A 113872-nucleotide genomic window follows, 5' to 3' on the forward strand; every position below is an offset into this window, starting at 1 on the left:
CGGACCTCGGCTTCGCGGGGTTCCGCCTGCACTACGCGTTCCCCGCCATGCCGGCCTGGCGGCCGAAGGGGTTCCAGGAAGAGTTCCTGGTCTTCCTCGGGGCCTCCTATTTCCGCCTGCGGGCGGGCAACCAGGAATACGGTCTCTCGGCCCGCGGCCTCGCCATCGGCACGGGTGCCCCGGAGGGCGAGGAGTTTCCCGATTTCGTCGCCCACTGGATCTGCGAGCCGGAACCCCAAGCCCGCACCCTGACGGTGCTGTCGCTCCTCGACAGCCCGAGCGTGGCCGGCGCCTACCGGTTCGTGATCGCCCCCGGCGACCCGGCCCACATCGCCGTCACCGCGCAGCTCCATCCGCGCCGGGCCATCGCGCAGCTCGGGCTGGCGCCGCTCACCAGCATGTTCCTGTACGGCGCGAACGGGCCCGGGGCCCGGAACGCCAAGCCGTTCGACGATTTCCGCCCGCAGGTGCACGATTCCGACGGGCTCTGCGTCGCCGCGGGCGGCGATCCGGCCGCGATCGACCGGATCTGGCGACCCCTGGTCAACGGGCGTGCGCAGCCGCAGATCTCGACCTTCGCGGCCAAGCCCGTCGCGGGGTTCGGGCTCCTGCAGCGGGAACGGGATTTTGCCGCCTACCTGGACGTGGAGGCGCGTCAGGAGGCGCGACCCGGGCTGTGGGTCGCGCCGGAGCCCGCCGGCGGCGCCTTCGCAGACGGCGCCGTGCAGCTCTTCGAGATCCCCTCGGGCGAGGAGTACATGGACAACATCGTGGCCGCCTTCGTGCCGAAGGCTCCGGCCCGGCCCGGCACGCCCCTGAACCTCGCCTACGGCCTGACCACGGTCGGCACCGAGCCGGTGGCGGCGATCCCGGAGGCCGCCCTCGCCCGGGTCGCCTCCACCCGGTTCGGCTCGGCGGAGCGCCTGCGTCCCGTCAATCCCCCGAACCCGCGTCGGCGGCTCTGTGTGATCGACTTCGTGGGGCCGAGCCTGCCGACGGGCCCGGACGACGCCGTGGCCGCGGAGGTCTCGGCCAGCGCCGGCACCCTGCACGAGCCGGTGGCCAACTTCGTGCCGCAGACCGGTGGCTGGCGCATCTACGTCGAGTGGCGCCCGCCCGAGCCGATGCCACCGGGCGACGTCGTGCTGCGCGCCCGGCTGGTGCGCGGGGCGAACCCCCTCAGCGAGACGTGGGACGCGACGGTCTGAGACCGTCCCCGAACCGGGTCGGCGGCCGGCGGCCTCCGGGCGCTCCCATCCTTCTCCCACCCCGCGGTGCGGCGGGAGCCGCCTCGAAGGCGGCCTCCAACCGGCCACGCGGGCCCCGGGGGTTCCTCCGCGGCCCGCGCGCACCTCGGGCTTTCGGTCGCGTCGCGCGGCCGACCTTGCGGCGACGCCGCGGCGCGTCCGGGCGGGCGACGGCGCTGCGCTCCGCGCCGGGGGCGGTTCGCGTCCGGGGACGCTCAGGCCGTGCGGCGATCCCGCTCGAGGCGCCGCGCGAGGCGGGTGGCGCCGTAGACCTCGCTCAGGCGGCGTCGGGCCGCGGAGACCGGCGGGGCCTGCCGCTCGTCATGAGCGGCGGCGATGACGCGCAGGGCGGCGGCGACCGAACGCTCCAGGCGGCGCTCGGCCAGGACGGCCGTGTCCCGGTTGGTGTCCAGCATGTGATGATCCCTTGTGCAGGACCGGCTCCAGCCCTCTGGTGGGGCGGTGACCGGCAGCCCCGGCAGGGTTCATCGCCGACTTGACGGCATCATGGCAGCTTGGCCGTAAGCTGTGGACGCGGCCTCACCGCAGCTCCTCGTGCCACGTGCGGCCGTCCCGCTCGATCAGCGCGATGGCGGCGGTCGGGCCCCAGCTGCCGGCGGGATAGGGCCGCGGCGCCTCGGGCCGGTCGGCCCAGGCCTTGAGCACGTTGTCCGCCCAGGCCCAGGCGGCCTCGACCTCGTCGCGGCGCATGAACAGGGTGGCGTTGCCGCGGACCACGTCCATCAGCAGGCGCTCGTAGGCGTCGGGGTAGCGCTGCTTGAAGGTCTCCTCGAAGGAGATGTCGAGGTCGGTCGGGCGCAGGCGCAGGCCGCCGGGACCCGGGTCCTTGGTCATCACCTCGAGCTTCATGCCCTCCTGCGGCTGGAGGCGGATGACGAGGCGGTTGGGCTCGCGGCCGAACGCCTCCTCGGGGAAGATCGAGAACGGCGAGGCGCGGAACTGCACCACGATCTCGGAGAGCTTCTGCGGCAGGCGCTTGCCGGTGCGGAGGTAGAAGGGCACCCCGGCCCAGCGCCCGGACTGGATCTCGACCTTCATGGCCACGAAGGTCTCGGTCCGGCTCTCGTGGCCGAGCTCGGCGAGGTAGCCCTCGACGGGCTTGCCGTCGACGGCGCCCGCCACGTACTGGCCGCGGACGGTCACCAGGGGGATGTCCTGGTTGGTGATCGGCTTGAGGGCGCGCAGCACCTTCAGCTTCTCGTCGCGGACGGAGTTCGCCTCGAGATTGAGCGGGCTCTCCATGGCGGTGAGGCAGAGGAGCTGCAGGATGTGGTTCTGCAGCATGTCGCGCATCGCGCCCGACGTGTCGTAGTAGCCGGCGCGCCCCTCGACGCCCACGGTCTCGGCGACCGTGATCTGGACGTGGTCGATCACGTCCGAGGTCCAGAGCCGCTCGAAGATGGTGTTGGCGAACCGGAGCGACAGCAGGTTCTGGACCGTCTCCTTGCCGAGGTAGTGGTCGATGCGGAAGATCTGCGATTCCGGGAAGACCTCGCCCACGGCGTCGTTGATGGCGCGGGCCGATTTCAGGTCCTTGCCGATCGGCTTCTCCAGCACGACCCGGGACTTCTCCCCGACCAGCCCGTGGCCGGCGAGGTTGCGGCAGATCGAGCCGTAGAGGTCGGGCGAGGTGGCGAGGTAGTAGGGCCGCACTTGATCGGGCCGCTCGTCGAGCTTGGCCACGAGGTCGGCCCACCCGCTCTCCCCGGCGCCGTCCACCGCCACGTAGTCCACGTGGGCCAGGAACCGCGCGAGGACGTCCTCCGTCAGGTCGGCGGCGGGCACGAAGCGCTTGAGGGCGTCGCGGGCATGCTCGCGGAACGCGTCCGTCGACAGTTCCGAGCGCGAGGCGCCGATGATCCGGCTGGTCTCCGGGATCTGGCCATCCCGGAAGCGGTAGAAAAGGGCTGGCAGAAGCTTTCGCGCGGTCAGATCGCCGGTCGCGCCGAACACGACGCAGTCGAAGGAGGCGACGGGGATGATCGTAGCCAAGTGCGGCTCCCGGTTGTCGTGCGCTGGTGTCGTGCGGCGGGTGCGTCGCACCGACGTAACCGGAGTGCAAGGGCTTCGCCAGACGAGGGGCGCCCGGGCCGCGGCGAACGAGCGGCGCCAGGCGCAACGCTCGGGCGCTTCGCCTTCGCGGGCGCCGCCAGGCAACCGGGAGCGGCGCAGCGGGGCGCAGCGGGGCGCAGCGGGGCGCAGCGGGGCGTTCCGCGCCGGGCGGGAAGGAGCCCGCCCGGCGTGAGCCGGCCGTCGGGATCACGGCGGGTCGCCGCGGTGGGCGGAGCCGTCACGCCCGAATCGGATCAGGCGGGTATCCGGGAGCGGAAACGCGCGGTGATCGGGGCGATGAACCCGGATCGGCGCGACCGGTATGCCGATCGCGCACGAACATGTCGGGCGCCGCACCGGGCGCGCCCTCATCCCTCCATGTGCCGCTTGAATGCCTCGGAGAAATCCGGGTGCCAGCGCGACAGCGCCGGCCGGTTCTCGATGACGTCGCCCGCCGCCCAGGCGATCCGCTTCCCGTCCTGCGCCCGGGTGGTCTCGTTGTCGGGGCAGAGGATGTAGAAATCGCCGGCCGCGAGCCGCTCCAGCAGGAACACCACCGTCTCCTCCGGCGTCCAGGCGCCGGCCGGCTTCTCGGTGACGCCGCGGGCCCTGGTCAGCCCCGTGTAGACGAAGCCCGGGATCAGCAGGTGCGCGGTGGTCTGGCAGCCCTCCCGGTTGCGCAGCTCGTGGGCGAGCGCCTCGGTGACCGCCTTCACCCCCGCCTTCGAGACGTTGTAGGGCGCGTTGCCGGGCGGGGTCGTGATGCCCTGCTTCGAGCCCGTCACGATGATCGCGCCGGGCTTGGCCCCCTCGATCATGCCGGGCGCGAAGGCGTGGATGCCGTTGACCACGCCGCCGAGGTTGGTGCCGAGGATCCGCGCCCAGGTGTCGGAGTCCGAGAAGAGCTTCCCGCCCGCCTCGATCCCGGCGTTCAGCATCACCACGGCGGGCGGGCCGGCCTTGGCGACGGCCCCCGCCAGGGCCTCCATGGCGCCCCGATCCGACACGTCGGTGGGCACGGCGCGCACCTCGACGGCGGCGAGTTCCGCCACGGCGGCGCGGGCCGCGTCCAGCGCCGGCCCCGGCCGGTCGGCGAGCCAGACATTCATGCCGGCCCGCGCCAGGGCCTGCGCGGCGGCGAGCCCGATGCCGCTCGCGCCCCCGGTGACGACCGCGCTGCGGCCGGGGCTGATGGCGGGGTGCTGACTCATGACGCGGTCCTCGGCTCAATGGCGCCCTTCAGATGGGGCTAACCCGTGCGAAGGCGAGTTGGGGACACGCGGCGGCCGCGCGGACGTGGCGGATCGCAACCCGCGCCGCGCCGTGCTCTGCTGGCCGGTGATCGCGGCCGCGACCGGCGGCACCGGAACAGCCACAGAGTCTCAGGACGCGGAATGCCGAGTCTTCCGAACCGCCGGTCGCTCCTCGCCGGCGCCGCCTGCGCCGGGCTCGCCTCGGCGGCCGGCGCCGCGGGCCCGGCCGGGTTCGGGCCGCTCGGCCGCCCGTCCTGGGCGGGCGACAGCCTCCAGGCGGCGGCGGCGGCCAAGGGGCTGCTCTACGGCTGCGAGGTGCCGTTCCACCGCTTCGACGCGACACCCGCCTACCGGCAGGCGGTGGCGCGGGAGTGCGGCCTTCTGGTCTGCGGCACCGAGATGAAGATGGAGGAGGTCCTGCCCGCCCCCGGCAGGACCGATTTCGCCCGCGGCGACGCGATCCTGCGCTTCGCCAGGGGCAACGGCCAGCACATGCGCGGCCACACCCTGGTCTGGCACGCCGGGCTGCCGGCCTGGGTCGGGCCGCTCCTGGCCCGGGCGAGCGCCGCCCAGGGCGAGGATTTCATGCGCCGCTGGATCGAGACGGTGGCCGGCCATTATCGCGGCCAGATCGTCGCCTGGGACGTGGTCAACGAGATCCTGGGCAACGAGGCCGATCCCGACCGGGGCGGGGGCCTGCGCGACTCGCCGTGGCTCGCCGCGATCGGACCCGGCTACGTCGATCTCGCCTTCCGCATCCTGCGCGAGACCGACCCGGCCGCCGCCGGCACGTGGAACGAGGACGCCGTGGAGCAGGGCGTGCCCTGGATGGAGGCCAAGCGCACCAAGGTCCTGCGCCGCCTGGAGGCGATGCGCGCCCGCGGCGTGCCGATCCGGCGCTTCGGCCTGCAGTCGCACCTCACCAGCACGATCCCGATCGACCAGGGCCAGTTGCGGCGCTTCCTGCGCGAGATCGGCCAGATGGGTCTCGGCATCGCGGTCACCGAACTCGACATCGACGACCGGGCCTTCCCGTCCGACGTGGCGACCCGCGACCGGATGGTCGCCGACCTCGCCCGCCGCTACCTCGACGTGGTGCTGGACGAGCCCGCGACGCTCGACGTCGTGACCTGGGACATCTACGACCCGGACACGTGGCTGAACGACCACCCCTACCGCAAGCGGCCGGACGGCCTGCCCCAGCGGGCGCTGCCGCTGGACGCGCAGTTCCGGCGCAAGCCCCTGTGGCACGCGATGAAGGCGGCCTTCCAGGCCGCGCCCGATCACACCGCTGCCCGGGACAGGCTCAGGCGGGCGTGACGCCGGCGCGACGGCCCCCTTCGGCGAGGGCCGGCTCGGGCGGCCGGTCCGCCAGGAGCCGCCGCCGCAGGCGCGCGCAGGGGCGCTCGACGAGGCCGTACATCCCCCAGCACCACAGCAGCGTCACCGGAAAGGCCGCCAGCATCAGCCCCACCCCGGTCAGTCCGGGGTCCAGGTGCCGGACCAGCGCCACCACGGTCATGTGCGCGAGGTAGAAGCTGTAGGACCACAGGCCGAGCTGGCGCATCGGCCGGCTGGCGAGCCACCGCACCCCCCAGCCGTCCTCGTGCAGCAGGTAGGCGAAGGGCACGAACAGGGCCGCGCTCTGGAGCGTGTAGCGCAGGCTCTCGCGGAAGGCGGGATCGCGCACCGCGAGGGTGCCAAGGATGACCGCGAGGCTCGCGGCCACGTGCCACGCCCGCGGCCGCCACGCCCGGTCGGCCGGGATCACCGGGTTGTTCCACAGGCCGAGGCAGCAGCCGAACAGGATCGCGTCGATCCGGGTGTGGGTCCACGAGTAATTCAGGCCGGGATCGGGCAGGCGCCAGACGTTGAGGCCGCGCAGGGCGAGGACCGCCGCGCAGATCCCCAGGCAGGCCAGGGCGGCCCGGCGCGGCCTCAGGCGTCCGAGCCACACGACATAGGCCAGCGGGAACACGAGGTAGAAATGCTCCTCGATGGCGAGGCTCCAGAGCGGCACGGGCAGCACCGCCTCGGTGCCGAACAGGCCGGGATAGTTGGTCAGGAACGTCGCCTGCCCCAGCACCGCCGCCGGCTCGACCGTCATCCAGTCGAGGAGCCCCGCCGCGTAGAGCGCTCCGGAGGCGAGGAGCGTCAGGTACATCGGCGGCAGGATGCGCAAGGTCCGCCGCAGGTAGAAGGCGGGGAGCGACACGGCCCCGACCCGGGCGCGCTCGATCCGCAGGAGCGTGGTGATCAGGTAGCCGCTGAGAAAGAAGAAGACCGTGACGCCGAAGCCGCCCGGCACCACGTGGCTGTAGCCGCAATGGGCGGCGAACACGATCAGGATGGCGAGCGCCCGCACCCCGTCGAGCTGCGGCAGGTAGGGCATCGCCGCGGGACGCGGGTCACCGGGATCCGGCATGGCGGGGGCCGATCTCCTGTCTGGGTCCGGGCAGCCGTGGCGGACCGGCCCTGTCGTTCCGGGGTGGACGCCGCGCTGAAGGCGGCCCTGCTCGTCCTCGCGGGCGCAGCGACGTGACCCGGGCCGGCGCGCCGTCGATCACCGGGGCGCCGTCAGGGGTGCTTCGCTCCGCTCGCAAACACGACGGTGCCGAAGCCAGCAGATCATGAAATGTATAAGCGCCACTTTCGCGCCGGCCGACATCCACACGAAGTCTCGGACGGCTGAACGGATCGCTGGATGGTGAACCCGCGCCGGCACCCCGCTTCTCGACCGGAGGAGATTGGTAACCACGGCGGCCCATCATCCCCGCCGGCCGCGCCTCCCCGGCGCCGTCGGGAGTGTCGCGTATGGTCCCGGTCCAATCCCGCCGTCTCCTTCGCCCGCGCGCCGTGTTCGGTGCGGGCCTGTCGCTGCTGACGCTGGTCGCCGCCATGGATGTGCGGGCCCAGGCCGTCGGCGCGGGCGCGCCGGCCGGTGGCCCGAGCGCTCCGGCGTCGCCCGCGTCGGCCCTGCCCGCGCCGACACCGCCCGCTCCCGCCTTGCCGGCTTCATCCGCGGCACCGTCCGCGATGCCGGCCAGCGCTCCGGAGGTCGCGGCCGCGAAGGGGCAGGAGGCGAAGGGGCAGGAGGCGAAGCCGCAGGAGACCACGAAGCCGCAGGAGGCGAAGAGGCCGGAGGCGGGCCCCGGCGAGCCCAGGTCCGCGGAAGCCCCGGCGCCGGAGGCGCGACCCGCCCTGGGCAAGCCGCAGGAGGCCGGCAAGGACGCCGCCAGGAAGTCGCGCGAGCCGGCGCCCCTGATCTACGCCAAGGTCTCCACCGACCCGAACCCGACGCTCACCGCGCGCACCTTCCTCGATACCCTCCGGGCGGCCGAGCGCTACGCCGCCTTCGCGGAGGCCGGCGGATGGGAGCGGCTGCCCGAGGATCTGGGGCGCCTGAAGGCGGGCGAGCGGAGCCCGGCGATCCCGGCCCTGCGCCACCACCTGACGCTCACGGGCGATCTCGCCGCGGACGCACCGCCGAGCGACCGCCTCGACCCACCCCTGGTGGCGGCGATCTCGGCCTTCCAGGCCCGCCACGGCCTGCCCGACAGCGGTATCCTTGGCCGGCTCACGATCAACGCCCTCAATGTGCCGGCCGAGACGCGCCAGCGCCAGCTCGCCGCGTCCGCGGCCCGGCTGATGGGCTCGAAATTCCCGTTCGGCGACCGCTACGTGGTCGTCAACATCCCGTCGGCCGCCGTGGAGGCGGTGGAGAACGGCGCGGTGGTGCGCCGCTACGTGGCGGTGGTCGGATCCCCCGACAAGGCGACGCCGGCCGTCGAGACCCGGATCACCGACATCAACTTCAACCCGACCTGGACGGTCCCGGCCTCGGTGGTGAAGAACGAGATCATCCCGCAGATGCGCAAGAACCCGGGCTACCTCGCCCGCAACCACATCCGCATCCTGGGTCCCGCCGGCGAGGTGGACCCGACCCATATCGACTGGGCCGGCGGCAAGGCCGCCAACTACATGCTGCGCCAGGATTCCGGCTTCGACAATTCCCTGGGTCAGGTGCGGATCGACATGCCGAACCGCTTTGCCGTCTACATGCATGACACGCCGGCGAAGTCGCTGTTCGCCGCGAGCGTGCGCTTCCACAGCCACGGCTGCGTCCGCGTCGGCCAGGTCAAGGAGCTGGTGGGCTGGCTGCTGCAGGGCACGGACGGACCGAACGGGCCCGTCACGAATTGGGGCCCGATCGAGATCGAGACCGGCATCGCCGACGGGGAGCGGCGCGACATCAAGCTGGTCAAGCCGGTGCCGGTCACCTTCGTGTACCTCACCGGCTACGCCACGCCGGACGGCAAGGCGCATTTCCGCGACGACATCTACAAGCTCGACGTGCCGGCCTCCGAGCCCGCCGCCACCGGCGCAATCCCGCCGGCCGGCACCGCGCCACCGGCGCCCAGGCAGCCGGCGGCCGGTTCCGCCACGGTCAAGCCCGCCCCGGCCAAAGCTGCGGTGGCCCAGCCGGCGGTGGCCAAGCCCCTCGTTGACAAGCCGCTCTTAGACAAGCCCATCGTGGCCACGCCCTCTGCCAAACCCGTCCCGCTCGCGCCCGCGACGGCGAAGCCTGCGGCGGCCAAGCCGGTGGGACTCAAGCCCACGGGGAGCCGGGCCGCCGCGGCCAAGCCGGCGACGGACGGTCTCAATCCGGACGGGCAGCCGCCGTCGCGCTGAGGTCCGGCCGGCCGGTCGCAGAGTCTGGACGAGGGCAGGCGCGCGGCCCGGAGGTCCGGGAGGTGCAGGCCGTCCGCGGCGAGCCTGCGCGGCGTTGCCGGCCGGTCCCGAAAGCGTCCGAAGCCCGTCCTCACCGGTCCCGGCCGGGGCGATGCCCCCTACGCGCCCGCCAGCTCGAGCTTCACCTTCACCAACCCCGGATCATCCGGATCCCGGCCCTGTGCGAAGCCGAGGCGCCGGCAGACCGCCAGCATCGGCCGGTTCTCGGACAGCACGGTGCCCTCCACCCGTCCGATCCCCTCGGAGCGCGCCCAGTCGATCATCAGGCGCATGAGCGCGAAGGCGAGGCCCGTCCCCCGGACGTCGCGGCCCACCGCGATGGCGTACTCGCCGCTCTCCTGGTTGGCGTCGGCATGCAGCCGCACCGCGCCGAGCATCCGCTCGCTGCCCTGCGGCTCCACCTCCGTGGCCACGAACGCGATGGCCCTGGCGTAGTCGAGCTGCGTCAGGCGGGCCAGGAAGGCGTGGCTGAACTCGCGGACCGGCCCGAAGAACCGCAGCCGCACGTCCTCCGGGTCGAGCTCCTTGAAGAAGGCCAGGAACAGGCCTTCGTCCTCCGGCCGCACGGGCCGCACGCGGATCGTCCGGTCCTTGAGGTTGAGGGTGCGCACCCATTCCGCTGGATAGGGCCGGATGGCGAAGCGCGGATGGCCGCGGCCGTACCGCCCCGTCTCGGAGGGCCCGATCCGCACCCGCGCGTCGAGGGCCAGGACGCCGGTCTCGTCGGCCAGCAACGGGTTGATGTCGAGTTCGCGCACCTGCGGCAGGTCGGCGGCGAGCTGGGAGAGCTTCACCAGGGTCAGCGCGATCGCCGCGAGGTCGGCCGCCGGCACGTCGCGATAGGCTTCGAGCCGCCGGGCGACCCGGGTGCGGCCGATGAGGTCGCGGGCGAGGGTCAGGTCGAGCGGCGGCAGGCCCAGCGCCCGGTCGTCGATCACCTCCACGGCCGTTCCGCCGCGGCCGAACACCACCACGGGGCCGAAGACCGGATCCTCGGCGAGCCCCGCGATGAGCTCGCGGCGCTGGCCCCGCCGGACCATGGGCTGCACCGCGAAGCCCGTCACCCGCGCGTCCGGCCGCTCCCGGCGCGCGCGGGCCAGGATGCGGCCCGCCGCCTCGCGGACATCGGCCTCGGCGGTCAGGTCGAGATGGACGCCGCCGATATCGGATTTGTGCACGATGTCGGGAGAGACGACCTTGAGGGCCACCGCGCCGCCCGCCGCGATGGTCGGCCAGGCCGCCGCCGCGGCGGCTTCCTTGTCGGGGGCGAGGATGATCGGCACGGTCGGGATCCCGTAGGCCTCCAGCAGCCCGTTCACGGCGACCGGGTCGAGCCACGCGGCACCCTGGTGCAGGGCGCCGGCGATGATCGAGCGGGCGCGCGCCACGTCCGGGGAGAAGTCCCGCGGCAGCGAGTCCGGCGTGCGCATCAGGTCGTCCTGCGCCTCCCGGTAGCGCACGAGGTGCAGGAACCCCTCGATCGCCTCGGAATCGGTGGTGAAATGCGGGATCCCCGCCCCCGCGAAGGCGTCGCGCGCCGCGTCGGGATCGCCCAGGCAGACCGCGAAGAGCGGCTTCTTGCGCGTCTGGCCGGCGCGGGCGGCCTTGACCGTCTCGGCGATCGCGCCGGCCACGGCGCCGGCCTCCGAGCGGGCGGTGGGGACGTGGATCGCCAGCACCGCGTCGCTGGCCCGGTCCGCCAGCAGGGGCGCGAGCGCCGCCGAGAAGGCCGGCCCGGCCGCATCGATGCCGAGGTCGAGGGGATTGCCGGCCGGCCGGCCCTCGGCCGCCGCGATGCCCGCCAGGGTGCCGGACCGCTCGATCAGCCGGTCGGCGGCGAGCAGGCCGATGCCGCGTCCGTTCGACACGATGGCGAGCCGGTCGCCCGGGAACGGGCGCTGCCGCCCCAGGGTCTCGACGGCGGAGAACATCTCGTCGAGATCCTGCACCTCCAGCAGCCCGGCCCGCCGAAAGGCCGCTGCATAGACGGCGTCCGGTCGCGCCAGGGCACCGGTATGGGTCACCGCCGCGCGCGTGTCGGGCCGGTGGCGCCCGGCGCGCAGGACCACCACGGGCTTGGCGCGGGCGGCCGCGCGGGCGGCCGACATGAAGCGGCGGGCATCCCCGATCCGGTCCAGGCAGAGCAGGATCGCCCGGGTGCGGTAGTCGGCGGCGAAATGATCCAGGCAATCGGCCACGCCGATGTCGAGGACGTTCCCGAGCGACAGGACGGCGGAGAAGCCCGTCCCGTGCCGCGCGCCCCACTCCACGATCGCGGCGGCGACGGTGCCGGATTGCGAGACCAGCGCCAGATCGCCGGCCTTGGGGGCGTGGGCGAACAGGCTGGCGTTGAGCCGGGCGCCCGGCACCGCCAGACCGGCACTGTCGGGGCCGAGGAGACGCAGACCCTGCGCGCGGGCGATCCGGTGGGCGGCCGGTCCGGGATCGTCCGGCCCGGAGCCGAGACGGGCGGTCAGGATCACCGCCGCGCCCACGCCGGCCTCGGCGGCCTGGGCGACGACCTCCGGCACCTGCGGGGGCGGCACCGCGATCAGGACGAGGTCCGGGACGGTGGGCAGATCCGCGATCCGCGGCACGCAGGCGAGCCCGTCGACGGTCGCATGGCCGGGCTGGACCGGCATGATCGCGCCGGGGAAGCCGGCGCCGCGCAGGGAATCCAGCACGCTGCGCCCCAGCGAGCCCTCGCGCGCCAGCGCGCCGACCAGCGCGACGGAGCGGGGCGCCAGCAGCTTGTCGAACCGGTAGGTGCTCACGGACGACCGCTCACGGGGCCGCCGTCACGGGATCGTGTCCCGCAGGCCGTTCTGGCCGGCGCGCATGTGGTGCCCCTCGCTTACGGCGGGATCGAGCGGGAGCTGTCGGGCCGCTCCCCGCCGTACCAGATGGCGCGCTCCGCCGCGTGCGCAACGCCTGACAGCCTCAAGTTCGTGGCGCGGCCCTTCCACGCTCAGCGCGCCGGCGCCAGCACCCACTATGGCTAATATCCACTAGCCTTTATCCTCAGCAAAACGGCTCTTGTGGGCCAATGTGAATCGGACTTGCCATCAAATTCACATGACCATAGTAACTGCGACTTAACCCCGCTGTATCGGGCTGACCAGAAACAGATTCCGGCCATGCGCCAGAAAGAGGCGTCCCGGGCCGGGGTCGCGAGGAGGAACCAGGATGGATGCCACGGCTGAAGGGCAGACGGACTATCTCACGTTGTCGGTCGACATCGTGTCGGCCTTCGTGAGCAACAATCCGGTGCCCGCGCCGGAACTGCCGGCCCTGATCGCGGCGGTTCACGCGACCCTGCACGGGCTCTCCCAGCCGACGGCGGCCCCCACGGAGGAGTTGCGGCCCGCGGTCTCGGTCCGGCGCTCGGTCCAGCCCGACTACATCGTGTGTCTGGAGGACGGGAAGAAGTTCAAGTCGCTCAAGCGCCACCTGCGCACGCACTACAACATGACCCCCGACGAGTACCGGCAGAAGTGGGGCCTCGCCTCCGACTACCCGATGGTCGCGCCCAGCTACGCCGCCGCCCGGTCGGACCTCGCCAAGAGCATGGGCCTCGGCCACCAGCGCCGGAAGGGCTGAGGGCGGGCCCGCCGCGTCCACAGCTTTCCCGCGGCGGTTAGGCAACGGGCAAGCCGCGCTTGCGAGGGTTCGGGCACCGTCCGCGTGCCCGAGATCCCACCGAGCCCCATGCCCGGCAATCCCAGCCCCGTCGCCCGCCTGTTCTGGACGGCCGTGATCGGCGGCCCGTTCGCGCTCTGGTACGGCCGGCCCGCCCTGGCGGCGACCGGATTCGCCCTCGCCCTCGTGGCGCTGCGCCACCTCGTGCGCCGGCGCCGCTTCCGGGCGCGGGTGCGCCGGATCGCGCGGGCACACGGGGAGACGCTGGCGCTGCGGCGTCGGCAGGAGAGCTTCCGCGACGCCTACGGCAACTGGATCGAGGACGGCTGGCTGCGCGAGCGGGACTACTTCCTGGACCGCACGGTCCTGCCGCAGATCGCCCCCCGCTACGCCGACCTCGCCGTCTCGGAGTGGGAACGGATGCGGGCGATCGTCGAGGCCGAGGCGGCGGCCGTGGCGCTGCCCGACGAGGAGGACGCGCCGGAGGACGGCCTCGACTACGAGCGGTTCTGCGCGGCGCGCCTCGTCCAGGCCGGCTGGCGGGCGCACCGGACGCCGGCCAGCGGCGATCAGGGAGCCGACATCGTCGCGGTGCGCGACGGCCTGCGCCTCGTGGTCCAGTGCAAGCGGCTGAGCAAGCCCGTGGGCAACGCCGCCGTGCAGGAGGCGGCCGCCGCACAGCGCTACTGGTCGGGCGACCGGGCCGCCGTGGTGTCGAATGCCGGCTTCACCCCGGCCGCCCGTCGGCTCGCGGCGGCGACCGGCGTGCTCCTCCTCCACCACGACGCGCTGGACGCGCTGGACGCGCTCGACCGCGCGCCGGCGTGAGCGGGCTCAGGCCAGGGGGCCGGGGATGGCGAGTTCGGCCTCGTTGAGCAGGCGCGCCTCGTGCCGGCGGACGAACAGCCACAGGGCCAGCCCGCCGAACACCACCAGGGCCAGCAGCGTCAGGCCGACGGGCCCGACGATGTGCTCGATCTGGCGTCCGCAATAGTAGGAGCCGATGCCCATGCTGGCGGCCCAGACGATGCCGCCCAGGGCGTTGAAGGCGAAGAAGCGGCGCGCATCCAGGCGGTTCACGCCGGCGAGCACGGCCGCGTAGGCCCGCAGCATCGCGGTGAACCGGCCGAAGAACACGATCTTCCCGCCGTGCTGGCGGAACAGGTACTGGCCGAGCTTGAGCCGGCCGTGGTCGAGGGCGATGAGGTGGCCGTAGCGCAGGAGCAGGGGCATGCCCCAGCGCCGCCCGGCCCAGTAGCCGACATTGTCCCCCAGGATCGCCGCCCCCGCGGCGGCGGCGATCACGAGCCCGATGTTGAGGTTGCCGGTGCTGCCGGCGTAGACGGCGGCCGAGATCAGCACCGTCTCGCCCGGGCAGGGAACCCCTGCGCTCTCCAGGGTGATGACCACGAAGATGGCGATGTAGCCGTAATTCGCGATCAGCTCGGCGATTGGCAGGTCTTGCAGGAAGGCCATTCGGTCCTCGGGCCGGTCTTCGGGCGAAACGCGGCGACAGAAGCCGGCGGAACGTGGCCTTAAGAGGGCCGACCCGCGGCGCCGACCGGCTCAGAGAACCTTCAGCAGCGCCTCGGCCCCCGAGGCCTCGGCCTTCGACGGGGTCTCCTCGACGTTGAGGTTCCGGACCACGCCGTCCTCCACGACCATCGAGTAGCGCTTCGAGCGGATGCCGAGCCCGAAGCCGGTGCCGTCCATCTCGAGGCCGAGGGCCTTGGCGAAATCGGCGTTGCCGTCGGCGAGGAATTCCAGGCCTTCGGCGCCGCTCGCCTTCGACCACGCGTCGAGGACGAACACGTCGTTGACGCTGGTCACCGCGATGGCGTCGATCCCGCGACCGAGAATCTCGGCCTTGTGGGTGACGAAGCCCGGCAGGTGGTTGCGGTGGCAGCTCGGGGTGAAGGCACCCGGCACGCCGATCAGCACCACGCGCCGCCCTTTGAACACGTCGTCGGTGGTGCGGGCGATCGGGCCCTCCGGGCCGATCACACGGAAGGTGGCCTGGGGCAGATGGTCGCCGACCTGGATCATCGCGGGGTCCTCGTTGCCGCGCGCTGGGATCGCACGCGTGAACAGCGCGCTTGACCTAGCGTGGCGGGGTGGGCCTGTCGAGCAATCGGCCGCCGCACGACGTCGTGGGGGTGCACCGGTGCGGCCGGACGAGGCCACGCAGCGCCGCGCCGTGCGAGGTCGCGGGTGCGTCGCGGGACACGGGACGGCCGCAGGCCTGCCGCGTCGCTTTTGCCCGCTGGACAACCGGAGGACGGGGCGTAGCATAGCGCCATGGCGCCTCCTCAGCATCGCAAACCGGACCCCTCACCTCCGGCCCGGGCCGGGAGGGGCGCTGCGCCGCAGCAGTCGTCCCTCTCCGGACCGGACTTCCTCGACGGGCAGTTCCTGGTGGCGATGCCCGGGATGGCCGACGAGCGCTTCGCCCGCTCGCTGATCTACGTGTGCGCCCACTCGGCCGACGGCGCGATGGGCATCATCGTCAACAAGGCGGCCACCGACATCAGCATGCCGGACCTCCTCGTCCAGCTCGACGTGGCGCCCGAAGCCGACGCGATCCGCCTGCGCGAGCGCGTCGGCCACATGCCGGTGCTGATGGGCGGGCCCGTGGAGGGGCGGCGGGGCTTCGTGCTCCACACCGACGACTTCCACATCCAGCAATCGACGCTGATCATCGACGACGGCATCTGCCTGACCGCCACCGTGGAGATCCTGCGCGCCATCGCCAGCGGCGAGGGGCCGGCGAGCGCCGTGCTGGCTCTGGGCTATGCCGGCTGGCAGGCGGGCCAGCTCGAGAGCGAGATCATGGCCAACGGCTGGCTCAACTGCCCGGCCGACCCGGCGCTGATCTTCAATGCCGACCTCGACGCCAAGTACGATCTGGTCCTGCGCGCCAACGGCATCGACCCCGCCATGCTGTCGATGACCGCCGGCCGGGCCTGACGGCTCAGCCTGCCCCTATTCGGGGACGGCGTCGGCACCGCCGCCCGCATCGGGGTTCAGGCCCTCGACGGCGGCCGGCTTCGGCCGCGGCCTGCGTGGGGCGGCCGAGGCGGTCGGCACCGCCGTATTGGCGCCGAGGCGGGTCGCCAGGGACAGGGCCCGGTTCTCGGTGACGCGCAGGTGGCAGAAGCCGTGCGTGCCCTCCCGCGCGTAGGTCCGGCAGAGCTGCTCCCGGTCGGCCGAGAAGGCCGCCTGCTCGCTCACGATCGGCCGCACGTCCTCGCGCCGGGCGCGCTGCGTCATGAGCTTGTAATTGTCGCGCACCGCCTTGTCGGCGACGCCCCGGGCCGTGTCGAACTCGCCGGCCCGCGGGATCAGCGTGGCGGCGGCCGGCCCCCAGAGGCCGGCGGGCGTCGTGGCGCAATCCGCGGCCGAGAAGGTGCAGACCGGACCGGAGCCGAGGGTCGAGACCAGCACGCCGCCCTCGGTCACGTCGAAGCGCAGCGGGCATTCCGCCCCGGCCGCCTCGAAGCGCGGCACGCCCTCGGGCTTGCCCTCGGTGCTGAGCGCGACCGGATTGCCACCCCCGAGCGGCACCGTGCAGGACTCGGCCGGCTGGGAGATCTTGGTGCCCGGCAGCTTGATCCGCGCCGTGACGGCGGTGCCGGACCGCTCCAGCTTCAGGCTTCCGGACAGGCCGTTCAACTGCAGGTCCTGCCCCAGCACGCCGTCCTCCGACGGGGTCTTGAGCACCACGGGCCGCGCGGGCTGGGGCGCGGGCCGCGGACCCTCGGGCGCCGCCGGCTGGCCGGGCTGGCCCGGCTCGCCGGGCCCGGCCGGGGCGGGCGATAGCGGCGCTTCGGGCACGCCGCGCGGCGGCACCGGCGGCCGGTCGGGCTTGATGCCGAAGAGGCGCTCGAAGAAATTCTGCGCCCGCGCCGGAGGGGCGGCGAGCATCACGGGTGCCGCGACGGCGACCGCCAGGATCGGGAGCAGGAGTCGCGGGAGCCGGAAGCTGCGGTTCGGACGCATCATTCTCTTCGGGAACACGAAGTGGCGGGGCCACACGCAACCCCTTGTCGAAACGTTAACACGCCGTCGATGGCGCCGACGTGGCAGCAGAGCAACAAAATGCGACCACGCCAACCGGCGGACGCGCGCCGCCGGGCGATATCCCGTCGAGAACACAAGGAGATAGCCCCGTTGCAGCCATCCCGCCCCGGCGCGGGGGCTTCGCCTTGCGGGGTCGGAACGGGGTTCTTATATCGCCCTCGACGCGGGATTGCGCGCTGGGTTTCAGCCGTTCACGGCCCTTGATCCGGCCCGGGTCCCATACTCACATCACCCCCGACACCGCCATGGGCCGAGCTGCTTCGGGGCTCGGCGGTCTGCTTGAACGCGACGAAAAGAGGGATCCCACCATGGGTAAAGTAATCGGCATCGACCTGGGCACCACCAACTCCTGCGTGGCCGTGATGGAAGGCACGCAGCCCAAGGTCATCGAGAATTCGGAAGGCGCGCGCACCACGCCGTCGATCGTCGCCTTCACGGACGACGGCGAGCGGCTCGTCGGTCAGCCGGCCAAGCGTCAGGCTGTCACGAACCCCGAGCGCACGTTCTTCGCCATCAAGCGGCTCATCGGCCGGACCTACGACGACCCGATGACCCAGAAAGACAAGGGCCTCGTGCCCTACACGATCGCCCGCGGCGACAACGGCGACGCCTGGGTCGAGGCGGACGGCAAGAAGTACTCGCCGTCGCAGATCTCCGCCTTCACGCTGCAGAAGATGAAGGAGACCGCCGAGTCGCATCTCGGCCAGCCGGTCACCCAGGCCGTCATCACGGTCCCGGCCTACTTCAACGACGCCCAGCGTCAGGCCACCAAGGATGCCGGCAAGATCGCGGGCCTCGAGGTGCTGCGCATCATCAACGAGCCGACCGCGGCCGCGCTCGCCTACGGCCTGGACAAGAAGAAGGCCGGCACGATCGCGGTCTACGACCTCGGCGGCGGCACCTTCGACGTGTCGATCCTCGAGATCGGCGACGGGGTGTTCGAGGTGAAGTCGACCAACGGCGACACCTTCCTGGGCGGCGAGGACTTCGACAACCGGATCGTCGAGTACCTGACGGCCGAGTTCAAGAAGGAGCAGGGCATCGACCTGACCAAGGACAAGCTCGCCCTCCAGCGCCTCAAGGAGGCGGCCGAGAAGGCGAAGATCGAGCTGTCCTCGGCCACCCAGACCGAGATCAACCTGCCCTACATCACCGCCGACAACACCGGCCCGAAGCACCTCGCGCTGAAGCTCAGCCGGGCGAAGTACGAGTCGCTGGTCGACGATCTGGTGCAGCGGACGATCGAGCCCTGCCGCAAGGCGCTCAAGGATGCCGGCGTCTCGGCCTCCGAGATCGACGAGGTGGTGCTGGTCGGCGGCATGATCCGCATGCCCAAGATCCAGGAGGTGGTGAAGGCCTTCTTCGGCAAGGAGCCCCACAAGGGCGTCAACCCCGATGAGGTCGTGGCCATCGGCGCCGCCGTGCAGGCCGGCGTGCTCCAGGGCGACGTCAAGGACGTCCTGCTCCTCGACGTGACCCCGCTGTCGCTGGGCATCGAGACGCTGGGCGGCGTGTTCACCCGGCTCATCGACCGCAACACCACGATCCCGACCAAGAAGTCCCAGACCTTCTCGACGGCCGAGGACAACCAGAACGCCGTCACGATCCGGGTCTTCCAGGGCGAGCGCGAGATGGCGGCCGACAACAAGCTGCTCGGCCAGTTCGACCTCGTCGGCATCCCGCCGGCGCCCCGCGGCATGCCGCAGATCGAGGTGACCTTCGACATCGACGCCAACGGCATCGTCAACGTGACGGCCAAGGACAAGGCGACCAACAAGGAGCACCAGATCCGCATCCAGGCCTCGGGCGGCCTCTCGGACGCCGACATCGACCGCATGGTCAAGGACGCCGAGGCCAATGCCGAGGCCGACAAGAAGCGGCGCGAGCTCGTCGAGGTGAAGAACCAGGGCGAGAGCCTGATCCACGCCACCGAGAAGTCGGTGACCGAGTACGGCGACAAGGTCCCGGCCTCCGACAAGGGCGCCATCGAGACCGCGATGGCCGCGCTCAAGACCGCGCTCGAGGGTGAGGACGTCGAGACCATCAAGGCCCGCACCACGGACCTGATGCAGGCCTCGATGAAGCTCGGCGAGGCCATGTACGCCGCCAACCAGGCGGCCGGCCCCGATGCCGGCGCCGAGGCGGCGGCCTCCGAGAAGAAGGACGACGTCATCGACGCCGACTTCCAGGAGGTCGACGAGAAGGACCAGAAGAAGCGCGCCTGAGGCGCGCGGGTCTGATACGACCGCGCGGGGCCGGAGCGATCCGGCTCCGCGTTTGCGTGAGCGGCTGATCCAGAAGCTCCGTCATTCCGGAGCGCCGCGGGCGAGCCCGGAATGATGGCGCGACGGTAGAAGCGTCGCGATCCGGGACCGGGCCGGGACGGGAAGGCACCTGAGGGCGGGATGTCGAAGCGGGACTATTACGAGATCCTGGGGGTCACTAAGACCGCCACGGACAGCGAGATGAAGGTCGCCTTCCGCAAGCTCGCGATGACCTTTCATCCCGATCGCAATCCCGGCGACAAGGACGCCGAGATCAAGTTCAAGGAGATCAACGAGGCCTATCAGTGCCTCTCCGACGGCCAGAAGCGCGCCGCCTACGACCGGTTCGGCCACGCGGCCTTCAGCCAGGGCGGCGGCGGCGGACCCGGATTCGGCAACGAGTTCGGCGACTTCATGTCGGACATCTTCGACAATTTCTTCGGCGACGGCCGCGGCGGCGCCGCCGCCGGGGCGCGGGGGCGCGGAGGCGCGCCGGGCCGCGAGCGCGGCTCCGACCTGCGCTACAACCTCGAGATCACCCTCGAGGAGGCTTTCGCCGGCAAGGCCGAGACCATCAAGATCCCCACCTCGGTGACCTGCGAGGCCTGCGACGGCTCCGGCGCCAAGCCCGGCTCGAAGCCGCGGACCTGCTCGACCTGCGCGGGCTACGGGCGCGTCCGGGCGGCGCAGGGCTTCTTCGCCATCGAGCGGACCTGCCCGAACTGCCACGGCCGCGGCGAGATCGTCGACGATCCCTGCGCCACCTGCCAGGGCGCCGGCCGAGTCAACCGCGAAAGGACCCTCTCGATCAACGTGCCGGCCGGCGTCGACGACGGCTTGCGCATCCGGCTCGCCGGCGAGGGTGAGAGCGGGCTGCGCGGCGGCCCGGCGGGGGACCTCTACGTCTTCCTGTCGATCAGGCAGCACGAGTTCTTCCAGCGCGACGGCGCGGACCTGTTCTGCCGCGTGCCGATCTCGATGGTGACGGCCGCCCTGTCGGGCGAGATCACCGTCCCGGTGATCGACGGCTCGCAGACCCAGGTGCGGGTCCCCGCGGGCACGCAGACCGCCAAGCAGTTCCGCATCAAGGGCAAGGGCATGCCGGTGCTCCGCTCGCGGGAGGTCGGCGACCTCTACATCCAGGTGTTCGTCGAGACCCCGCAGAACCTGACCAAGCGCCAGCGCGAGCTGCTCCAGGAGTTCGATCAGTCCGCCTCGCCGGAGAATCATCCGGAATCCGCGGGCTTCTTCTCGAAGGTGCGGGACTTCTTCGGCGGCGCGGTCCGTCCGTGAGGGCGGATCCGAAACGCGGGAAGACCTGTTATGCATGCGGCCGGCGTGGCTTGCGTACCCTAGGCGACGTCCCGGCTTGACTGTAAGACAGCGCCGTCCCCTAGCCTTTCAATCCCATCCGGCATCAAGGAATCCAGGACTTGCCGCCGCTCCGCCGTCCCAACGCGAAGGCTCCTGCCGTCAGGAGCCCGATTTTCGGCCCGCGGCGCGACCCCCTGGAGGACGAGGCCCGCTTCCTCCGCTCCTGGCTCGAACGCCCGCTCGTCACCGGCGCGGTGACGCCGTCGGGCAAGATGCTCGCCCGGACCATGGCGTCCTACGTGGATCCGCGCCGTGACGGTCCCGTGGTCGAGCTCGGGCCCGGCACCGGCCCGGTGACCGAGGCGCTGATCCGGCGCGGCATCGCCCCGGAGCGCCTCATCCTGGTCGAGTTCAACCCCGATTTCTGCCGTCTCCTGACCCATCGCTTCCCGGGCGTGACCGTGATCCGCGGGGATGCCTACGACATGCGCGCCACCCTCGGCAGCGTGCTGGCGCAGCCGGCCGCCGCGACGATCTCGAGCCTGCCGCTGTTCACCAAGCCGCTGGAACAGCGCCTGGACCTGCTCAACGCCGCCCATGACCTGATGCAGCCGGGCGCGCCCTTCGTGCAGTTCACCTACGCGGTGGTGCCGCCGATCCCGGCCCGGTGCGAGGCCGGCAGCTACACGGCCGACCGCTCGAACCGGGTCTGGCTCAACCTGCCGCCCGCCCGGGTCTGGGTCTACCGCCGGCCCTGAGGTGAACGCGGCCTGATCGAACAGCTCACGTTTGCGTCAACTTGAATGGGTCAGACCTGTGCCACGGCCGGTCGCGGTCTCGCGACCGGCGAGGAACAGGAGGACGCCGATGTTCACCAAGACCGCACGCCTGCGCTGGGCCGCCGCCCTGGCCGTCGGGGGTCTCGCCTGCGCGGCGCCCGCGATGGCCGCGCCCGTGAGCCGCGACGCCGGGCTGCAACAGGCCTCCGCCGAGATCACCACCGTCCAGTACGGCTACGGCTACGGCCATCGCCACGACGGCTGGGGCCACCGCGGTTTCGGCCCGCGCCACCACCACGGCGGCTGGGGTCGGGGGCATCATCACCACGGCGGCTGGGGGTTTCGCGGCTTTGGCCCGCGCCATCATCACCACGGCGGCTGGGGTCACCGCCACGGCTACGGCCGCTGGTGAACCCGAGCGGGCGGCGCACGCGACGCGCGCGTGCGCTGAGACGATGACGCTGCGCCCGGTCCCGGCCGGGCGCAGCCGCGCCGTGGGGTCCGCCTAACGCGGGCCCACCGCCGCGATCACGACCGGCCGCTCCGCGCTCGCTTCGCCCATCCGGTAGGCCGCGCGCAGGGCGGCCTCGGCCCGATCCGCCGACGCCTCGTCGGCCGCGTGGACGATCCCCAGCAGACCGCCGGTCGCGCCCGGCCCCGCGAGATCCGTGAAGCCGACCCGCGGATCGACGGCATCCTCCGGCCGGGTGCGGCCGCCCCCGAGCTCGACCACCGCCAGGCCGAGGGCGCGCGTCGCCACACCAGCGACCGTCCCGGCCTGCTGGACCGGCCGCCGCACGGGCGATTCGGGCAGGTACCGTGCCGACCGCTCCAGCAGGTCGCCGGGGCCCCCGAGGGCCGCGACCATGCGGGCGAAGCGTTCGGCGGCCTGACCCGAGGCGAGGCTCCGCTCCAGCCGCTCAGCGGCATCGGCACGGTCCGCCGCGAGGCCGCCGGCCATCAGCATCTCGGCCCCGAGCGCCACCGTCACCGCGTGGAAGCGCGGCTCGCGCCGCGCGCCGGTGAGGTAGGCGATCGCGTAGGCGACCTCGACGGCGTTGCCGGCGGCGCTGGCGAGCGGCGCGTCCATGTCGGTGATCAGCGCGGCGGTGCGCAGGCCCGCCCCCTCCGCCACCGTGACGATGCTCTCGGCCAGGGCCCGCGCCTCGGGCAGGCCCACCATGAAGGCGCCGGAGCCCTGCTTGACGTCCATCACCAGTCCGTCGAGCCCGGCGGCGAGCTTCTTCGACAGGATCGAGGCGGTGATCAGGTCGAGGGATTCCACCGTGCCGGTCACGTCGCGGATCGCGTAGAGGCGCCGGTCGGCCGGGGCGAGGTCGGCGGTCTGGCCGATGATCGCGCAGCCGACCTCCCCGACGACCCGCCGGAACGCGTCGAGCCCCGGCGTCGCGTCGTAGCCCGGGATGCTGCCGAGCTTGTCCAGAGTCCCGCCGGTATGGCCGAGGCCGCGGCCCGAGATCATCGGCACGTAGCCGCCGCAGGCCGCCACCAGGGCGGCGAGGGGCAAGCTCACGGTGTCGCCGATGCCCCCGGTGGAGTGCTTGTCCAGCACCGGGCCGGGCAGGTCCCAGGTGAGGACGCGGCCGGATTTCGCCATCGCCCGGGTGAGCGCCACCCGCTCCGGCAGCGCGAGCCCGCGGAAGAACACCGCCATGGCGAAGGCCGCCGCCTGCCCCTCGCCCACCGTCCCGTCGACGAGGCCCCGGACGAAGGCGCGGATCTCCTCCGGATCGAGGGGCTGGCCGTCGCGCTTGGCGCGGATCGTCTCCTGCGGGAGCCGCATCCTCACAGTTCCCGCGCCTGCATCAGCGTCTCGAACAGGCTGCTCGCGCCGAGCCGGAAGGTTCCGGGCTCCACCCAGTCCGGCCCCATGATCCGGTCCGCCAGGGCGAGGTAGGCGGCGGCGTCGGCGACGCTGCGCAGGCCGCCGGAGACCTTGAGGCCGGCGGGCCGCCCGCCCGCGCGGATCTCGCCGAGCATCGCCTCGGCGGCCTCCGGGGTCGCCGAGACCGGACTCTTGCCCGTGGAGGTCTTGAGGAAATCCGCCCCCGCCTCAAGGGCGAGGCGGCTGGCCTCCCGGATCCGTGCTGGATCGGCGAGTTCCCCCGTCTCCAGGATGACCTTGAGGAGCGCGGACCCGCAGGTGTCGCGCACCGCCTCGACCATGTCGCGGGCGAGCGCGCCATCGCCCCGCAGCAGGGCGCGGTAGGGCAGGACGAGGTCTATCTCGTCCGCGCCGTCGCGCAGGGCCTCGGCGGTGTCGTCGGTGGCGCGGGCGCAATCCTCGCCGCCCGCCGGGAAGTTGATCACCGTGGCGACCCGGATGCCGGTGCCCGCGAGCGCCCGGGCGCCCTGCGCCACGAAGCGCGGCCAGACGCAGATCGCCGCGACGGTCCCGCGCTTCGCGTCCCGGCAGAGGACGTCGATCCGGGTCTCGGTGCAGGTCTCGCCAAGATCGGTGAGATCGAGGAGCGGCAGCGCCCGGCGGGCGACCGCACCGGCTTCGGGGTCAGTCATCGGCGTTCTCTCCGTCGGGCAGGCCGGCCACGAAGGCCCCGACCAAGCGGCCGAGATCCTCCGCGGCGCGGGCCGCCACCGCCTTCGTCTCCGCGTGATGGGGGGCGCCCCCCGCGATCCCCGCCGCGAGGTTCGTCACGACCGACACGGCCGCCACCGGCAGGTCGAGGAACCGGGCGAGGATCACCTCGGGCACGGTGGACATGCCCACGAGGTCGGCCCCCAGGATGCCGGCCATCCGGACCTCGGCGGGCGTCTCGAAGCTCGGGCCGGAGAACCACGCGTAGACCCCCTCCCCCAGGGGCAGGCCGCAGGCCGCGGCCGCCGCGCGGAGCCGCGTCCGCAGGAGCGGATCGTAGGCCTCCGTCATCGGCACGAAGCGGCTGTCGCTGGCCTCGCCGATCAGCGGGTTCAGGCCCGAGAGGTTGATGTGGTCGGCGAGCAGCACGAGGCTGCCGGGCCCGGTCTCGGGCCGCAGGGATCCGGACGCGTTGGTGAGCAGCAGGCCGCGGGCGCCGAGGTGCCGGGCGCAGGCGAGCGGCACGCGCATCACCGCGGGATCCCCGTGCTCGTAGGCGTGCGCCCGGCCCTCGAACACCAGGACGGGCCGTCCCGCGAGGCGTCCGCGGTGCAGCCGGCCGCCGTGGCCGCTGACGCCCGGCCCCGGGAAGCCGGGGATCGCCGCGTAGTCGAGGGCGGTGGCGTCCTCGAGGGCGGCCGCGACGCCGCCGAGGCCTGTGCCGGTTACCACCGCGCAGGCGTAGGGGCCGGCGAAGCCGGCGGCGCGCAGCGCCGCCAGGGCGGCCGCCTCACTCACCCAGCGTCTCCGGGCCGAAGGATTCCGGCAGCAGCGCCGCCAGGGTGAAGCTGCGGGCGATGCCGCCCGGCCCGGCCGCGTGGATCGGCGTGTCCGGCCCGGCGAATTCACGGATGCGCTGGCGGCAGGCGCCGCAGGGCGTCACGAGGCCCGCGCCGTCGCCGCAGACGAGGATCGCGGCGATGCGCCGGCCGCCGGCCGCCACCATGGCGGCGATCGCCCCGGCCTCCGCGCAGGTCCCTACGGGATAGGCCGCGTTCTCGACGTTGCAGCCGGCATGGATCCCGCCCCGCTCGTCCCGGAGCGCGGCGCCGACGCGGAAACGGGAATAGGGCGCATGCGCCCGCTCGCGGACCGCCCGGGCGGCCTCGAACAGGGCGGCGAGCCCGTCATCTGACTGTCCCGGATCCGCGGCCTGCATGGCCGATCTTTGGCACCCGGCGGGGCGGCCTGTCGAGTCGGGTCGCGGCGCTCAGCGCACCGCGGGGCCGGCGCCGAGGAGGCTCGCGGCCTGCCGCAGGGCGTCGTCGTCGGCCGGACCGCTCAGCGCGTAGGCTGTGTCGCCCGCATTCCACGAGAGGACGTCGCCGTCCTCCGAGCCGGTGAGCGTCGCCGGGCCGCCCCGGATGCCGCGGGTCGCGAACAGCGACGCCTCGCCGTAGCGCCCGGCCTCCAGGGCGATCTCGATGCCGGTGCCGTGCCGGGCGGGGAAGATCTGGATGTCGCGCACCCGCCAGCCGTCCGGAAGCGCCGGAAGGTCGATCCCCGTGACGGTCCGGAGACGCGCCCGGTCGTAGTCGGGGCTGTCGCCCTGGGTGGCGATGCTCTTGCGCAGCTGGGCGACGGCGCGGGCCTGCCTGGCATCCGCGATCAGCGCGGGGTCCGGCGTCGCCGCCAGGGTGTCGGGGATGCCGAAGCGGCCGATCTCGTCGTGGGCGAGCCAGCCGGCGCCGACGAGCACCGCGATGGCCGCGGCCCGCTTCAGGCGCGAGGCGACCCGGCGCCAGCGCAGGTTCCGGTCGAAGCGGCGCGCGAGGACGAGGTTCCGGTCCGGCCCGGGACCCAGCACGCGGTCGAAGCAGGCCCGCAGGGCGTCGCGGTCGTGCATCTCGGCCATCACCCGGGCCGCGGCCTCGGGATTGTTGGCCAGATGGGCCTCGACCTCGAGGCGGCGCATCGGGTCGATCTGCCCGTCGACGAAGGCGATGAGATCGTCGTCCGTGATCGGATCCATCATCGTGACATCCTCGAATCCAGCGTGCCCTGGAGGCGATCCGCCGGCTCCAGTCGTTCCGTCCATGCCGGCGCCGCGCGGCGCCGGCCCGATCTCAGGCCTCCCCGGCCGCGCGGCGGAGGGGCCACGCGGCCCGGCTCCGCGGCTCGTCGGACACGACGAGCCTGAGGGTTGAGGGCGGCCCGCGCCGCGTCTCCGGCGCTCTGGGGGCGGGGTCGGCATCGCCGGCCGGCCGGTCCGCCCGGCCGCCCTCCTCGAAGGCCCGCAGCGCCGCCCGGCCGCGGCCGAGACGAGACATCAGCGTGCCGATCGGGATGCCGAGAACGGCGGCGGCATCGGCGTAGGCCATGCCTTCCAGGGTGACGAGGTGGAGCGCGGCGCGCTGCTCCTCGGGCAGGGTCAGGAAGGCCTGCCGGATCTGTGCGAGGCGCACCTGCCCCTCCTGGGCCGGCGGCGCCGTGTCCTCGGCCATCCGCACCAGCGTGTCGGCGTGGCGCGCCTCGACCTGCCGGCGGCGCTGCTCGTCGATGAAGGCGTTGTGCAGCACCGTCATCATCCAGGTGCGCAGATTGGTGTTCGGGCGCAGGGAATGCTGCATCTCCAGCGCGCGCACCAGGGTGTCGTGCACGAGATCGTCGGCCCGCAACGCGTCGCGGGTGAGCGATCTGGCATAGCGCCGCAGGGGCACCAGCAAGTCGATGATGTCCGCGCGATTCTGCTTGTCCGATGTCATAGGGTGTGAACGCGGGGGCGCCGCCCTTTAATCCCGCGTCCCGACTTGGCCGCCGCTCAGGCCCGATCGAGGGCGGCGGCGATGCCTGAGATCATCCGCGGATCCGTGGGCTCGACCTGCGTGGCGAAGGTCGCCGCGAGGGTGCCGTCGCGGGCGATCAGGTACTTGTGGAAGTTCCAGCGCGGCGTCTCCCCCGGCCGCTCCGCGGCGGCCCAGCGGTAGAAGGGATGGGCCAGCGGCATCTTCACATGCGTCTTGGCCGTCAGCGGGAAGGTCACGCCGTGATTCTTCCGGGCGGCCTCCGCGATGGCGGGGCCATCCAGCGGCTCCTGGTTGCCGAAATCCGGCGAGGGCACCCCGAGCACGGTGAGGCCGCGATCGTGGAAGCGGGTCCAGAGGGTCTGGAGCCCGGCGAGCTGCCCGGCATAGCCGCAGGCCGTGGCGGTGTTGACCACCAGGAGGGGCTTGCCCGCGTAGGCCGAGAGCGGCATCGGGCCGCCCTCCGGAGTCTCGAAGGAGAAATCCGTGGCCCGCGCGGCCTCGGCGGCGCGGGCGGTTCCGGCCAGGCCGGCGCCGATCAGGATCAGGGCCTCGCGGCGCAGCATCGTCATGGCGTCGACCTCGTCAGCCGGATCGGGCGTACGGGCGCCCGCGCGTCAACACGCCGGGGCCCCCGTCGTTTCACCGGACGGGACGGTCGATTCGACGCAGGGCCGACCGGGGTGGGCGTCCGAAGCGCCCCGCGGCGGCCTCAGGCCGCCCGGACCGTGTCGAGGAAGCAGCGCATCTCGGCGTCGAGCTGCCCGGCCTGACCCGACAGGTCGGAGGCCGCGTGAAGCACCTGCGCGGCGGCGGTCCCCGCCCCGCCCGCGGAGCGCGCGACGGCGGCGATGTTCGACGTGACGGCCCCGGTCCCGAGCGCCGCCTGCCCGACGTTCCGGACGATCTCCTGGGTCGCCGAGCCCTGCTCCTCGACCGCGGCGGCGATCCCGCTGGACACCGCGCTGATCTCGTTGATGCGGGCGACGACCGCGGCGATCGCCTCGAACGCGTCTCCGGTCCAGGACTGAATCTCGCCGATCTGCCGCGCGACCTCCTCGGTGGCCCGGGCGGTCTGGCCGGCCAGCTCCTTGACCTCCGTGGCGACGACGGCGAAGCCCCGCCCCGCCTCGCCCGCGCGGGCCGCCTCGATGGTGGCGTTCAGGGCCAGGAGGTTCGTCTGCGCGGCGATGCCCGAGATGAGGCCGACCACGTCGCCGATCCGCATCGCACGCTCGCGCAGGCTGCGCATCAGCTCCGAGGACTTCCCGGCTTCGGAGACGGCCGTGTCGGCGAAGCCGGCGGCCGTCTGCACCTGGCGGCCGATCTCGTCGACGGTGGTGCCGAGTTCCTCGGCGGCGGCCGCCACCGTGTTGACGTTCGAGGCCGCCTGCTCGGCCGCCGCCGCCACCGCGGTCGACTGGTCCGCCGTCTCGGTCGCGGCGGCGCTCATGCGCACGGCGGTGGCTTGCAGCTCGGCCGCCGCCGCCGAGACGGCGCGCACCACGCCCCCGACCGCGGCCTCGAAGCTGCCGGCCATCTCGGACATCGCGGACTTGCGCTGCGCTTCGAGGGCGGTGCGCGCCTGCGCCGCCTCCGCCTCCAGGGTCGCGGCCCGGACGAGGCCGTCCCGGAAGACCCGCACCGAATCGGCCATCGCGCCGATCTCGTCGCCGCGCCCGGCCCCCGGCACCGCGGTCTCGAGGTCGCTGGCGGCCATCCGGCTCATCGCGGCCGTGATGGCGCGGATCGGCTTGGCGATGCCGAGTTGCAGGAGCGTCAGTCCGATCAGGCCGATGCCCGCCATCACCGCGAGCCCGGTCAGGCTCGCGGAACGCGTCGTGGCGATGGCCGCGGAAGCGGCGTCGGCCCGGTCCCGCATCAGCGCGCCCTCGGTCCGGGCGATCTCGGCCGTCCTCGCGCGGATCTGGTCCATGATGTCCTTGCCGACCCCCGAGATCATGATCCGGCGGGCCTCTTCCCGGGTCGCTGCATCGCCCATCAGGGCGATCTCGCGATCCGCGAACGCGCCCCCCCACTGGTCCGCCAGGGCCTTGAGGTCCGCGAGGCGCGCCTGCTGCACGGAGTTGTCCGCCGTCAGCCGCCGCGCCTCCGTCCAGGCCTCCGCGAACGCGTCACGCCCGGCCGCCTCGGGCTCGAGGAAACGCGGCTCCGCGGAGAGCAGGTAGCCGCGCAGGCCGGTTTCCCGGTTGACGATCGCGAGGTTCATCCGGTCGACCTGCGCCTGCAGGGCCTGCGAGTGATCGATCCAGTTCTGTGCCTCGCGGATCTCGTCGATGTTCCGCAAGGTTATCGCGGCGACGATCACCGTCACGGCGAGCATCGCGCCGATCGCGAGGGCGATCTTGATGCTGATTCTGTAATCGGACAACCGCAACGCCATGGCCCACATCTCCGATGCGGGCCGGAAAGACGTTCCGGCCCGGTCCCACCATCGGATCAGACCTATTGATGTTTTGTGAAACTCAAGGGCGCGCCCCTGAAATAAACCTTACGTAAAAGCGCACGACACGCGAATGCGGAGCAGCGGAAAATCTGTCTTCGTTAAAATCTTTGGCGGAACAGCTTCGATCGGCCGGTCATCGAGTAGCCAACACCGTGTCCGCCATCGCCCTCTTCTACTGATAGGTCTGCTGCAGATCGATCGTGCAATCCCGGCCGACCCGCGCGTAGGTGTCCGCCAGCCAGGCCTGCGCGGCGGCGCGCCCCTTGTCCCGCAGGCGCTTGAACACGGTCCAGCGGGCGTCGAGCTTGGAGGCGGCGTTGTAATCCTCCAGCGCGTCGGTGCCGTCGATCCGGTGCACCAGGACCCGGCGGTACTGCCCCTGGCCGAGGACTCCTTCCTCGATCAGCCCGTCGAGGAAGTCGATCGCCCGCAATTCCCGCATCAGGTTGGCGTTGAAGGTGATCTCGTTGAGCCGGTCGCGGATCTCGCTCTCCGTGCGCGGGGTCTCGCGCCGCTCGACCGGGTTGATCTGCACGAGGAGGATGTCGCGGGTCTGGGCGCCGCGGTGCAGAGGATAGAGCGGCGGATTGCCGAGATAGCCGCCGTCCCAGTAGGGCACGCCGTCGATCTCCACCGCCTGGAAGACGGTCGGCAGGCAGGCGGACGCCATGAGGTGGTCGACGGTGAGGCGCTCGCGCTCGAAGACCGCGAGCTTGCCGGTCCAGACGTTGGTGGCCGAGACGAACAGGCCCGCCGTATCCGCCGCGCGCAGGCGCTCGAAATCCACCTGCTCGGCCAGCGCCCTGCGCAGCGGATTGATGTTGAGCGGATTCGACACGTAGGGGCTGGGCGCCAGCATCTTGGCCCAGAACTCGGCCACCGGATTGCCCTTCCACAGGTTGAACAGGCCGCTGACGAGGTTGCGCTGGGTCGGCCCGAGGTCGCCGTCGAGGCTCACCTCCCGCCAGAAGCGCTCCAGGCCCTCGCGGGCGCCGTCCGGGCCGCCCTTCAGCCAGCCATCCACCAGGACGACGGCGTTCATCGCCCCCGCGCTCGCACCGGTCACCGCCTCGAAGCCGAGGCGGCCGTCCTCGATCAGGGCATCCAGCACGCCCCAGGTGAAGGCGCCGTGGGCGCCGCCGCCCTGGAGCGCCAGGGCCACCGGCTTCTCGGCGGCGGGTCCGGCCAGCATGGGCCCCCGGCTGCGCGCCGGCTGCGCCTCGATCGCGTCCGAGACGGGCGTCCCGGGCACGGCGGTGGCGGGATTGTGCGGCTCGACGCCGCCGGACTGCTCGCTCATATGGGCCTCCTGATCAGGGCCCTTAGGTGGGATGTTGCGGTGCAGCATCAACCGCTCGCCAGGGTTTCGGCCGCCGCGGGCCGCGGCCCGAACCGAGCGAATCGGCAACAGAGGCGCAGGAAAGCGCGCCGCCGTCCCCGGCGGAGGCCGTGCGCGTGCCCGGCAAACTCGACATCCGCGCCCGGATACGACATGACAGCCGCGATGCTGTCATGCGCGATGCTGTCCTGCGTGGCGCCGGCTTGACGCGGCGCCGTGTCGTCCGCAGCTAATCCATGACAGCCCCGAAGTTCCGGCGAGTCGTGTCCCCGGGACAGGTCCGGCAGCCGTCACGGCTGCGGCATCCCGCGAGACGCGCACGCGAAGGTCCACGATGGAAGTCATGGAAGCCACCCGCTCCGAAATCCCCGCCGAGAACCCGCTGGCAAGCGGCCCGGAGATCGCCGGCCCGGCCCCGCGCCACCGCACGGTCGGCGTCACGGTCGGCGAGGGCGAGGGCGCGGTCATGGTCGGGGGCGGCGCACCGATCGTCGTCCAGTCGATGACCAACACCGACACGGCCGACATCGACGCGACCGTGGCACAGGTGGCCCAGCTCGCCCGCGTCGGCTCGGAGCTGGTGCGGATCACCGTCGACCGCGACGAGGCGGCCGCCGCCGTGCCGAAGATCCGCGAGCGCCTGGACCGGATCGGCGTCCACGTGCCGCTGGTGGGCGACTTCCACTACATCGGGCACAAGCTGCTCGCCGACCACCCGGCCTGCGCCGAGGCGCTGGCCAAGTACCGGATCAATCCCGGCAACGTCGGCTTCAAGGACAAGAAGGACACGCAGTTCTCGGCGATCATCGAGCAGGCGATCAAGCACAACAAGACCGTGCGGATCGGCGCCAACTGGGGTTCGCTGGACGGCGAGCTGCTCACCCACCTGATGGACGAGAACGCCCGGGCCCCGCGGCCGATCGATGCCCGCGCGGTGATGCGCGAGGCGATGGTCCGCTCGGCGATCAGCTCGGCCGACCGCGCCGTGGAACTCGGCCTGCCGCAGAACAAGATCATCCTCTCGGCCAAGGTCTCGGCCGTGCAGGACCTGATCGCCGTCTACCGCGAGGTGGCGCGCCGCTCGGATTACGCGATCCATCTCGGCCTCACCGAGGCCGGCATGGGCTCGAAGGGTCTGGTGGCCGCCTCGGCCGCCATCGGCGTGCTCCTCCAAGAGGGCATCGGCGACACGATCCGCTACTCGCTCACCCCGGAGCCGGGCGGCGACCGGAGCGTCGAGGTGAAGGCCAGCCAGGAACTCCTGCAGACGATGGGGTTCCGTACCTTCGTGCCGATGGTGGCGGCCTGCCCGGGCTGCGGCCGCACGACCTCGACGACCTTCCAGGAGCTGGCCCGCGACATCCAGAACTGGATCGTCACGTCCATGCCGGAGTGGAAGAAGACCTATCCGGGCGTCGAGGGGCTGAACGTCGCCGTGATGGGCTGCATCGTGAACGGCCCGGGCGAATCGAAGCATGCCGATATCGGCATCTCGCTGCCCGGCACCGGCGAGACCCCGACCGCCCCGGTCTTCATCGACGGCAAGAAGGCGATGACGCTCCGCGGCCCGACGCTGGCCAAGGACTTCGAGACGATCGTGATCGACTACATCGCGCGCCGGTTCGGCCAGGGCGGGACGCGCACGGCCGCGGAGTGAGGCGCGCATAGCCCCTCATCCGCCGCGGGGGCGGGAACGCGCGCCGCGCGCCCGCACCCTCGATCCATCCCCGCGTCGATCGACCTCCCTGCGCCGAGACCCAGCTCCGCGCTCTTCGCATCTGCACACGGTTTCCGCCCGCACGAGGGCGTGATAGCAAGGCGCCACGATCCCGTGAGCGGTCGGCCCGGTGGCCGACCCGCGCGGTTCGGCGGAGTCTTCGCGTTTTCTGCCCGGCCCCGACCGGCCCCTGAGCCGAACCGCGAAGCGCCGGCCACGCCCGAGCGTCCGACATTCCATGAGCCAGACCTTCGCACCCGGCGTAGCAGCCCAGCCCGCGCCCGCAGCGTCCGACCCCGCGCGCCAGGTCGCCCCGGCGGCCGAGGGCGAGGGTCCCGTTCAGGGCCCGGCGCCCGCCGGCACCCTCGATGCGCCCGAGAAGGCGGAGACCCGCCACGGCCCTGCCGGCTTCTGGACGCTGCTGGTCGGCTCCGTCGGCGTCGTCTACGGCGACATCGGCACGAGCCCGCTCTACGCGTTCCGCGAGGCGCTGGTCCCGGCCCGGACCGACGGCATCCTGCTCCCCGAGGAGGTGATCGGCACGGTCTCGCTGATCCTCTGGGCGCTCTTCATGATCGTGACGGTGAAGTACGTCGCGATCCTGCTGCGCATGGACAACAACGGCGAGGGTGGGATCCTCTCGCTGATGGCGCTCGCCCGGAAGGCGCTCGGCGGCTCGCGCATCGTGTTCATGCTGGGACTGCTCGGCGCCTCGCTGTTCTACGGTGACGCGGTGATCACGCCGGCGATCTCGGTGCTGTCGGCGGTGGAGGGCCTCAAGCTCGTCACCCCCGCCCTCGACGACTACGTCCTGCCGATCACCGTGGTGATCATCGTCGCCCTGTTCCTCGTGCAGAACCGCGGCACCGCCAAGGTCGCGGCCTTCTTCGGGCCGATGACCATCGTGTGGTTCCTGGCCATGGCGCTGGCGGCCCTGCCGCACATCGCCCTCCATCCGGAGGTGTTCCGCGCGGTCAATCCCATGCACGCGGTGGTCTACCTGCTGGGCCACGGCACAGGGGCGCTGGTGGCTCTGGGCGCCGTGTTCCTGGCGGTGACCGGAGCCGAGGCCCTGTTCGCCGATCTCGGGCATTTCGGCCGCAAGCCGATCCAGGTGGCGTGGGTCTGCCTCGTCTTCCCGGCGCTCGCCCTCAACTATCTGGGCCAGGCGGCCCTGGTGCTGGAGAAGCCCGACACCGCCGATCCATTCTTCCAACTGGTGCCGGCCTGGGGCCTGCTGCCGATGGTGGTGCTGGCCACGCTCGCCACCGTGGTGGCGAGCCAGGCGGTGATCACCGGCGCCTTCTCGCTGTCCCGGCAGGCGATCCAGCTCGGCCTGCTGCCGCGGCTGGAGATCCGCCACACCTCCGAGTCCCACGCCGGCCAGATCTACCTGCCGCAGATCAATTCGCTGCTGATGATCGGCGTCGTGCTGCTGGCGGTGCTGTTCAAGACCTCGTCGTCGCTGGCCTCGGCCTACGGCATCGCGGTGACCGGCACGATGCTGCTCACCGCCTCCATGACCTTCCTGGTGATCTGGCGGATGTGGCGCTGGTCGCCGATCGCGGCGGCGGCCGTGATGCTGCCCTTCATCGTGCTCGAGTTCCTGTTCCTGCTCTCCAACCTGATCAAGGTGGTGGAGGGGGGCTACGTGCCGCTGCTGCTCGCGGGCGGCCTCGTCATCCTGATGTGGACCTGGGTGCGGGGCGTCACGATCCTGTTCAACAAGACCCGCAAGACCGACGTGCCGCTCGTGGAGCTGGTCGGCATGCTGGAGAAGAGCCCGCCCCACCACGTGCGCGGCACCGCGGTGTTCCTGACGAGCGATCCCGAGATCGCCCCGGCGGCGCTCCTGCACAACCTCAAGCACAACAAGGTGCTGCACGAGAAGAACGTGATCCTCACCGTCGAGACGGTGGACACGCCCCGCTCCAACGAGGCCGACAAGGTGCGGATCGAGCCGGTGGGCCCGCATTTCTACAAGGTCGTGATGAAGTTCGGCTACATGGAGACGCCGAACATTCCGAAGACGCTGGTGCTGCTGCGCCGCCAGGGCTTCAAGTTCGACATCATGGCGACGTCGTTCTTCCTGTCGCGCCGCTCGATCCGGCCGGCGGCCCATTCGGGCATGCCGCTCTGGCAGGACCGGATCTTCATCACGCTGGCCAAGAACGCCAACGACGCCACGGACTTCTTCCAGATCCCCACCGGGCGGGTGGTGGAGGTCGGGACGCAGGTGACCGTATAGGTGGGCGAATTGGGTGACACACGGTAAACCCAATCGATATTCCAGGTCGACGCCAAACTTTTACCAGCAAGGATCACATAGACGACCAATATCCCGAGAATGTTACTCCAAATTTACATCTTGTCTCTGCGCTTGAGTCCAGGTTGCGTCCAGGCAACATTGCGACCTACTGTCTGCGAGGCCGCCAAACGATTCCTCGCAACTACGCGAGGTTGAGCCATGGTGATCGCGGAGCGATCTCTGTCGATAGAGGACGGATCCGAGCCCAAGGCGTGCAAGATTACGATGCACGCACCTGAAGACACGGACGGGATTTGGATCTGCCGCTATACGATTGAATGGCCGACCGCTCCGGAAGAGAGCTTCGGCGCTGGCGTGGACACCTTTCAAGCGCTCCACCTCACGCTCCAGAAAATCGGCATCACTCTTTATGCGAGCGCCTATCACAAGGCAGGCATCTTGGTGTTCGACAAGCCCGGGAGAGGCTACGGCTTCCCCATGCCGAAGAACGGGCGCTATCTTCTGATCGGGGACGACAAGATCTTCGACGGGTGAGCGCCGGACCCGGGTGCCGGCGGGTCGACACCGTCGCGGACCGTGAGGCAGCGCGGGCGAAAGGCCGCCGAAGCCGCGGCACCGCTCCTCCCTCAGACCGGGATCCGGGCCTGTGCTCGGCAGGTTGATCTTGCAACGCTCGACGGCACGGCTCGAAAGGCCGCGCCGGCCGAGCGGACACGATCTCTGGTCGTTCCCACGGCCGCTCACTTCATGTGCGCCGCCGCACGCGGCATGACCTGAGCGCAACCAAGCGAGGATGACCGGCCCTGTCCGTGCGTTGCGCCCGGGACGGGGCCTGTTTTAGAATATTTATTATTCTGAGCTTGAGCGTTGGCCTGGCGGTCCTCCCCGCATCGGCACGCGTGACCCGGCCATGCCGGCCTTGGCCTTAGGGCCCGGCTCGGACCCGACTGATCGCCGCTCCGGCGCCGCCAGACAGGACGCATCGATGATCAAACTCACCGTGAACGGGGCTGCGCGCAGCTTCGACGGCGACCCCGACATGCCGCTGCTGTGGTACCTGCGGGACGAGCTTGGGCTCACCGGCACCAAGTTCGGCTGCGGCGTCTCGCTCTGCGGCGCCTGCACCATCCATCTCGGCGGCGCGGCGACCCGCGCCTGCATCACGCCGGTCTCGGCCGCCGCCGGCCAGGAGGTCGTCACCATCGAGGGGCTGTCGCCGGACGGCAACCACCCCGTGCAGGTGGCGTGGCGCGACCAGAACGTCGCCCAGTGCGGCTTCTGCCAGTGCGGCCAGATCATGCAGGCCGCCGCCCTGCTCAAGGACACGCCCAAGCCCACCGATGACGACATCGACACCACGATGAGCGGCAACATCTGCCGCTGCGGCACCTACCCGCGCATCCGCACCGCGATCCATCAGGCCGCCGGCCAGACGGCGCCCGCCACCAAGGGAGAGCGCCTGTGATTCACGACGCCAAGCTGACCGCTGAGTTCACCAAGACCAAGCCGACCCTCGACAATGTCAGCCGTCGCGGCATCCTCGGCGGCGCCGGCGCCCTGGTGCTGGCCCTCTCGCTGCGTCCCGCCCGGGCCGACGAGACCCAGACCCAGGAGCAGAAGGAGCAGAAATTCGGCGCCGACGGCATGCCGCACGGCTGGCGGGACGACCCGAAGGTCTTCGTCGCGATCGCGCCGGACGGGACCGTCACGGTGACCAACCACCGCTCCGACATGGGCCAGGGTATCCGCACCTCGGTGGCCTTCACGGTCGCCGACGAGCTGGAGGCCGACTGGTCGAAGGTGAAGGTGGTCCAGGCCTGGGGCGACGAGACCCGCTTCGGCAACCAGGACACGGACGGCTCGCGCTCGACCCGCCACTTCTTCCAGCACTTCCGCCACGCCGGCGCCGCCGCGCGGCTGATGCTGATCCAGGCCGCCGCCAAGCAGTGGGGCGTGCCGGCCTCCGAGGTCACGGCCGTCAACCACACGCTGACTCACGCCAAGTCGGGCCGCACCCTCGGCTACGGCGCGGTCGCCAAGGCCGCCGCCGAGCTGCCGGTGCCCACCGACGTCAAGCTGAAGGACCCGAAGGACTTCCGCTACATCGGCACCGGCAAGGTCGGGCTGATCGATAATTTCGACATCACCACCGGCAAGGCCGTCTACGGCCTCGACACCAAGCTCGACGGGATGCTGTACGCGGTCGTCGCGCGCCCGGCCGTCTACGGCGGCAAGGTGAAGTCGTTCGACGACAGCGAGGCCAAGAAGGTCCCGGGCGTCGTCAAGATCTTCAAGATCGACGGCGGCGAGATCCCGTCCGAGTTCATGCCGCTCGGCGGCGTCGCGGTGGTGGCCAAGAACACGTGGTCGGCCATGAAGGCGCGCGACGCCCTCAAGATCACCTGGGACGACGGCCCGAACGCCGGCTACGACACCGACGCGTTCCGCAAGGAGCTGGAGGCCGCGGCCCGCAAGCCCGGCAAGGTCGTGCGCACGCAGGGCGACGTCGACGGCGCGATGGCCAAGGCCAAGACCAAGCTCGAGGCCGAGTACTTCGTGCCCCACCTCGCCCAGGCGCCGATGGAGCCCCCGGCCGCGGTGGCCCGCGTGAAGGACGGGTTCTGCGAGGCCTGGGCCTGCGTCCAGGGTCCGCAGGCGGCCAACGACCGCCTGATGAAGGCGCTCAAGCTCCCCGACGACAAGGTCAAGGTGAACGTCACGCTGCTCGGCGGCGGCTTCGGGCGCAAGTCCAAGCCCGACTACGTGGTCGAGGCGGCGCTCTGCTCGCAGGCCGTCGGCGGCGCGCCGGTGAAGCTCGCCTGGACCCGCGAGGACGACCTCCACCACGGCTTCTTCCACACGATCTCGGTGGAGCACCTGGAGGCCGGCCTCGACGAGAAGGGCCTGCCGGTGGCGTGGCTGCACCGCTCGGTGGCGCCGACGATCGGCTCGATCTTCGCGCCCGATCCGAAGCACGAGCTGCCGTTCGAGCTCGGGATGGGGCTGGTCAACACGCCGTTCAACATCCCGAACCTGCGGCTGGAGAACCCCGAGGCCGCCGCCCATGTCCGCATCGGCTGGTTCCGCTCGGTGTCGAACATCCCGCACGCCTTCGCGATCCAGTCCTTCGTGTCGGAGTTGGCCCACGCCGCCGGCCGCGAGCCGAAGGAGTACCTGCTGGAGCTGATCGGCCCCGACCGGAAGATCAGCCCGACCGAGATCGGCGACGTCTGGAACTACGGCGAGGACCCGAAGCGCTACCCGATCGACACCGGCCGCCTGCGCGGCGTCATCGAGACGGCCGCCAAGGGCGCGGGCTGGGGCCGGCAGATGCCCAAGGGCGCCGGCCTCGGCATCGCCGGCCACTACAGCTTCGTCACCTACACGGCGGTCGCGGCCGAGGTGGAGGTCGACGACAAGGGCCAGGTGAAGGTGAAGGCGATCGACATCGCGGTCGATTGCGGGCCGCAGGTGAACCCGGAGCGCATCCGTTCGCAGATGGAGGGCGCGGTGGTCATGGGGATGGGGCTCGCCCTCACCTCCGAGATCACCTTCAAGCAGGGCCGGGCGGTGCAGAACAACTTCGACGGCTACGAGGTCCTCCGGATCGACGCCGCCCCGAAGCTGGTCCGCGTGCATCTCGTGCCGACCGGATCCTATGACGGGCCGCTCGGCGGCGTCGGCGAGCCCGGCGTGCCGCCGGTGGCGCCGGCGATCGCCAACGCGATCTTCGCGGCCACCGGCCGGCGGGTCCGGCAATTGCCGATCCGCGATCAGCTGAGCGCCTGAACCGTCGCCGAGCGCGATGCGTTGGGGCCGTGGGGGAACCCGCGGCCCCATTCTCTTGGAAAGTACCCGACCCGATGATGCGTCCCGCCCTGACCGCCTGCCTGACCCTGATCCTGACGGCGGCCCCCGCCCTCGCCTCGCCCTGCGGCGACCGGATCGACAGCGTGTCGAAGCGCGTCCAGTCCGAGGTGAGCCAGTCGATCTCTGCCAATACCAGCGGCCAGGGCAACGCCGCCAAGCGCGGCGGTGAGGGGATCACCGGTACGGAGGGCCAGCGGGACAAGGAATCCCCCGAGGCGCCGCCGGAGAAGTCGGCCCAGGCCGGCCAGGGGGCCGACGCCGCCCAGCAGGCGAAGGTCGCCCTGGAGGAGGCGCGCACCGCGGATTCGAAGGGCGACGCGAACGGCTGCGAGGCGGCGCTCACCCGCGCCGAGCAGCAGTTGAAGAAGGCGCCGTGAGGGCCCGGGGGAACCCGCCGAAGGCTTCGCAAGTGCGGCTCGACATCCCCGTTGATCCAACGGGCACCTCGTCCTGAGGCGCCGCGAGCGGTGCGGTGGCCGCGCAGGAGCCCTCCCTCGAGACCCGCGGACGCGGTCACCTCAGGATGAGGCGGGGGCCTCCACGACGTCCTGCCGGGCTTGCCGCCCCTACCGCCCCAGGGCGCTGATCTCGATCACGAATTTCCGCCGCAACGCCCGCGAGAAGTCGCCGTAGCCGGCCGCGGCCAGCAGGAACGCCCCCGGGCCGCCGATGACGTGGGCGCGGTACCATTGCTCCAGGCTCGTGCGCTCCTGCGGCAGCGGCGTCGGGAGCAGGCCGTAGCCCGGCGCCCGGTAGGCGCCCGCCCCGACCACGTCGTTCTCGCCCGGCACCAGGATCGGCAGGCCGTTGATCGTCGCGCCGGTGGCGAGCAGCGCCGCGTGCGCCTCCGCGAGGCTGCCGGCATCGGTGCAGTTGTCGATCCCGTCGCCCGAGACGTCGACCACGACGCGCTCGGCCGGGACCGGCAGCGCCGGCAGCACGCCGGCCGCGACCGTCCGAAACATCTGGCCGAGGCAGGTGAACTCGCCGGCCTGCCGGGGCGTGGCTCGCACCAGGGCCGCGGCGGCCGCGGCGTCGGCCCGGCTGGCGATCCGCCGCCAGCCGACCGCGAGGTCGGCCCGGTCCGCCCAGGTGACCATGGCGAACAGGATCCCGCCCGGAGTGCCGGTGATCGCGCCGATCACCGACGGGTCCTCCAGGGCCTCGGCGATGCCCTCCATCTGCAGGCGGAAGCGGGCATCGTCGACGGATTGCGAGACGTCGACCGCGACGACCAGCGCGGTGGCGACGCTCTCCGGCGCGGCGGCGGCGGGCAGGCCGGGGAGCAGGGCGAGCCACAGGGCACTGGCCGCGCGCATCACGCCGCCGCGGAGGCGTCCCGAACCCGTCCGCATCGTCGGCATCGGCGCCCCCGGTCCCCGCGGCCGGAGGACGGGCGCGTGACCCGTTAGGGCATGTTTCCCGGCCGGGCGAAACCGGCCTTTTCGGGGGAGTCCCGGCCGCGGCGAGACCGCGGCGGGGGGGTGGCGGGACCCGGGTGTCGCGCCCGGGCCCGGCGCGGGAACCGTCCCCGGCGGCGGTACCGCTCGTCTCGGGGAAGCGCCTCCCGGCTCCGTCTCGGCGCGCCCCGCGGGACGCCGGATCGCCGCCCTCAGGCGGCGGCGGCGGCCAGCGCGTGGCGGTGGCCGTTCAGGCCGGCGCAGAGGTCGTCGATCTCGGTGAGATCCAGGGCGTTGCCGGTCTGCCCGGCAATCGTATCGATCAGGTGGTCCTGGCGTGGGTCGAACGGATGTCCCTGCATCCGGTAGAACTGGTAATAGCGCAACGCCGCCAGAACGGTGTCACGCTCGCGGTCGGTTACGGTGAAGTTCTGCATGGGTCGTAGCTTCCCCTTGTGGCTTCAACGAACGCTCAGGAGGGCCGCGACGCCGAGCCCGAGCTTGGCCGTTGTAACCGGTGGGTAACGGTCCGACCAGTTCTTGACAGGTCGCGCGGATGTGATTCGCCGCCGTTGAGACTGGGGTCCTCGTCGGAGAATCCCGGCCTCCCGCCGGGCCCGTCGGGGTCGCCGAGCCGGCGCGGCTGGCCCGGCGGTCACAGCCCGAGATCCGCGAGGTAGCGCGGCAGAGCGGTGCTCGCCGGCCCGTAGCGGGCGTCGTCGAAGGCGTCGGCGGTGTCGGACGGCTCCAGGTTGATCTCGCAGGTCGGGATGCCCCGCGCCCGGGCCTGCCGCACGTAGCCGGCCGCCGGGTAGACCGCCCCGGAGGTGCCCGCCGCCACGAAGAGGTCGGCCTCCGCGAGCGCCGCCTCGATCGCGTCGAGGTGCATCGGCATCTCGCCGAACCAGACAACGTCCGGCCGCATCCGGCCTCCGGTACCGCAGGCGGGGCATCGGTCCGCCCGGCCCAGATCCGCGCGCCAGGGCGTGACGGCGCGGCAGGCGCAGCAGCGCGCCTTGAGCAGTTCGCCGTGCATGTGGGTCACCGCCCGCGAGCCGGCCCGCTCGTGCAGGTCGTCGACGTTCTGGGTGCACAGGAACAGCCGCCCGCCCCGGTCGGCGCAGCGCGCCTCGGCCTGGGCCAGGGCGACGTGCGCGATGTTGGGCTCGGCCGCGATCACGCCGCGGCGGCGGTGGTCGTAGAAGTCGAGGACCGTGTCGGGGTCGGCCGCGTAGGCCTCCGGGGTCGCGAGCTTCATGGGATCGAACCGCGCCCAGATCCCGCCGCGGTCCCGGAACGTGCCGAGCCCGCTCTCGGCCGAGACGCCGGCCCCGGTCAGCACGAAGATCGTCCGGGGATGTTTCGTCACGCGCGGCTCCTGCTCGCTCGAGATTGGCCGGACATGTCCGCTGGTCGGCGGCGGGATTTCTGTCGCGCTGCGTTCCGGCCGGGGATGCTGCGGCTCGCGTCACCGAGCGGGAGACAGGACATGTCCGATGTTGCGCTGCTGGTCATCGATGTCCAGGAATCCTTCCGGCGCAGGCCGTTCTGGACCGACGCCGATGTCCCGCTGCTGGCGGCGCGGGCCGGGCTCCTCGACGGCTACGCCGGCACCACCCACGAGGCCCGCTGCGCCCGCCTGGCGGCGCCCCGGGCCCGGGTTCCGGGGAACTGCGAGAGCGCCCCGCTCACCGACGCCGCGCTGCCGCCGGTCACGCCGCCGCGCTCGTCGCGCGGGAATCCGGATCACAGTTCACGGCGTCCGGGCGAAGGGGGAACATCCCGCGCCCGGGAGCGCCCGTGCCCGATCCGGGATCCCCTGGACCCGCGCGGCTGCGACCCGCGCGGCTGCCCGTGACCTCCTGCCGTGCCGACCGCGCCCGCCCGAATCGGCGCGAACCCTGCATCGGCCCGGCGCGCCCGACGGCGCGGAGGAGTGAGCGGCATGCCCGAGTTCGACCTTGCCATCCGCGGCGGCACGGTGGTCACGGCGAGCGACACGGTGCGGGCCGATGTCGGCGTGCGCGGCGGCCGGATCGTCGCGGTGGCGGAAACCATCGCCGACGCCGCGCGGGTGATCGACGCCTCTGGCCTGCTGGTCCTGCCGGGCGGGATCGACAGCCACGTCCACATCGCCCAGGAATCCGGCCCCGGCATCGTCATGGCGGACGATTTCGCCAGCGCCACCCGGGCGGCGGCGGCGGGCGGCAACACCTGCGTGATGCCCTTCGCGGTCCAGCCCCGGGGCGGCTCGCTGCGCGGGGCGGTCGACGCCTACCGGGCCAGGGCCGAGGGCCAGTGCCACGTCGACGTGGCGATCCACATGATTATCTCGGACCCGACCGAGGCGGTGCTCGGCCAGGAGCTGCCGGCCTTGGTGGCCGACGGCTACACCTCGTTCAAGGTCTTCATGACCTACGACGACCTCGTCCTGAACGACCGCCAGCTTCTCGACGTGTTCCACGTCGCCCGGCGGCAGGGCGCCCGCGTGATGGTCCATGCCGAGGGCTACGACGCGATCCGCTACCTGAGCGACCGCCTGGAGCGGGCGGGCGAGACGGCGCCCTACGGCCACGCCCTGTCGCGTCCCGAGGTGGTCGAGCGGGAGGCCGCCCACCGGGCGATCAGCCACGCCGAGCTGATCGACCTGCCCATCGTGATCGTCCACGTCTCGGGCCGCGAGGCCACCGAGCAGATCGCCTGGGCGCAGGCGCGGGGCCTGAAGATCCGGGCCGAGACCTGCCCGCAATACCTCACCCTCACGGCCGAGGACATGAAGGGGCTCGGCCCCGATGACGGCTCCTTCGACCCGATGGCGGGCGCGAAATACGTCTGCTCGCCGCCGACGCGGGACGTCGCGAGCCAGGCGGCGGTGTGGTCGGGAATCCGGCGCGGGATCTTCGACGTGGTCTCGTCCGACCATTGCCCGTTCCGCTACGACGACCCGCAGGGCAAGCTGAACCCGCGCGGAAGAACCTCCTTCCGCTGGATCCCGAACGGCATCCCCGGCATCGAGACGCGGCTGCCGGTGTTCTTCTCCGAAGGTGTCTCGACGGGGCGGATCAGCCTCAACCAGTTCGCCGCGCTGACCGCCACGAACCACGCCAAGCTGTACGGTCTCTATCCGCGGAAAGGCTCGATCGCCCCGGGCTTCGACGCCGACCTGACCCTGTGGGACCCGAACCGCCGCGAGACCATCCGCCAGGCGAACCTGCACCACGGCTCCGACTACACGCCCTGGGAGGGCTTTTCCGTCACCGGCTGGCCGGTGGTGACCATCGCGGGCGGGCAGGTGATCGCCGAGGACGGCCGGGTCCTATCCGAGCCGGGACGCGGGCGGGTGCTCGACCGGGCGGTCGATCCGGCCGAGCGGCGGGACGCTTGAGCGCCGCGCTGGCCCGCCGCTTGCCTGCAGCCTCCGGGGGGAGCACCGCATGGATGTCGAGCTGATCGGCCTGACCAAGCGCTACGGCGCGGCCATCGCGGTCGACGCTGTCGACCTGAAGGTGCCGTCCGGCGCCTATTGCTGCCTGCTCGGCCCCTCCGGCTGCGGCAAGACCACGACCCTGCGGATGATCGGCGGTCACGAGCGGGCCAGCGCGGGCGACGTGGTGATCGGCCCGAAGGCAGTGGGCGATGCGCCGCCAGCGGAACGCGGCACCGCCATGATGTTCCAGAGCTACGCGCTGTTCCCGCACCTCGACGCGCGCGACAACGTCGCCTTCAGCCTGAAGATGCGCGGCGTCGGCAAGGTGGAGCGCCGGGCCAAGGCCATGGCCATGCTCGGCCTCGTGCAGATGGACCACCTCGCCGGGCGCCTGCCGGCTCAGCTTTCCGGGGGGCAGCAGCAGCGCGTGGCACTCGCCCGCGCCCTCGTGACCGGCCCGAAGGTGCTGCTGCTCGACGAGCCGCTCTCGGCCCTCGACCCGTTCCTGCGGGTGCGGATGCGGGTGGAGCTGAAGCGGATCCAGACCGAGCTGGGGCTGACCTTCATCCACGTCACCCACAGCCAGGAGGAGGCGATGGCGCTCTCCGACCTCGTGGTGGTGATGAATGCCGGCCGGATCGAGCAGGCCGCGGACCCGCGTACCGTGTTCGAGCGGCCGGCCACCGCCTTCGTGGCCCGGTTCATCGGCGGCCACAACGTCATCCGGCGGCCCGACGGGCTGGTCGCCGTCCGCGCCGACCGGATGCGGCTCGGGGCCGAGGCCGGGCCGGCGGCGCTGGCGGCCCGGGTGGTGGCGGTCGAGTACCAGGGCACCAGCGTCCATGTCGGCCTCGACGCCGACGGGCTGGAGCGCGCCGCCGACAGCCCGGCCGCCCTCACGGCGATCCTCAGCGACGCCGCCTTCGCGGCCCGTCCCCTCCGCCCGGGCGACACGATCCCGGTGGGCTGGGACGCGACCGCCGCCCACCGCCTCGACGCGTAACGGAGACGACCATGGACCTGCCCGCGAAGGACCTGCCCTCGAAGCCGAGCCGGCGCACGCTCCTGCAGGGAGCCGCCGCGCTGGCCGCCACGCCGGTGACCGGCTTCCCGGCGGTGCACGCCGCCGAGCCCGTGACCCTGCGCTACCTCGGCACGGCAGTGAACCAGTCCGCCGACATCGCCAGGAAGGTGAAGGAGGATCTCGGCCTCACCATCGAGTACATACCGGTGGTGACCGACGAGGTGACCAAGCGCGCGGTCACCCAGCCGAACTCCTTCGACCTGATCGACGCCGAGTATTTCAGCCTCAAGAAGATCCTGCCCTCCGGCAACCTGCAGGGCATGGACGCCAAGCGGATCAAGCTCGCCGACAAGATCTCGTCCGTCTTCACCAAGGGGGAAGTGGCGGGAAAGCAGATCGGCGACCAGGGCACGGCACCCAGGAAGGTCTTCTACCTGGAGGGCCAGGAGTCGAAGAAGTTTGCCGGCGAACAGACCGGGTGGATCTCGCTGATCCCCACCGTCTACAACGCCGACACGCTCGGCATCCGGCCGGACCTGATCAAGGTCCCGGTGACGAGCTGGAAGGAGCTCCTCAACCCGGCCTTCAAGGGCCGCGCCTCGATCCTCAACATCCCGTCCATCGGCATCATGGACGCCGCCATGGTGGTGGAGGCGACCGGCGACTACACCTACGGCGACAAGGGCAACATGACGAAGCCCGAGATTGACCGCACCATCAAGGTGCTGATCGAGGCCAAGCGCGCCGGCCAGTTCCGCGCCTTCTGGCAGGATTTCAACGAATCCGTGAACCTGATGGCCTCGGGCGAGACGGTGATCCAGTCGATGTGGTCGCCCGCCGTCACCAAGGTCCGCGCGCAGGGCGTGCCCTGCACCTACCAGCCGCTCAAGGAGGGCTACCGGGCCTGGGCCTCGGGCTTCGGCATCCCGAAGACCCTGAGCGGCCGGAAGCTCGACGCCGCCTACGACTTCATCAACTGGTTCCTGTCCGGCTGGGCCGGGGCCTACCTCAACCGGCAGGGCTACTACTCGGCGGTGCTGGAGACCGCCAAGGATAACATGCAGCCCGACGAGTGGGCCTTCTGGATGGAGGGCAAGCCCGCCGAGAAGGACATCCTCGGTCCCGACGGCACCCTGATCGAGAGGGCCGGTGCCACCCGCGACGGCGGCTCCTTCGAACAGCGCATGGGCGCGGTCGCCTGCTGGAACGCCGTCATGGACGAGAACACCTACATGGTGCGCAAGTGGAACGAGTTCATCGCGGCGTGAGCGGGCCGCGCGCCGCCGCCGCCCCACCCTCCCCCCTCCGCGCGGGAGGGGATGCGTCGGCGCGCGGGGGGCGAACCCGATGACCGATCTCGCCCTGCCCGCCGCAGCCCCTGCCACGGTGGCCGCGACCCCGGTCGCGACGCCGCCGTGGCGGCGGCGCGCCCTCGCCTATCTCCAGGCCGCGCCGCTGACCCTCGTCTTCCTGATCTTCCTGGTGGTGCCGCTGGCGCTCACCGGGATCGTGTCGCTCTGGGAGTACAACGAGTACGAGATCATCCCGGCGCTCACCCTGCAGAACTACGCCGACCTGTTCGACGGCTGCCTGTCGGCCGACCTCTGCACCACGGTCCGCACCTATCTCTCGACCGTGAAGTTCGTCGCCCTGACCCTGGCCATCACCCTGCCGCTCGGCTTCGCCGTCGCGTATTTCCTGGCCTTCCACGTCCGTTCCGGCACGGTGCGGATGGGCCTGTTCCTGCTCTGCACGATCCCGTTCTGGACCTCGAACGTGATCCGCATGATCTCGTGGATCCCGCTGCTGGGGCGCAACGGCCTCGTCAACGACACGCTTCGCGGCCTGGGGCTGATCCGCGCGCCGATCGAGGGCCTGCTCTACTCCGACTTCGCGGTGGTGCTGGCCTTCGTGCACCTCGACACGGTGTTCATGATCGTGCCGATCTTCAACAGCCTCGCCCGCATCGACCGGCGGCTGATCGAGGCGGCGCGCGATGGCGGCGCGTCGAGCGCGCAGATCCTCCGGAACGTCGTGCTGCCCCTCGCCAAGCCCGGCATCGCCATCGGGGCGATCTTCGTGGTCACCCTGGTGATGGGCGACTTCGTCACCGTTGGCGTCATGGGGGGCCAGCAGATCGCCAGCGTCGGCAAGGTGATCCAGGTGCAGATGGCCTATCTGCAATTCCCGGCCGCCGCCGCCAACGCCATGGTGCTGCTGGCCGCCGTGCTGCTGATGATCCTGGGGCTCACCCGGATGATCGACCTGCGCCGGGAGCTCTAGCGATGGACCAGCCCCGCGGCCCCGCCTTCTACCTGCTGGGCGGAATCTTCGCGCTCTACGTCCTGTTCCTCTACGGGCCGACGCTGACCATCCTGGCCCTGAGCTTCCAGGGCCCGTCCGGCGGCCTGACCTTCCCGATGAACGGGGTCTCGACCCACTGGTTCGCCAAGCTGTGGGCGGGCGTCGGCGTCGTCGACATCTGGGCGGCTTTGCGGCGCTCCCTGGCGCTCGGCCTCGTGGTGATGGCGCTCACCGTGACGCTGGCGTTCTATGCCGGTCTCGCCTTCCGGAAGGGCTTCCGGGGGGCCGGCCTCGTCTTCGCCCTGGCGGTTTCGAGCCTGATCGTGCCCTCGATCGTGGTTTCCCTGGGCATCGGGCTGGAGTTCCGGCTCCTCGACGACGCCATCAAGGCCCTGGCCGCCGCCACCGGCTGGGGATTCTTGGAGGATCACGGCACGCTGATGGGCCTCTACACCTCGGCGCTCGGGGCGCATCTGACCTGGACGCTGCCCTTCGGCCTGCTGATCCTGTTCGCCGTGTTCAACCGGTTCGACCCCGCCTACGAGGAGGCCGCCCGCGACCTCGGCGCCAGCGGTCCGCAGACGCTCCGCCACGTGGTGGTGCCGATCCTCGCCCCCGCGCTGGTCGGCGTCGCGCTGTTCGGCTTCACCCTGTCGTTCGACGAACTCGCCCGCACCAGCCAGGCGATCGGCGGGCGCAACACCCTGCCGCTGGAGCTGCAGGGCCTGACCACCACGGTGACGACGCCGGAGATCTACGCGCTCGGCACGGTGACCACGGCGGTCTCGGCGCTGGTGATCGGCACGGCGCTGGGCCTGACCCTGTGGCTGCAGAAGCGGCGGGCGCGGCGAGCGCTGGCGGGGTTGCGCCCGTAGTCGGGCGGGGTTCGGCCGGCCCTGAGGGGGTCCGCCCCGCACCGACCGGTCGCGACCTGCGCGGAGCACCGGCAGGATCGTGACGTCGGCGCTGGTCCGACGCGTTCCAACATTGCCAACCCGCCCCCATCCGTGTAAGCGCACGGCGCGCCCCCGAGACACCCTTGGAGGCAGGGGCGCGCCGGGAAGGATGTGGCCGTCCGTCAGGGGCGGCCTTTTCGTTTTCCGGCTCCAGCAACGTTTAAGGATCACGCCATGAGCGCAGTAAAGACGCTTGAGGCCGTGGCACGCGACCGGGTCGGCAAGGGGGCCGCCCGGGCCGTTCGTCGCCAAGGCCAAGTTCCCGCGGTCGTCTACGGGGGCGGCCAGCCGCCGCAAGCCATCGCCATCGACCTCATCCGCACCCGCACCCTGATCTACGCGGGCGGCTTCAAGACGACGCTGTTCGAGATCAAGGCCGGCGGCAAGACCGTCCGGGCGATCCCGCGCGACTTCCAGCTCGACCCCGTCTCCGGCGTGCCGCTGCACGTCGACTTCCTGCGCGTCGTCTCCGGCCAGACCGTGACCGTCGAGGTGCCGGTGCACTTCGTCAACGAGGACGCGGCTCCCGGCATCAAGAAGCTCGGCGGCACCCTCAACATCGTGACCCATACCCTGAGCCTCGAGGTCGCCCCCGACCAGATCCCGGACGCGATCGAGGTCGACCTGACCGGCCGTGCCATCGGTGACGTGATCCACGTCTCGGACATCAAGATCCCGGCCGGCACCTACACCGGCGAGCAGACCGACCCGGTCGCCAACATCGTGCCGCCGACCGTGCTGGGCGCCGAGGTGGAGGCCGAGGAGGCCGCCATCGCCGAGGCGCAGTCGGCCGAGGCCGCCGAGGAGAAGGCCGAGGCCGAGGCCGATGCTGCCGAGGACGAGAAGAAGGAGGGCGAGGAGGCCTGAGCCTCGTCGCACCGCTTCAGCGCTCCCGAGAGCCCCGGCCCTGCCGGGGCTCTTCTGCGTTTCCGGTCGACGCGTTCAATCGGAGACCGGATCACGGATAGAGCCGCGCGCGGCTCCAGCCCCCGTCCGTCCGGGTGAAGCGGACGCGGTCGTGCAGGCGGAACTCGCCGTTCTGCCAGAATTCCAGGGTCACCGGAGTGATGCGGAAGCCGGTCCAGTGCGCGGGTCGCGGGATCGGACCGTCCCCGTAGCGCGCGGAGAGTTCCGCCACGGCGTCCATCAGGGTGGCGCGGTCGGCGAGGGGGCGCGACTGCTGGCTGGCGATGGCACCCAGCCGGCTCTCCCGGCGGCGGCTCTGGAAATAGGCGTCCGCCTCCTCGGACGTCACCGGCGTGATCGCCCCCCGGGCGCGCACCTGCCGGCGCAGGCTCTTCCAGTGCAGCACCAGGGCGGCCTGGGGATTCTCGGCCAGCTCCGCGCCCTTGGTGGACTGCGTGTTGGTGTAGAACACGAAGCCCTGCGCGTCGAAGCCCTTCAGGAGCACCATTCGCACGTCCGGCAGCCCGTCGGCCCCCGCGGTGGCGAGCGCCATGGCGTTCGGATCCTCGGGCTCGGCGGCCTCCGCGTCCTTCATCCATGCGGCGAACAGCGCCACGGGATCGTCGCTGCGGGTGAAGTCCGCAGCCTGCGGGTCATCGGTCCTTAACTGATCCACGCCAAGACTCCTGCCTGCCGCGTCCAGGGCCTGAGGGGGCACCGACATCGGCATGTTCGGTCGAGCGGAAAGCCCGTCGTGAGTCAGGTGTAATGCGGCGATGCGCGTGTAAAGAGCCAAGCCGGTGGGTGCGCAGTGTCGCGTCCGTCTCGGTCCTGTCGGTGACGATGGCCCTGTGCGGCTGCAGCCAGCCGCTGCTCGTATTCCGCGGCGCGGCCGAGGCCCCGCCGCGCGTGGCCGAGGAGCCCATCGTGACCGGCAGCATCGAGAAGCGCCCCGCGAGCTTCGGGGATGATCTCGCCGAGGAGGATTGGCGGCGCGCCCGCGCGGCCCTCTCGGTCGCCCTCGATCCGCAGGGCAACGGCCGGCCGGTGAAGTGGGACAATCCCGAGACCGGCCTGCACGGCAGCATCAATCCGACCGGGCTGCCCTACGTGGCCGACGATCTGATCTGCCGGAACTTCCTGGCCTCGGTGATCGGAAGCGCCAGCAGCCGCTTCGTTCGCGGCACCGGCTGCAAACCGTCGGGCGGCCAGTGGACCCTGAAGCGGCTCCGCAACGTCAAAGGCATCGAGCGGTCCTGAAGGCGCTGGGCATGCCCGCCCGGCGCAGCGACGGCCGGACGAGTCCCAAGGGTGTCCGCGGCGTTCGACCGCGCCGGGCGCCTCCCGTCGTCCCGGGATGCCGGCTCCGACCACCCTCGAGCGAGGAGACCCGCGGGGCCTTCGCTGCGCTGCGCCGCCGCAGGAGGCGGGGCCGGGTCGCGATGGCCCGACCGCTCCCGCTGCCGCTCGGCCGCGGATCGCTACGGACGGGCGCGCCGGGGGCTCACCGTTCGAGCGCAGGTTTCGATCGCGTCCCGCCCGGCCACGACGCGGCGGGCGGATCCGTGGCTCAGTAGGGATAGCCGTAATAGGGGCGCATGCGCAGGCGCGGACGGGCCGCCGGCGGCGTGGCGGCGCGGGCCGCGGCCTCCGGGTCGTAGGCGCGGATATACGGGTCGAGGGCAGGGTCGCGGTAATTGCCGTTGTTGACCCCGGCCGAGCGGTCGTTGCCGCTGAGGGCGGCGTAGGGCGAGAGCCCGCTGCCGCTGTCACCGCCGCCGCCGCCACCACCGCCCCAGGCGAAGGCCGTCCCCGGCAGGGCGACGAGGAGCGTCGCCGTGAGCATCAGCGTCTTGCGCGTCATATCGTGTCTCCACACCCCGTCGCCCCTAGCGAACGGCCGAGCCGATCTGGGAGTTCCCGGGGCGTCCCTCACCGGCCGGGCGACACGGTCGCACGGCACCGTAACGTGACCTTACCGCGTCGACCGAGGCGCATCATTTTAATCAGTTCGGCAGAAATCGTCCTGCATCCTCAGCTCGTCGAGGTAGACTCATCCCTGGGCTTGCTTGATCGTCGCGCCAAGGAACAGCTTTCAGCCCGCGGCCGACCTGTTTCCAGCCGTTTTCTCTGCATCCGAAGGATCCTGAGCGCCGTGATTGCCGCCTCGAAATCCGACACGCGCGGCGGAAGGCTTCCCGGCTGATGGAACGGGCGATCGGCGGCATGGATCGGCCTCCGTCCGGCGGCAGCCGGGCCCCGGCCTGGTCGGAGACACAGGCCGCCGTGACGAGCCCCCCGGCGGCCCCCGTGACGAGGCCAGCGGCGCGGACCGTGACGGTGCGGCTCGACCGCCGCGCCCTGCGCGGCTGGCACATCCGCCTCCTCGACCAGCTCGGGCAGCGGCCCGAGCGCCGGATCCGCATCGCCTGGATCGAGGATGCCGGCGGCCTGCCGCCGAACGCCGAGCTGCTGTTCCGCCTGGAGGCCGCGATCCACGGGCTGCCCCGACCGGGCCTCGCCACCGCGGCCGAGCCGGTCGCCCTCGCCCCCTACGAGGCGGGTCGCGGCGACGACGCGGCCGCGGCGGCCGACATCGTCCTCGACCTCTCGGGGGGGCCCGCGGAGGCGGCGTCGGCCCCGACCTGGCGGCTCGACTTCGACGGGGTTCCGGGCGAGGCGGGCCTCCTGTCGGCCCTGTTCGCCCGGCGGGCGCCGGTGGCGGCCCTGCGGGGTCCCGGCGGCGTCCCGGTCGCGGTCGGGCGGCTCGGCGCGGAATCGCACACCGTCATGCTCGCCGCCTTCGAGGATTACCTCGCGCGCACGATCACGCTGATCGCCGCCGCCCTCGACGGCGCCGCCTCGCCGACGCTGCCGGACGGGACCGAGGCGCCCCTCCAGCCGGACCGGTCGTTCGATCTCGGCGGCCTGGGCGCCGGTCGGCGCGCCGCCGGGGGCCTCGCCCGGCTGATCGCCCGCCGGCTCTACGCCCTCTGTTTCCACAAGCCGCAATGGCGGGTCGGCTGGCGGCGGATCGAGGGGCCCGACCTGATCGATCTGCGCCGCCACCCGGAGGACGGCTGGATCGACCTGCCCGACGACGGCCACCGCTTCTACGCCGACCCCTTCGCCATCGCGCGGGGCGGGGCGGTGACCCTCTTCGTCGAGGAATTCGACTACCGGCGCGGCAAGGGGGTGATCTCGGCGGTGGGCTTCGATGCCGGCGGTCCGCGCGGGCGCCCCGAGCCGGTCCTGGAACTCGAGACCCACCTCTCCTACCCGTTCGTCTTCGAGGCGGACGGGCAGGTCTGGATGATCCCGGAATCCCACGCCTCGGGCACGATCGACCTCTACCGGGCCACCGCCTTCCCGCGGGGCTGGGTCCACGAGGCGGTGCTGGTGGACGGGGTGGTGGCCGGCGACGCGACGCTGCTGCACCACGGCGGCCGCTGGTGGCTCTTCGCCACGGTCCGGGCCGGCGGGGGCAGCTACTCCGACACCCTGCATCTCTGGCACGCGCCGCATTTCCGCGGCCCCTGGACACCCCACCGGCTGAATCCGGTGCTGATCGACGTCGGCTCGGCCCGGGCCGCCGGGCCGATCGTGGCGCGGGACGGCGCCCTGATCCGGCCGGTCCAGGATTGCCGCCAGGGCTACGGCGCGGCGCTGGGCCTCGCCCGGATCCTGCGGCTCGACGAGGGCGGCTACGCCCAGCGGGTCGAGACGCGCCTCGGGCCGGGGGCGGCCTGGCCGGGCTCGCGCCTGCACATGCTGAGCGCGGCCGGCGGCTTCGAATTCATCGACGGCTCGCGCCGGGCGCAGCCGCGGCTGCTGGCGTGAGGCGGTCGGGCGCGCCCTCCCGCAGCGCCGGACCGGGCGCGATGCGATGCCCCCGGTGTCGCGAGGCGTCCCCCCGCCCGAACGGGTTTCAGTATCGGCGGAACCCGACCTGAAACCCCGCGCGGGACGCGCCGCGCCCGCGCCGCGGCGGCGGGCCGGGGTTCGGCGCCCCCCGATCAGGAGCCCCTTGTGCCGAACGGCACCCACGCGCGGCTCGCGTCCCGGCCCCGCCCGCGCTAAGCGGGTGCTCCATCTGCGCGACCCTCGAAGAACCGCCGGGACGATCTTCATGGCGAGCCCCGTCGAACATGCGAGCTTCCTGCCGCCGGTCCTGACCTTCCTGTCGGCGGCGGTGATCGGCGTCCCGGTGTTCCGGCTGATCGGCCAGAGCGCCGTGCTGGGCTACCTCGTGGCCGGCGTGCTGATCGGGCCGTCCGGCCTGTCGCTGATCGCCGAGCCCGACACGGCCGCGAGCGTCGCCGAAATCGGCGTGGTGCTGCTGCTGTTCATCGTCGGGCTGGAGCTGCACCTGTCGCAGCTCGTCTCGATGCGGCGCGACATCTTCGGCCTCGGGGCCGCCCAGCTCGTGGTCTGCGCCCTGGTGCTCGGCGGCGCGGGGGTTCTGGCGGGCCTGAGCCTCGGCGCGGCCGCGGTGATCGGCCTCGCGCTCGCCCTCTCGGCCACCGCGGTGGCGCTCCAGCTCCTGGAGGAGCGGGGCGACCTCGGCAGCGCCTACGGGGGCCGCGCCTTCGCGGTGCTGCTGTTCCAGGATCTCTCGGTGGTGGGCATCCTGGCGCTGATGCCGCTGCTCGCCTCGGCGGGCGGGGCGACCGACGCCTCCTGGCTCGGAGAGGCGGCGGTCTCCACCGGCAAGGCGCTGGCGGCGATCCTGGCGGTGGTGCTGGTCGGCCGCTACGGCCTGAACCCGTTCTTCCGGCTGCTGGCGGCGAGCGGCGCCCGCGAGGTGATGACCGCCGCGGCCCTCCTCGTGGTGCTCGGGACCGCGCTGCTGATGGAGCAGGTCGGCCTGTCGATGGCCATGGGCGCGTTCCTCGCCGGGATCCTGCTCGCGGAGTCGAACTTCCGGCACCAGCTCGAGGCCGATATCGAGCCGTTCCGCGGCATGCTGCTCGGCCTGTTCTTCATGAGCGTCGGCATGTCGATCGACGGCACCCTCGTGCGCGAGGTCTGGCCGGCCCTGTTCGGCGCGACGCTGGGGGCGATCCTCGTCAAGGTCGCCCTCGTGGCCGGCCTGTTCCGGCTGTTCGGCTCGGACACCCTCGGGGCCCTGCGGGGCGCGGCCGTCCTGGCGCCCGCGGGCGAATTCGCCTTCGTGCTGCTGCCCCAGGCCGCGGAACTCGGCCTGACCGGCGCCACGGCGACGCGCTTCGCGGTGGCCCTCGCGGCGCTGACCATGCTGATCGGGCCTATCGCCGCCAAGGGCCTCGACAAGCTGATCGAGCGGCGCAACGCGCGGACCACGCACGACCTGGAGGAGCCCGCGACCGAACTCGCCGAGAGCGGCGAGGCGCGGGTCCTGGTGATCGGCTTCGGGCGGTTCGGGCAGGTTCTGACGCAGGTGCTGCTGGCCGAGGGCATCCCCGTCACGGTGATCGACAAGGACGTCGAGCAGCTGCGCGCGGCCTCGCGCTTCGGCTTCCGGATCTATTACGGCGACGGCACCCGGCTCGACGTGCTCCGCGCCGCCGGGATCGGCCGGGTCGAGCTGGTCTGCATCTGCGTCGACGACCGGGAGGGCGCCCTCAAGATCGTCGACATCGTGCACGAGGAGTTCTCGAGCGTTCGCACCTTCGTGCGCGCCTACGACCGCCTGCACGCCGTGGAGCTGATGAACCGGGACGTGGATTACCAGATCCGCGAGACGGCGGAATCCGCCCTTGCCTTCGGGCGGGCGGCGCTGGAGGGGCTCGGCCTGTCGCCGGAATCGGCCACCGCCCGGGCGGACGACGTGCGCAAGCGCGACATCGCCCGCCTCGTCCTGCAGCAGGCGGGCGCCCTGCCGGACGGGTCCAGCTGGATGCGCGGGGCGGCGGCGGGGCTGAAGCCCGAACCGCTCACCGCCCCCGTCCGGCCCGCCCGCGCGCTCAGCACCGAGACCCGCGACCTCGTGGGCGGCGACCGGCGCGAGGCCGCCGAGCGGCTCCTGGAGCGGCCCGCCCTCGCCCCGCAGGAGAGCGACGCCGCCGAGGCCGAGGGCGACCCGGAGGCGGAGCTGGAGGCGGAAGGCAGCGCCCGGAATGCGTGACCGGCCGGATGTCTGACGGCCCGCCCCCGCCCAGCCCGCATGCGTCCGGTCCGGCCCCGGTCGAGACCGGACGCTTCGTCACCGGCTCGATCCTCCGGCACGTCGTCGTGATGGCGGCCACCGGCTCGGTGGGGCTGATGGCGATCTTCGTCGTCGACCTGCTGTCGCTGTTCTACGTCTCCAAGCTCGGCGACCCGAACCTGACCGCGGCCGTCGGCTTCGCGGCGATCGTGCAGTTCTTCGCCACCGCGGTGAACATCGGCCTGATGATCGCCGCGGGCGCCCTGGTCGGGAGGGCCGTGGGGGCCTGCGACCCGGCGGCGGCGCGCCGGCTGGCCACCTCCGCGCTGACGCTGGGCAGCCTCGTGGCCGCCCTGATCGCGGGGTTGATCGCCCTCCTCGCCGACCCGCTGCTCGTCCTGATCGGCGCGCGCGGGGAAGCGCTGCGGGTGGCGATGCTGTTCCTGCACATCACCCTGCCGTCGAACATCCTGCTCGCCGCCGGCATGCTGTTCACCGGCCTGCTCCGCGCCGTCGGCGAGGCGCGGCAGGCGATGCTGGTGACGGTGGCCGGCGCCCTGGTCACCGCCGCCCTCGATCCCCTGCTGATCTTCGGGGCCGGCCTCGGCGTCGAGGGCGCGGCGATCACCGTCTGCGTGGCGCGGGTCACCTTCGTGGCGGTGGGCCTGCGCGGTGTCGCCCGCCACGGCCTCGTCGGCCGGCCGCGCCTCGCCGACCTGCCGGCGGATGCCGCCGCCCTGGCGGGGGTCGCGGGACCGGCCGTCCTCACCAACCTCGCCCCCTCGGTGGCGAGCGCCTTCCTGGCGCGCCTGTTCGCCGGCTACGGCGCCGACGCCGTCGCCGCCGCCGCGGTGATCGACCGCCTGACGCCGGTGGCCTTCGGCGGTCTGTTCGCCCTGTCGGGTGCGATCGGGCCGATCCTGGCGCAGAACTGGGGCGCGGGCCGGTTCGACCGGATGCGCGGCGTGCTGCGCGAGGCGGTGCGGGTGACGCTCGCCTACGTGGCCCTGGTCTGGCTCGCCCTGGCGCTCGCCCGCGGGCCGCTCGCGGCCCTGTTCGGCCTGAACGGGGTGGCGGCCGACCTGTTCGGCTTCTTCTGCCTCGTCGGCGGGGGGATCTGGTTCTTCAACGGACTCCTGTTCCTGGGCAACGCCGCCTTCAACAACCTCGGCTTTCCCCTGCGGTCGACGCTCCTGAACTGGGGGCGTGCGACGCTCGGCACCATCCCGCCCGCGCTGCTCGGCGCGTCGCTCTACGGCCCCCGCGGCGTTGTGGCCGGCATGGGGCTCGGCTCCCTGGTCTTCGGCGCGCTCGGCATCCTGCTCGCCCGCCGCACCGTCGATCGCCTCGAAGGGTCCGGCCCGAGCGGCGCGGAGCCGGAGGGCACGCGGGAGGCGCCCCACCGGGACACGCCGCTGCCGGCGGGCCATCCCCATCCCGGACCGGTGAGCTGAGACGGCGGGCGGGGCCCGCAGGACGACAGGGCGTCGCGGTCACGGGGCGCCGGGAAGACAGGGCGCCGGGATGACAGGGCGCCCGAGTTATCCGCCTCCGTCACGTCGCCCGACACAAGTTCCGCGGGCAAGAACTGGTATTTCGCCGCGCAACGGGTCACGATGCCTCGCCCCGGCCGGTCCGACCGGGGCAGGAACGAGGCGTCATGTTCAACCCGCTCGACATGTTCCAGGTCCAGGGCGAGGCCGGGCTCCAGACCATGGCCCAGCAATTCGGCCTCACGACGGAGCAGACGACCCGCGCCTTCCAGGCGCTGATGCCGGCCCTGACCCTCGGCCTCCAGCGAAGCGTCGGGATGGACCCGACCGGCTTCGCCCGGATGTTCGGCCTGGAGGCCGCCCGGCCGGCGGCGCCGCAGGGCCTCGACGCGCTGAGCCAGATGTTCGGCTCGGCCCAGCTGATGCAGGCGGTTCTGCAGCAGGCCTCCACCGCGAGTGGGGTCGGCGCCCAGGTCCTGCGCCAGATGCTGCCGATGATGGCGGGCGCGGTGGTGGCGAGCATCGTCCACGTGATGCTGAACCAGCCGCAGGCCGACCCCCTGCAGGCGCGGGCGAGCCCACCGCCGCCGGTGCCGTTCCCGTTCGGACCGGCCTGGGCCGAGATGGCCAAGGCCTTCCTGCCCGCCGCCGCGCCGCCCGCACCGAAGCCCGTGCCCAAGCCCGCGCACAAGCCCGCGGAGGGCGCGATGGGCGAGGCCGGCTCCGACATGATCCAGCAGATGCTGCGCACCGGGGCCGAGGTGCAGGGCAACAATATCCGGGCGATGCAGGAGCTGTTCGAGACCTTCTGGCCCACGACCGGCGCGCCGTCCCAGCAGGATCCGGGGTCCCCCGGATCGACCGGGCCGGGCGCGACGCCCGAGCGGGCCCGGCCCGACCCGGGGGCGCCCAGGGGCCGGCGGGGGCGCTCGCCCGGCGGGACCGGTTGACGCGGGCACAGGCCTCCGGACGCCCGTCGACCCGGCCGGCTTGGCCCCGCCCCACGCGCCCCTGGAAGAGACCCGAGCGATGGCCGATCACCTGACCACCTGGAACGACCGCGCGGAGAGCGTCGCCGGGAACGGCGTCGCCAAGCGTGAGATCCCGGGTGCGGGCGCCAGCCTCGTGCGGGTGGTGGTGCCGGCGGGTGTCTTGGCGGCGCGCCACAGCCACGATCACGAGCAGTTCGTGCAGGTGATCTCGGGGTCGGGCATCCTGGAGACGGAGCAGGGCCGCAGGCCGTTCTCGGCCGGCAGCGTGTTCCACTTCCCGATCGGGGCGTGGCATGCGGCCGCCTTCGAGACCGAGACGGTGCTGATCGAGACGAACCTCACGACGGAGGTCTGAGATGGATCCGGCGGGCTTGGGCGGCGCCGCCGAGGTTCTCTGGTCTCGCCGAGGTTCTTCGGCCGGGTCAGGCCTGGCGCTGAGGATGACCCCGGATCATTCCGGTCCGGGGCCGTGCTGCCGCTCCAGTTCCTCAGCGCCGGGCACCGTCTCGCGCGCGTACTGGACGGCCTGATCGGCCGTCAGCAAGCGACCGTCCTCCGGATAGAAGGCGAGCCCGCCAACCAGTTTCACGCAGGCCGCGATCGCCATCAGGGCACCGATGGATTCCGCGATGGTGCCGAAGCAGAACGCGTACACGCACGGCCAAGAGCCGGCGAAGTCGGTCTCCGGATAGGTGTCCTTCAATTCCGAGAGCGGCATGCTCGAGCACTCGAAGCCCGAGGCCCGGCCCCGCCGCGTGGCCGGCAGATGCCCCGACGAGGCCGGCGGAATCGCCCCGCCGCGCAGCTGGAGATCGAAACCGAGCGCGTCCAGGCCGGTCTGCCATTCCGATACGCTGGCAAGTGGTCGCGGACACAGGGCATACGCTTCCATACTCATGCGACTAAGACTCCCGTTGTGACGGCGACAGAGACGCGGCTCTTGACGGAAATGCCGCGGAGGAGATGGATCTCGATGACGGGGACGCGGTCGTCGACACCTGCGCCGGCCCGCAAGGCACGGATACGGCGCGGCGACAGGCCCATTTCACCCGTCTTGATGTCCCAGATCGCCCGGATCGGCGCCGCGCTGGTTCGGCCATCCCGGAGAAGAACATCCGTCCGGATGCTGCCCGACAGGCCGTGGCGGACGATGTCCCCCGCGACGAAGCTCTGCTCGACGCCGTGCCGGCCGAACCCCGGGGAGATCCAGCGCGCGCAGGCGGGCCGCCAGCGCCGCGTGGATCTGAATTCCGTAGAGGAACCCCTCTCCCGGCTCGGTGCTCTCGACGACTTCCTTCAGGACATCGAGGATCTCATCAGTCTTGGTATCAATCCGAGAATCGCCCGTCTTGTCCTTTCGCGTGACGACGAACGATCCGCCTCCGCCCGACCATCGGCCGTCACTGTCTCGCGGCTGATCCTGACGAAACCCCGCTTTGATCTCGAGAAGACGCAGGGTGACGAATGCGAGACTGAGTCGAAGCCACGCGATGCGGCAATCCAGCACTCGATCACGTTCGTCACTTTGCATGACCGCGCCTCGCCTGTGTTCATGTTTTATCCCATGAACATTTTCCTTTCTTCAAGAAGATCAGAGGTTTAATAGGAACACGGGCCTAGCAACCGCCGGTCGGCGACGCGGCCCCCATGCGGCAAATTATTCTTTGCGCGTATCCAAATTGCCTGTGCTTGGCCTGAGGGTTCGGCGCGTGTAGGAATCGCACCTTCAACGCCCGCCCGTTTACGCCGACGAAAGGCCGGGCATCGCCCCTACCAGAACAGAGGCTGACAATGAGCGCCGGTACTGCCGCCGACAAGCACTTCTCCAACAGCTTCTTCGCCGCCCCCCTGACGGAGGCCGATCCCGAGATCGCCGAGGCGGTGTCGAAGGAACTCGGGCGCCAGCAGCACGAGATCGAGCTGATCGCCTCGGAGAACATCGTCTCCCGCGCCGTGCTGGAAGCTCAGGGCTCTGTGCTGACCAACAAGTACGCGGAGGGCTATCCGGGCCGGCGCTACTACGGCGGCTGCCAGTTCGTCGACATCGCCGAGGATCTCGCCATCGAACGCGCCAAGCGTCTGTTCGATTGCGGCTTCGCCAACGTGCAGCCGAACTCGGGCTCCCAGGCCAACCAGGGCGTGTTCCTGGCCCTGATGCAGCCCGGCGACACGTTCCTCGGCCTCGACCTCGCCGCCGGCGGCCACCTCACCCACGGCGCCCCGCCGAACGTCTCGGGCAAGTGGTTCAAGCCGGTCTCCTACACGGTGCGCCGCGAGGACCAGCGCATCGACATGGAGCAGGTCGCCGCCCTCGCCCAGGAGCACAAGCCGAAGGTGATCATCGCCGGCGGCTCGGGCTACCCGCGCCACTGGGACTTCGCCAAGTTCCGTGAGATCGCCGACTCGGTCGGGGCGTATTTCATGGTCGACATGGCCCACTTCGCGGGCCTCGTGGCGGCCGGCGTCCACCCGTCGCCGTTCCCGCACGCCCACGTCGCCACCACGACGACCCACAAGACGCTCCGCGGCCCGCGCGGCGGCATGATCCTGACGAACGACGAGGCGCTGGCCAAGAAGTTCAACTCGGCGATCTTCCCCGGCCTCCAGGGCGGCCCGCTGATGCACGTCATCGCCGGCAAGGCCGTGGCCTTCGGCGAGGCGCTGAAGCCCGAGTTCAAGATCTACGCCCGCCAAGTGGTGGAGAACGCCCGTGCGCTCGCCGACACGCTGATCTCGGGCGGCTACGACATCACCTCGGGCGGCACCGACAACCACCTGATGCTGGTCGACCTCCAGCGGAAGGGCCTCACCGGCAAGGCCGCCGAGGCGGCGCTGTCGCGGGCCGACATCACCTGCAACAAGAACGGCGTGCCGTTCGACACGCAGAAGCCCACGATCACCTCGGGCATCCGCCTGGGCACGCCGGCCGGCACCTCGCGGGGCTTCGGCGTCGCCGAGTTCAAGCAGATCGGCGGCTTCATCGTCGAGGTGCTGGACGGGCTGGCCGCCAAGGGCGAGGCGGGCGATGCCGAGGTCGAGGCCAGCGTCAAGAGCCGCGTCCACGCGCTGACCGACCGGTTCCCGATCTACGGCTGAGACCCGCGCGGGGCCGGCCTTCCGGCCCCCTGTGGAGTGGATTAGACAGCGGCCGCGGATCCGACGGATCCGCGGCCGTCTTTCTGCGTCGAGTGCGAATCCATGCGGTGTCCCTATTGCGGCGGCTCCGAGACCCAGGTGAAGGACTCGCGGCCCTCCGAGGACGGCGCCGCGATCCGGCGCCGCCGGGTCTGCCCGGATTGCGCCGGCCGCTTCACCACCTTCGAGCGGGTGCAGCTGCGCGAGGTCGTGGTGCTGAAGCGCTCGGGCAAGCGCGTGCCCTTCGATCGGGACAAGCTCCAGCGCTCCATCGACGTGGCGCTGCGCAAGCGCGCCGTCGAGCCGGACCGGATCGAGCGGCTGGTCAGCGGCATCACCCGGCAGCTCGAGAGCGCCGGCGAGCCCGAGGTGACCTCCGAGGCGATCGGCGAGTTGGTGATGGCGGGGCTGAAAGGTCTCGACGACGTCGCCTACGTGCGCTTCGCCTCGGTCTACAAGAACTTCCGCGAGGCGAGGGATTTCGAGGCCCTGCTCGGCACCCTCGGCGACGGCACCCTGGCGGCGGAGGCCGGGGCCGACGGGGCGGCGGACGTGCCGGGACCCGAGCCGGAGCCCGGGGTCCCGGGCCGACGACGCGCGGGGCGCCCGTGAGCCCGGCGGCATGAGCGACGACGCCACCTTCATGCGGCTCGCCCTGGCGCTGGGCCGGCGCGGCCTCGGCACCACGTGGCCGAACCCGTCGGTCGGCGCCGTGGTGGTCGAGGCGGCCACGGGGCGCATCCTCGGGACGGGCGCGACCGCGCCGGGCGGGCGCCCGCACGGGGAGCCCCTGGCGCTCGCCGCCGCGGGCGAGGCCGCCCGCGGCGCGACCCTCTACGTCACCCTGGAGCCCTGCTCGCATCACGGGCGCACGCCGCCCTGCACCGACGCGATCCTGGCCGCCGGCATCGCCCGCGTGGTCAGCGCCCTGGAGGATCCGGATCCGCGGGTGGCGGGGCGCGGCCACGCCCTGCTCCGGCAGGGGGGCGTGGCGGTCGAGACCGGGCTGATGCGGGAGGCGGCGGCGCGGGACCATATCGGCCACGTCACCCGGGTGACGCGCGGCCGCCCGGCCCTGCACCTGAAGCTCGCCCGCACCCGCGACGGCTTCTGCGCGGCCGCCGGGCCGGAGCGCCTGCGGATCACCGGGCCGGTGGCGGACGGGGCGGTCCATCTCTGGCGGGCGCACGCGGACGCGATCCTGATCGGCATCGGCACCGCCCGGGCCGACGACCCCGCGCTGACCGTGCGGCTGCCGGGCCTCGCCGGGCGCTCGCCCCTGCGGGTCGTCCTCGACACGCACCTGCGGCTCTCGCCGGCCAGCGTGCTGGCCCGGACCGCCCGGGACACGCCGACCCTGGTGCTCACCACCCGCTCCGCGCCGGCCCATGCCCGCCGCGCCCTGGAGGCCCTGGGCGTCGCGGTGGCGACCGTGCCGGCGGATGCGGCCGGCGGGATCGACCTGACGGCGGCCCTGGCGGACCTCGGCGCGCGCGGCCTGACGCGCCTGTGCAGCGAGGGCGGCCCCCGCCTTGCGGATGCGCTGGCGCGGGCCGATCTGATCGAGGCCTGCACGCTGGTCACCGGACCGGCGGAACTCGGAACCGCGGGCGGCCTGCGGGCGCTGGGCCCCGCCCTGAGGGCGGCGCTCGCGGGCGGCGGGTTCCGCACGGTCGAGGCGCTGCGCCTCGGCGCCGATACGGCCGTGACCTACGAACGCGACAGGACGTGAAGCGATGTTTACCGGACTCGTCAGCGCCATCGGCACGGTGGTCTCGGTCGCGGGCGAAGGCGACCTGCGCCGGATCGCGATCCGCGCCTCCTACGATCCCGCCTCGATCGCGCTGGGCGCCTCCATCGCCTGCGCGGGGCCATGCCTCACGGCGGTGTCGGTCGAGCCGGATGCGGAGGGCTGCGTCTTCGCGGTGGACGCCGCCGCCGAGACCCTGGCGCGGACCACCGTGGGGTCCTGGACGGCCGGCACGCGGATCAACCTCGAACGCTCCCTGAAGATCGGCGACGAGCTCGGCGGCCACCTCGTCACCGGCCACGTGGACGGCCTCGCCGAGATCGTGGCGCGCGAGAGCGTGACGGCGGGGGCCTGGGGACCGAGCGAGCGGTTCACCCTGCGGGCGCCGGCGGCCCTGGCGAAGTTCATCGCCGAGAAGGGCTCCGTCTGCCTCGACGGCACCTCGCTGACGGTGAACGCGGTCGCGGGAGACCAGTTCTCCGTGCTGCTGATTCCCCACACGCTCCAGGTGACCACCTGGGGTGAGCGGCGCTCCGGCGACCGGCTCAACCTGGAGGTCGACCTGATCGCCCGCTACGCCGCCCGGCTGACCGAGGCGCGGGCCTGAACGGCCTCAGCTGTCCTCAGGGGGGCGGGATCGAGTAGGTGCCGGTGGCGTGGCAGACGAGGTCCGGGCTCCCGACGGCAGTGATCAGCACCTCGCCCACCGCCAGCCGCCGGCCGAGCTTGAGCAGCCGGCATTCCGCCAGCAGGTCCCCCGCGGCGGGCTTGCGCAAAAAGTTGAAGGTGAGGCTCGTGGTCACCGCCAGCGCCACCGGGCCGATATTGGCGAGGATCGCCGCGTAGAGGGCATAGTCGGCCAGCGCCATCATGGCCGGGCCCGACACCGTCGCGCCGGGCCGGAGGAAGCGCTCCTGCGCCTCCAGCCGCATCCGCGCCGAGAGCGGCCCGACGGCCTCGAGATGGTAGGCCCGCCCGCCCGCCTGCATCTGCGGGAATTCGCGGTCGAGGAAGTCGCCGGTCTCGGCGCGGGTCAGGATCGTGGCAGCCATGGAACCATGGAGCATGGCCGGGACAGCTGGGCAATCGGCACCTCTCCCGCCGTCCGCCGCATCCGGAGACGCCGCGGCGCAGCGGTGGCCGCGCTGGAGGGATCCAGCCGGCCGCGCGGGTCCCGGCGCCCCCTGCGAACCGACTTCACCGCACCTCAGGATGAGCGGGACGGGTGGGAGACGCCGCTCAGAAGAAAATCGGCCGCGCGCTGGCGGTGATCTCGCCCAGCACCGTGCCGGTGGCGGGCTCGATCTCCTTGAGCACCACGTCGTAGCCCCAGAGGTCGGCGAGGTGCTGCAGGACCCGCTTGGCGTCGTCCTTCTGCAGGGTGATCTTGTTGATCGCCTTGTGGTGCAGGATCAGGCGGCGGTCGCCCTCCAGGTCCACGTCCACCACCTCGATGTCGGGATCGAGCCACGCCACGTCGTACTGGCGCGCGAAGGAGCGGCGCATCTTGCGGTAGCCGCGCTCGTCGTGGATCGCCTCGACCCGCAGCTCCGGCTCGTCGGGATCGTCCACCACGTGGAACAGGCGCAGGTCGCGCATCAGCTTGGGCGACAGGAATTGCTGGATGAAGCTCTCGTCGCGGTAATTCTCCCAGCAGTCGCGCAGGACCGCCATGGCGTCGCCGGTTCCCGCGATGTCCGGGAACCAGTCGCGGTCCTCGGCGGTCGGCTGCTCCACGATGCGGGCGATGTCCTGCATCATGGCGAAGCCGATCGCGTAGGGGTTGTGGCCGCCGTAGGAGCGGTCATCGTAGTTCGGCTGGCGGATGACGTTGGTGTGCGACTGCAGGAATTCCAGGTAGGCCGCCTCGGTGATCTGCCCGGATTCCGACAGGGCGTTCATGATCCGGTAGTGGCAATAGGTGGCGCAACCCTCGTTCATCACCTTGGTCTGGCGCTGCGGGTAGAAATACTGCGCCACCAGCCGGACGATGCGGAGGATCTCCCGCTGCCACGGCCGCAGGCGCGGCGCGACCTTCTCGAGGAAGTACAGGATGTTCTCCTGCGGCAGTTCGAGCAGCGCCTTGCGCCGCTCCGCCGCGAGGTCCGGCCGCACCGTGCCGATCTTCTGCGGCAGGGTCCGCCAGAGATCGTTGTAGATCTGCTCGCCGTGCTCGATCCGCTCGCGCTCGCGCCGCTGCTCGGAGGCGAGGTCCGGCCGCTTCTTGCGCGGGTAGCGGTGGACGCCCTGGCTCATCAGGGCGTGGGCGGCGTCGAGCACCTGCTCCACCGCCTGATGGCCGTAGCGCTCCTCGCAGCGGCCGATGAAGCTCTTGGCGAAGTCGAGGTAGTCGAGGATCCCCTCCGCGTCGGTCCATTGCCGGAACAGGTAGTTGTTCTTGAAGAAGTGGTTGTGGCCGAAGGCGGCGTGCGCGATGACCAGCGTCTGCATGGTCGCCGTGTTCTCCTCCATCACGTAGGAGATGCACGGGTCGGAGTTGATGACGATCTCGTAGGCGAGCCCCATCAGGCCGCGGCGGTAGCCGGCCTCGTGCTGGGCGAAGTGCTTGCCGAAGGACCAGTGCTTGTAGAACAGCGGCATGCCGATCGACGCGTAGGCGTCGAGCATCTGCTCGGCCGTGATGATCTCGATCTGGTTGGGGTACCAGGACAGGCCGAGCTGAGGACCCGCGACCGCCTCGCAGGCGTCGTGGATGCGGCGGATGGTGTCGAAATCCCAGTCGTTGCCCGTGAACAGGGGTTTCTGGCCACCGGAGATGATCTGGGGCGTGCGTGCCTTGACGAGCGTCATGCGGCCTCCCGATCGAGTGTATGGATCCGGCCGGCTCCGCGCCTCTCCCCTCCGCGGGGGCGAGCGAACCCCGCCTCAGCAGGGGGCGGGAGAGCGGAACCCGGGTTCAGAAGGCGGCGCGACCCGCAGGAAGGCCGAAGCCCCGTCGCGCACCGGCGCTCCCACCGCCCGCCCGCCTGCGGAGGCCGTGCGCCCCCGCAGCGGGAGGGGACGAGATGCCCGCGTCCTGCCACCCTCACGCCTCCGCCTCCGCCCGCGCATCCTTGCGGCCGAACAGCTCGCGGAAGACCGGGTAGATCTCCCGCCGGTGGTTGACCTTGCGCATGGCGATCGGGCCGCCGGCCTTGGCGATCGCCTCGTAGGTCCGCCACAGGGTGGTGCGGTGCTCCACGAAGCCGGCCCGGGGGCCGTTCTCGTCCCCCACTTCGAGGTAGGCGAAGTGCTGGCAGGCCGGCAGGATGTGCGACCGCAGCAGTTCCGTCGAGGTCGGCCCGTCGGAGGAGACGTTGTCGCCGTCGGAGGCCTGGGCCGCGTAGATGTTCCAGTCGTTGGGATCGTAGCGCTCGGCGATGACGCGCTTCATCTCCACCAGCGCCGAGGAGACCAGGGTGCCGCCGGTCTCGCGGGAGCCGAAGAACGTCTCCTCGTCGACCTCGGTGGCCCGGTCGGTGTGCCGGATGAACACGATCTCCACGTGGCGGTAGCGGCGCGTCAGGAAGATGTGCAGCAGGATGTAGAACCGCTTGGCGAGGTCCTTCATGTGCTCGGTCATCGAGCCGGACACGTCCATCAGGCAGAACATCACCGCCTGCGCGATCGGCCGCGGATAGGGCTCGAAGCGGCGGAAGCGCAGGTCGATCGGGTCGACGTAGGGGATGCGCTTGGCGCGCTCCCGCAGCTTGAGGAGCGCCTGCTCGAGGTCCGGCCGCTCCGGATCGCCCTCCGGCAGGGCGTCGAGCCGCGACGCCAGGGCCGCGACCTCCTCGGGCTTCGGGCGCTTGAGGGCGATGCGCCGCGACATCGAGTTGCGCAGGGTCCGGGTGAGCGCGAGGTTGGCGGGCGAGCCCGTGACCGTGTAGCCGGCCCGGCGCAGGCCCTCGGTCTCGACGATGGCGAGGCGGCGCTTGGCGAGGTCCGGCAGTTCCAGATCCTCCAGGAACAACTCCAGGAACTCCTCGCGGGTCAGCACGAAGCGGAACGCGTCCTCGCTGTTCTCGCCGCCCTCCCCGCCCTCGCCGGAGCCGCGCCCGCCGCCACCGCCCGGCGGGCGCTCGATCGTGTCGCCCTCCACGTAGGTCTTGTTGCCGGGCAGGATATGGTCCTGCAGGCCCGTGCCGGGCTGGCGGGAGAAGCGCGGCTCGCGCACGCCGTCCACCGGCACGCTGACCCGGCCGTCCTTGCCGAGATCCTTGATGTCCTTCTCGCGGGCGGATTCCCGCACGGCGCGCTGGGCCACGTCCTTCACGCGGCGCAGGAAGCGCTGGCGGTTGGGGAGGCTCTTGCCGCCCGGGTTCAAACGTCGGTCGACGATGTGCATCCGCTGCGAAAACCCTCGTCCGCGTGTGCCGGCCGGGTCCCGACCCTTCTCGTACCATGCTGCGGCCGGGGGAATGGATCCCGCGTCCGCGGCCGGGTCCCGGATCTTCACCGGCCGGTCGTCCGAAACTGTGGCGGCGGAGGGTTGGACCGCGGGGTCTGGATCCTGGCCCGGCCGGATTGGACCCGGCCGGACGCCCCGCGCCTCAGCCGGCCTGCTTCACCCGCATGTACCATTCCACCAGGCGGCGGACCTGCCGCTCGGTGTAGCCGCGCGCGACCATGCGCTCGACGAACTCGCCGTGCTTCTTCTCGGTGTCGCCGTCCTTCTTGGAGCCGAAGGAGATCACCGGCAGCAGTTCCTCCACCTGGGAGAACATCCGCCGCTCGATCACCTCCCGGAGCTTCTCGTAGCTGGTCCAGCTGGGGTTGCGGCCGCCGTGCTGCGCCCGGGAGCGCAGGGCGAACTTCACCACCTCGTTGCGGAAGTCCTTCGGGTTGGCGATCCCGGCCGGCTTCTCGATCTTCGTCAGCTCCTGGTTCAGGAGCTCGCGGTTCATGAGCTGGCCGGTTTCGGCGTCCTTGAAGTCCTGGTCCTCGATCCAGGCGTCGGCGTAGTCGATGTACCGGTCGAACAGGTTCTGCCCGTAATCGTGGTACGATTCGAGATAGGCCTTCTGGATCTCGTGACCGATGAACTCCGCGTAGCGCGGGGCCAGCTCGGTCTTGATGAATTCCAGGTACTTCTTCTCGGTCTCCGGCGGGAGCTGCTCGCGCTTGAGCGCCTGCTCCAGCACGTACATCAGGTGAACGGGGTCGGCCGAGACCTCGGTGGTGTCGTGGTTGAAGGTCGCGGCGAGCACCTTGAAGGCGAAGCGGGTCGAGATCCCGTCCATGCCCTCGTCGACGCCGGCCGTGTCCTTGTACTCCTGCATCGAGCGGGCGCGGGGATCGACCTCCCGCAGGGACTCGCCGTCGTAGACCCGCATCTTCGAGAAGCCGTTGGAATTGGCGTGCTCGCGCAGGCGCGACAGGACCGAGAAGCGCGCCAGCATCTCCAGCGTGCCGGGCGCGCAGGCCGCGTCCGACAACTCCGAGCCGGAGATCAACTTCTCGTAGATGCGCTGCTCCTCGGCGACGCGCAGGCAGTACGGGACCTTGATCACGTAGATCCGGTCGATGAAGGCCTCGTTGTTCTTGTTGGTCTTGAAGGTCTGCCACTCGGCCTCGTTCGAGTGGGCCAGGATCACGCCGGTGAACGGGATCGCGCCGATATTCTCGGTGCCGACGTAGTTGCCCTCCTGCGTCGCGGTGAGCAGCGGGTGCAGCATCTTGATCGGCGCCTTGAACATCTCGACGAACTCGAGGATGCCCTGGTTCGCCCGGTTCAGGCCGCCCGAGTACGAGTAGGCGTCGGGATCGGCCTGCGACAGGGTCTCCAGCCGGCGGATGTCGACCTTGCCGACCAGCGAGGAGATGTCCTGGTTGTTCTCGTCGCCCGGCTCGGTCTTGGCGATGGCGATCTGGCGCAGGCGCGAGGGCCGGACCTTGATCACCTTGAAGCGCGAGATGTCGCCGTTGAACTCGTCGAGGCGCTTCAGCGCCCAGGGGCTCATCAGGCCGGTCAGCCGCCGGCGCGGGACGCCGTAGCGCCTCTGGATCTCCTCGCCCATCGTCTCGGGGTCGAACAGGCCCAGCGGGCTCTCGAAGACCGGCGACACTTCGTCCCCAGCCTTGAGTACGTAGACGGGGTGAACCTCCATCAGGAGCTTCAGCCGCTCGGCCAGCGACGACTTACCGCCGCCCACCGGTCCGAGGAGGTAGAGGATCTGCTTGCGCTCCTCCAGCCCTTGCGCGGCGTGGCGGAAGAACGAGACGATCCGCTCGATCGTCTCCTCCATCCCGTAGAATTCGCGGAAGGCCGGGTACGTCCGGATCGTCCGGTTCATGAAGATCCGGCCGAGGCGCGAATCCTTGGCGGTGTCCACGAATTCGGGCTCGCCGATCGCCGCGAGGATGCGCTCGGCGGCCGAGGCGTACATCAGGGGCTCGTCGCGGCAGGCCTCGAGATACTCGGAGAGCGTCATCTCCGTGTCGCGGCGGGCTTCGTACCCGCGGGCGAAGCTCTGGAAAAGGTCGTTCGTCGCATGCATGGGCATTCGATAACCCTCTCAGACCGTGACAGCTTCATCCTGTCTCGGCTTGGATGCAACCGACAGGCCCGCTTTTGTCGCAGTGCGGTGAGCGTGTCGCCCGGCATGTCGATTGCGTGCAACACTCCCGCGATCGGGGGCGGCGCGGAGGAGACTCCGCGCCCCTCCGGGACGTTCAAAACGGGGTGACGGGCCTGCCTCGCCGCCTCGATTCACAAATCGGTGCCCTCTTTCTTGGCATCATCTCCCGATTTGCCGGCCGCGGCCCCGACCGTGATCTTGACGGTCTGCGTCTGGACTTGCCCGTCGGAGCTCTTGACCTCGAACGTCACTTCATCGGTGCCGGTGAAGCCGCTGTTGGGCTGGTAGAACAAGGCCTGCACCGCCGCCTCCTTGTTGGGGCATCGGTAGCTCGCGGGCGTCTTCAGCTTGCCGACCTTGGTGATGACCGAGCCGTTCTTCGGCGAACCGGAGACCTTGAACTCGGGCATCGGCCCCGGAGAGCAATCCTTCTTCAGGTTCGGCGCGATCTCGAGGCGCACGGTCTTGCCGGGCGCGACCGTCTTGGTCCGGCTGGACGGCGACTGGGCCAAAGCCGGCCCGGCGAGCGCCAGGCTCCCCACGAGCAGCGCGGCGAGTGGACGATGGGCGATCATGTCAGCGTCTCTCCAGGGCCGGGCCGGGACCTATGTCCGGACTTCCGTCCGGATGCCCCGTTCATCGGTGACGTGCATGTGGGAATGCCGCCGACCGCCGTCGAGGGCCCAGGATGCAGTCAGGTCTGCAGCGCGGCCGCGACGATGCCGGTGACGCGCGCGATCTGCGCGGCATCGAACTCGCCCGCCAGCGCCGCGGCAAGCCGCGCCTCGACCCGCGCCCTCTCCCCGGCATCGGCGGTCGGCATGGGGGGAATCTCGTCCTCGGCGAGGCGGCAGACCCGGCGGATCGTCTCGGCGGCGGCGAGCAGCTTCGCCCGGTCGGTGGGACCCATCTCCCAGAGGGGATTGCGCAGCCGGCTGATCACGCGCTTGGCGTCGCGATACTCCCGGTCGACGCCGGTCGATGCCTCGATCTGGCTGACGAGGAACATCAGTTCCAGGACTTCGGAGGCCGCTTCCGGGCAGGTGCGGACGATCCGCATGAGGCGGGCCATCAGTTCCTGGCTGGGCGACAGCTTGGATTTGGGCACGGACATGCGGGCGACAACGCGAGTTGTTGCCAAAAAGTTCGCTCTCAGCGCGAAGGGTGCGGCGAGGCGTCCGCCGGACCGGGCCTCAGATGTCCTTCGCGGGCGCCCGGTGCAGTCCGTCGATCAGGGCGCGGCAGGCTTGCAGTTCCTCCAGGGCCTCCGCCAGCGCCGCCCGATCAGGGCCGCCCAGCGCGCCGCTCCTGGCCCCTGCCTCCGCCTCGACCTCCGGGGACAGGGGTTCGGCCGCCACCGCCTCGCCGCGCCCGACGGACTGGACGAAGCGGACACCGTTCTCCTTGAGCACCCGCTGCGCCCCGGCGATGGTGTAGCGGCGCACGTGCAGGAGGTGACGGATGCCGGCGACGAGTTCGACGTCCTGGGGCCTGTAGTAGCGGCGCCCCCCGGCCCGCTTGACCGGGCGGATCTGGCCGAACCGGGTTTCCCAGAACCGCAGCACGTGCTGGGGCACGTCGAGTTCCTCGGCGACCTCGCTGATCGTGCGGAACGCGTGGGGGCTCTTCTCGCCGGGCCCGGGGCTCTGTTCGTCGGCCTGTTCGGCGGCGCGGAGGGCTGGCGGCATGGCGGTCTTACGGATCAGCGCGGGACGGCACGATCTTGCCGGGTTGCGGAGCCGCACTCAAGCCTAACCGGTGATCCCGGGCCGGTTCCGTTCGGCACCGACGCCGGAGCGGCTCAGTCGTCGTCTTCGTGGGCACCCGCACCGTTGAGGCCGTTGATCTTGGCCTTGAGCACGTTCGAGGGCTTGAACACCATAACCTGGCGCGGTTCAATTGCGACCTCGACTCCGGTCTTGGGATTGCGGCCGACGCGCTTGCCCTTGCTGCGCACCACGAAGGAGCCGAACGAGGACAGCTTCACGGTCTCGCCGCCGGCTAGGCAGGTGCAGATCTCCGACAGCACGGTCTCGACGAGGGCCGCCGACTCGGTCCGCGACAGGCCCACCTGATGGTAGACGGCCTCGCTCAAGTCGGCGCGCGTCACCGTCTTGCCTGCCATGCCGTGCCCCCTCGCCCGCATCATTCTCTTCATGACCTCGGGCGCGGCGATCACGGCCGCACCAAACGCTGAAGACGTATCTCTATGATCCGGCACGCTAATCGGCGCTCCGCCCCCGGTCAACCGCGTGCGTGCGAGGAATCGTTTCGGCCCTCACCAGCGGATCAGCGCCGCTCCCCAGCTGAAGCCACCGCCGATCGCCTCGATCATCACGAGGTCGCCGGGCTTGATGCGGCCGTCCCGCCGCGCGACGTCGAGGGCCAGGGGGATCGAGGCCGCCGAGGTGTTGCCATGGCGATCCACCGTCAGGACGATCTTGTCGCGGGCGATCCCGATCTTGTCGGCCGAGGCCTCGATGATCCGGCGATTGGCCTGATGGGGAACGAACCAGTCGAGGTCCTCCGCAGTCATGCCCGCCTGCGCGAAGGCGTCAACGATCACGTCGGTGACCTGCCCGACGGCGAACCGGAACACGTCGCGGCCCTCCATGCGCAGGTGCCCGGTGGTGCCGGTGGAACCCGGGCCGCCATCGACGTAGAGCTTCTCCCGATGGCGGCCATCCGAGCGCAGGCTGGTGCTGAGGACGCCCCGGCCCTCCTCCGCCGCCTGCGCCTCCAGCACGATGGCGCCGGCCCCGTCGCCGAAGAGGACGCAGGTGGTGCGGTCCTCCCAGTCGACGAGCCGCGAGAAGGTCTCGGCGCCGACGATCAGCGCCCGGCGGGCCGCCCCGGTGGTCAGGAACTTGTCGGCGGTCGTGACCGCGAAGACGAAGCCGGCGCAGACCGCCTGGAGGTCGAAGGCCGCACCCTGGTGGATGCCCAGCGCCGCCTGGATCTGGGTCGCAGTGGCCGGAAACGTGTGGTCCGGGGTCGAGGTCGCGCAGATCACGAGGTCGATGTCGTCTGCAGTCAGGCCTGCATCATCCAGGGCAGACTGCGCGGCGCGCATGCCGAGCACCGACGTCGTTTCGTCGGCCGCCGCGATGTGGCGCTGCCGGATGCCGGTACGCTGGACGATCCACTCGTCGGAGGTGTCCATCTGCTCGGCCAGAGCGGCGTTCGTCACCACCCGCTCGGGCAGGCTCGAGCCGGTCCCAACCACCACCGAGCGCAGGTTCGGAGCGCGCCGGCTCTGTTCGGGGTCTGTGCGGAGAGTCGCCATCTGTGTCCTTCCCGAACGGCCCCGAATTCACAAGTCTCCGCTGTGAAGCCGCGACCGCCCGATTTCCATGCCGTTCGGTGACGGCCTCTCCCGGGTCGTTCAGGCCGGCGCCAGGGCCGCCGTCTGGTCGAGCATCTCGCGGATCGTGCGGATCATGTCGTGGCGGGCCATGTCGTGCGCCAGATCGACCGCGGCCGCGAAGCCCTGCGCGTTCTCCGAGCCGTGGCTCTTGATGACGATGCCTTCCAGGCCGAGGAAGACGCCGCCGTTGGCCCGGCTCGGGTTCATCTTGTCCCTGAGCGCCCGGAAGGCCTGCCGGGCGAACAGCGCGCCGATCTTGGCCGCCAGCGTCCGGGTCATGGCGGACCGGAGATAGGTGGCGATCTGCTTGGCGGTGCCCTCGGCGGTCTTGAGGGCGATGTTGCCGGTGAACCCCTCGGTTACCACCACGTCGACCGTCCCGCGCCCGAGATCCGTGCCCTCCACGAAGCCGTGGTAGCTCAGGCCCGGGCTGTCCATCTCGCGCAGGATTCGGGCGGCCTCCTTGACCGCCTCGTTGCCCTTCATCTCCTCGGTGCCGACGTTGAGGAGGCCCACCGTCGGCCGCTCGAGGTCGAACACGATGCGGGCCATGGCCGAGCCCATCACGGCCATCTCGACGAGGTGCTCGGCATCCGTGCCGATGGTGGCGCCGACGTCGAGCACGATGCTCTCGCCGCGCACGGTCGGCCACAGGCAGGCGATGGCCGGGCGCTCGATGCCCGACATGGTCTTCAGGCAGATCTTCGACATCGCCATCAGGGCGCCGGTGTTGCCGGCCGACACGCAGGCATCGGCCTGCCCGTCGCGGACCGCCTGGATCGCCTGCCACATGGACGACTTGCCCCGGCCCTGGCGGACCGCCTGACTGGGCTTGTCGTCCATCGCCACGGCCACGGCGGTGTGGCGGATCTCGACGCAGTCCTTGAGCCGGGGCTCCTTGGCGACCAGCGGCGCGATCACCGCCTCGTCGCCGAACATCAGGAAGGTGGTGCCGGGATGGCGCTCGCGGGCCAGAGCGGCGCCGGGGACGACCGTGGAAGGCCCGTGGTCGCCGCCCATGGCGTCGAGCGAGATGCACACGCGTTGGGACATGTCTCTAGCGGGTCGCGGGGCTCGGCGAGGGGGGATCGGGCGGGACGGGGCCCGTCAGGCGCGGCGGACCATAGCGATACCGGCCCGGCGGGCAAATGAAATCGGGTGCCGGCTGGTTCCGTCGGCCGCCCGGCGGCGCCCGGAGGGGCGCTTCGCGACCGCGTGCGCCGGATCTCCCGGATCGCATTCCGCGCGTGCTCCGCGCGCCGGGGACGGGGACGACGCCCGAACGCATTGGCGCGCCACCCTCCGATCCGCGCGACACCGCGGGGGTGCCGGCTCTACGCTTCTCCGTCACGGAGCCGGCGCAGCTGATCGAACGGCCCCGCATCCTCCCCCGCCACGACCGGCTCGAAGGCGATGCCGGGCTTGCGGGGATAAGGATCCAGGCCGAGGGCCAGGAACTCGGCGGTGAGCGCGCCGAAATCGATGCGCCCGCCGACGAGGGGATCGGGGATGTCGGCCTCCTCGGCATCGGTGCCGGCCAGCCGGTCGGTGTCGGTGAACACCACCTCGACGGGCTCACGGACCGGCGTCTCGAATGGTTCGAGGCTCACGGTGCAGACCTGGGTCACCTGCGCCTCGACGGTGCCGGTGACCGTGAGCCGGCTGGTGGAGCCCGCGATGGCGAACCGGCCCACGAGGTCGCGGATGCCGGGGATGCCGAAATCGGCGGCGAGCGCCGCGCATTCGGCCGGGCTCGCCTCCACGGTCACGGCGCCGCGCCCCTGGGGCAGGCGCTCGACGTTGACCCAGCGCGCGAGCGGACCGCTCGCCTGGCTGCCGTCCCGTGTCATGCCATGCCTCCCGTTGCGTCTCTGGCCGTTGCGTCTGCGGCCCGGGCCGATGCGGGCGCGAAGCCGTCCGGCTCCGGGAAGGGCGGTCCGCCCCCGAGCAGCCCGTCGAGATCGGCTCCCGCCAGCGCCGCGTCGGCGGCCCGCACGTAGGCGGCGAGACCCGCCCCGTCCCCCTCGCCGCCCAGAACGTTCCGGGACAGGACCGCGCGCAGGGCCGCCGTGTCGCCCGCATTGAGCGCCGCGTCGTAGCCCTCGGCGCGGCCGTAGAAGGCGGCGCCGAGTTTCTTCATGCGCTTGGACACGCCCATGTCGCCGACGCCCAGCTCGCGCAGGGACGCGTCGAGCTGGGTGAAGACGGAATTCACGAGATCCTGCGCGACCTCGGCGGCCGGTGCCGGCAGGCGGTTCAGCCGGCGCAGGACCAGGATGGTGTGGAGGCACAGGGATTCGAACCGGCCCTCCACGGTGTCGGGCACGCCGAGGCGCGTGTACAGGCCCGGGCGGCGCGCGGCCATGCTCAGGGCCACGTGCAACTCCTCGACGGCGCGACGGCGCGCGTTCGCCCGCCGGAACAGACCGGCGATCATGGGCGCCCCGCGCGGGTCGGGACGGCCGCCCACGACGCTCCGGCCCCTGTGCGGATGGCGGCCACCTGTGGCCAAGCTTGCCTTGTCAAAGCCATATCCCCGCGGTACGGCAACCCATGCCCAGGGCGCAAGCGCTGTCGGAGTCCCGTGCCGACGGCGACGGTTGCGTCCCGTCCGTCAACACGCTCTCTGGGGGCCCGATGCGGCGCCGTTTCGTCCAGTCCTTCGCGCGCCTCGCTCTGATCGGCCTCGCGGGAGCCGGCCTGTCCGGCTGCATCGGCGAGGAACTGCGCCACGGCTATCAGGTCGATCAGGCGGCGCTCGCCACGATCAAGCCCGGCATGAGCCCCGAGCAGGTGCTCCAGATCCTCGGCACGCCGTCGACGGTGTCCACCGTGGGCAACAAGTCCTGGTACTACATTTCGCAGAACACCCGCCGGACGATCATGTTCCTGGGCGAGCAGGTGGAGGACCAGAAGGTCACGGCGATCTACTTCACCGCCGGCTTCAAGGTGGAGCGCGTGGCCCTCTACGGCCTGCAGGACGGGCGGATCTTCGATTTCATCGAGCGCACCACGCCGACGAGCGGCGCCGACCGCGCCTTCCTCAGCCAGCTGTTCCGCGGCCTGACCCGCTACGAGCCGTTCGGCAGCGGCAAAGGCACCAGCGTGATCCCCGGCGCGAATCGCGGCCAGTGATCTGAGGCGCCCGCGGCCGCGCGGGCGATCTCCGCGGGCTCGGCGAACAGGTAGTCGGGCGCCTGCGCGGCCAGCGCCCGGGGATCCGTATAGCCCCAGGTCACGGCCCCGAACGGGCAGCCGAGCGTGCGCGCAGCCTCCAGGTCACGGATCTCGTCGCCGACGCAGAGCGCCCGATCCGGCGGGACGCCGCTGCGGGCGAGAAGCGCTTGCAGCCGACGTGCCTTCCCGAAGATCGAGGCCCCGCAGGCATAGGCCTCGATGCGCGCCGCGTTGTCCGGTCCAAGGACCCGGCGGACCGTGTCGGCGCGGTTCGACGAGAGGATCGCCAGGGGCACGCCCGCGGCCGCGATCCCGGCCAGCATGTCGGGCACGCCGGGGAACAGGGTCATCTGCGCAGCATCGCGCGCGGCCAGCCGATGCATGTGCCGTGCGATGAGCGGCAGCTTCCAGCGCGGAATGCCGAGATGGGCCACGATCGCCCGGGCACCCTGCAGGCGCAACGCGTCGACCTCGCCGGCCTCGACCCGGCGGAAGCGGTAGCGGTCCGCGACCCCGTTCAGGACCGAGCAGAACCAATCAAAGCTGTCGGCGAGCGTCCCGTCGAAATCGAGGACAACGAGGCGCGGCGGGCCGGCATCGGGTCTGCGGTTCATCCCGGTGTCCATCCGTCCCTGCGCGCGGAACTGGGCGCCACGCCACCCATGTCGCGCCGCCCCGGTTCGCCTCGCCGTCCGCGAGGCGGGCGGGGGTCTGGGAAGCGTTCCTCGGGCTCACGCCGTATCCGCCCCGCCCACGATCCGTGCCTCGCATCACCGGTGATGCCTCTGCAGCGGGCGCCTTCCACCCGCCGGCCGGGTCGTTCGGGGCGCTGCAGGACCCTGGACCGGCCGATGGACCGACCCGTTCCGGGAAAGGACGCCGAGCCTTGCCCCCCGCCGGAGATTGGAATTCCCCACCCTCCGGAGCCCCGACCCCGCCGGGGGCGGGAGACCCGCGGCCGTTTCCGGCGCGCCGTCCCCTGCGGCGGGCATCGGATCGCGACGCGCACATCCGCCAGTCCGCTCAGGTCCGCAGGTTCCCGATCGGGACGCTGAGCCGCATCAGCAGGCCGCCGGGCGCCCAGTCGCGCTCCAGCGCGCCGTCGAGCTGGCCGGCGACGCTGCGCTCGGCCAGGACCGTCTCGAAGCCCTTCCGCGAAGGCGCACCGGTGACGGGCGGTCCGCCGGTCTCCCGCCATGTCAGCGTGTAGCGGTCCGCGTCCCGGCGACCGCTCAGGGAGACGCCGCCCTCCTTGGTGGACAGGCCACCGTACTTCATCGCGTTGGTGGCCTGCTCGTGCATGATCAGCGCCAGCGCCGTCGCGGTGCGCTCGCCGATCTCGGCGTCGTCCCCGGCGATGGCGACGCGGGAGCGGCCGCCTTCCTCATAGGCTGCCATGATTAGGCGCATGAGCCCGAGCACGGTCTGGCCCGCCACCGCCGGTGCACTGTCGGGCGAGTGCGGGCGGACGTATTCGTGCGCCTGGGCCAGCGCCCCGAGCCGGTCGCGGAAGGCAGCCGCGAACGGCTTGGCGGCCGGATCGCTGCGCGCGGTGAGCGCGGCGAGGCCACCGACCACCGCGAAGATGTTCTTGATCCGGTGGGACAGCTCGCGGATCAGCAGGTCGCGGGCCTCCTCGGCGCGCTTCGCCTCGCGCAGGTCCCGGGTGACGGTGGCGTAGCCGATCTCGGCCCCGGTGGCATCGCGGACCGGGAAGATGTTGTAGAGGACCGCCACCGGCTCGGCCGTGCCGAACGGGCGCAGGGCCAGCTCGCCCTCCCAGTACCCGTCCCGGCGCACCGCCGGCATCGCGGTGTCGGCCAGCACCCGGCGGCTCTCGTCGGTGAAGAGATCCGGCATCCGGTGGCGGCGCCCGGCTGGGAGGTCGGGCAGGCCGACCAGCGCCAGGGCCGCCTCGTTGAGGTGGGTGATCGCGCCGTCCAGCGTGAACAGGCCGATGAAGTCCTTGGAAGCCTCGACGATGGCGGCGAGCTTGCGCGCCTCGGCCTCGGCCCGCTTCAGGTCGTCGATGTCGGTACAGGTCCCGAACCAGCGCTCGATCCGCCCGCCGGCGTCGCGGATCGGCATGGCGCGGCCGAGCGTCCAGCGATAGGCACCGCCGTGGTGGCGCAGGCGGTACTCGATCTCGTACGGCTCGCCCGTGGCCAGCGAATGGCGCCAGCGTGTCCAGGCCCGCTCCTGATCGTCGGGATGGAACACGTCGTTCCAGCCCGCGCCGTCGGTGGAGCCGTAGGGCACGCGGGTGAACTCGTACCAGCGGTCATTGTAGTAATCGTGGAACCCGTCCGGCTGCGTGGTCCAGACCATCTGGGGCATCGCCGCGGTCATGACGCGGAAGCGGCGCTCGCTGGCGGCGAGCTCCGCCTCGCGGGCCGCGACCTGGGCAAGGGTCCGGCGCTGGTCCAGCAGGTTCGAGATCTGGCGCGCCAGCGCCGTGAGCGTGGCTCTCTGCTCGGAGTCGAGGCCGTCCGGCCGCGGGGACCGGTCGAGCACGCAGAGGGCACCCAGGGGGATGCCCTGCGCGCCGCGGATCACCGCGCCGGCGTAGAACCGGAAGGCCGGCGTCCCGGTGACCAGCGGGTTCTCGATGGTCCGCGGATCGGCGGTCAGGTCGGGGATAATCAGCAGATCGCCCGCCTCGATCGTATGCGCGCAGACGGAGCAGTCGATCGGCAGTTCCCGCTTGCCGAGACCCACCTCCGACTTGAACCATTGCCGCTGGGCATCCACCAGGCTGACGAGGGCCACGGGCGCGCGGCAGACATGGGCGGCGACCCGGACGAGATCGTCGTAGAGCGGCTCCGGCTCCGTATCGAGGATCGCGAGATCATGCAGTTCGGCGATCCGGTCCGCAGTGCTCCAGGGCCCTGCGGTCGGTTCGGAGGCCGCGAGCGCGTGAGGTGCCGGCACTGTCATGATCCGGCTGTCACATAGGTTCCTTGCGTCCTCCTGCCTAGGTCCCGGTCGACCGCCGCGCTTCCCCACGCGGGGCGGCCGACCGAGATCCCGCGCCTAGGCGGCGCGGGCTTGGCCGAGGGTCGGGTAGTCGAGGTAGCCCTCCGGTCCCTGGCTGTACCAGGTGGCGGCGTCGTCCTTGTTGAGCGGCGCGCCCTTGGCGATCCGCTCGACGAGGTCCGGATTGGCGATGAAGGTCCGCCCGAACGCGATGGCGTCGGCCTCGCCGGCATCCAGCACCTTCTGGCCGCTGATCCCGTCGTAATCGGCGTTCAGGATGATCGGGTTGCGGAACACGCGCCGCATCGCCGGGGCGATCGGCGGATGGTCGGCCTTGCCGAAGGTGCCCTCCGGACCCGGCTCGCGCATCTCCAGGAACGCGATACCGAGATCGGCGAGCGCCTGGGCGGCGGCCACGAACAGCGGCTCGGGGTTCGAGTCGTTGCAGCCCTGGATCGCGCCGTTCGGCGACAGGCGCACGCCGGTGCGCTCGGGGCCGGCGACCTTCGCCACCACCTCGGACACCTCGCGCAGCAGCCGCACGCGATTCTCGATGGCGCCGCCGTACTGGTCGGTGCGGTGGTTGGTGCCGTCGCGCAGGAACTCGTCGATCAGGTAGCCGTTCGCCGCGTGGATCTGCACCCCGTCGAAGCCGGCCGCCAGGGCGTTGGCGGTGGCGCGCTCGTAATCGGCGAGCAGCCGCGGAATCTCGGCGACCTCCAGGGGGCGGGCCTCACCGTAGGGCTTCTTGCCGGCATAGGTGTGGGCGTGGTCGGGGGCCGTGGTGGCTGAAGCCGAGACCGGCTTGGCGCCGCCGAGGAAGTCCGGATGGACCATCCGGCCCATGTGCCAGATCTGGCAGACGATCTTGCCGCCCTTGTCGTGGACCGCCTTCACGATCGGCCGCCACGCGTCGACCTGGGCGTCCGACCAGATGCCCGGCGCGAAGGGCCAGCCGAGCCCCTCCTGGCTGATGCCGGTGGCCTCGGTGAGGATCAGGCCGGCGCCAGCGCGCTGGGCGTAATACTCGGCCATGATCGGGGTCGGCACGTGCTCGCGGGTGCCGCGGCCGCGAGTGAGCGGAGCCATGAAGATCCGGTTCTTCGCCTCGATGGCGCCGATGCGGATCGGGTCGAGCAGGGATGGCATGGGTGACCTCGTGCAGGTGCGGCAGCGCCGCGTCCGGTTTTATTCCGGCGCCGAGGTGGCGCTGCGGCGCGGCGATGCCAAGGTGCGCCGCGCCCCGGGCGACAGCGGCGTGCGAGGGCGCACATGCCGAAAGGCGAAGGGCCAAGCTCGGTCCGAACCTGGCCCTTCCTGCATTTCCCGCCTGCTGCGGCCTTCAGCTGTGTGCCAAGACCGCCAGCAGCAGGAGGGCGATGATGTTGGTGATCTTGATCGCCGGGTTCACCGCCGGGCCGGCGGTGTCCTTGTAGGGGTCGCCGACCGTGTCGCCGGTCACCGCCGCCTTGTGGGCGTCCGAGCCCTTGCCGCCGTGGTGCCCGTCCTCGATGTACTTCTTGGCGTTGTCCCAGGCGCCGCCGCCCGAGGTCATCGAGATCGCCACGTAGAGGCCGGTGAGGATCACGCCCAGCAGGCTCGCGCCCACCGTGGCGAAGGCCTGGCTCTTGCCGGCGATGAGCTGGATCACGAAGAACAGCACGATCGGCGACAGCACCGGCAGCAGCGACGGCACGATCATCTCCTTGATCGCCGCGCGGGTCAGCATGTCGACCGCCCGGCCGTAATCCGGCCGGTCCGTGCCCTGCATGATCCCGGGCTTCTCCCGGAACTGGCGGCGAACCTCCTCCACCACCGCGCCCGCCGCGCGCCCCACCGCCGTCATGGCGATGCCGGCGAACAGGAACGGGATCAGGCCGCCGAGCAGCAGGCCCACGACCACGTACGGGTTCGACAGGGAGAAATCGACGCTGACGCCCTGGAAGAAGCGGTACTGCGTCGGGCTCGCGTTGGCGATGAAGTAGTTCAGGTCCGACGTGTAGGCGGCGAACAGCACCAGCGCGCCGAGGCCCGCCGAGCCGATCGCGTAACCCTTGGTCACCGCCTTGGTGGTGTTGCCGACCGCGTCGAGGGCGTCGGTCGACTTGCGCACCTCGGCGGGCAGGCCCGCCATCTCGGCGATGCCGCCGGCATTGTCGGTGACCGGCCCGAAGGCGTCGAGCGCCACGATGAAGCCGGCCAGGGCCAGCATGGCGGTCACCGCGATGGCGATGCCGAACAGGCCGGCCAGCGCGTAGGTGCTGATGATGCCGGCCACGATCACGATGGCCGGCAGGGCGGTCGATTCGAGGGAGATCGCCAGCCCCTGGATGACGTTGGTGCCGTGGCCGGTGACGGAGGCGTCGGCGATCGACTTCACCGGGCGGAAGTTGGTGCCGGTGTAGTACTCGGTGATCACCACGATCAGCGCCGTGATGGCGAGACCGATCACCGCGCAGCCGAACAGGCCCGCCGAGGTGAAGGTGACGCCCGTCGAGGTGGTGAAGGACGTCGCGAAGCCGCCCAGCAGCGCCATGTTGACGGCCGCGATGGCGGCGACCGAGAGCACGCCCGCCACGATCAGGCCCTTGTAGAGCGCGCCCATGATCGACTGGTTCGCCCCGAGCCGCACCGCGAAGGTGCCGGCGATCGACGTGACGATGCAGGCCGCGCCGATGGCCAGCGGGTAGAGCATCATCGGTTCCAGCACGTCGCGGCCGCTGCCGGTCGGGCCGGAGAAGAAGATCGCCGCCAGCACCATGGTGGCCACGATCGTGACCGCGTAGGTCTCGAACAGGTCGGCCGCCATGCCGGCGCAGTCGCCGACGTTGTCGCCGACGTTGTCGGCGATGGTGGCGGGATTGCGCGGATCGTCCTCGGGAATGCCGGCCTCGACCTTGCCGACGAGGTCGCCGCCGACATCCGCCCCCTTGGTGAAGATGCCGCCGCCCAGCCGCGCGAAGATCGAGATCAGCGACGCGCCGAAGCCCAGCGCCACCAGGGCGTCGATCACCTCGCGGCTCGACGGGTCGAGATGGGCGCCGCGGGTGAGGTACAGGTAGTAGAGGGCGACACCGAGCAGCGCGAGGCCGGCGACCAGCATGCCGGTCACCGCGCCGGACTTGAAGGCCATGTCGAGGCCCCCGCCCAGCGAGGTCGAGGCGGCCTGCGCGGTGCGCACGTTGGCCCGGACCGAGACGTTCATGCCGATGAAGCCCGCCGCGCCCGACAGCACCGCGCCGATCAGGAAGCCGATGGCGACCTTGATCCCGAGGAACACGGCGAGCAGCACGAACAGAACCACGCCGACGACGCCGATGGTCGCGTATTGCCGCCGGAGATAGGCCTGCGCGCCCTCCGCGATGGCGGCGGCGATCTCCTGCATCCGCTGGGTTCCGGCGTCGCGCCGCATCAAGTCGAGGATCGTGACGATGCCGTAGGCGACGGCGCAGAGCCCGCCCACGATGATCAGAATCAAGGGAATCATTCGACCGTCCTTGTTATTATCGTGCCTGGCGTGGGCTTGTACTTTCCGAGCTTGACCGTCGGAGGACAGCCATGGGACGTGGTGCCCGGATCCGGGGCTTTCCTTCCCAGAACAATACCTTGATTGCCAAACTTCGCCGGGGAGCGCAAACGCCGAGTTTCGATGTGTTTGCGACGCAGCACACGAATGCTGCATTGCGCAATAGAAGAACCGGCAAAATAAATGCATTATCTTGCGGATTGGCAGGATGGGGCGCTGGATCGTGATGATGTCCCCGCGACCGGCTCCGGCGGGCCGGCTTTCCAAGGCCGCTCGCATCGGGGCGGCCGTCATGCGGCTTCACCGGCGTGCTGCCCGTGAGGGCGGCGCGAGACTCTGGAGCCGACCCCGCTCGATCCAAAGGTGGTGAGGTCCAACCCGGACCGTGGGCGCCGAAAGGTGTGAAGCCTGCCGCGAGAAGACTTCCTGGGAACGGATGACGACGGCCGCTCACACCGTCGCTCCGCCCATGTCGGAACACACTCCGTCTCTTTGACGGCACGGACGTTGAGGCGGCAATCGCTCAGCCTCATGCAGCCGGCGGCCGTTCGCTCGCTGTCGCAGGGCGCGCCGGTTTCGACCGCTCCTCCACGTTACAAATTCTTGAGATCGGATTGGATCCGCGCAGGCGGGCCGCAGCGCGATCGTCGCGCGGTGCCGAGCCGTGACGATCTTCGAAGCGCCGGAAGACGGTAACCTCTAATTACGACCGCGTTGCCAAGCTTCGACCTCGCCGCAGTTTTGCCGCGGTGCGGCGCATCTGATAGGCCGTCGCGCCGACACCGGATCGCAGCCGCATCATGCCCGCCCGCCTTCGCACCCGCCTCGCGCTCGCCACCGCTCTCGGCGCCGCGCTCCTCGGCCACCCCGCCGCCGCGCAGGACGCCTCCGAACTGGTGGTGCGTCTCGGTCGCATCGAGAACCAGTCCCGGATCATGGCCGGGCAGATCGAGACCCTCCAGTACGAGAACCGCCAGCTCAAGGAGCAGCTGCGCAAGTTCCAGGAGGACGTCGAGTTCCGGCTGAACGAGGGCAAGGGCGGGGGCAAGTCCGCGCCGTCGGCCGCGCCGTCCTCAGCCCCGTCGGGCAACGTCAACGGCGTCAATCCGGGCTCCGGGCGTCCGGGCAAGCGCGGCGACGCCTTCGACCCGTCGCAGGCGCCCGGCGCCCCCGGTGCGCCGATGCAGCTCGGCAGCACCCAGCCCTCCGCATCCCTGCCGCCCCGGGAGGCCGCCGAAGCCGCGCCCCGGCCGCAGCGCCTGCCCCAAGGCGCGATCAACGGCACTGCCAACGGCGCGATGGACGATGAGGACGCGGATGCCGGCGCCCCCGGCTACGACGAGCCGGTGGACCTGCGCCCGCCGGTGCGGACCGGTGCGATCCCGGCGGCGCGCCCCGCCGAGAGCGTCGCCGCCACACGGAGCGGCGATCCGGCACTGGATTACGACGCGGCGGTGGAGCTGTTCCGCGCCAAGCAGTACGAGCAGGCCGAGATGGGCTTGCGCCAGTTCATCCAGTCGCATCCCCGCGACAACCGGGTCGCCGGCGCGACCTACTGGCTGGGCGAGAGCTACCTCGCCCGTGGCCGCAACCGCGAGGCGGCCGAGCAGTTCTTGAAGGTCTCCACCGATTACGCCCGCTCGGCCCAGGCCCCCGACGCCATGCTGAAGCTCGGCGTCACGCTCAACGCCCTCGGCGCCCGCGAGCAGGCCTGCGCGACGCTGGCCGAGCTGGACCGGAAGTTCCCGAATGCCGGGACCGGCGTCCGCCAGGGCGTCGTGCGCGAGCAGAAGCGCGCCCGCTGCGCCGCTTGAGCGGATCGGGCGACCCGGTCCTCGGCGCCCTCGGCCCCTGGCTCGACCGATCCGCCCGCGACGGGCAGCGCGTTCTCCTGGCCGTCTCGGGCGGCCCCGATTCGAGCGCCCTGATGCACGCGGCGGCGCTCGCGGCATGTCCCGGCGCGTCCCTGCGTGTCGCCACCGTGGATCACGGCCTGCGCTCCGGCTCCCGCGCCGAGGCCGAAGGAGTCGGGCGCACGGCCGCGCGCCTCGGCCTGCCGCACGCGGTTCTCTCCTGGGCCGGAGAGAAGCCCGGCGGCGGCCTGCAGGACGCCGCCCGCACGGCCCGCTACGCGCTGCTGGCCGCGCACGCCGAAGCGATCGGCGCCGGCCTCGTGCTCACCGGACACACACGGGACGATCAGGCCGAGACCGTTCTGATGCGTCTCTCGGCCGGGAGCGGCACCGCGGGGCTCGCCGGCATGCGCGCCGAGCGGGTTCTCGCCCCCGGGATCAGGCTGGGGCGACCGTTCCTGCAACTGCCGAAGGCGAACCTGGTGGAATGGTGTGCGGCCCGCGGCATCGCCACGTTGCGCGACCCCAGCAACGCCGACCCGCGCTTCGCCCGCGGGCGCCTGCGCGCGGCGTGGCCGATCCTGGAGCGAGAGGGCCTGACCGCCGCGCGGCTCGCCCGGCTCGCCGAGCGCGCGGCCCGCGACGAGGCCGCCCTCACGCGCGCCGCCGAGGAGGCCCTGGCCGCGGTCCTGCTCCCGGCGGTGGGAAGAGGCGCGGTGGTGCGCCTCGATGGCGCCGGCCTCACGACGCTGCCCGAGGCCGTGGCCCTGCGCTGCGTCGACCTCGCCCTGTCGCGGGCCGGCGCCGCGCCGCGCCGGCTCGAACGCCTTGAGGCGCTGGTGCTCGAATCACTGCTTCCGGCGCTGCGGCGGCGGGCGGCGATCCGGCGCACGCTGGCCGGCCTCCTGATCGCGTCCGACGCCTCAGCCACCGTGAGTTTCGCCCCCGCGCCCCCGCGGCGGCATCCGGCAGGTGTAGCCCTCGCCGCAGGGGATCCCCGATTACTTGGCAAGGAAGGGCCCCCCGCTTACATTGGCGATGTGTGCACAGACGGACCGGCCGAACCGTTCGACGCGTCCATCAGGAGGTCGCACACGCCAGGGATTGATCGATGAACCCGAATTTTCGCAACTTTGCCTTGTGGGTCGTCATCTTCCTGCTGGTGCTGGCCCTCGTCACCCTGTTCCAGAACCCCGGGCACCGGGGCGGCGGAAGCGAGATCGCCTACAGCCAGGTTCTGAACGACGCCGATGCCGGCAAGATCCAGTCGGTGGTGATCTCCGGTCAGGACGTGTCCGGCACCTATGTCGGCGGCGGCAACTTCACGAGCTACGCGCCCAATGATCCGAGCTTGGTCTCCAAGCTCCAGGGCAAGGGCGTGCAGATCACCGCCCGTCCGCCGTCGGACAACACCCCCTGGTTCATCCAGCTGCTCGTGAGCTGGTTGCCGATCCTCGTCTTCATCGGCGCCTGGATCTTCCTCAGCCGCCAGATGCAGTCGGGCGCCGGTCGCGCCATGGGCTTCGGCAAGTCGAAGGCGAAGCTCCTGAACGAGGCCCACGGCCGCGTCAGCTTCGACGACGTTGCCGGCGTCGAGGAGGCCAAGGAAGATCTCCAGGAGATCGTCGAGTTCCTCCGCGACCCCCAGAAGTTCCAGCGGCTCGGCGGCCGGATCCCGCGCGGCGTGCTGCTCGTCGGCCCGCCCGGCACCGGTAAGACCCTGATCGCCCGGGCGGTCGCGGGCGAGGCCAACGTGCCGTTCTTCACCATCTCGGGCTCCGACTTCGTCGAGATGTTCGTGGGCGTCGGCGCCAGCCGCGTGCGCGACATGTTCGAGCAGGCCAAGAAGAACGCGCCCTGCATCATCTTCATCGACGAGATCGACGCGGTCGGCCGCCATCGCGGCGCCGGCCTCGGTGGTGGCAACGACGAGCGTGAGCAGACCCTGAACCAGCTCCTCGTGGAGATGGACGGGTTCGAGGCCAACGAGGGCGTCATCATCATCGCGGCGACCAACCGCCCCGACGTGCTCGACCCGGCGCTGCTGCGCCCGGGCCGGTTCGACCGTCAGATCATGGTGCCGAACCCGGACGTCACCGGCCGCGAGCGCATCCTGCGGGTCCATGTCCGCAAGGTTCCGCTGGCTCCCGATGTCGACCTCAAGGTGATCGCCCGCGGCACCCCCGGCTTCTCGGGCGCCGACCTGATGAACCTCGTCAACGAGTCGGCCCTGCTGGCGGCCCGCCGCGGCAAGCGCATCGTGACGATGCACGAGTTCGAGGACGCCAAGGACAAGGTCATGATGGGCGCCGAGCGGCGCACCCTGGTGATGACCGAGGACGAGAAGCGGCTCACCGCCTATCACGAGGGCGGCCACGCCATCGTGGCCTTCAACGTCCCGGCCACAGACCCGGTGCACAAGGCGACCATCATCCCGCGCGGCCGGGCGCTCGGCATGGTCATGCAGCTGCCCGAGCGCGACAAGCTTTCCATGAGCTTCGAGCAGATGACCTCGCGGCTGGCGATCATGATGGGCGGCCGCATCGCCGAGGAGATGACCTTCGGCCGGGACAAAGTGACCTCGGGTGCCCAGTCGGACATCGAGCAGGCGACCCGGCTGGCCAAGATGATGGTGACCCGCTGGGGCTTCTCGCCCGAACTCGGCACCGTCGCGTACGGCGACAACAACGACGAGGTCTTCCTCGGCATGTCGATGGGCCGGCAGCAATCGGTCTCGGAGTCGACCGCTCAGAAGATCGACGCCGAGGTCCGCCGCCTCGTGGAGACCGGCCTGGAGGAGGCGCGCCGCATCCTCGCCGAGCACAAGGACGACCTGGAGGCCCTCGCGCAGGGGCTCCTCGAATACGAGACCCTCTCGGGCGAGGAGATCCGCAACCTGCTCCGCGGCCAGCCCCCGATCCGCGACGGTGGCGACGTGCCGCCAACCCCGGCCCGGGGCTCCTCGGTTCCCTCGGCGGGCCGCGGCCGGCCGAAGGAGAGCGACGGCGGGCTGGAGCCGCAGCCGCAGGCCTGACGCACGGGACAGGACGATGATCGGAAGGGGCGCCGCGAGGCGCCCTTTTTCGTGGTCGATCCCTCGGGTGGGCTTCGACGATGTTTGCTGGGCTGGACGCGGCCTTTCCTCCCCCTCCCCGGGAATGGACGTCGCGTCTCCGGTGACAAACCGGGTCTCCTGTCGGCAATCGATGCTGTCCGCTGAGCCGGTCGACTCCGCGTCATCCGGCGAATCGGAAACACAGACTCCTCCTCCACGCAGCGCAGCCTAAAACCCCGATGCCGGTCTCGACCTATCTCGTCGTCGCCCTCGGCGCAGTGGCGGCCGGCTTCGTGCAGGGGCTGTCGGGCTTCGCCTTCGGGCTCACGGCCCTGTCGTTCTGGGCCTGGGTGATCGATCCGCAGCTCGCCGCGGTGCTGGCCGTCTCCGGGGCCTTCACGGGCCAGATCATCGCCGTCCTCTCAGTCCGGCGCGGCTTCGAGCCCAAGCGCCTCGCGCCCTTCGTGCTCGGCGGTCTCGCGGGCATTCCCCTCGGGATCCTCCTGCTGCCCCGGCTCGACGCCGATTGGTTCAAGGCGCTCCTCGGCGCCCTGCTGGTGGTCTGGTGTCCGGTCATGCTGGTGGCGAAAAACCTGCCGCGGATCACGGCCGGCGGTCGGCTGGCGGACGCGGCCGTGGGCCTCGGCGGTGGCCTGATGGGCGGGCTCGGCGGCTTCACCGGGGTGCTGCCGACGCTCTGGTGCACCCTGCGCCGCTACGAGCGCGACGTGCAGCGGTCGGTGATCCAGAACTTCAACCTCGCGATGCTCGGCGTGACGATGGCGACCTATCTCGCCTCGGGCCTCGTCACCCGCGCCACGCTGCCGATGCTGGCCGTGGTGCTGCCGGCGATGCTGATCCCGACGCTGCTGGGCACGCGGATCTATCTGGGCATCAGCGAGGCGGCGTTCCGCCGCCTGGTGCTCGGCCTCCTGACCGTCTCGGGCCTCGCGCTGATCTCGGCCTCGGTGCCGCGGCTTCTGGCGCGCGCCTCTGCCGGGCGCCCCATTTCGACCGCCTTTGTCGCGGAGCACCCCGATTCACCCTGGCGGCCGATGAGCCTCCGTCGGGTTCGGTAATCTGCTAGGCTGTGTCGGGTCCGCGGCCCGGCATCGGAGACGTCATGGCGCGCAAGTATTTCGGAACCGACGGCATCCGGGGCCGGGCCAACGGGGTGATCACGCCCGAACTCGCCCTCAAGGTCGGTCAGGCCGCCGGCCTCGTGTTCCAGCGCGGCGACCATCGCCACCGGGTGGTGATCGGCAAGGACACGCGCCTGTCCGGCTACATGATCGAGACCGCGCTGGTGGCGGGCTTCACCTCGGTGGGCATGGACGTGCTGCTGCTGGGGCCCGTGCCGACGCCCGCCGTGGCGATGCTGACCCGCTCGATGCGGGCCGATCTCGGCGTGATGATCTCGGCCTCGCACAACCCGTTCGAGGACAACGGCATCAAGCTGTTCGGGCCCGACGGCTTCAAGCTCAACGACACGATCGAGCACCAGATCGAGGCGCTGATCGACGCCGACATGCACAAGCGCCTCTCCGGTTCGAACGATCTCGGCCGGGCCAAGCGCATCGAGAGCGTGCATGCCCGCTACATCGAGTTCGCCAAGCGCACCCTGCCCCGGCAGGTCACCCTGGAGGGCCTGCGGGTCGTGGTCGACTGCGCCAACGGCGCCGCCTACAAGGTCGCCCCCGAGACCCTGTGGGAACTCGGCGCCGACGTGATCGCCATCGGCACCGAGCCGGACGGGTTCAACATCAACCGCGACGTCGGCTCCACCGCCCCGGCCGCCCTGGTCGACATGGTCCGCGAGCGCCGGGCCGATATCGGCATCGCGCTGGACGGCGACGCCGACCGGGTGCTGATCGTCGACGAGAAGGGCCACGTGGTCGACGGCGACCAGCTCATGGCCGTCGTCGCCCGGTCCTGGAAGGAGGACGAGCGCCTCACCCAGCCGGGCGTGGTGGCTACCATCATGTCGAACCTCGGCCTGGAGCGCTACCTCGGCAGCCTGGGCCTGACGCTCGCCCGCACCGCGGTGGGCGACCGCTACGTCCTCGAACATATGCGCGAGCACGGCTACAACCTGGGCGGCGAGCAGTCCGGCCACATCATCATGTCGGACTACACCACCACGGGCGACGGCCTCGTGGCGGCGCTCCAGCTCCTGAGCGTGGTGCAGCGCCAGAGCCGACCGGTGAGCGAGGTCTGCCACTGCTTCGACCCGCTGCCGCAGATCCTCAAGAACGTGCGCTACAGAGCCGGCGAGCCGCTCCGTCAGGACAGCGTCGTCAGCGCGATCGAGCACGCCCGCCAGCGTCTGGGCGATGGCGGCCGCCTGGTGATCCGCCCGTCCGGCACCGAGCCGGTGATCCGCGTGATGGCCGAGGGCGACGACCGCGGCCTCGTCACCGCGGTGGTCGACGAGGTGGTCGACGCCGTGACCCGGGCCGCGGCCTGAGGAGGAGCCGCCACAGGGCCGGCGGTGCGGGACCGGCGAGCGTCGGCGGAACCTGATCCGGACGGATGCCGCGCGTATCCCCGGGCCACGTCCCAGGGCGCGTCCGGCGCCGCGTCCCGCTGGTGCGGGATGCGGTCGGGCAAAAGATGGCGCCGGCAGGTCTGCGCAGGCCCCGGATCCCGACCGGCCGCGCCGCAACCGCTGCCCGTAGCCCTCTGGCGGGTTCGCGGCGGGCAGGCTCAGGCCATGTCGACGTAGGCCGCGCGCAGCTCCGGCGGCGCCGTCATCCCCCAAGCCGCCAGCAGCGCATCCCGCAGCGTCTCCTCCGCGCACAGGTCGAGGTCCAGATTGGTCCAGCCGCGCCGGCCCCAGGCCCCGTCGAGGGGCGTGAACAGGTCCGGCTCGGCCGCGCACAGGGCCGCCTGATCGGCGGGCGCGAGGCGCAGCACCACCCGCGCCTCTTCGACCCACAGGGTCGCCAGCACACGGCCGCCGACGCGGAAATCCGGGTTGCCGCTGTGGGCCCCCGCCACCGTCCCGGGCAGCATCAGCGCCAGGATGCGCACGTCCTCGGGGAGCACGGGACGCTCAGGCCCGGCGCCCGGACCGGAGGCGCGGGCGAGGCCCGGCAGCCGGCCCGGGGGAGAACAGAGTACTCACGCCCGCATCCTCGTCGCGAGAGTTGACGCACGGGAAGGTGGCAGCACGTTCCCACGAAAATAAACAAATACTTGCTGATCCGCAGTTTCGATGGGCATGCGGAAAACGCGCAAGCATAAGATTTAACGTTAAGCCAGATTTAAGACCTTCCATACATCCTTCACCATGTACCCCCGAGCCCACGCTGCGTGTCCGGCTCACGAGTTCAGAAGGAAATCTCATGGCCCGCTCCAAGCTGAACGCTTTGGTGCGTAGCCTGACGCTCGCGGCGAGCGTCGGCGCGCCCTGCCTCGCCGTCGCTGCGGATCTGCTGCCGCCGCCCCCGCCCCCGCCCCCGCCGATCGAGGTGGGCGGCGGCTGGTACCTGCGCGGCGACGTGGGCGCGAGCGTCTACACCCGTCCGAAGTACAGCGAGGCCTACGATTACACCGGCTATTCCGACGCCAACCGCTCCTTCGGGAACGTGATCGGCGGCGGCGGGTTCGCGGGCGTCGGCGTCGGCTACCAGTTCACCCCGTTCCTGCGCGGCGACATCACCGGCGAGTACCGCTACTCCACCGGGCTTCGCGGCAGCGAGTACTATCGCGGCCCCGACTTCGACGACGGTCTCGGCTCGTACGGGGTCAACAAGTCGAGCGGCCACTTCGACTCCGCGGTGGTGCTGGCCAACGCCTACTTCGATCTCGGCACGTGGTACGGCATCACGCCGTTCATCGGCGGCGGCGTTGGCTACGCCTTCAACCATGTCTCGTCGTACTCGACGAACCAGCAGTTCACCAGCCCGTCCTACGCCTACGATTACGGCCATCCGGTCTACGGCTGCGAGTGCGGACCGCCCTCCTACAACTACGCGCCCGTCTACGACGCCAACGGCAACGCGGTCTACAACACCAACAGCGGCACCAAGTTCTACAAGGACAAGACGAGCGGCAGCTTCGCCTGGGCACTCCATGCCGGTCTCGCCTACAACGTGACCGACGCGTTCAAGATCGAGCTGGCCTACCGCTACCTGAACCTCGGCAAGGCCGAGACCGGCACGGGCTACGTGCCGTGCTGCACCGGCACCCTGCAGGCGATGAAGGTGAAGGACATCGAGGCCCACGACGTCAAGATCGGCCTGCGCTACTACCTCGGCGGCGTGATCGCGGCCCCGCTGCCGCCGCTGATGCCGGAGCCGATCCCCGGCCCGCTGGTGCGCAAGTACTGATCGAACACCCCGCCCGGCTTCACCGCCAGGGCCTGACGGCGCGGAGTCTCTCCGCGCCGTTTCGCGTTTTGCCACCCGGTCTCGGGGGCGGCTCGGCCCGTCGGACAACACCCGTCTTCCTTCCGGTCTACGCGAACGGAAGCCCGAATGATCTCGCTGGAAAGAAGAAAACACGCCCTAGCAACGGACGATTAAGGTTACTGGTCTATCCCGGTACTGAGGCTTGATCCGCCGTCCGCTCCGTACTGCCAGGACGATCCCGATGCGTACCGTCACCCTTCCGTTCCTGGCAGTTCTCGGCCTCTTCGGCGTGAACACGGCCCGGTCCGCCGATCTGGACTACGATTACCTGCGCGGCGCCGATTACGACCCGATCCCGGCGCCGGTGATCGACTGGAGCGGCGTGTATGTCGGCGGCCATGGCGGCTACACCTCAGCGGCCCTGGGCAGCAAGGGCGCGCTGCAGCCGCTGATCTACCGGGATTCGCACAACACGACGGGCGAGTCCGACTTCAGCGCCTCGACCCTGCTCAGCCCGCCATCGCGGCGCGTCGGCGACATGAGCTTCGGCGCCTTCGCGGGCTACAATGTCCAGTTCGACGATTTCGTTTTCGGCATCGAGGCCGACTACACCCATTTCGGCCGGATGGGCGTGTCGAACGACGGACTCGCGCGCAGCCAGATCTCGGCCGCGGGCATGTACGAAGTCGTGAACCTGTACGGATCCACGGCCACGCGGGTCAACGACTACGGCAGCGTGCGTGCGCGGGTCGGCTACGCCCTGGGCAATTTCCTGCCTTACGTGACCGGCGGCGTGGCGATCGGACGGGCACGCATCGCCGATGCGACGAGCTACCAGAATTACGGGTTCAACCTGACCGCCTACAACGCGAACCTGTCCGGCACGCCGACCTACGTCAACAATTTCGGCTACGCGAGCTTCAACCCGGGCGCGCCCTACAGCGGAACGGCCTTCACCGCGCTCCAGACGCAGTCGAAGACCAAGGTCGTCGCCGGCGTGGCGGGAGGGGCCGGCATCGAATACGCGATCACGCCCAACATCCTGCTCCGCGCCGAGTACCAGTACGTCCTGTTCAACGATTTCGACGGCCACAAGGTCAACCTGAACACCGTCCGCGCCGGCGCCGCCGTCAAGTTCTGAGACCGGGCCCGCGGTCGACGATCGCGGGTCGCGTCCCTTCGTTGAAGCGCACCGCCTCGGGCCGGGCCGGCGACGCCCCGGACGGCGGCTGCGTCCGTGCCGCGCGTCGGCGGAGCCTGACCATGCAAATCCACCGCTTCCTCCGGCTTGCCGCACCTCTCCTGCTCGCCGGGCTCGTCCTGGCGCCGGAGCCATCCGCGGCCCGGCACCGGCCGCGCATCGTCCGGCACCGGATCCACGTGCGCCCCGTTCCGGCCGTCCCGCCGCCGGTGCTCATCCGGGACTACCTGCCGCGCAACCACAACGTCCCGATGTACAACGAGCCGCCACGGCGGGGCCCGGCGTGGTGAGGGCGCGTCCTCAGCTCTCCAGCTCGCTGTCCCAGTACAGGTAGTCGAGCCAGGTGTGGTGGTACTGGCGGTGGTCGAACTCGGGCTGCCGGTGGTGCAGCTCGTAGCGCGTCGGCCGCCGGGGCGCGTTCATCAGCGGCATGTCGGCCTCGTCGGGGGTGCGGTTGGCCTTGCGCAGGTTGCAGGGCGAGCAGGCCGCCACGACGTTCTCCCAGCTCGACAGCCCGCCCCGGGAGCGCGGCACCACGTGGTCGAAGGTCAGGCCGCCCGAGGGCAGGCGCAGGCCGCAATACTGGCAGCTGAAGCCGTCGCGCAGGTAGATGTTGTAGCGGGTGAAGGCTGGGCTGCGGGCCAGCGCCACGTAGTTCTTCAGCGCCACCACGCTCGGCACCCGGAGCGAGCGGGACGGGGAGCGCGCCTCGACGTCGTAGCTCGCCACCAGGGTCACGCGGTCGAGGAACAGGGCCGTGAACGCGTCCTTCCAAGACCAGAGGGAGAGCGGATTGTACGAGAGCGGCCGGTAATCCGCGTTGAGGACGAGGGTTTGGAGATCCATCATCGGCGCGACTCTTCGGACTGACTCTGACGCGGATAACGCGCGGGACCACGCCCGCGCGTCACCGGCCCGCCCGGACCGGCCGAGGGCCGGGGCAGGACGGAGAGGTGCGCGGAGCGCTGGCTTGGCGGGAGAGACGACGGGAGCAACAGGGCGGCGGGCCGGCGCGCGGGGGCGCCGGTCGGGGCAGTCGTATCCGGAACGCGGCCGGGCCGGGCCGGCACTGTGACCGGCCGTGCCCTTTCGCGTAATGACGAAAAGGCCCTGTCCATCAGGTGTTCATCTAATCCTAGCGTGACACCCTTGTGAAGCTATTCCCGCCGGGCTCCAGGGACGCACCCACAGGCCGGCCGCCGATCCCGAATCCGCGGAAGCGTCGGCAGGAGCACTGTTTCGCCCCAAAGCTCGCCCAGAGCACCCGGCCGCCAGGAGGCCCGCCCCGGTCCCCTATCGCCGCCGATTCGCCGATGCCGGCCTGCGACCGCGCGTCCGGCGCACCCGACGAGAGGTTGCCCATGACCCGTCCGCCAGCGCGGATCTGCCCGCGCCCGTCGCTGATCCTGCCGGTTCTCGCGGCCCTCGTGCTCGGAGCCCCGGCGGCCGCGCCCGTGCCGGCCCTTGCCCAGGCACAGCCTCAGGCGCAAACCCAGTCTCCGGCCCAGTCTCACGACCAGTCTGACGTCCAGGCGCCCACCGGGAGGCCCGCGGACACGAAGCCGGCTGACGCCAAGTCTGTCGACGCCAAGTCTGTCGAGGCCAAGTCTGCCGAGGCCAAGTCTGCCGAGGCCAAGTCTGCCGAGGCCAAGTCTGCCGAGGCCAAGCCCGCAGAGGCCAAGCCCGCAGAGGCCAAGCCCGCGAACGCCAAGCCCGCCCCGGCGCAAGCCGAGGTCCCCGAGCAGTTCAAGGCGGTCCGGGCCAAGCTCGAGGCCGCCAAGGCCGAGCTCGACGCCCGCGAGAAGCAGCTGGGGCATACGGACCTGACGGTGGCCGACCTCACGGCCATCCGCGACAGCGCCGTCACGGAGACCGACGAGATCCGCAGCCTGGTCACCCGGCTCGACGCGCCCCTGGAGGCCGCGCGCGAGCGGCTCACCCAGCTCGGTCCGAAGCCGAAGGACACGCAGGAGAGCGCCGACGTCGCCGAGCAACGCGTGGAGCGCGAGGCCGCCGTCACCCGCATCGACGAGACCCAGCGCCTCGCCCGCTCCCTGGTGGTCCAGGGCGACCAGATCGTCGACCGGGTCTCGAACCGGCGCCGCGAATCCTTCACCCGCGACCTGTTCCAGCGTTCCCAGCCCCTGGTCGGCCCGGGCCTCTGGACCAAGGTTATGGGCGACGTGCCCCGGGATACGCGCGCCCTGCAGAGCGCCGTGTCGGATATCGGCCTGCTGTTCTCCCGCAACGGCAGCATCGGCAACCTGCTGATCCTGGGCCTCGCCTTCGGGATCTCGATCGCGCTGTATTTCGGCCGCCGCAACATCGCCCCCCGGGGCGCCCGCCGGGACGCCGCCAAGACCGATCCGTCGCGGCGGGCCATGATGCTCGCCGCCTGGCGGGTGATCCTGCTCGGCACCGTCCCGGCGGTGGCCGGGTCCTACGCGGTCTACTACGCGCTGGACGCCACCAACCTCCTGCCGTCCCGGCTCCTGCCCGTGGCCGCCGCGATCCTCGGCGGACTCGCCTTCATCGCCTTCGTGGAGGCCCTGTGCGACGGGCTGCTCAGCACCGAGAAGCCCGCTTGGCGTCCCGCGCCCGTGAGCGACGCGGCGGCCACGCGCCTGACCCGGCTCGCGGTCGGCATCGCCACGGTGATCACCGTGGTGAAGTCCGTGGAGGCCCTGAATTCCGGGATCTCGGCGGCCCTGCCGATCTCCATCGCCACGCGGGGCCTCGGCGCGGTGGCGACCGCCCTGATCCTGGCGGTTGGCCTCCACCGGTTCGCCGACACCGAGCAGGAAGAGGAGGCCTGCTTCGGCCCCTACGTGCCGACCAAGACCACCACGGGCGTCGGCGGGCCGGCGCGGCTGCTCGGCTGGGCCGCGGTGGCGCTGATCGGGCTCGGCGCGCTGGTGGGTTACGTGGCCTTCGCGGCCTTCCTGATCGACCAGCTGATCTGGGACGCCAGCGTCCTCGTGCTGCTCTACCTGCTGGTCCAGAGCGTCGACATCTTCGTCGGCCGCGCGCTCAGCGACGAGACCCGGCTCGCCACGACGCTCCAGGCCAATACCGGCCTGCGCAAGCGCTCGCTCAACCAGATCTCGGTGCTCGCGACCGGCGCGACCCGGCTCGTCCTGTTCCTCGCGGCCGCGGTCCTCGTGCTGGCGCCCTGGGGCCTCGACTCCACCGACATCGTCTCGTCGGTCCGGCAGGCCTTCTTCGGCTTCAAGGTCGGCGACGTCACGATCTCGCTCTCGAGCATCGCGCTGGGTATCGGCATCCTGGTGCTCGGGGTGTTCATCACCCGCGGGGTGCAGCGCTGGCTGGAGAACACCTACCTGCCGGCCACCGACCTCGACGCGGGCCTGCGCAACTCCATCACCACGGTGGCGGGCTATTGCGGCTTCCTGATCGCGCTGGCGCTGGCCTTCTCGTATCTCGGCCTGAGCCTGGAGAAGCTCACCATCGTGGCCGGCGCCCTGTCGGTGGGTATCGGTTTCGGTCTGCAATCGATCGTCAACAACTTCGTCTCCGGCCTGCTGCTCCTGTGGGAGCGGCCGATCCGGGTCGGCGACCAGGTGGTGATCGGCGATTCCGAGGGCATCGTGAAGCGGATCTCGGTCCGCTCCACCGAGATCCAGACCTTCGACCGCTCGGCCGTGATCGTGCCGAACTCGAACCTGATCTCCGGGGTGGTGAAGAACCGGGTGCGGGGCGACCGAACCGGGCGCGTCAGCATCACGGTCAGCGTCCTGCGCAACCAAGACCCGGTGCGCGCCGCCGAGATGATCACGGCCTGCGCGCAGAATCATTCCGACATCCTGAAGGAGCCCCCGCCCCGGGTCGTGTTCAAGAAGATCGGCGACCCGTTCCTGGAATTCGAGCTGCTCGTCTGGATCGTCGACGTGAGCCTCGGCCAGAAGGTGGTGACCGACCTGAACTTCTCCGTGTTCGCGACCCTCTCGGGGGCGGGGTTCATCCCGCCCCTCGGGCCCGGCTCCAGCATCGTCACCGTGCAGGGCCTCGACACGATGCAGAGTGCCATGGGCGAGATCGCCAGCCGCTTCATCCAGCCGGCCCCGGCTCCCGAGGGCGGCGAATCAGCCCGGCCCCAGCGCGACCGCGGCCTCCGCAGCGCCGGCGCCTGACCGGCCGCCGCCGAGAACGATCCGGACGGTGTTCCCGCCCGCATCCTTGGCGGCGTAGAGCGCCGCGTCCGCCCGGCCGAACAGCCGGGCGCGGCCGCCCGGGGTGGTCCCCACGGCGATCCCCACGGAGGCGCCGATCCGCAGCCCGTCGCCGCGATACGGGATCGGCCGGCTCAGGGCGGCGACGATGCGGCGGCCGCGCTCCACCAGCGCGGGCGGGTCGACCGGCGCCCGCAGGAGCACGGCGAACTCGTCGCCGCCGATGCGGGCGACGAGCGCCGCGTCCCGGCAGACGGCGGCCAGCCGCGCGGCCGAGCGCCGGAGGCACAGGTCGCCGGCCGCGTGGCCGTGGCGGTCGTTGACCGGCTTGAACCCGTCGAGGTCGATCAGCAGCAGGGCGCCGAAGGGATCCGGGCCGGAGCCGGGCGCCCTCGCGTCGAATCGCGCCTCGAACTGTGCCTCGAAGCCGCGGCGGTTCGCCAGACCGGTGAGCGGGTCCCGCTCGGCGCGCCGGCTCAGCTCGGCCAGCCGGGCGATCTCCTCGGTGATGTCCTGCTTGGTTCCGAAGAGGCGGGTGGGGCGCCCGTCCGCGGTTTCGACCGCGGCGCGGATCCGGATCCAGCGCGGCCGGCCTCCGGCATGGATTTCGGCGTCGAGCACGAAGGCGCCGCTCCGGGCGATCGCCCGGTGCCGGATCGTCTCCAGCAGGCGCCGCGAGGCCGGCTCGTAGAGTTCCAGGACCCGGGGTCGGTGCAGCGTCGTGCCCCGCGGGATGCCGAACAGGTCGTGTACGCCCCCGGACCAGTCGAGGGCGCCCGCGCGCAGGCAGCAGGACCACAGGCCCATGCCGGCGGCCGCCAGGGCGCGCTCCTGCTGCACCAGGAGGCCGGCCTGCTGGTGGAGGACCACCCGCTGCAGGGCGTGATCCGCGACGGCTTCGGGAGCCGCCTCGACGGCGGCCGACAGGTCGGCAAGGCCGCCGACCGGTCGGTCGCGGGGCGTTTCCACCGGGGTCAGGGCGCACTCGGTCGTCATCAGCGTACAGATTTAGACGGAAGGCCTTTGAGGAAGCCCTAACGGACCGATGCGCGGCCGCCCGGCAGCGCCTATATGCCGACGGGGCGGCAGGGCCGTCGCAGGGATGGGTAAGTCGTGACGAGACGCGATCGGGACGGTCGACATGCGGGGCGCGGGCCCGGCCGGATCAGGGTCCGGACGCTCGTCCCGGCCGCGCTGATGGCGGCGGCGGGGCTCGGCGGCTGCGCCGCCCAGGCGCCCAGCAGCGCCGCGTTGCCGAGCATCTACCTGCCGCTGGCCAGCAACACCGCCCACATCGACGTGGAGGCGGCCCGCGACATGATCTCGTCCTATCGCCGCAACCGCGGCGCGCCGCCGCTGACGGTCGATCCCGAGCTGCAGCGGCTGGCCGAGACCGAGGCCGCCGCCATGGCGCTGGCCGACCGGCCGAGCCGGGCCCAGACCGTCAAGGGCGCGGTGGAGCGGCTCGGCTACGCGGACGTGAACGCCAACCTGTCGGCGGGCTACCACACCCTGGCCGAGGCGTTCTCAGGCTGGCGCGAGAGCGCGCCGCACGACGCCACCATGCTGGCGCCGCGGGCGACCAAGATGGGCATCGCCACCGCCTACGCGCCGGGCTCCAAGTACAAGGTTTACTGGGCGCTCCTCACCGCCAGGTAGCGCCGCCTCCTACGGCAGCCCCTTCGCGCCGGTCGCGGGGCAGGTAGGCGACGCGCATTTCGCCGATCGAGTCGGACTCCTCGGGTCGCGGATCGTCAGGATGCCGTCGATGATGCGCGGGCGGGCGACGTCCGCCGCCTCCAGCTTCACCTGCAGCTTGTCGGCGATCGGCAGGCGCACGAGGTTGGCGATGAGCGCCCCGTAGAGCGGGGCCAGGCGCGCGGTCGCCATGGCGGGGCCGGGCTTCGCGGGATCGGACCTGTCGGCGGACATCGTCACCGTGCCGAGGATCGTGCCGATCCTGCCCCAGGCCGGGGCGCGGTCGCCGCCGACCAGCCCGACACCGGCCGCGGGACCCATAGGACGATGACCCGGCGGGTTTTCCCGGACACGGCGGGACCGCGCGCGCGACCGTGACGCGCGGCCGGCGCGCCACCCTAGGGCGTTTCGCTGAACGAACCGTAAAGGCGATTGTTTCGAACCTGTATCGCTCCGTCATCGCGCGTTCAGGCGGGAACTGGCATAGCCCTTCCCCATGAAGGGTTTGACCCGGCGCCGAAGCCGGTCGCGTGCCCTTCGAACAAGGCGCGAGACCCGGGTCACACGGGCCGCGCCAGGGGTGGCGGAGCGGTACGATGGTTCGTCTGTACGGGCGGGTCCTGGGTTTCCTGAAGGCGGAGCGGCGGCTGGCCATAGGCTTGGCCGCAACCAACGTCGTTCTGGCGGTCGCGGCCTTCGCCGAGCCCCTGCTGATGGGCCGGATCATCGACCAGCTGACCCATCTCAAGCGCGGCGGTGACGCCATGGGCACCATGCTGCCCCTGCTCGCCGCCTGGGTGGCGTTCGGCTTCTTCACCATCGCGGCGGGCGTGTTCATCGCGCTCCACGCCGACCGGCTCGCCCACCGCAACCGCCTGTCGTCGATGGCGAGCTACTTCGAGCACGTCCTCGACCTGCCGCTCGCCTTCCACTCGGCCAACCATTCCGGCCGCGTCCTGAAGGCGATGCTGGAGGGCACCAACGGCATGGCGTGGCTGTGGCTCGGCTTCTTCCGCGACCACCTCGTCGCCCTGGTGTCGCTGGGCGTGCTCCTGCCGATGACCCTGCTCATCAACTGGCAGCTCGGCTCGATCCTGGTGGTGCTGGTGCTGGCCTTCACGGCGCTCACCACCTTCGTGATGCGCCGGACCGAGGCGCTCCAGGGGCAGGTCGAGGAATTCAATTCCGGCCTGGCCGCCCACGCGTCCGACGCGCTCGGCAACGTCGCGGTGATCCAGTCGTTCACCCGCGCCAAGGCCGAGAAGGAGGCGATGCGCGGCATCATCACCAACCTGCTCGCCGCGCAGATCCCGGTCCTGTCCTGGTGGGCGCTGGCCAACGTGGCGACCCGCGCCTCGGCGACCATCACGATGACGGCGATCTTCGTCACCGGCATCTGGCTCTACCAGGCCGGCAGCACCACGGTGGGCGAGGTCGTGGCCTTCATGAGCCTCGCCACCGCCTTCGTGGCCCGGCTCGACCACGTGGTCGGCTTCGTGAACGGCCTGTTCCAGCAGGCGCCGAAGATCGCCGAGTTCTTCGAGATCTACGACACCGTTCCGGCGGTGGCCGACCGGCCGCACGCCCGGCAGGTGGCGCGGTTCGAGGGCAAGGTCACCTTCGAGGACGTCGCCTTCTCGTACGACGGACGGCGCCAGGCGCTGGACGGCGTCTCGTTCTCGGCCCGTCCCGGCGAGACGATCGCCCTGGTCGGCACCACCGGCTCGGGCAAGTCGACGACGCTCGGCCTCCTGCACCGCAGCTTCGACCCGGCCGCCGGCGCGATCCGCATCGACGGGATGGATATCCGCGACGTCGGCCTCGCCTCCCTGCGCCACAACATCGGCGTGGTGTTCCAGGAGCCGATGCTGTTCGCCCGCTCGATCCGCGAGAACCTGCAGGTCGGCTGCCCCGACGCCACGGATGCCGAGATGCTCGACGCCCTGGAGCGGGCCCAGGCCAGCGCCTTCATGGCGCGCCAGGCCGACGGACTCGACACGGTGATCGGCGAGCGCGGCCGCTCGCTGTCCGGCGGTGAGCGCCAGCGGCTCTCGATCGCCCGGGCGCTCCTGAAGAACCCGCCGATCCTGATCCTCGACGAGGCGACCTCGGCGCTGGACGCGGCCACCGAGCGCAAGCTCCAGGGCGCGCTGGAAACCGTGATGGAGGGGCGCACCACCTTCGTGATCGCCCACCGCCTGGCGACGATCCGCGACGCCGACCGCATCCTGGTGTTCCACGAGGGCCGGATCGTCGAGGCCGGCACCTTCGACGAGCTGGTCGCGCAGGACGGCCGCTTCGCGGACCTCGCCCGGGCCCAGTTCATGGCCGCCCAGGCCGACGAGGACGACGGGCTGGCGCTGGCGGCGTGAGGACGCGTCGCCGCGGAGCGCGCTGCGCTTCACGACGGTGCGGGGTCCCCTCTCCGGACGGGAAAGGGAGCCCGCCGCGCCCCCCCCGGGACGCGACGGCTCACACCCACCCGATCCGCGCGAAGAACCCCGCGATCTCCTCCGCGGCCCGGTGGGGATCCTCCCGGTGGGGGAAATGCCCCACCCCCGGGAACAGCGCCAGATCGAGATCCGAGAAGGTCTCGCCCAGGCGGTCCGTCCAGGCGGAGGGGAAGATCGGATCGTGCTCGGCCCAGCGCACGCAGGTCGGCACGCCGATCGGCGGCAGGGGTGGAGCTTCGCCCTTGAGCATGGCCACCCGGCCGGCATGGGCCGCCCGGTAATAGGCGAAGCCGCCCGCGAGGTTTCCGGGTTTCAGGAAGGTGTCCACGAAGGCGTCCAGCACGGGATCGAACGCGTCCTTCCGGTGCGACCAGTGCCGCAGGAAGTGGCCGATATAGGCGGCGCAGCTCGCCCGGCCGGCGCCGGCCAGCGTCATCGCCAGATCCATCTGGTTGAAGGATTGGTACCAGATCTCGGTGAGCCGGTCCGGCGCCCCGAGGCGGGCGCCGATCCCCGGATAGACGAAGTCGAACAGGAACAGGCCGGCGCAGCGCTCCGGATGGGACCGCGCGAGGGCCTGGATCACCGCACCGCCGACATCGTGGCCGACGATGCCCGCGCGGTCGATCCCGAGGGCCTCCAGCAGGGCCGCCATGTCGGCGGCGTGATCCGCCGCCCCGAAGGCGTCGTCCGGCTTGTCGCTGTCGCCGAAGCCGCGCAGATCCGGGGCGATCACCGTGTGGCGGGCCGCCAGCCGCGTCATGACCGGCTCCCAGGTCAGCCAGAATTCCGGCCATCCGTGGAGCAGCAGCAGCGGCGGCCCCGCGCCGCAGCGCGCCACGTGCAGGTCCGCGCCGTTCGCCCGCACCCTCAGGTGCTCGATGTCGTCCATCGTCCCTCCATCTCGGCCCGGCGGGCCAGCATCTTCGCCTGCAGGCGGCTGCGGCGGGCGGCGATCACCGTCCCGTTGATCTCGCCGCCGAACAGGAACATGGCGGCGAGCCAGTAGAGGAACACCAGGAACACCATCGCGGTCGCCAGACCCCCGTAGGTCGACGCGTAGGCGTTCGAGAACCGGTCGAGGTAGTAGCCGAAGCCGAGGCCCGCGAAGAACCACAGGACCAGCGTCACCGCGATCCCCGGCAGCACCGACAGGATCGAGCGGCGCCCGGTCGCGACGAACTTGTGGGCGATCACCAGGATCACGGCGAGCAGCAGGGCGGTGACGCCGATCCGGCCGATCGCCACCGCGAGGCCGAGGGGCTCCAGCCCCGGCGCCACCAGGACGACGTTGCGCCAGATCAGCGGTCCCAGCACCACGAGCAGTGCGAAGGCCAGCATCGCGAAGGCGCCGCAGATCACGTAGCCGATCGATTCGAGCCGGGTCAGCCACCACGGCCGGCTCTCCCGCAGGCCGTAGGCCCGGTTCAGCCCGACCCGCAGGCTCTCGACTCCCGAGGACGAGAAGTACAGGGCGAACAGCGCGCCCAGGGTCAGCACGCCGCTGCGCTGCTCGGTGAGAACCCGGTGCACCTCGCCGACGATCGGCTTGGCGATCTCCCGCGGCCACGCGTCGAAGATCAGCACCCCGGCCTCGTCGGCGAGCGACTGCGTGCCGAACAGGCCGGCGAGCGCCGCGAGGAGGATCAGGAACGGGAACAGCGATGTCAGGGTCGAGAGCGCGATGTGGCTCGCGATCGCCCAGCCGTCGTGGGAGACGAAGCGCTGCGCGGCGAGGCCCGCGACCTGGGATCCACTGCGGATGGGATTCACGGGCGTTCAACGATCCTCAAGCACACGATCCCCGGGCGGAGCGGCCCGCCGATGAACGGTGCCGGGCCCCGCCCGTCAACGCCGCCGGCCCGATCCGGTCCCGAACGCCCGCCGGTGACGCACGCGCGCCACGCCGACCGCGCGCGCGGGGAGCGCGGGCGCCGAAGGGCTGAATCGGCGTTGCGACTCACCGGCCCGATGCCCCTTAGATCCCGCCATGCCGAACCCCGCACGCTCCTCGACGCTCACGGCCAGCGCCCTCCCGGCCCTGTTCGTCCCGATCTGGGCGACCGGCTTCATCTCGGCGCGGGCCGTGGTGCCGCATGCCGACCCCTTCGCGTTCACGGCGGTCCGCTTCACCGCCGTCGCCCTGGTCCTGGCCGGGATCGCGGCCGCGTCCCGCGTCCGGTGGCCCGCCGACCGGGCCGGCTGGCGCGATCCGGTCATCGCCGGCTTCCTGATGCAGGGCGTCTACCTGTCGAGCACCTTCTGGGCGGTGAGCCACGGTCTCCCGGCCGGCATCGCGGCCCTCGTCGGCAGCCTGCAGCCGCTGCTCACCGCCCTCCTGGCGCAACCGCTGCTGGGCGAGCGCGTCAGCGGCCGCCGGGCGCTCGGCATCCTGATGGGCTTCGCCGGCGCCGGCCTCGTGCTGGCCCCGAAGCTCGGCGCCACGGACCCGTCGGGGATCCCGCCTCAGGCGCTCGCGGTGAGCTTCGTGGCGGTCCTGGCCCTGACCTTCGGCACCCTCTGGCAGAAGCGCACCGGCGGCCGGGTCGACCTGCTGGCCGGGGCGACGCTCCAGTTCGTCGGCGGCATGGCCTGCGCAATCCCCCTGGCGCTCGTCTTCGGCAGCGCGGCGATCGACCCGGCGCCGGCCCTGTGGCTCGGCCTCGCCTGGGCGGTGCTGGTCAATTCGGTGGCGGGGATCCTGCTGCTGCTGGCGCTGATCCGGCGCGGCGCGGTGGCGGGCGTCGCCGCCCTGTTCTTCCTGGTTCCGCCGGTTGCCGCCCTCCTCGGCTTCCTGCTGTTCGGCGAGGTGCTGACGCCCCTGCAGGGCGCCGGGATGGCCCTCGCCACCCTGGGTGTCGCGGTGGCCAGCCGGGGATGAGCGGCGGCGAGCGGCCGGCCCTGCGACCGAAGGCCCGGAAACCCTTCGCGGCCTCGCGGTTTGGTGCGCGGGTCACGAGAGCCCGGACCGGCACCGCGCGAGGCGAGGATGGATCAGGACAGGCCCCGCGAGATCCGCCTCGCCCTCGACGCGATCCCCCTCGGCGGCAAGGCCGAGGGCAAGGCCGGCGACGACGCGGTCCTGTTCGTGCGCGACGCGGACGGCGTCCGCGCTTTCCAGGCCAAGTGCCCGCATCTCGGGGCGCCGCTGGCCAAGGGCGAGATCTGCGGCGGCCGGCTCTACTGCCCCTGGCACAAGGCGGCGTTCTCCCTCGCCGACGGCAGCCTGGAGGAGCCGCCGGCGCTCGAGGCGCTCACCCGCTATCCCGTCCGGATCGAGGGCGGCGAGGCGGTGGCGCTGCTGAACCCCGAGCCCGCCCCGGTCAAGCGTGCCGAGACGCCGGTCAAGACGGTCCTGATCGTCGGCACCGGCGCGGCGGCGGTCGCCTGCGTCACCACGCTCCGGCGCGAGGGCTTCCCGGGGGCGATCACCATGGTCGGCCGCGAGGCCCGCCCGCCCTACGACCGGACCAAGCTGTCCAAGCAGTTCCTGGCCAAGCCGACGCCCGCGGAGGAGACCCTGCTGGAGCCGGATTTCTGCGCCGCGCACCGGGTCGAGGGGATCGCGGCCGAGGCGACCCGGATCGATCCGGCGACCCGGAGCGTCACCCTGGCGGACGGGCGGGTGCTCACCGGCGACGCCCTGCTGATCGCCACGGGCAGCCGCGCGGTGGCCCCGGACTTCGCCGGTCGGGATCACGAGGGGGTCATGACCCTGCGCAGCCTCGACGACGCGGTGCGGCTCAGCGACGCGGCGGCGCAGGCCCGGCGCGCTGTGGTGGTCGGGGCGGGCTTCATCGGCCTGGAGGCCGCGGCCTTCCTGACCAAGCGCGGCCTGTCGGTGACGGTCCTGTCGCGCGAGGCGGTGCCCTTCGCCAAGCGCTTCGGCGAGGCCGTCGGCGCGGCGCTGAAGCGCTACCATGCCGGCAACGGCGTGACCTTCGTGACCGGGACCGTCGCGCGGATCGTCGGCGACGGGCGGGTTGCCGCGGTGGAGACCGGGGCCGGGGCGCGGCTGCCGGCCGACATCGTGCTGATCGGCGCCGGCGCCGCGCCGGAGACCGCGCTCGTCGCCGGCGTGGAGCCGGACGAGAACGGCGGCCTCCCGGTGGGGGGCGACCTGAAGCTCGCCGAGGGCGTCTGGGTCGCGGGCGACATCGCGGCCTTCCCCGAGCGCGGCAGCGGGCTCACCGCCCGGATCGAGCACTGGCGCCTGGCGCAGCAGCACGGGACCCACGCGGCCCGGGCGATGCTGGGCGCGACGGACGCATTCTCCGGCACGCCGTTCTTCTGGAGCAACCAGGGCGACAAGCGCCTGGATTACGGCGGCTACGCGCCGGGCTTCGACCGGATCATCCTGCAGGGCGATCCCGCCGCGCTGGACTTCATCGCCTACTACGTCCGCGCGGATCGGGCGGTGGCCGCCTGCAGCATCGGGCGCAACCCGGCCTTCACGGCGTTCCTGCACCTGCTGGGCGAGAACCGGGTGCCGAGGCCGGAGGTGATCGAGGCCGGCGCGGACCTCGCCGCGCTGGTGTGACATCGGTCGCGCCGCGCCGCCGTCGCGTCGCCGCGCCCGCCCGACCGGTCGCCGTCGCACCGATGGAACCAGTTCCGGCAGTCCATCTTTCGGTAAGCGCCGCCCGCCGTCCTGGAAGCCGGGCCCCTGGGAGGCACCATGAACTCGATCGTCGTCATCGCCCTGATCTGTGCCGCCTCCGTCCAGGCTCCGGATTGCTCGCGCGACACCGCCATCGACGTGATCACCGGCCCGGCGCACACCCTGCAGGAATGCCTCGTCCAGGGACCGGTGCTGGCGGCCAATGCCGGGTTCAAGGGCGAGGACGGCGCTTACGTCAAGACCCGCTGCGAGCAGAAGCGCTGAGCCGGACGGCTTCCGCACGAACAGGACCGCGGCTTTTCAGTCTCCGGTGCGGCACGCGCCCCCGTGACGCGCCGCCCTCGACTGTGAAGGCACGCGCGCCGCGGGCAGGGCCGCCGTCTTCAACTTGAGTTCAAGGCGGACCAAATGAAATCTGCTTCGGCCTCGGGCCGGGACAGGTTAGAAGACACGATCCAATATGACGCCACGCGAGTCAGAACCATGTCCGCATCCCCCGCCATCCAGTCCGAGCCGCAGGATCTCGTCTCCCTGACCAAGTCCGCCGGCGAAAGCGCCAAGGCCCTCGTCGCGGAAGCCACCCGCCGGGTGCGGACGCGGATCCTGGGCACGGACGGGCGGATCGATGCGGCCAAGCTCGAGGCGCAGCAGCACGCCGCCCACGGCCTCGCGTGGCTCGCGACCTACGCGGAGGCCGTGAACGAACTCGGCGGCTATGCCGAGCGTCTCCGGGGCGAGGGCCGGTTCGGCGAGACCGAGGCGCTCCTCGTCCGGATCGGCGCCGGCGAGTATCTCGACCAGCTCTTCTCCGGCATCCCGATGAGCCAGGGCGAGATGGTTCGCCCCACCGGCTCCCTCGGCCTCAGCGCCAAGGAGGTGGCCGCCTACCGCACCGACGCGGTGGAGACCCTGATCGCCGAGGGCAACACCGTCGAGAACCGCGCCGCCCTGGTGGCGCAGATGCGCGACGGCGGCGGCGCCGCGACGGTCGGCGCCTCCGGCCTCGACGAGGACATGGAGGCGATCCGCTCCGAGATGCGCCGCTTCGGCAAGGCCGAGGTGGTCGATCAGGCGCACGCGTGGCACCTGCAGAACGCCTACATCCCGATGGAGATCGTCACCAAGATGGCCGAGCTCGGCGTCTTCGGCCTGACGATCCCCGAGGAGTACGGCGGCATGGGCCTGCCGAAGACCGCCATGTGCGTGGTCTCGGAGGAGCTGTCCCGCGCCTATATCGGCGTCGGCTCGCTGGGCACCCGCTCGGAGATCGCCGCGGAGCTGATCCTGTGCGGCGGCACCGAGGAGCAGAAGCAGCGCTTCCTGCCGAAGATCGCCTCGGGCGACATCCTGCCGACCGCCGTGTTCACCGAGCCGAACACCGGCTCCGACCTCGCCAGCCTGCGCACCCGCGCCACCAAGGAGGGCGACGTCTGGAAGATCACCGGCAACAAGACCTGGATCACCCACCCGGTCCGCGCCGACATCATGACGGTCCTGGTCCGCACCAAGCCGGAGGAGAAGGGCCACAAGGGCCTCTCCATGCTGATCGCCGAGAAGCCCCGCGGCACGGACGAAGAGCCGTTCCCGGTCGAGGGCCTGTCGGGCGGCGAGATCGAGGTGCTCGGCTACCGCGGCATGAAGGAATACGAGCTGGCCTTCGAGGGCTTCGCGGTGCCGGCCGGCAACCTACTCGGCGAGGTCGAGGGCAAGGGCTTCGCCCAGCTGATGCAGACCTTCGAATCGGCCCGCATCCAGACCGCGGCCCGGGCCATCGGTGTCGCCCAGTCCGCCCTCGACGTGGGCCTGCGCTACGCCGAGGAGCGGGTCCAGTTCGGCAAGCCTCTGTTCAGCTTCCCGCGGGTCGCCGACAAGCTCGCCATGATGGCGGTCGAGATCAACATCGCCCGCCAGCTCACCTACTTCTCGGCCCGCGAGAAGGATGAGGGCAAGCGCTGCGACCTGGAGGCCGGGATGGCCAAACTGCTCGGCGCCCGCGTGGCCTGGGCGGCGGCCGACAACGCCCTGCAAATCCACGGCGGCAACGGCTTCGCGCTGGAATATCCGGTGAGCCGGATCCTGTGCGACGCCCGCATCCTCTCGATCTTCGAGGGTGCGGCCGAGATCCAGGCGCAGGTCATCGCCCGCCGCCTGCTCGAAGCCGCCTGACGACGGGGATCCGTCAAGGGATCGGGGCGCCGGGAATCGCGCCCCTCGCACCCCTCCCGCCCCTCCGCGGGGAGGGAGGGGTACAACGGACCAGGACGAAGCTCGGCGCTGCGTGAAGGTCGCCGCGCCCTGTCGGGAGGCGGGATGCCCGTGTCCCGACCTCTGCTGACGCGACGGGCGCCCATCGGGCCCCCTCCCCCACAGGGGGCGGTGACAGCCCCATCCCGACGCGCCGAACAGCCACCGGAGCGCGGCTGCACGCCCGGCGTCTCCTGCCCCGAACGCTACTTCGTGATTTTCACCGAGACCGGATCGCTCGACGGGAAGGTTTCCTCCAGGGCGTCGTCCAGGCGCTCGCTGAGCTTCTCCTGCTTGTTGTCGGGATTCTTCGCATCGCCCGGCTTGGCGCTGTCCTGCTGGAAACCCGGCTGGGTCTCGTTCTTCTTCTGGTCCTCGGCCATGTCGGTCGCTCGTCCGTGACGGGGGCACGCAAGGGTGCCGGTGCGCATCAACGCGAAGGACGGCGGGTGTTTCCGATCTTTCCGGGCCGATCGGGCCGCTCCGTCACGACCGGCGCGGCGCAGTCGCCCGGGGCGGTGCCGCGCCAAGGGACTTGATGCCCGCGAGGGATCTGTCGCCTGCTGGAAAGATCGGCTCCGCTGGCGGAGACGGATGAACCGGGGCGGCCGTCACACGGTGGCGAGCGCCTGCTCCGCCGCCGCACCCGCGTGCCCACGGGCGGATGCCGCCCGCATCACGGTCTCGTAGACTCCTTCGAGGCGATCGAGATGGGCGTCGAGGCTCAGCGGCGCCGTCCAGTAGCGGTCATGGGCCGCCCGGCCCATCCGCGTGGCGAGCCCGTCGTCCGACAGGCGGCGCAGATGCGCGGCGAGCGCGTCCGGATCGCCCGAGCGGAACCAGAAGCCGGTCTCCCCGTCGATCACCGCCTCCCGGCCGGCGCAGGCGTCGCTGACGATCACCGGCGTGCCGCAGGCCAGCGCCTCGTAGACGGTGAGCGGCTGGCCCTCGTACCAGACGCTCGGGAAGACCAGGGCCCGGGCCTGCCGCATCAGCGCCTGCACGCCCGCGGCGTCGCGCCAGCCGCACATCGCGGCTTCGGGATACCGCGCCGCGAGATCGTCCCGCTGGGGGCCGTCGCCCACGAACGCCGCCCGCACGCCGGCCCGCCGGGCCGCCTCGGCGAAGATCGGCGCGCCCTTCTCGGTGGAGATCCGGCCGACGAACAGGAAGTCGCCCGGCGCCCCGTCGTGCACCGGGGCTTCCGCCACGGCGATCGGATTGTCGACCCGGTGGAACACGGTGCCGGGCGGCATCAGGGGCCGCACGACGCCCTCCTGCAGGTCGCTGATCGTGATGACGTGGGAGAACAGCTCCGGTAGCCGGGCCACCTGGACGAGCCCGGCATGGCGGATCATCCGGGCGACCTTGCGCGGGTAGCTGCGCGCGTCGCAGTTCGCCACGATGCAGGCGGTCGACATCGGCCGCCGGTGGCAGATCCGCTGCTCCGGATAGGCGTAGAAGCCGCCGGTCGGGCAGACCAGGAAGAACTCGTGCATCGTGTAGAGGCAGGGCAGGCCCGCATCCCGGAGCGCCGGGCCGATCGAGGGTGAGAGCGCCTTGGCGAAGGCGTGGACGTGGACCAGCGTGTCCCGCGGATCGCAGGCGGCGAGTTCCCGCGCCAGCGTCCGGCGCGCCGTCCCGTTCCAGATCGCCTGGGCGGCGAAGGCCAGCTTGCTGCGCGCCGTGGTCACGTCGTCCTGATCCAGGCAGACCACACGGATGCCGGCGGCTTCCAACCGCGGATCCACCGGGCCCACCGCCGCGAACAGGCTGACCCGGGCTCCGCGGGCGGCGAGGCCCAGGGCGGATTCGATGGCGACCTTGGCCTGGCCGCCGTTGATCGCGGCGTGGTCTGCGACGAGGACGACGTGCACGTCAGGGGTTCCGCCGCTGTGATCCGGGACCGAAGTCAGTAACAGCCGGCGGTTGATCCCCCGTAAACCGGTATCCCCCATGCTTCCGCCGTCGAGCGCCGGGGAAAGCCGCATGCACGTCGTCATCCTGGCCGAGTTCGCGGCCGCCAGCGGCGGGGCCGAGAAGGTGGCGCTCGAATCGGCCCGCGGCCTCGCCGAGGCCGGCGTCGCGGTGACCTACATCCAGGCCATCCCCGGGCCCGCCGACCCGATGCTCGACCATGCCGGCATCCGGCGGATCGGGCTCGATCTGCCCGACATCTGGTCGCTGGGCGGCGTCCGGGCGGCGGCAGCCGGCATCTGGCACGCGGCCGCGGCGCGCCGGCTCGCCGCATCCCTCGCCGCGCTGCCGGCGCGGCCGGACATCATCCACCTGCACCAGTGGACCCGAGCCCTGTCGCCGGCGGTCTTCCCGGTCCTGTCGAAGGCGGGGGCGCCGCTGGTCGTCACCCTGCACGATTACGCCCTGGCCTGCCCGAACGGCGTCTACTACCGCTTCGACCGGGCCGAGCCCTGCGGGCTCGCGCCGCTGTCCTCGGCCTGCCTCACGGCGCCCTGCGACCCGCGCAGCCGCGCCCACAAGCTCGTGCGCGTCGCCCGCGCGGCGACGCTGCGGCACGCGCTGCGCGGCCACCCGCTCCACGTCGTCCACGTCTGCGACGCGAGCCGCCGGCTCCTGGGCGACCTGCTCGGCGGCTATGCCGTCACCCATCACCGCATCGACAATCCGGTCCGGGTCGCGGAGGGGCCACCGGCGACGCCCGCCAGCGGCGACGCGATCGCGTATGTCGGGCGCCTGACCCGGGAGAAGGGGGCAGACCTCGTGGCCGACGCCGCCCGGGCCGCCGGTCTCCCGGCCCTGTTCATCGGCGCCGGCCCGCTGGACGCCGAGCTGCGCGCCCGGCCCGGCGTGGCGGTGGTCGGCTGGCAGGCGCCGGAGGCGGTCTGGGCGATGCTGCGCAGCCGTGCCCGGGCGCTGGCCGCGCCCTCGCGCTGGTACGAGACCGGTCCGCTCACCGTCTACGAGGCGCTGGCGGCCGGGATCCCGGTGGTCGCCTCTGACCGGTCCGGCGCCGCCGAGAAGGTCCGGCATGGGCAGACCGGCTTCGTGGTCGCCCCCGCCGTCGCACCGCTGGCCGAGGCCTTCACGGCCCTGCGGGAGGACGCCTGTGCCCGCATCCTCGGGGCGGAAGCCCGCCGCCGCTTCCGCGCGGAGCCAATGACGATCGGCGCGCACGCCGCGGCCCTGCGATCCCTGTACGAGCGGCTGGCCCGGATCGCTCTTGGTGCGCCGCAGCATCCGGGGGATGCGCCGGGCGCGGTCCATCCCGAGATCGAGCCGGCCTGACGGCCGCCGAACAGAATACAATATCCTTCCGCCACCTCTGGACAGGAGGAAATAAATTTGTAAACCCGGCGTCCGCTCGGAATGCCAATCGAGCCGTCGCCGACGACCGGCAGAGCTTGCTCGCCCGCAGTCAGACGGCGAGCGGACGCCGCGATGACTGCACGGAAGCTTGGCATCGGCATTTTATCGGGCCTCGGCGGTTCGAGCGGAGCCGCAAAACATGCACTTGACTTCTTGTTGCACTGCAACATATAGAGGCGCGTCACCGCGGACGCATACGGCGTCCCGCTCCAAGAATGACGCTGGAGACATCGATGCAGACCCCGAATTTCGAGATCCCGACCGAGATGCGCGACTTCGCTGAGAAGAGCGTCGACCAGGCGCGGAACGCCGTCGGCACCCTGATGGCCAATGCCGTCAAGGCCACCGAGCAGGCCCAGACGTCGGGCCAGACCTTCCAGTCGACCTTCAGCGCCGCGGTCGCCAAGGGGTTCGAGCACGCGCAGACCAACGCCAACGCGACCTTCGACTTCGCGCAGAAGCTCGTGCGCACGAAGGACCTCCGCGAGGCGTTCGAGCTCCAGTCCGAGTTCGTCCGCAGCCAGTTCGCCGCACTCCAGGCTCAGGCCAAGGATTACGGCGCCCTCGCGCAGAACGTGGCCCGCTAAGGCCGTCCGCGCGACCCCGACCGCCAGGTCCGGGGTCGCGCTCCAGGATCCGGGCGGACGTCGTGCGCCGGCCGGATCCCGACATTCGACGCTCGAGCGTCACAGGTCCGGCCCCGACAGGGCGAGCGGGCTGGCCGCCCCTACCGTCCGGCCGCCGCCCCCGTCCGGATGGGCCACAGCGGGCAGGAGGACATCGCGCCATGGGAAAGCCGCGTCGACCGAGAGGGCCGCGCTCCGCCTGGGAGCCGAAGTCCCCCGTCGTCACTGATACGCCCCTGGTGACGGAGAAGGCGGCGGAGCCGCCCGCAGCGGTCGAGGCCATGGCCGCACCGACGGCCGGACCGATCGCCGAACCGACGGCCGGAACGTCGACCGCGCTGCCGCCCGAGATCGCACCCGAGGTCTCCCCCGCGACCCTGGAGCAGGCGCTGGCTCGGGTCACCGAGGACACCGACACACCCGAACCGGACCATGAGGCGGCCGCCGAGGCCGCTCCGGCGGCCGAACCCGAGCCCGCATCCGAGCCTGCTCCGGCGGCCGCCGAGGCCGCGGTCGCTCCGGAGATCCCGGACGTGCTGCGGGCGGCGGCCAACGGGAATGTCCACGCCGAAGCGACGGGCGGGGTCGCCATCGCGGCGGAGCGCTTCGACGTCGTCGAGATCGGCTCGACGGTCGCCCGCTACATGCGCGGCGAGGGCGAGGCCGCCATGGCGCATCTGCGCGCCCTCTCGGGTGCCCGCTCGCCCGCCGAGATCATCCGCCTGCAGGTCGGCGAGGCCCAGCGCGCCGCCGACGCCTCCCTGACCTGCTGGGTCACGGTGATCGGCAAGGCGAGCCGCATCGTCGCGTTCCGCTGACGCGGCCCCAGATTTGTCGCATCCCGCGGGCAAGGCTCCCGGATCGAACCGGCCCCGGCAACCGACCGTTAACCAAGCCGGTCCCATGCCTGCACGGAGGGCACGGGAGACGATACCGGACCGATGCCGAGTTGCACGCGCCTGATCCGTTCCGCCTGTCTGGGCCTCGCCGTCGCGCTGTCTGCCGCGCTGGCGGGGGCACCGGTCGTCGCGCAGAACGGCGATAAGCCCGCCATCGCCATCGGGGCCGATCTCGCGAGCCAGGCGGGCACGACGCGCCTGACCCTGACCCTGTCCCGCGCCGTCGAGGCCCGCGGCTTCGTGATGGAGCGGCCGGACCGGGCGGTGATCGACCTGCCGGAAGTGAACTTCCAGCTCGAATCCGGCACCGGAGGCCGCCGCGAGGGCCTCGTGCAATCCTTCCGCTACGGCCTGTTCGCCCCGGGCCGCTCCCGCATCGTAATCGACCTCGCTGGCCCGGCGACCGTCGGCCGGATCGAGACCGCGACCCGGCAACGGGACGGGGCCGTCCTGCTCACGATTCCCCTGCAGCGCGTCGACCGCGAGGCGTTCCGCAAGGCGGCCGCGGCGGCGGACCCCGCCCCCGCCCAGGCCCGGAGCGCCGCCCCCGAACCCGCCGACCAGCGCCCGCTGATCATGGTCGATGCCGGCCACGGCGGCACCGATCCCGGCGCCATCGCGGTGGGCGGCGTATTCGAGAAGGACATCGTGTTCGGCTTCGCCCAGGCGCTGGTCGAGAGGCTGGAGGCGGGCGGCCGCTACCGGGTTCGGATGACCCGCGACCGCGACGTGTTCGTGCCGCTCGCCGAGCGGGTGCGCCTCGCCCGCGGGGCCAAGGCCGACCTGTTCGTGTCGATCCACGCGGATTCCATCTCGGCGGCCCCCCAGGTGCGCGGCGCGACGATCTACACCAATTCCGAGAAGGCCACGGACGCCGAATCCGCCAAGCTCGCCGAGCGCGAGAACCGGGCCGACGCCGCCGCGGGGGTGGACGCCGCCGAGGCCCCGCCCGACATCGCCGACATCCTGCAGGAGCTGACCCTGCGGGAGACCCGGGGCTTCTCGTCGGGCTTCGCCCGCACCCTGATGGGTCAGCTCGCGCCCGTCATCGAGATGAGCTCCAAGCCCCACCGCGAGGCGCGCTTCGTGGTGCTGCGCTCCCCCGACGTGCCCAGCGTGCTGGTGGAATTGGGCTATCTCTCCAGCAAGCGCGACTTGGAGATGCTGCAATCGCCGGACTGGCGGGCCGGCGTCACCGGCTCCATGGCCAAGGCGATCGACCTGTTCTTCACCAATCGCGCCACGCTAAGCCGACCGGCCACCACGCGCCGTTCGGCCGCCATCGCCCCAGTTTTACCATAGAGTAAGTGTCGATACGGGGCGTCCGAACGCCCCGTCGCACCGCCGCTGAACCGGCAATCCGAGGGGGCCTGACGGGAGCATCCGGAGGCCGACCGCATCGAGAGCGGACGCAACGCGCCGGATGGGCCGATTCCGGCATGCGGCCGGGCCAGCGACGAGCGGAACACCGGATGCGTCTGATCCTTCGTTTCTTCGGGATCCTGTTCAGCGCCGCCGCGGTGCTGTTCGTGATCGGAGCGGCGGCCGGCGGTTACTTCTACTGGAAGTACAGCCAGGACCTGCCGGACCACGCCGCGCTCGCCAATTACGAGCCGCCGGTGATGACCCGCGTCCACGCCTCGGACGGCTCGCTGCTCGCCGAATACGCCCGCGAGCGCCGCCTCTACCTGCCGATCCAGGCGATGCCCAAGATCGTGGTGGCGGCCTTCCTGTCGGCCGAGGACAAGAACTTCTACAAGCACGGCG

The 113872-nt window shown here is 71.6% G+C and carries 101 protein-coding genes and 1 pseudogene (2 of these 102 running past the window's edge); 55 read left to right on the forward strand and 47 right to left on the reverse strand.

Annotated elements, in window-relative coordinates:
- Positions 1-1208: the 3' portion of an OpgD/OpgG family glucan biosynthesis protein gene (locus MFF58_RS09790; protein ID WP_238286940.1), read on the forward strand. It extends 307 nt beyond the left edge of the window; the window shows 1208 of its 1515 coding nt (coding positions 308-1515); its start codon lies beyond the left edge, outside the window; its stop codon occupies positions 1206-1208.
- Between the two features lie 254 nt (positions 1209-1462).
- Here MFF58_RS09790 and MFF58_RS09795 read toward each other — a convergent pair whose 3' ends face one another.
- The 3 genes from MFF58_RS09795 to MFF58_RS09805 all read right to left on the reverse strand — a co-directional run bounded on the left by MFF58_RS09795 (position 1463) and on the right by MFF58_RS09805 (position 4531).
- Positions 1463-1663 (reverse strand): hypothetical protein, encoded by a 201-nt coding sequence (locus MFF58_RS09795; RefSeq protein WP_238286941.1) that lies wholly within the window; start codon positions 1661-1663, stop codon positions 1463-1465.
- Between the two features lie 124 nt (positions 1664-1787).
- Positions 1788-3260, reverse strand: a complete 1473-nt coding sequence (gene zwf, locus MFF58_RS09800) for a glucose-6-phosphate dehydrogenase (RefSeq protein ID WP_238286942.1) — start codon at positions 3258-3260, stop codon at positions 1788-1790.
- A gap of 428 nt (positions 3261-3688) precedes the next feature.
- On the reverse strand, positions 3689-4531 hold the full coding sequence (locus MFF58_RS09805; RefSeq protein WP_238286943.1) for an SDR family NAD(P)-dependent oxidoreductase: 843 nt from the start codon (positions 4529-4531) through the stop codon (positions 3689-3691).
- 183 nt (positions 4532-4714) lie between these two features.
- Between MFF58_RS09805 and MFF58_RS09810 the strand changes: the two genes are divergently transcribed.
- A complete protein-coding gene (locus MFF58_RS09810; RefSeq protein WP_238286944.1) occupies positions 4715-5893 on the forward strand; it encodes an endo-1,4-beta-xylanase in 1179 nt (392 codons plus the stop codon).
- On the opposite strand, the gene MFF58_RS09815 is transcribed toward MFF58_RS09810, so the two are convergent.
- Positions 5880-6998: an acyltransferase family protein gene (locus tag MFF58_RS09815; protein WP_238286945.1), complete on the reverse strand. Its 1119-nt coding sequence runs from the start codon at positions 6996-6998 to the stop codon at positions 5880-5882. The two genes, MFF58_RS09810 and MFF58_RS09815, sit on opposite strands and share 14 nt — an antisense overlap.
- Before the next feature lie 389 nt (positions 6999-7387).
- Between MFF58_RS09815 and MFF58_RS09820 the strand changes: the two genes are divergently transcribed.
- Positions 7388-9265, forward strand: coding sequence for a L,D-transpeptidase family protein (locus MFF58_RS09820; protein ID WP_238286946.1), 1878 nt, complete (start codon positions 7388-7390; stop codon positions 9263-9265).
- A 158-nt stretch (positions 9266-9423) separates the two neighbouring features.
- Here MFF58_RS09820 and MFF58_RS09825 read toward each other — a convergent pair whose 3' ends face one another.
- The gene (locus tag MFF58_RS09825) at positions 9424-12099 is read right to left on the reverse strand and encodes a bifunctional acetate--CoA ligase family protein/GNAT family N-acetyltransferase (RefSeq protein ID WP_238286947.1); all 2676 of its coding nucleotides are present in this window, start codon (positions 12097-12099) and stop codon (positions 9424-9426) included.
- 412 nt (positions 12100-12511) lie between these two features.
- On the opposite strand from MFF58_RS09825, the gene MFF58_RS09830 reads away from it, so the two are divergent.
- Both MFF58_RS09830 and MFF58_RS09835 read left to right on the forward strand, forming a co-directional pair.
- Entirely contained in the window at positions 12512-12925 is a 414-nt protein-coding gene (locus tag MFF58_RS09830) for a Ros/MucR family transcriptional regulator (protein WP_238286949.1), read from the forward strand.
- 108 nt (positions 12926-13033) lie between these two features.
- Positions 13034-13792: a restriction endonuclease gene (locus tag MFF58_RS09835; RefSeq protein ID WP_238286951.1), complete on the forward strand. Its 759-nt coding sequence runs from the start codon at positions 13034-13036 to the stop codon at positions 13790-13792.
- Positions 13793-13798: 6 nt separating this feature from the next.
- Here MFF58_RS09835 and MFF58_RS09840 read toward each other — a convergent pair whose 3' ends face one another.
- Both MFF58_RS09840 and MFF58_RS09845 read right to left on the reverse strand, forming a co-directional pair.
- The gene (locus tag MFF58_RS09840; RefSeq protein WP_238286953.1) at positions 13799-14440 is read right to left on the reverse strand and encodes a DedA family protein; all 642 of its coding nucleotides are present in this window, start codon (positions 14438-14440) and stop codon (positions 13799-13801) included.
- A gap of 90 nt (positions 14441-14530) precedes the next feature.
- Positions 14531-15010, reverse strand: a complete 480-nt coding sequence (locus MFF58_RS09845; protein ID WP_238286954.1) for a peroxiredoxin — start codon at positions 15008-15010, stop codon at positions 14531-14533.
- Positions 15011-15262: 252 nt separating this feature from the next.
- Here MFF58_RS09845 and MFF58_RS09850 point away from each other — a divergent pair, with 252 nt between their 5' ends.
- Positions 15263-15931, forward strand: coding sequence for a YqgE/AlgH family protein (locus MFF58_RS09850; protein ID WP_279603277.1), 669 nt, complete (start codon positions 15263-15265; stop codon positions 15929-15931).
- A 15-nt stretch (positions 15932-15946) separates the two neighbouring features.
- Here MFF58_RS09850 and MFF58_RS09855 read toward each other — a convergent pair whose 3' ends face one another.
- Positions 15947-16963, reverse strand: a complete 1017-nt coding sequence (locus MFF58_RS09855) for a hypothetical protein (RefSeq protein ID WP_238287149.1) — start codon at positions 16961-16963, stop codon at positions 15947-15949.
- Positions 16964-17352: 389 nt separating this feature from the next.
- On the opposite strand from MFF58_RS09855, the gene dnaK reads away from it, so the two are divergent.
- The 4 genes from dnaK (at position 17353) to MFF58_RS09875 (ending at position 21813) form a co-directional block, all read left to right on the forward strand.
- The gene (gene dnaK / locus MFF58_RS09860; RefSeq protein WP_238286955.1) at positions 17353-19269 is read left to right on the forward strand and encodes a molecular chaperone DnaK; all 1917 of its coding nucleotides are present in this window, start codon (positions 17353-17355) and stop codon (positions 19267-19269) included.
- A gap of 180 nt (positions 19270-19449) precedes the next feature.
- Positions 19450-20601, forward strand: a complete 1152-nt coding sequence (gene dnaJ, locus MFF58_RS09865) for a molecular chaperone DnaJ (protein ID WP_238286956.1) — start codon at positions 19450-19452, stop codon at positions 20599-20601.
- Positions 20602-20741: 140 nt separating this feature from the next.
- The gene (locus tag MFF58_RS09870) at positions 20742-21380 is read left to right on the forward strand and encodes a class I SAM-dependent methyltransferase (RefSeq protein WP_238286957.1); all 639 of its coding nucleotides are present in this window, start codon (positions 20742-20744) and stop codon (positions 21378-21380) included.
- A 109-nt stretch (positions 21381-21489) separates the two neighbouring features.
- Positions 21490-21813: a hypothetical protein gene (locus MFF58_RS09875; protein WP_238286958.1), complete on the forward strand. Its 324-nt coding sequence runs from the start codon at positions 21490-21492 to the stop codon at positions 21811-21813.
- Between the two features lie 93 nt (positions 21814-21906).
- Here the strand turns inward: MFF58_RS09875 and deoA are convergent, their stop codons facing one another.
- The 9 genes from deoA to MFF58_RS09920 all read right to left on the reverse strand — a co-directional run bounded on the left by deoA (position 21907) and on the right by MFF58_RS09920 (position 30529).
- Complete coding sequence (deoA, locus tag MFF58_RS09880) at positions 21907-23205, reverse strand: thymidine phosphorylase (protein WP_238286959.1); 1299 nt, start codon at positions 23203-23205, stop codon at positions 21907-21909.
- Positions 23206-23207: 2 nt separating this feature from the next.
- A complete protein-coding gene (gene deoC, locus MFF58_RS09885) occupies positions 23208-23939 on the reverse strand; it encodes a deoxyribose-phosphate aldolase (protein WP_238286961.1) in 732 nt (243 codons plus the stop codon).
- Positions 23932-24756, reverse strand: a complete 825-nt coding sequence (locus MFF58_RS09890; RefSeq protein ID WP_238286963.1) for a purine-nucleoside phosphorylase — start codon at positions 24754-24756, stop codon at positions 23932-23934. The genes deoC and MFF58_RS09890 overlap by 8 nt, the downstream gene beginning before the upstream one ends.
- A complete protein-coding gene (locus tag MFF58_RS09895) occupies positions 24749-25177 on the reverse strand; it encodes a cytidine deaminase (protein ID WP_238286964.1) in 429 nt (142 codons plus the stop codon). The genes MFF58_RS09890 and MFF58_RS09895 overlap by 8 nt, the downstream gene beginning before the upstream one ends.
- A 51-nt stretch (positions 25178-25228) precedes the next feature.
- Positions 25229-25993, reverse strand: coding sequence for an anti-sigma factor (locus tag MFF58_RS09900; protein WP_238286965.1), 765 nt, complete (start codon positions 25991-25993; stop codon positions 25229-25231).
- Positions 25994-26084: 91 nt separating this feature from the next.
- The gene (locus MFF58_RS09905; RefSeq protein WP_238286966.1) at positions 26085-26723 is read right to left on the reverse strand and encodes a sigma-70 family RNA polymerase sigma factor; all 639 of its coding nucleotides are present in this window, start codon (positions 26721-26723) and stop codon (positions 26085-26087) included.
- Between the two features lie 56 nt (positions 26724-26779).
- Complete coding sequence (locus tag MFF58_RS09910) at positions 26780-27334, reverse strand: glutathione peroxidase (RefSeq protein ID WP_238286967.1); 555 nt, start codon at positions 27332-27334, stop codon at positions 26780-26782.
- Between the two features lie 140 nt (positions 27335-27474).
- The gene (locus MFF58_RS09915) at positions 27475-29166 is read right to left on the reverse strand and encodes a methyl-accepting chemotaxis protein (RefSeq protein ID WP_238286968.1); all 1692 of its coding nucleotides are present in this window, start codon (positions 29164-29166) and stop codon (positions 27475-27477) included.
- Positions 29167-29401: 235 nt separating this feature from the next.
- Complete coding sequence (locus tag MFF58_RS09920; protein WP_238286969.1) at positions 29402-30529, reverse strand: patatin-like phospholipase family protein; 1128 nt, start codon at positions 30527-30529, stop codon at positions 29402-29404.
- 373 nt (positions 30530-30902) lie between these two features.
- On the opposite strand from MFF58_RS09920, the gene ispG reads away from it, so the two are divergent.
- From ispG to MFF58_RS09950, 6 genes are all read left to right on the forward strand, one after another.
- Entirely contained in the window at positions 30903-32225 is a 1323-nt protein-coding gene (gene ispG, locus MFF58_RS09925; protein ID WP_238286970.1) for a flavodoxin-dependent (E)-4-hydroxy-3-methylbut-2-enyl-diphosphate synthase, read from the forward strand.
- Between the two features lie 298 nt (positions 32226-32523).
- Complete coding sequence (locus tag MFF58_RS09930; protein ID WP_238286971.1) at positions 32524-34533, forward strand: potassium transporter Kup; 2010 nt, start codon at positions 32524-32526, stop codon at positions 34531-34533.
- Positions 34534-34752: 219 nt separating this feature from the next.
- Entirely contained in the window at positions 34753-35088 is a 336-nt protein-coding gene (locus MFF58_RS09935) for a DUF6968 family protein (RefSeq protein WP_238286973.1), read from the forward strand.
- 451 nt (positions 35089-35539) lie between these two features.
- The gene (locus MFF58_RS09940) at positions 35540-36019 is read left to right on the forward strand and encodes a (2Fe-2S)-binding protein (RefSeq protein WP_238286975.1); all 480 of its coding nucleotides are present in this window, start codon (positions 35540-35542) and stop codon (positions 36017-36019) included.
- Positions 36016-38343: a xanthine dehydrogenase family protein molybdopterin-binding subunit gene (locus MFF58_RS09945; RefSeq protein WP_238286976.1), complete on the forward strand. Its 2328-nt coding sequence runs from the start codon at positions 36016-36018 to the stop codon at positions 38341-38343. Before MFF58_RS09940 ends, MFF58_RS09945 begins: the two co-directional genes overlap by 4 nt.
- Positions 38344-38417: 74 nt before the next feature.
- Positions 38418-38801, forward strand: a complete 384-nt coding sequence (locus MFF58_RS09950) for a hypothetical protein (RefSeq protein WP_238286977.1) — start codon at positions 38418-38420, stop codon at positions 38799-38801.
- Positions 38802-38990: 189 nt separating this feature from the next.
- Here the strand turns inward: MFF58_RS09950 and MFF58_RS09955 are convergent, their stop codons facing one another.
- The 3 genes from MFF58_RS09955 to MFF58_RS09965 all read right to left on the reverse strand — a co-directional run bounded on the left by MFF58_RS09955 (position 38991) and on the right by MFF58_RS09965 (position 41193).
- Positions 38991-39779 (reverse strand): DUF1194 domain-containing protein, encoded by a 789-nt coding sequence (locus MFF58_RS09955; protein ID WP_238286978.1) that lies wholly within the window; start codon positions 39777-39779, stop codon positions 38991-38993.
- A gap of 257 nt (positions 39780-40036) precedes the next feature.
- Positions 40037-40261, reverse strand: a complete 225-nt coding sequence (locus MFF58_RS09960) for a hypothetical protein (RefSeq protein WP_238286979.1) — start codon at positions 40259-40261, stop codon at positions 40037-40039.
- Positions 40262-40479: 218 nt separating this feature from the next.
- On the reverse strand, positions 40480-41193 hold the full coding sequence (locus MFF58_RS09965) for an SIR2 family NAD-dependent protein deacylase (protein ID WP_238286980.1): 714 nt from the start codon (positions 41191-41193) through the stop codon (positions 40480-40482).
- A 120-nt stretch (positions 41194-41313) separates the two neighbouring features.
- Between MFF58_RS09965 and MFF58_RS09970 the strand changes: the two genes are divergently transcribed.
- From MFF58_RS09970 to MFF58_RS10000, 7 genes are all read left to right on the forward strand, one after another.
- Positions 41314-41682, forward strand: coding sequence for a hypothetical protein (locus tag MFF58_RS09970; protein WP_238286981.1), 369 nt, complete (start codon positions 41314-41316; stop codon positions 41680-41682).
- Between the two features lie 87 nt (positions 41683-41769).
- A complete protein-coding gene (gene hydA / locus MFF58_RS09975) occupies positions 41770-43209 on the forward strand; it encodes a dihydropyrimidinase (RefSeq protein WP_238286982.1) in 1440 nt (479 codons plus the stop codon).
- 49 nt (positions 43210-43258) lie between these two features.
- Positions 43259-44254, forward strand: coding sequence for an ABC transporter ATP-binding protein (locus MFF58_RS09980; protein WP_238286983.1), 996 nt, complete (start codon positions 43259-43261; stop codon positions 44252-44254).
- Between the two features lie 11 nt (positions 44255-44265).
- Complete coding sequence (locus tag MFF58_RS09985) at positions 44266-45543, forward strand: ABC transporter substrate-binding protein (protein WP_238286984.1); 1278 nt, start codon at positions 44266-44268, stop codon at positions 45541-45543.
- A gap of 79 nt (positions 45544-45622) precedes the next feature.
- Positions 45623-46558 (forward strand): ABC transporter permease, encoded by a 936-nt coding sequence (locus MFF58_RS09990; protein WP_238286985.1) that lies wholly within the window; start codon positions 45623-45625, stop codon positions 46556-46558.
- A 2-nt stretch (positions 46559-46560) separates the two neighbouring features.
- Positions 46561-47454 (forward strand): ABC transporter permease, encoded by an 894-nt coding sequence (locus MFF58_RS09995; RefSeq protein ID WP_238286986.1) that lies wholly within the window; start codon positions 46561-46563, stop codon positions 47452-47454.
- Positions 47455-47709: 255 nt separating this feature from the next.
- Positions 47710-48402: a 50S ribosomal protein L25/general stress protein Ctc gene (locus MFF58_RS10000; RefSeq protein ID WP_238286987.1), complete on the forward strand. Its 693-nt coding sequence runs from the start codon at positions 47710-47712 to the stop codon at positions 48400-48402.
- 91 nt (positions 48403-48493) lie between these two features.
- Here the strand turns inward: MFF58_RS10000 and pdxH are convergent, their stop codons facing one another.
- On the reverse strand, positions 48494-49117 hold the full coding sequence (pdxH, locus tag MFF58_RS10005; protein ID WP_238286988.1) for a pyridoxamine 5'-phosphate oxidase: 624 nt from the start codon (positions 49115-49117) through the stop codon (positions 48494-48496).
- Between the two features lie 167 nt (positions 49118-49284).
- On the opposite strand from pdxH, the gene MFF58_RS10010 reads away from it, so the two are divergent.
- Positions 49285-49701: an RT0821/Lpp0805 family surface protein gene (locus tag MFF58_RS10010; protein WP_238287150.1), complete on the forward strand. Its 417-nt coding sequence runs from the start codon at positions 49285-49287 to the stop codon at positions 49699-49701.
- Positions 49702-50011: 310 nt separating this feature from the next.
- Here MFF58_RS10010 and MFF58_RS10015 read toward each other — a convergent pair whose 3' ends face one another.
- Positions 50012-50305, reverse strand: coding sequence for a hypothetical protein (locus tag MFF58_RS10015; protein WP_238286989.1), 294 nt, complete (start codon positions 50303-50305; stop codon positions 50012-50014).
- Between the two features lie 341 nt (positions 50306-50646).
- Between MFF58_RS10015 and MFF58_RS10020 the strand changes: the two genes are divergently transcribed.
- The 5 genes from MFF58_RS10020 (at position 50647) to MFF58_RS10040 (ending at position 57408) form a co-directional block, all read left to right on the forward strand.
- A complete protein-coding gene (locus MFF58_RS10020; protein ID WP_238286991.1) occupies positions 50647-52281 on the forward strand; it encodes a glucosamine inositolphosphorylceramide transferase family protein in 1635 nt (544 codons plus the stop codon).
- Between the two features lie 289 nt (positions 52282-52570).
- Positions 52571-54547 carry a monovalent cation:proton antiporter-2 (CPA2) family protein gene (locus MFF58_RS10025; RefSeq protein ID WP_238286992.1) on the forward strand — a complete coding sequence of 659 codons (1977 nt, stop codon included), beginning with the start codon at positions 52571-52573 and terminating at the stop codon, positions 54545-54547.
- 8 nt (positions 54548-54555) lie between these two features.
- A complete protein-coding gene (locus MFF58_RS10030) occupies positions 54556-56022 on the forward strand; it encodes an MATE family efflux transporter (RefSeq protein ID WP_238286993.1) in 1467 nt (488 codons plus the stop codon).
- Positions 56023-56228: 206 nt separating this feature from the next.
- The gene (locus MFF58_RS10035; protein ID WP_238286994.1) at positions 56229-57011 is read left to right on the forward strand and encodes a DUF937 domain-containing protein; all 783 of its coding nucleotides are present in this window, start codon (positions 56229-56231) and stop codon (positions 57009-57011) included.
- Between the two features lie 79 nt (positions 57012-57090).
- The gene (locus tag MFF58_RS10040; RefSeq protein ID WP_238286995.1) at positions 57091-57408 is read left to right on the forward strand and encodes a cupin domain-containing protein; all 318 of its coding nucleotides are present in this window, start codon (positions 57091-57093) and stop codon (positions 57406-57408) included.
- 96 nt (positions 57409-57504) lie between these two features.
- On the opposite strand, the gene MFF58_RS10045 is transcribed toward MFF58_RS10040, so the two are convergent.
- Positions 57505-57951: a hypothetical protein gene (locus MFF58_RS10045; protein ID WP_238286996.1), complete on the reverse strand. Its 447-nt coding sequence runs from the start codon at positions 57949-57951 to the stop codon at positions 57505-57507.
- Between the two features lie 159 nt (positions 57952-58110).
- Here MFF58_RS10045 and MFF58_RS10050 point away from each other — a divergent pair, with 159 nt between their 5' ends.
- The 5 genes from MFF58_RS10050 (at position 58111) to MFF58_RS10070 (ending at position 62545) form a co-directional block, all read left to right on the forward strand.
- Positions 58111-58656, forward strand: a complete 546-nt coding sequence (locus MFF58_RS10050) for a hypothetical protein (RefSeq protein ID WP_238286997.1) — start codon at positions 58111-58113, stop codon at positions 58654-58656.
- A gap of 188 nt (positions 58657-58844) precedes the next feature.
- Positions 58845-60149, forward strand: coding sequence for a serine hydroxymethyltransferase (glyA, locus tag MFF58_RS10055; RefSeq protein ID WP_238286999.1), 1305 nt, complete (start codon positions 58845-58847; stop codon positions 60147-60149).
- Between the two features lie 102 nt (positions 60150-60251).
- Positions 60252-60800, forward strand: coding sequence for a transcriptional regulator NrdR (nrdR, locus tag MFF58_RS10060; protein ID WP_238287000.1), 549 nt, complete (start codon positions 60252-60254; stop codon positions 60798-60800).
- A gap of 10 nt (positions 60801-60810) precedes the next feature.
- Positions 60811-61920, forward strand: coding sequence for a bifunctional diaminohydroxyphosphoribosylaminopyrimidine deaminase/5-amino-6-(5-phosphoribosylamino)uracil reductase RibD (gene ribD / locus MFF58_RS10065; RefSeq protein WP_238287001.1), 1110 nt, complete (start codon positions 60811-60813; stop codon positions 61918-61920).
- Between the two features lie 4 nt (positions 61921-61924).
- A complete protein-coding gene (locus tag MFF58_RS10070) occupies positions 61925-62545 on the forward strand; it encodes a riboflavin synthase (protein ID WP_238287002.1) in 621 nt (206 codons plus the stop codon).
- Between the two features lie 16 nt (positions 62546-62561).
- On the opposite strand, the gene MFF58_RS10075 is transcribed toward MFF58_RS10070, so the two are convergent.
- From MFF58_RS10075 to MFF58_RS10130, 12 genes are all read right to left on the reverse strand, one after another.
- The gene (locus MFF58_RS10075; RefSeq protein WP_238287003.1) at positions 62562-62990 is read right to left on the reverse strand and encodes a PaaI family thioesterase; all 429 of its coding nucleotides are present in this window, start codon (positions 62988-62990) and stop codon (positions 62562-62564) included.
- Positions 62991-63177: 187 nt separating this feature from the next.
- Positions 63178-64749, reverse strand: a complete 1572-nt coding sequence (locus MFF58_RS10080) for a SpoVR family protein (protein WP_238287004.1) — start codon at positions 64747-64749, stop codon at positions 63178-63180.
- Between the two features lie 235 nt (positions 64750-64984).
- Positions 64985-66286 carry a YeaH/YhbH family protein gene (locus MFF58_RS10085; protein ID WP_238287005.1) on the reverse strand — a complete coding sequence of 434 codons (1302 nt, stop codon included), beginning with the start codon at positions 66284-66286 and terminating at the stop codon, positions 64985-64987.
- 205 nt (positions 66287-66491) lie between these two features.
- Entirely contained in the window at positions 66492-68444 is a 1953-nt protein-coding gene (locus tag MFF58_RS10090; protein WP_238287006.1) for a PrkA family serine protein kinase, read from the reverse strand.
- A 206-nt stretch (positions 68445-68650) separates the two neighbouring features.
- Complete coding sequence (locus MFF58_RS10095) at positions 68651-69094, reverse strand: Ig-like domain-containing protein (protein ID WP_238287007.1); 444 nt, start codon at positions 69092-69094, stop codon at positions 68651-68653.
- 119 nt (positions 69095-69213) lie between these two features.
- The gene (locus MFF58_RS10100) at positions 69214-69633 is read right to left on the reverse strand and encodes a hypothetical protein (RefSeq protein ID WP_238287009.1); all 420 of its coding nucleotides are present in this window, start codon (positions 69631-69633) and stop codon (positions 69214-69216) included.
- A gap of 79 nt (positions 69634-69712) precedes the next feature.
- Positions 69713-70207, reverse strand: coding sequence for a MerR family transcriptional regulator (locus MFF58_RS10105; RefSeq protein WP_238287010.1), 495 nt, complete (start codon positions 70205-70207; stop codon positions 69713-69715).
- A gap of 113 nt (positions 70208-70320) precedes the next feature.
- Entirely contained in the window at positions 70321-70644 is a 324-nt protein-coding gene (locus MFF58_RS10110) for an integration host factor subunit alpha (protein ID WP_238287012.1), read from the reverse strand.
- Positions 70645-70797: 153 nt separating this feature from the next.
- A complete protein-coding gene (locus MFF58_RS10115; RefSeq protein ID WP_238287014.1) occupies positions 70798-71805 on the reverse strand; it encodes a beta-ketoacyl-ACP synthase III in 1008 nt (335 codons plus the stop codon).
- Positions 71806-71904: 99 nt separating this feature from the next.
- Entirely contained in the window at positions 71905-72939 is a 1035-nt protein-coding gene (gene plsX / locus MFF58_RS10120; protein ID WP_238287016.1) for a phosphate acyltransferase PlsX, read from the reverse strand.
- 281 nt (positions 72940-73220) lie between these two features.
- Positions 73221-73736, reverse strand: a complete 516-nt coding sequence (locus MFF58_RS10125) for a YceD family protein (protein WP_238287018.1) — start codon at positions 73734-73736, stop codon at positions 73221-73223.
- Positions 73733-74323 (reverse strand): ubiquinol-cytochrome C chaperone family protein, encoded by a 591-nt coding sequence (locus MFF58_RS10130; protein WP_238287151.1) that lies wholly within the window; start codon positions 74321-74323, stop codon positions 73733-73735. Before MFF58_RS10130 ends, MFF58_RS10125 begins: the two co-directional genes overlap by 4 nt.
- A gap of 200 nt (positions 74324-74523) precedes the next feature.
- On the opposite strand from MFF58_RS10130, the gene MFF58_RS10135 reads away from it, so the two are divergent.
- Positions 74524-75021, forward strand: a complete 498-nt coding sequence (locus MFF58_RS10135; RefSeq protein WP_238287019.1) for an outer membrane protein assembly factor BamE — start codon at positions 74524-74526, stop codon at positions 75019-75021.
- Here the strand turns inward: MFF58_RS10135 and MFF58_RS10140 are convergent.
- From MFF58_RS10140 to MFF58_RS10155, 4 genes are all read right to left on the reverse strand, one after another.
- Positions 74958-75677 (reverse strand): HAD hydrolase-like protein, encoded by a 720-nt coding sequence (locus MFF58_RS10140; protein WP_238287021.1) that lies wholly within the window; start codon positions 75675-75677, stop codon positions 74958-74960. The genes MFF58_RS10135 and MFF58_RS10140 overlap by 64 nt on opposite strands.
- A 409-nt stretch (positions 75678-76086) precedes the next feature.
- Positions 76087-78000 carry a PAS domain S-box protein gene (locus MFF58_RS10145; protein ID WP_238287023.1) on the reverse strand — a complete coding sequence of 638 codons (1914 nt, stop codon included), beginning with the start codon at positions 77998-78000 and terminating at the stop codon, positions 76087-76089.
- Between the two features lie 96 nt (positions 78001-78096).
- The gene (locus MFF58_RS10150) at positions 78097-79188 is read right to left on the reverse strand and encodes an alkene reductase (RefSeq protein ID WP_238287025.1); all 1092 of its coding nucleotides are present in this window, start codon (positions 79186-79188) and stop codon (positions 78097-78099) included.
- Positions 79189-79381: 193 nt separating this feature from the next.
- On the reverse strand, positions 79382-81526 hold the full coding sequence (locus MFF58_RS10155; RefSeq protein WP_238287027.1) for a sodium-translocating pyrophosphatase: 2145 nt from the start codon (positions 81524-81526) through the stop codon (positions 79382-79384).
- A gap of 839 nt (positions 81527-82365) precedes the next feature.
- On the opposite strand from MFF58_RS10155, the gene ybgF reads away from it, so the two are divergent.
- From ybgF to glmM, 5 genes are all read left to right on the forward strand, one after another.
- The gene (ybgF, locus tag MFF58_RS10160; protein WP_238287029.1) at positions 82366-83379 is read left to right on the forward strand and encodes a tol-pal system protein YbgF; all 1014 of its coding nucleotides are present in this window, start codon (positions 82366-82368) and stop codon (positions 83377-83379) included.
- Entirely contained in the window at positions 83376-84533 is a 1158-nt protein-coding gene (tilS, locus tag MFF58_RS10165) for a tRNA lysidine(34) synthetase TilS (RefSeq protein WP_238287030.1), read from the forward strand. Before ybgF ends, tilS begins: the two co-directional genes overlap by 4 nt.
- The gene (gene ftsH, locus MFF58_RS10170) at positions 84530-86452 is read left to right on the forward strand and encodes an ATP-dependent zinc metalloprotease FtsH (protein ID WP_238287031.1); all 1923 of its coding nucleotides are present in this window, start codon (positions 84530-84532) and stop codon (positions 86450-86452) included. The genes tilS and ftsH overlap by 4 nt, the downstream gene beginning before the upstream one ends.
- 260 nt (positions 86453-86712) lie before the next feature.
- A complete protein-coding gene (locus MFF58_RS10175; protein WP_238287032.1) occupies positions 86713-87552 on the forward strand; it encodes a sulfite exporter TauE/SafE family protein in 840 nt (279 codons plus the stop codon).
- A 44-nt stretch (positions 87553-87596) separates the two neighbouring features.
- The gene (gene glmM, locus MFF58_RS10180) at positions 87597-88940 is read left to right on the forward strand and encodes a phosphoglucosamine mutase (protein ID WP_238287033.1); all 1344 of its coding nucleotides are present in this window, start codon (positions 87597-87599) and stop codon (positions 88938-88940) included.
- A 239-nt stretch (positions 88941-89179) separates the two neighbouring features.
- Here glmM and MFF58_RS10185 read toward each other — a convergent pair whose 3' ends face one another.
- Positions 89180-89521: an MmcQ/YjbR family DNA-binding protein gene (locus MFF58_RS10185; protein ID WP_238287034.1), complete on the reverse strand. Its 342-nt coding sequence runs from the start codon at positions 89519-89521 to the stop codon at positions 89180-89182.
- Between the two features lie 299 nt (positions 89522-89820).
- On the opposite strand from MFF58_RS10185, the gene MFF58_RS10190 reads away from it, so the two are divergent.
- The 3 genes from MFF58_RS10190 to MFF58_RS10200 all read left to right on the forward strand — a co-directional run bounded on the left by MFF58_RS10190 (position 89821) and on the right by MFF58_RS10200 (position 92319).
- Complete coding sequence (locus MFF58_RS10190) at positions 89821-90807, forward strand: outer membrane protein (protein WP_238287035.1); 987 nt, start codon at positions 89821-89823, stop codon at positions 90805-90807.
- A gap of 262 nt (positions 90808-91069) precedes the next feature.
- Positions 91070-91969: an outer membrane protein gene (locus tag MFF58_RS10195; protein WP_238287036.1), complete on the forward strand. Its 900-nt coding sequence runs from the start codon at positions 91070-91072 to the stop codon at positions 91967-91969.
- A 122-nt stretch (positions 91970-92091) separates the two neighbouring features.
- Positions 92092-92319 carry a hypothetical protein gene (locus tag MFF58_RS10200; RefSeq protein WP_238287037.1) on the forward strand — a complete coding sequence of 76 codons (228 nt, stop codon included), beginning with the start codon at positions 92092-92094 and terminating at the stop codon, positions 92317-92319.
- A gap of 10 nt (positions 92320-92329) precedes the next feature.
- Here the strand turns inward: MFF58_RS10200 and MFF58_RS10205 are convergent, their stop codons facing one another.
- A complete protein-coding gene (locus tag MFF58_RS10205; protein WP_160536565.1) occupies positions 92330-92878 on the reverse strand; it encodes an HNH endonuclease in 549 nt (182 codons plus the stop codon).
- Between the two features lie 512 nt (positions 92879-93390).
- On the opposite strand from MFF58_RS10205, the gene MFF58_RS10210 reads away from it, so the two are divergent.
- A complete protein-coding gene (locus tag MFF58_RS10210) occupies positions 93391-96180 on the forward strand; it encodes a DUF3772 domain-containing protein (protein ID WP_238287038.1) in 2790 nt (929 codons plus the stop codon).
- Here the strand turns inward: MFF58_RS10210 and MFF58_RS10215 are convergent.
- Positions 96133-97215 carry a sensor domain-containing diguanylate cyclase gene (locus tag MFF58_RS10215; protein ID WP_238287040.1) on the reverse strand — a complete coding sequence of 361 codons (1083 nt, stop codon included), beginning with the start codon at positions 97213-97215 and terminating at the stop codon, positions 96133-96135. The two genes, MFF58_RS10210 and MFF58_RS10215, sit on opposite strands and share 48 nt — an antisense overlap.
- A gap of 201 nt (positions 97216-97416) precedes the next feature.
- Here MFF58_RS10215 and MFF58_RS10220 point away from each other — a divergent pair, with 201 nt between their 5' ends.
- Positions 97417-97878: a CAP domain-containing protein gene (locus tag MFF58_RS10220; protein ID WP_238287152.1), complete on the forward strand. Its 462-nt coding sequence runs from the start codon at positions 97417-97419 to the stop codon at positions 97876-97878.
- On the opposite strand, the pseudogene MFF58_RS10225 reads toward MFF58_RS10220, so the two are convergent.
- Positions 97865-98205 (reverse strand): annotated as a pseudogene (locus MFF58_RS10225) (MotA/TolQ/ExbB proton channel family protein); the annotation flags it as partial. The gene MFF58_RS10220 and the pseudogene MFF58_RS10225 sit on opposite strands and share 14 nt — an antisense overlap.
- A gap of 308 nt (positions 98206-98513) precedes the next feature.
- Here MFF58_RS10225 and MFF58_RS10230 point away from each other — a divergent pair.
- The gene (locus MFF58_RS10230) at positions 98514-100289 is read left to right on the forward strand and encodes a glucan ABC transporter ATP-binding protein/ permease (RefSeq protein WP_238287041.1); all 1776 of its coding nucleotides are present in this window, start codon (positions 98514-98516) and stop codon (positions 100287-100289) included.
- A gap of 100 nt (positions 100290-100389) precedes the next feature.
- Here the strand turns inward: MFF58_RS10230 and MFF58_RS10235 are convergent, their stop codons facing one another.
- On the reverse strand, positions 100390-101262 hold the full coding sequence (locus MFF58_RS10235) for an alpha/beta fold hydrolase (protein ID WP_238287043.1): 873 nt from the start codon (positions 101260-101262) through the stop codon (positions 100390-100392).
- Positions 101241-102143: a YihY/virulence factor BrkB family protein gene (locus MFF58_RS10240; protein ID WP_238287045.1), complete on the reverse strand. Its 903-nt coding sequence runs from the start codon at positions 102141-102143 to the stop codon at positions 101241-101243. Before MFF58_RS10240 ends, MFF58_RS10235 begins: the two co-directional genes overlap by 22 nt.
- 217 nt (positions 102144-102360) lie before the next feature.
- On the opposite strand from MFF58_RS10240, the gene MFF58_RS10245 reads away from it, so the two are divergent.
- From MFF58_RS10245 to MFF58_RS10260, 4 genes are all read left to right on the forward strand, one after another.
- Positions 102361-103251, forward strand: a complete 891-nt coding sequence (locus tag MFF58_RS10245; RefSeq protein WP_238287046.1) for a DMT family transporter — start codon at positions 102361-102363, stop codon at positions 103249-103251.
- 108 nt (positions 103252-103359) lie between these two features.
- Positions 103360-104910 carry an FAD-dependent oxidoreductase gene (locus tag MFF58_RS10250; protein ID WP_238287047.1) on the forward strand — a complete coding sequence of 517 codons (1551 nt, stop codon included), beginning with the start codon at positions 103360-103362 and terminating at the stop codon, positions 104908-104910.
- Between the two features lie 138 nt (positions 104911-105048).
- Positions 105049-105255, forward strand: coding sequence for a hypothetical protein (locus MFF58_RS10255; RefSeq protein ID WP_238287048.1), 207 nt, complete (start codon positions 105049-105051; stop codon positions 105253-105255).
- A 219-nt stretch (positions 105256-105474) separates the two neighbouring features.
- Complete coding sequence (locus MFF58_RS10260) at positions 105475-107157, forward strand: acyl-CoA dehydrogenase family protein (RefSeq protein ID WP_238287049.1); 1683 nt, start codon at positions 105475-105477, stop codon at positions 107155-107157.
- Positions 107158-107441: 284 nt separating this feature from the next.
- On the opposite strand, the gene MFF58_RS10265 is transcribed toward MFF58_RS10260, so the two are convergent.
- Together MFF58_RS10265 and MFF58_RS10270 are read right to left on the reverse strand one after the other, a co-directional pair.
- The gene (locus tag MFF58_RS10265) at positions 107442-107618 is read right to left on the reverse strand and encodes a hypothetical protein (protein WP_238287050.1); all 177 of its coding nucleotides are present in this window, start codon (positions 107616-107618) and stop codon (positions 107442-107444) included.
- Positions 107619-107846: 228 nt separating this feature from the next.
- Positions 107847-109112, reverse strand: coding sequence for a glycosyltransferase family 4 protein (locus MFF58_RS10270; RefSeq protein ID WP_238287051.1), 1266 nt, complete (start codon positions 109110-109112; stop codon positions 107847-107849).
- A gap of 112 nt (positions 109113-109224) precedes the next feature.
- On the opposite strand from MFF58_RS10270, the gene MFF58_RS10275 reads away from it, so the two are divergent.
- The 5 genes from MFF58_RS10275 to MFF58_RS10295 all read left to right on the forward strand — a co-directional run.
- Entirely contained in the window at positions 109225-110499 is a 1275-nt protein-coding gene (locus MFF58_RS10275) for a glycosyltransferase (protein ID WP_238287052.1), read from the forward strand.
- A 314-nt stretch (positions 110500-110813) separates the two neighbouring features.
- Positions 110814-111167 carry a phasin gene (locus MFF58_RS10280; RefSeq protein WP_238287054.1) on the forward strand — a complete coding sequence of 118 codons (354 nt, stop codon included), beginning with the start codon at positions 110814-110816 and terminating at the stop codon, positions 111165-111167.
- Between the two features lie 278 nt (positions 111168-111445).
- On the forward strand, positions 111446-112024 hold the full coding sequence (locus tag MFF58_RS10285) for a hypothetical protein (protein ID WP_238287056.1): 579 nt from the start codon (positions 111446-111448) through the stop codon (positions 112022-112024).
- A gap of 123 nt (positions 112025-112147) precedes the next feature.
- Entirely contained in the window at positions 112148-113407 is a 1260-nt protein-coding gene (locus tag MFF58_RS10290) for an N-acetylmuramoyl-L-alanine amidase (protein WP_238287058.1), read from the forward strand.
- Positions 113408-113577: 170 nt separating this feature from the next.
- Positions 113578-113872: the beginning of a penicillin-binding protein 1A gene (locus tag MFF58_RS10295; protein ID WP_238287060.1), read on the forward strand. Its footprint extends 2135 nt past the window's final position; 295 of the gene's 2430 nt are visible here — the first part of the coding sequence; it begins with the start codon at positions 113578-113580; its stop codon lies off the right edge, out of view.

This window comes from Methylobacterium longum, from assembly GCF_022179385.1.
Taxonomy (GTDB): Bacteria; Pseudomonadota; Alphaproteobacteria; order Rhizobiales; family Beijerinckiaceae; genus Methylobacterium; species Methylobacterium longum.

Bases quoted from the DNA above. Each gene is read 5' to 3' on its own strand.
- MFF58_RS09795 (WP_238286941.1), bottom strand. From the start codon at position 1,663: ATGCTGGACACCAACCGGGACACGGCCGTCCTGGCCGAGCGCCGCCTG.
- MFF58_RS09805 (WP_238286943.1), bottom strand. From the start codon at position 4,531: ATGAGTCAGCACCCCGCCATCAGCCCCGGCCGCAGCGCGGTCGTCACC.
- MFF58_RS09810 (WP_238286944.1), top strand. From the start codon at position 4,715: ATGCCGAGTCTTCCGAACCGCCGGTCGCTCCTCGCCGGCGCCGCCTGC.
- MFF58_RS09815 (WP_238286945.1), bottom strand. From the start codon at position 6,998: ATGCCGGATCCCGGTGACCCGCGTCCCGCGGCGATGCCCTACCTGCCG.
- MFF58_RS09820 (WP_238286946.1), top strand. From the start codon at position 7,388: ATGGTCCCGGTCCAATCCCGCCGTCTCCTTCGCCCGCGCGCCGTGTTC.
- MFF58_RS09830 (WP_238286949.1), top strand. From the start codon at position 12,512: ATGGATGCCACGGCTGAAGGGCAGACGGACTATCTCACGTTGTCGGTC.
- MFF58_RS09835 (WP_238286951.1), top strand. From the start codon at position 13,034: ATGCCCGGCAATCCCAGCCCCGTCGCCCGCCTGTTCTGGACGGCCGTG.
- MFF58_RS09840 (WP_238286953.1), bottom strand. From the start codon at position 14,440: ATGGCCTTCCTGCAAGACCTGCCAATCGCCGAGCTGATCGCGAATTAC.
- MFF58_RS09845 (WP_238286954.1), bottom strand. From the start codon at position 15,010: ATGATCCAGGTCGGCGACCATCTGCCCCAGGCCACCTTCCGTGTGATC.
- MFF58_RS09850 (WP_279603277.1), top strand. From the start codon at position 15,263: ATGGCGCCTCCTCAGCATCGCAAACCGGACCCCTCACCTCCGGCCCGG.
- MFF58_RS09855 (WP_238287149.1), bottom strand. From the start codon at position 16,963: ATGCGTCCGAACCGCAGCTTCCGGCTCCCGCGACTCCTGCTCCCGATC.
- dnaK (WP_238286955.1), top strand. From the start codon at position 17,353: ATGGGTAAAGTAATCGGCATCGACCTGGGCACCACCAACTCCTGCGTG.
- dnaJ (WP_238286956.1), top strand. From the start codon at position 19,450: ATGTCGAAGCGGGACTATTACGAGATCCTGGGGGTCACTAAGACCGCC.
- MFF58_RS09875 (WP_238286958.1), top strand. From the start codon at position 21,490: ATGTTCACCAAGACCGCACGCCTGCGCTGGGCCGCCGCCCTGGCCGTC.
- deoA (WP_238286959.1), bottom strand. From the start codon at position 23,205: ATGCGGCTCCCGCAGGAGACGATCCGCGCCAAGCGCGACGGCCAGCCC.
- deoC (WP_238286961.1), bottom strand. From the start codon at position 23,939: ATGACTGACCCCGAAGCCGGTGCGGTCGCCCGCCGGGCGCTGCCGCTC.
- MFF58_RS09895 (WP_238286964.1), bottom strand. From the start codon at position 25,177: ATGCAGGCCGCGGATCCGGGACAGTCAGATGACGGGCTCGCCGCCCTG.
- MFF58_RS09900 (WP_238286965.1), bottom strand. From the start codon at position 25,993: ATGATGGATCCGATCACGGACGACGATCTCATCGCCTTCGTCGACGGG.
- MFF58_RS09905 (WP_238286966.1), bottom strand. From the start codon at position 26,723: ATGACATCGGACAAGCAGAATCGCGCGGACATCATCGACTTGCTGGTG.
- MFF58_RS09910 (WP_238286967.1), bottom strand. From the start codon at position 27,334: ATGACGATGCTGCGCCGCGAGGCCCTGATCCTGATCGGCGCCGGCCTG.
- MFF58_RS09915 (WP_238286968.1), bottom strand. From the start codon at position 29,166: ATGGCGTTGCGGTTGTCCGATTACAGAATCAGCATCAAGATCGCCCTC.
- MFF58_RS09920 (WP_238286969.1), bottom strand. From the start codon at position 30,529: ATGAGCGAGCAGTCCGGCGGCGTCGAGCCGCACAATCCCGCCACCGCC.
- ispG (WP_238286970.1), top strand. From the start codon at position 30,903: ATGGAAGTCATGGAAGCCACCCGCTCCGAAATCCCCGCCGAGAACCCG.
- MFF58_RS09930 (WP_238286971.1), top strand. From the start codon at position 32,524: ATGAGCCAGACCTTCGCACCCGGCGTAGCAGCCCAGCCCGCGCCCGCA.
- MFF58_RS09935 (WP_238286973.1), top strand. From the start codon at position 34,753: ATGGTGATCGCGGAGCGATCTCTGTCGATAGAGGACGGATCCGAGCCC.
- MFF58_RS09940 (WP_238286975.1), top strand. From the start codon at position 35,540: ATGATCAAACTCACCGTGAACGGGGCTGCGCGCAGCTTCGACGGCGAC.
- MFF58_RS09950 (WP_238286977.1), top strand. From the start codon at position 38,418: ATGATGCGTCCCGCCCTGACCGCCTGCCTGACCCTGATCCTGACGGCG.
- MFF58_RS09955 (WP_238286978.1), bottom strand. From the start codon at position 39,779: ATGCGGACGGGTTCGGGACGCCTCCGCGGCGGCGTGATGCGCGCGGCC.
- MFF58_RS09960 (WP_238286979.1), bottom strand. From the start codon at position 40,261: ATGCAGAACTTCACCGTAACCGACCGCGAGCGTGACACCGTTCTGGCG.
- MFF58_RS09970 (WP_238286981.1), top strand. From the start codon at position 41,314: ATGTCCGATGTTGCGCTGCTGGTCATCGATGTCCAGGAATCCTTCCGG.
- hydA (WP_238286982.1), top strand. From the start codon at position 41,770: ATGCCCGAGTTCGACCTTGCCATCCGCGGCGGCACGGTGGTCACGGCG.
- MFF58_RS09980 (WP_238286983.1), top strand. From the start codon at position 43,259: ATGGATGTCGAGCTGATCGGCCTGACCAAGCGCTACGGCGCGGCCATC.
- MFF58_RS09985 (WP_238286984.1), top strand. From the start codon at position 44,266: ATGGACCTGCCCGCGAAGGACCTGCCCTCGAAGCCGAGCCGGCGCACG.
- MFF58_RS09990 (WP_238286985.1), top strand. From the start codon at position 45,623: ATGACCGATCTCGCCCTGCCCGCCGCAGCCCCTGCCACGGTGGCCGCG.
- MFF58_RS09995 (WP_238286986.1), top strand. From the start codon at position 46,561: ATGGACCAGCCCCGCGGCCCCGCCTTCTACCTGCTGGGCGGAATCTTC.
- MFF58_RS10000 (WP_238286987.1), top strand. From the start codon at position 47,710: ATGAGCGCAGTAAAGACGCTTGAGGCCGTGGCACGCGACCGGGTCGGC.
- MFF58_RS10010 (WP_238287150.1), top strand. From the start codon at position 49,285: ATGGCCCTGTGCGGCTGCAGCCAGCCGCTGCTCGTATTCCGCGGCGCG.
- MFF58_RS10015 (WP_238286989.1), bottom strand. From the start codon at position 50,305: ATGACGCGCAAGACGCTGATGCTCACGGCGACGCTCCTCGTCGCCCTG.
- MFF58_RS10020 (WP_238286991.1), top strand. From the start codon at position 50,647: ATGGAACGGGCGATCGGCGGCATGGATCGGCCTCCGTCCGGCGGCAGC.
- MFF58_RS10025 (WP_238286992.1), top strand. From the start codon at position 52,571: ATGGCGAGCCCCGTCGAACATGCGAGCTTCCTGCCGCCGGTCCTGACC.
- MFF58_RS10030 (WP_238286993.1), top strand. From the start codon at position 54,556: ATGTCTGACGGCCCGCCCCCGCCCAGCCCGCATGCGTCCGGTCCGGCC.
- MFF58_RS10035 (WP_238286994.1), top strand. From the start codon at position 56,229: ATGTTCAACCCGCTCGACATGTTCCAGGTCCAGGGCGAGGCCGGGCTC.
- MFF58_RS10040 (WP_238286995.1), top strand. From the start codon at position 57,091: ATGGCCGATCACCTGACCACCTGGAACGACCGCGCGGAGAGCGTCGCC.
- MFF58_RS10045 (WP_238286996.1), bottom strand. From the start codon at position 57,951: ATGAGTATGGAAGCGTATGCCCTGTGTCCGCGACCACTTGCCAGCGTA.
- MFF58_RS10050 (WP_238286997.1), top strand. From the start codon at position 58,111: ATGTCCCAGATCGCCCGGATCGGCGCCGCGCTGGTTCGGCCATCCCGG.
- glyA (WP_238286999.1), top strand. From the start codon at position 58,845: ATGAGCGCCGGTACTGCCGCCGACAAGCACTTCTCCAACAGCTTCTTC.
- nrdR (WP_238287000.1), top strand. From the start codon at position 60,252: ATGCGGTGTCCCTATTGCGGCGGCTCCGAGACCCAGGTGAAGGACTCG.
- ribD (WP_238287001.1), top strand. From the start codon at position 60,811: ATGAGCGACGACGCCACCTTCATGCGGCTCGCCCTGGCGCTGGGCCGG.
- MFF58_RS10070 (WP_238287002.1), top strand. From the start codon at position 61,925: ATGTTTACCGGACTCGTCAGCGCCATCGGCACGGTGGTCTCGGTCGCG.
- MFF58_RS10075 (WP_238287003.1), bottom strand. From the start codon at position 62,990: ATGGCTGCCACGATCCTGACCCGCGCCGAGACCGGCGACTTCCTCGAC.
- MFF58_RS10080 (WP_238287004.1), bottom strand. From the start codon at position 64,749: ATGACGCTCGTCAAGGCACGCACGCCCCAGATCATCTCCGGTGGCCAG.
- MFF58_RS10085 (WP_238287005.1), bottom strand. From the start codon at position 66,286: ATGCACATCGTCGACCGACGTTTGAACCCGGGCGGCAAGAGCCTCCCC.
- MFF58_RS10090 (WP_238287006.1), bottom strand. From the start codon at position 68,444: ATGCCCATGCATGCGACGAACGACCTTTTCCAGAGCTTCGCCCGCGGG.
- MFF58_RS10095 (WP_238287007.1), bottom strand. From the start codon at position 69,094: ATGATCGCCCATCGTCCACTCGCCGCGCTGCTCGTGGGGAGCCTGGCG.
- MFF58_RS10100 (WP_238287009.1), bottom strand. From the start codon at position 69,633: ATGTCCGTGCCCAAATCCAAGCTGTCGCCCAGCCAGGAACTGATGGCC.
- MFF58_RS10105 (WP_238287010.1), bottom strand. From the start codon at position 70,207: ATGCCGCCAGCCCTCCGCGCCGCCGAACAGGCCGACGAACAGAGCCCC.
- MFF58_RS10110 (WP_238287012.1), bottom strand. From the start codon at position 70,644: ATGGCAGGCAAGACGGTGACGCGCGCCGACTTGAGCGAGGCCGTCTAC.
- MFF58_RS10115 (WP_238287014.1), bottom strand. From the start codon at position 71,805: ATGGCGACTCTCCGCACAGACCCCGAACAGAGCCGGCGCGCTCCGAAC.
- plsX (WP_238287016.1), bottom strand. From the start codon at position 72,939: ATGTCCCAACGCGTGTGCATCTCGCTCGACGCCATGGGCGGCGACCAC.
- MFF58_RS10125 (WP_238287018.1), bottom strand. From the start codon at position 73,736: ATGACACGGGACGGCAGCCAGGCGAGCGGTCCGCTCGCGCGCTGGGTC.
- MFF58_RS10130 (WP_238287151.1), bottom strand. From the start codon at position 74,323: ATGATCGCCGGTCTGTTCCGGCGGGCGAACGCGCGCCGTCGCGCCGTC.
- MFF58_RS10135 (WP_238287019.1), top strand. From the start codon at position 74,524: ATGCGGCGCCGTTTCGTCCAGTCCTTCGCGCGCCTCGCTCTGATCGGC.
- MFF58_RS10140 (WP_238287021.1), bottom strand. From the start codon at position 75,677: ATGAACCGCAGACCCGATGCCGGCCCGCCGCGCCTCGTTGTCCTCGAT.
- MFF58_RS10145 (WP_238287023.1), bottom strand. From the start codon at position 78,000: ATGACAGTGCCGGCACCTCACGCGCTCGCGGCCTCCGAACCGACCGCA.
- MFF58_RS10150 (WP_238287025.1), bottom strand. From the start codon at position 79,188: ATGCCATCCCTGCTCGACCCGATCCGCATCGGCGCCATCGAGGCGAAG.
- MFF58_RS10155 (WP_238287027.1), bottom strand. From the start codon at position 81,526: ATGATTCCCTTGATTCTGATCATCGTGGGCGGGCTCTGCGCCGTCGCC.
- ybgF (WP_238287029.1), top strand. From the start codon at position 82,366: ATGCCCGCCCGCCTTCGCACCCGCCTCGCGCTCGCCACCGCTCTCGGC.
- ftsH (WP_238287031.1), top strand. From the start codon at position 84,530: ATGAACCCGAATTTTCGCAACTTTGCCTTGTGGGTCGTCATCTTCCTG.
- MFF58_RS10175 (WP_238287032.1), top strand. From the start codon at position 86,713: ATGCCGGTCTCGACCTATCTCGTCGTCGCCCTCGGCGCAGTGGCGGCC.
- glmM (WP_238287033.1), top strand. From the start codon at position 87,597: ATGGCGCGCAAGTATTTCGGAACCGACGGCATCCGGGGCCGGGCCAAC.
- MFF58_RS10190 (WP_238287035.1), top strand. From the start codon at position 89,821: ATGGCCCGCTCCAAGCTGAACGCTTTGGTGCGTAGCCTGACGCTCGCG.
- MFF58_RS10195 (WP_238287036.1), top strand. From the start codon at position 91,070: ATGCGTACCGTCACCCTTCCGTTCCTGGCAGTTCTCGGCCTCTTCGGC.
- MFF58_RS10200 (WP_238287037.1), top strand. From the start codon at position 92,092: ATGCAAATCCACCGCTTCCTCCGGCTTGCCGCACCTCTCCTGCTCGCC.
- MFF58_RS10205 (WP_160536565.1), bottom strand. From the start codon at position 92,878: ATGATGGATCTCCAAACCCTCGTCCTCAACGCGGATTACCGGCCGCTC.
- MFF58_RS10210 (WP_238287038.1), top strand. From the start codon at position 93,391: ATGACCCGTCCGCCAGCGCGGATCTGCCCGCGCCCGTCGCTGATCCTG.
- MFF58_RS10215 (WP_238287040.1), bottom strand. From the start codon at position 97,215: ATGACGACCGAGTGCGCCCTGACCCCGGTGGAAACGCCCCGCGACCGA.
- MFF58_RS10220 (WP_238287152.1), top strand. From the start codon at position 97,417: ATGGCGGCGGCGGGGCTCGGCGGCTGCGCCGCCCAGGCGCCCAGCAGC.
- MFF58_RS10230 (WP_238287041.1), top strand. From the start codon at position 98,514: ATGGTTCGTCTGTACGGGCGGGTCCTGGGTTTCCTGAAGGCGGAGCGG.
- MFF58_RS10235 (WP_238287043.1), bottom strand. From the start codon at position 101,262: ATGGACGACATCGAGCACCTGAGGGTGCGGGCGAACGGCGCGGACCTG.
- MFF58_RS10245 (WP_238287046.1), top strand. From the start codon at position 102,361: ATGCCGAACCCCGCACGCTCCTCGACGCTCACGGCCAGCGCCCTCCCG.
- MFF58_RS10250 (WP_238287047.1), top strand. From the start codon at position 103,360: ATGGATCAGGACAGGCCCCGCGAGATCCGCCTCGCCCTCGACGCGATC.
- MFF58_RS10255 (WP_238287048.1), top strand. From the start codon at position 105,049: ATGAACTCGATCGTCGTCATCGCCCTGATCTGTGCCGCCTCCGTCCAG.
- MFF58_RS10260 (WP_238287049.1), top strand. From the start codon at position 105,475: ATGTCCGCATCCCCCGCCATCCAGTCCGAGCCGCAGGATCTCGTCTCC.
- MFF58_RS10265 (WP_238287050.1), bottom strand. From the start codon at position 107,618: ATGGCCGAGGACCAGAAGAAGAACGAGACCCAGCCGGGTTTCCAGCAG.
- MFF58_RS10275 (WP_238287052.1), top strand. From the start codon at position 109,225: ATGCACGTCGTCATCCTGGCCGAGTTCGCGGCCGCCAGCGGCGGGGCC.
- MFF58_RS10280 (WP_238287054.1), top strand. From the start codon at position 110,814: ATGCAGACCCCGAATTTCGAGATCCCGACCGAGATGCGCGACTTCGCT.
- MFF58_RS10290 (WP_238287058.1), top strand. From the start codon at position 112,148: ATGCCGAGTTGCACGCGCCTGATCCGTTCCGCCTGTCTGGGCCTCGCC.